The organism is Pelomonas candidula (genome assembly GCF_043555985.1).
Classification (GTDB): Bacteria; Pseudomonadota; Gammaproteobacteria; order Burkholderiales; family Burkholderiaceae_C; genus Pelomonas; species Pelomonas candidula.
This window is the reverse complement of sequence record NZ_JBIGIC010000009.1, coordinates 111,611-222,833: the sequence shown is the minus strand read 5'-3', so window position 1 is coordinate 222,833 and position 111,223 is coordinate 111,611. Positions and strand designations below refer to the sequence as shown.

General features: G+C 69.6%; 106 protein-coding genes, 2 tRNA genes, 2 pseudogenes and 1 riboswitch (2 of these 111 cut by a window edge). Of the genes and pseudogenes, 52 read left to right on the top strand and 58 right to left on the bottom strand.

The genetic code is table 11. The features are described 5' to 3' along the window. The 3 genes from ACG04R_RS18675 to ACG04R_RS18665 form a co-directional block, all read right to left on the bottom strand. Positions 1-1,208, bottom strand: partial view of an acid phosphatase gene (locus ACG04R_RS18675; RefSeq protein WP_394414160.1) — the 5' portion only. Its footprint begins 781 nt before the window's first position; the window shows 1,208 of its 1,989 coding nt (coding positions 1-1,208); its start codon is at positions 1,206-1,208; the stop codon falls past the left edge of the window. Positions 1,209-1,533: 325 nt separating this feature from the next. Then, positions 1,534-2,244: an energy transducer TonB gene (locus ACG04R_RS18670; RefSeq protein WP_394414157.1), complete on the bottom strand. Its 711-nt coding sequence runs from the start codon at positions 2,242-2,244 to the stop codon at positions 1,534-1,536. 286 nt (positions 2,245-2,530) lie between these two features. Next, positions 2,531-3,610 carry a porin gene (locus ACG04R_RS18665; protein WP_394414154.1) on the bottom strand — a complete coding sequence of 360 codons (1,080 nt, stop codon included), beginning with the start codon at positions 3,608-3,610 and terminating at the stop codon, positions 2,531-2,533. A 318-nt stretch (positions 3,611-3,928) separates the two neighbouring features. Between ACG04R_RS18665 and ACG04R_RS18660 the strand changes: the two genes are divergently transcribed. Continuing rightward, the gene (locus ACG04R_RS18660; protein WP_394414284.1) at positions 3,929-4,717 is read left to right on the top strand and encodes an EAL domain-containing protein; all 789 of its coding nucleotides are present in this window, start codon (positions 3,929-3,931) and stop codon (positions 4,715-4,717) included. 9 nt (positions 4,718-4,726) lie between these two features. Here ACG04R_RS18660 and ACG04R_RS18655 read toward each other — a convergent pair whose 3' ends face one another. Both ACG04R_RS18655 and ACG04R_RS18650 read right to left on the bottom strand, forming a co-directional pair. Further along, positions 4,727-5,788, bottom strand: coding sequence for an ABC transporter ATP-binding protein (locus ACG04R_RS18655; protein WP_394414151.1), 1,062 nt, complete (start codon positions 5,786-5,788; stop codon positions 4,727-4,729). Further along, positions 5,785-7,020 carry an ABC transporter substrate-binding protein gene (locus tag ACG04R_RS18650; RefSeq protein WP_394414148.1) on the bottom strand — a complete coding sequence of 412 codons (1,236 nt, stop codon included), beginning with the start codon at positions 7,018-7,020 and terminating at the stop codon, positions 5,785-5,787. Before ACG04R_RS18650 ends, ACG04R_RS18655 begins: the two co-directional genes overlap by 4 nt. A gap of 78 nt (positions 7,021-7,098) precedes the next feature. On the opposite strand from ACG04R_RS18650, the gene ACG04R_RS18645 reads away from it, so the two are divergent. Continuing rightward, positions 7,099-7,758 (top strand): response regulator transcription factor, encoded by a 660-nt coding sequence (locus tag ACG04R_RS18645; protein ID WP_394414144.1) that lies wholly within the window; start codon positions 7,099-7,101, stop codon positions 7,756-7,758. Continuing rightward, a complete protein-coding gene (locus tag ACG04R_RS18640; RefSeq protein ID WP_394414141.1) occupies positions 7,755-9,146 on the top strand; it encodes a sensor histidine kinase in 1,392 nt (463 codons plus the stop codon). Before ACG04R_RS18645 ends, ACG04R_RS18640 begins: the two co-directional genes overlap by 4 nt. Here ACG04R_RS18640 and pdxR read toward each other — a convergent pair. Continuing rightward, a complete protein-coding gene (gene pdxR / locus ACG04R_RS18635) occupies positions 9,143-10,576 on the bottom strand; it encodes a MocR-like pyridoxine biosynthesis transcription factor PdxR (RefSeq protein WP_394414138.1) in 1,434 nt (477 codons plus the stop codon). The two genes, ACG04R_RS18640 and pdxR, sit on opposite strands and share 4 nt — an antisense overlap. A 90-nt stretch (positions 10,577-10,666) precedes the next feature. Between pdxR and ACG04R_RS18630 the strand changes: the two genes are divergently transcribed. Beyond that, positions 10,667-11,116, top strand: coding sequence for a carboxymuconolactone decarboxylase family protein (locus ACG04R_RS18630; protein ID WP_394414135.1), 450 nt, complete (start codon positions 10,667-10,669; stop codon positions 11,114-11,116). A 57-nt stretch (positions 11,117-11,173) separates the two neighbouring features. On the opposite strand, the gene ACG04R_RS18625 is transcribed toward ACG04R_RS18630, so the two are convergent. The 11 genes from ACG04R_RS18625 to ACG04R_RS18575 all read right to left on the bottom strand — a co-directional run bounded on the left by ACG04R_RS18625 (position 11,174) and on the right by ACG04R_RS18575 (position 22,469). Then, positions 11,174-12,397 carry an EAL domain-containing response regulator gene (locus ACG04R_RS18625; protein ID WP_394414132.1) on the bottom strand — a complete coding sequence of 408 codons (1,224 nt, stop codon included), beginning with the start codon at positions 12,395-12,397 and terminating at the stop codon, positions 11,174-11,176. Beyond that, a complete protein-coding gene (locus ACG04R_RS18620; RefSeq protein ID WP_394414129.1) occupies positions 12,397-13,500 on the bottom strand; it encodes a protein-glutamate methylesterase/protein-glutamine glutaminase in 1,104 nt (367 codons plus the stop codon). Before ACG04R_RS18620 ends, ACG04R_RS18625 begins: the two co-directional genes overlap by 1 nt. After that, positions 13,497-13,994 (bottom strand): chemotaxis protein CheD, encoded by a 498-nt coding sequence (locus tag ACG04R_RS18615; protein ID WP_394414126.1) that lies wholly within the window; start codon positions 13,992-13,994, stop codon positions 13,497-13,499. Before ACG04R_RS18615 ends, ACG04R_RS18620 begins: the two co-directional genes overlap by 4 nt. Next, positions 13,991-14,794 (bottom strand): CheR family methyltransferase, encoded by an 804-nt coding sequence (locus ACG04R_RS18610; protein WP_394414123.1) that lies wholly within the window; start codon positions 14,792-14,794, stop codon positions 13,991-13,993. The genes ACG04R_RS18615 and ACG04R_RS18610 overlap by 4 nt, the downstream gene beginning before the upstream one ends. Positions 14,795-15,107: 313 nt before the next feature. Further along, positions 15,108-15,623 (bottom strand): chemotaxis protein CheW, encoded by a 516-nt coding sequence (locus ACG04R_RS18605; RefSeq protein ID WP_394414120.1) that lies wholly within the window; start codon positions 15,621-15,623, stop codon positions 15,108-15,110. 19 nt (positions 15,624-15,642) lie between these two features. Further along, the gene (locus ACG04R_RS18600; protein ID WP_394414117.1) at positions 15,643-17,289 is read right to left on the bottom strand and encodes a methyl-accepting chemotaxis protein; all 1,647 of its coding nucleotides are present in this window, start codon (positions 17,287-17,289) and stop codon (positions 15,643-15,645) included. Between the two features lie 25 nt (positions 17,290-17,314). Continuing rightward, positions 17,315-19,537 (bottom strand): chemotaxis protein CheA, encoded by a 2,223-nt coding sequence (locus tag ACG04R_RS18595; protein WP_394414114.1) that lies wholly within the window; start codon positions 19,535-19,537, stop codon positions 17,315-17,317. Beyond that, the gene (locus ACG04R_RS18590) at positions 19,527-19,844 is read right to left on the bottom strand and encodes an STAS domain-containing protein (RefSeq protein WP_394414111.1); all 318 of its coding nucleotides are present in this window, start codon (positions 19,842-19,844) and stop codon (positions 19,527-19,529) included. The genes ACG04R_RS18595 and ACG04R_RS18590 overlap by 11 nt, the downstream gene beginning before the upstream one ends. 1 nt (position 19,845) lies before the next feature. After that, positions 19,846-20,214 (bottom strand): response regulator, encoded by a 369-nt coding sequence (locus ACG04R_RS18585; RefSeq protein ID WP_394414108.1) that lies wholly within the window; start codon positions 20,212-20,214, stop codon positions 19,846-19,848. Between the two features lie 11 nt (positions 20,215-20,225). Then, positions 20,226-21,410 carry a methyl-accepting chemotaxis protein gene (locus ACG04R_RS18580; RefSeq protein ID WP_394414105.1) on the bottom strand — a complete coding sequence of 395 codons (1,185 nt, stop codon included), beginning with the start codon at positions 21,408-21,410 and terminating at the stop codon, positions 20,226-20,228. 144 nt (positions 21,411-21,554) lie between these two features. Then, positions 21,555-22,469: a LysR family transcriptional regulator gene (locus ACG04R_RS18575; protein ID WP_394414102.1), complete on the bottom strand. Its 915-nt coding sequence runs from the start codon at positions 22,467-22,469 to the stop codon at positions 21,555-21,557. 117 nt (positions 22,470-22,586) lie between these two features. Here ACG04R_RS18575 and ACG04R_RS18570 point away from each other — a divergent pair, with 117 nt between their 5' ends. From ACG04R_RS18570 to ACG04R_RS18550, 5 genes are all read left to right on the top strand, one after another. Further along, complete coding sequence (locus ACG04R_RS18570; protein ID WP_394414099.1) at positions 22,587-23,321, top strand: SDR family oxidoreductase; 735 nt, start codon at positions 22,587-22,589, stop codon at positions 23,319-23,321. 169 nt (positions 23,322-23,490) lie between these two features. Beyond that, on the top strand, positions 23,491-24,168 hold the full coding sequence (locus ACG04R_RS18565) for a hypothetical protein (protein ID WP_394414096.1): 678 nt from the start codon (positions 23,491-23,493) through the stop codon (positions 24,166-24,168). 77 nt (positions 24,169-24,245) lie between these two features. Then, complete coding sequence (locus tag ACG04R_RS18560; RefSeq protein ID WP_394414093.1) at positions 24,246-26,258, top strand: molybdopterin-containing oxidoreductase family protein; 2,013 nt, start codon at positions 24,246-24,248, stop codon at positions 26,256-26,258. Continuing rightward, positions 26,255-27,319 carry an aminopeptidase gene (locus ACG04R_RS18555; RefSeq protein WP_394414090.1) on the top strand — a complete coding sequence of 355 codons (1,065 nt, stop codon included), beginning with the start codon at positions 26,255-26,257 and terminating at the stop codon, positions 27,317-27,319. Before ACG04R_RS18560 ends, ACG04R_RS18555 begins: the two co-directional genes overlap by 4 nt. Further along, complete coding sequence (locus ACG04R_RS18550) at positions 27,285-27,812, top strand: GNAT family N-acetyltransferase (protein WP_394414087.1); 528 nt, start codon at positions 27,285-27,287, stop codon at positions 27,810-27,812. The genes ACG04R_RS18555 and ACG04R_RS18550 overlap by 35 nt, the downstream gene beginning before the upstream one ends. Here the strand turns inward: ACG04R_RS18550 and ACG04R_RS18545 are convergent. Genes ACG04R_RS18545 through ACG04R_RS18535 form a run of 3 tightly spaced genes read right to left on the bottom strand, consistent with a single transcriptional unit; the run spans position 27,809 to position 30,014 of the window. Then, positions 27,809-28,246, bottom strand: coding sequence for a hypothetical protein (locus ACG04R_RS18545; RefSeq protein WP_394414085.1), 438 nt, complete (start codon positions 28,244-28,246; stop codon positions 27,809-27,811). The genes ACG04R_RS18550 and ACG04R_RS18545 overlap by 4 nt on opposite strands. A gap of 29 nt (positions 28,247-28,275) precedes the next feature. Further along, on the bottom strand, positions 28,276-29,238 hold the full coding sequence (locus ACG04R_RS18540) for an aldo/keto reductase (protein ID WP_394414082.1): 963 nt from the start codon (positions 29,236-29,238) through the stop codon (positions 28,276-28,278). Beyond that, complete coding sequence (locus ACG04R_RS18535) at positions 29,235-30,014, bottom strand: tetratricopeptide repeat protein (RefSeq protein ID WP_394414078.1); 780 nt, start codon at positions 30,012-30,014, stop codon at positions 29,235-29,237. The genes ACG04R_RS18540 and ACG04R_RS18535 overlap by 4 nt, the downstream gene beginning before the upstream one ends. A 158-nt stretch (positions 30,015-30,172) precedes the next feature. Between ACG04R_RS18535 and ACG04R_RS18530 the strand changes: the two genes are divergently transcribed. After that, the gene (locus ACG04R_RS18530) at positions 30,173-30,493 is read left to right on the top strand and encodes a polyhydroxyalkanoic acid system family protein (protein WP_394414076.1); all 321 of its coding nucleotides are present in this window, start codon (positions 30,173-30,175) and stop codon (positions 30,491-30,493) included. 32 nt (positions 30,494-30,525) lie between these two features. Here ACG04R_RS18530 and ACG04R_RS18525 read toward each other — a convergent pair whose 3' ends face one another. After that, a complete protein-coding gene (locus tag ACG04R_RS18525) occupies positions 30,526-30,777 on the bottom strand; it encodes an acyl-CoA-binding protein (RefSeq protein WP_394414073.1) in 252 nt (83 codons plus the stop codon). 97 nt (positions 30,778-30,874) lie between these two features. Here ACG04R_RS18525 and ACG04R_RS18520 point away from each other — a divergent pair, with 97 nt between their 5' ends. Continuing rightward, positions 30,875-32,314: a wax ester/triacylglycerol synthase family O-acyltransferase gene (locus ACG04R_RS18520; RefSeq protein WP_394414071.1), complete on the top strand. Its 1,440-nt coding sequence runs from the start codon at positions 30,875-30,877 to the stop codon at positions 32,312-32,314. A 19-nt stretch (positions 32,315-32,333) separates the two neighbouring features. Here the strand turns inward: ACG04R_RS18520 and ACG04R_RS18515 are convergent, their stop codons facing one another. The 4 genes from ACG04R_RS18515 to ACG04R_RS18500 all read right to left on the bottom strand — a co-directional run bounded on the left by ACG04R_RS18515 (position 32,334) and on the right by ACG04R_RS18500 (position 34,786). Then, positions 32,334-32,684: a hypothetical protein gene (locus tag ACG04R_RS18515; RefSeq protein ID WP_394414068.1), complete on the bottom strand. Its 351-nt coding sequence runs from the start codon at positions 32,682-32,684 to the stop codon at positions 32,334-32,336. Between the two features lie 126 nt (positions 32,685-32,810). After that, entirely contained in the window at positions 32,811-33,152 is a 342-nt protein-coding gene (locus tag ACG04R_RS18510) for a hypothetical protein (protein ID WP_394414065.1), read from the bottom strand. 176 nt (positions 33,153-33,328) lie between these two features. Further along, positions 33,329-34,102 (bottom strand): tetratricopeptide repeat protein, encoded by a 774-nt coding sequence (locus ACG04R_RS18505; protein ID WP_394414062.1) that lies wholly within the window; start codon positions 34,100-34,102, stop codon positions 33,329-33,331. A 12-nt stretch (positions 34,103-34,114) separates the two neighbouring features. Next, positions 34,115-34,786, bottom strand: a complete 672-nt coding sequence (locus ACG04R_RS18500) for a TetR/AcrR family transcriptional regulator (RefSeq protein WP_394414059.1) — start codon at positions 34,784-34,786, stop codon at positions 34,115-34,117. Positions 34,787-34,847: 61 nt separating this feature from the next. Here ACG04R_RS18500 and ACG04R_RS18495 point away from each other — a divergent pair, with 61 nt between their 5' ends. From ACG04R_RS18495 to hisD, 5 genes are all read left to right on the top strand, one after another. After that, positions 34,848-35,771, top strand: coding sequence for an ABC transporter ATP-binding protein (locus ACG04R_RS18495; RefSeq protein ID WP_394414056.1), 924 nt, complete (start codon positions 34,848-34,850; stop codon positions 35,769-35,771). Then, positions 35,768-36,523: an ABC transporter permease gene (locus ACG04R_RS18490; protein ID WP_394414053.1), complete on the top strand. Its 756-nt coding sequence runs from the start codon at positions 35,768-35,770 to the stop codon at positions 36,521-36,523. Before ACG04R_RS18495 ends, ACG04R_RS18490 begins: the two co-directional genes overlap by 4 nt. Before the next feature lie 159 nt (positions 36,524-36,682). Then, complete coding sequence (locus ACG04R_RS18485; protein WP_394414050.1) at positions 36,683-36,922, top strand: BolA family protein; 240 nt, start codon at positions 36,683-36,685, stop codon at positions 36,920-36,922. Then, positions 36,919-37,590: an ATP phosphoribosyltransferase gene (gene hisG / locus ACG04R_RS18480; protein ID WP_394414047.1), complete on the top strand. Its 672-nt coding sequence runs from the start codon at positions 36,919-36,921 to the stop codon at positions 37,588-37,590. Before ACG04R_RS18485 ends, hisG begins: the two co-directional genes overlap by 4 nt. Continuing rightward, positions 37,587-38,894 (top strand): histidinol dehydrogenase, encoded by a 1,308-nt coding sequence (hisD, locus tag ACG04R_RS18475; RefSeq protein ID WP_394414044.1) that lies wholly within the window; start codon positions 37,587-37,589, stop codon positions 38,892-38,894. Before hisG ends, hisD begins: the two co-directional genes overlap by 4 nt. A 167-nt stretch (positions 38,895-39,061) precedes the next feature. On the opposite strand, the gene ACG04R_RS18470 is transcribed toward hisD, so the two are convergent. After that, positions 39,062-40,360 (bottom strand): GNAT family N-acetyltransferase, encoded by a 1,299-nt coding sequence (locus ACG04R_RS18470; RefSeq protein ID WP_394414041.1) that lies wholly within the window; start codon positions 40,358-40,360, stop codon positions 39,062-39,064. Between the two features lie 88 nt (positions 40,361-40,448). On the opposite strand from ACG04R_RS18470, the gene ACG04R_RS18465 reads away from it, so the two are divergent. The 17 genes from ACG04R_RS18465 (at position 40,449) to ACG04R_RS18385 (ending at position 58,114) form a co-directional block, all read left to right on the top strand. Next, a complete protein-coding gene (locus ACG04R_RS18465; protein ID WP_394414038.1) occupies positions 40,449-41,303 on the top strand; it encodes a substrate-binding periplasmic protein in 855 nt (284 codons plus the stop codon). Between the two features lie 47 nt (positions 41,304-41,350). After that, entirely contained in the window at positions 41,351-41,569 is a 219-nt protein-coding gene (locus ACG04R_RS18460) for a CopG family transcriptional regulator (protein ID WP_394414036.1), read from the top strand. After that, positions 41,566-41,994 carry a PIN domain-containing protein gene (locus ACG04R_RS18455; RefSeq protein WP_394414033.1) on the top strand — a complete coding sequence of 143 codons (429 nt, stop codon included), beginning with the start codon at positions 41,566-41,568 and terminating at the stop codon, positions 41,992-41,994. Before ACG04R_RS18460 ends, ACG04R_RS18455 begins: the two co-directional genes overlap by 4 nt. Continuing rightward, the gene (gene hisC / locus ACG04R_RS18450; RefSeq protein WP_394414030.1) at positions 41,991-43,073 is read left to right on the top strand and encodes a histidinol-phosphate transaminase; all 1,083 of its coding nucleotides are present in this window, start codon (positions 41,991-41,993) and stop codon (positions 43,071-43,073) included. The genes ACG04R_RS18455 and hisC overlap by 4 nt, the downstream gene beginning before the upstream one ends. Next, positions 43,070-43,666, top strand: coding sequence for an imidazoleglycerol-phosphate dehydratase HisB (gene hisB / locus ACG04R_RS18445; protein ID WP_394414027.1), 597 nt, complete (start codon positions 43,070-43,072; stop codon positions 43,664-43,666). The genes hisC and hisB overlap by 4 nt, the downstream gene beginning before the upstream one ends. Continuing rightward, positions 43,663-44,310, top strand: coding sequence for an imidazole glycerol phosphate synthase subunit HisH (gene hisH / locus ACG04R_RS18440; RefSeq protein ID WP_394414024.1), 648 nt, complete (start codon positions 43,663-43,665; stop codon positions 44,308-44,310). The genes hisB and hisH overlap by 4 nt, the downstream gene beginning before the upstream one ends. A gap of 66 nt (positions 44,311-44,376) precedes the next feature. Continuing rightward, entirely contained in the window at positions 44,377-45,126 is a 750-nt protein-coding gene (gene hisA / locus ACG04R_RS18435) for a 1-(5-phosphoribosyl)-5-[(5-phosphoribosylamino)methylideneamino]imidazole-4-carboxamide isomerase (protein ID WP_394414021.1), read from the top strand. 80 nt (positions 45,127-45,206) lie between these two features. Beyond that, positions 45,207-45,986, top strand: a complete 780-nt coding sequence (hisF, locus tag ACG04R_RS18430) for an imidazole glycerol phosphate synthase subunit HisF (RefSeq protein WP_394414018.1) — start codon at positions 45,207-45,209, stop codon at positions 45,984-45,986. After that, on the top strand, positions 45,983-47,428 hold the full coding sequence (locus ACG04R_RS18425) for a hypothetical protein (protein ID WP_394414015.1): 1,446 nt from the start codon (positions 45,983-45,985) through the stop codon (positions 47,426-47,428). The genes hisF and ACG04R_RS18425 overlap by 4 nt, the downstream gene beginning before the upstream one ends. Positions 47,429-47,446: 18 nt before the next feature. Further along, complete coding sequence (gene rsmD, locus ACG04R_RS18420; protein WP_394414012.1) at positions 47,447-47,998, top strand: 16S rRNA (guanine(966)-N(2))-methyltransferase RsmD; 552 nt, start codon at positions 47,447-47,449, stop codon at positions 47,996-47,998. 78 nt (positions 47,999-48,076) lie between these two features. Further along, positions 48,077-48,577, top strand: a complete 501-nt coding sequence (gene coaD / locus ACG04R_RS18415) for a pantetheine-phosphate adenylyltransferase (protein ID WP_394414009.1) — start codon at positions 48,077-48,079, stop codon at positions 48,575-48,577. A 2-nt stretch (positions 48,578-48,579) separates the two neighbouring features. Continuing rightward, complete coding sequence (locus ACG04R_RS18410; RefSeq protein WP_394414006.1) at positions 48,580-48,837, top strand: YfhL family 4Fe-4S dicluster ferredoxin; 258 nt, start codon at positions 48,580-48,582, stop codon at positions 48,835-48,837. A 248-nt stretch (positions 48,838-49,085) separates the two neighbouring features. Next, positions 49,086-50,207, top strand: a complete 1,122-nt coding sequence (locus ACG04R_RS18405; protein ID WP_394414003.1) for a PEP-CTERM sorting domain-containing protein — start codon at positions 49,086-49,088, stop codon at positions 50,205-50,207. Further along, positions 50,204-51,388: a glycosyltransferase gene (locus ACG04R_RS18400; protein ID WP_394413999.1), complete on the top strand. Its 1,185-nt coding sequence runs from the start codon at positions 50,204-50,206 to the stop codon at positions 51,386-51,388. The genes ACG04R_RS18405 and ACG04R_RS18400 overlap by 4 nt, the downstream gene beginning before the upstream one ends. A gap of 27 nt (positions 51,389-51,415) precedes the next feature. Continuing rightward, on the top strand, positions 51,416-55,495 hold the full coding sequence (locus ACG04R_RS18395; RefSeq protein ID WP_394413996.1) for a beta strand repeat-containing protein: 4,080 nt from the start codon (positions 51,416-51,418) through the stop codon (positions 55,493-55,495). Between the two features lie 139 nt (positions 55,496-55,634). Further along, complete coding sequence (locus ACG04R_RS18390; RefSeq protein WP_394413993.1) at positions 55,635-57,629, top strand: hypothetical protein; 1,995 nt, start codon at positions 55,635-55,637, stop codon at positions 57,627-57,629. Positions 57,630-57,685: 56 nt separating this feature from the next. Continuing rightward, the gene (locus tag ACG04R_RS18385) at positions 57,686-58,114 is read left to right on the top strand and encodes a hypothetical protein (protein ID WP_394413990.1); all 429 of its coding nucleotides are present in this window, start codon (positions 57,686-57,688) and stop codon (positions 58,112-58,114) included. A 66-nt stretch (positions 58,115-58,180) separates the two neighbouring features. Here the strand turns inward: ACG04R_RS18385 and ACG04R_RS18380 are convergent, their stop codons facing one another. The 17 genes from ACG04R_RS18380 to pth form a co-directional block, all read right to left on the bottom strand. Then, positions 58,181-58,705, bottom strand: coding sequence for a hypothetical protein (locus tag ACG04R_RS18380; RefSeq protein ID WP_394413987.1), 525 nt, complete (start codon positions 58,703-58,705; stop codon positions 58,181-58,183). Then, entirely contained in the window at positions 58,705-60,018 is a 1,314-nt protein-coding gene (locus ACG04R_RS18375; RefSeq protein WP_394413984.1) for a lipase family protein, read from the bottom strand. The genes ACG04R_RS18380 and ACG04R_RS18375 overlap by 1 nt, the downstream gene beginning before the upstream one ends. A 56-nt stretch (positions 60,019-60,074) precedes the next feature. Then, positions 60,075-61,019, bottom strand: coding sequence for a hypothetical protein (locus ACG04R_RS18370; protein ID WP_394413981.1), 945 nt, complete (start codon positions 61,017-61,019; stop codon positions 60,075-60,077). A gap of 51 nt (positions 61,020-61,070) precedes the next feature. Further along, positions 61,071-62,153, bottom strand: a complete 1,083-nt coding sequence (locus ACG04R_RS18365; RefSeq protein WP_394413978.1) for a S1/P1 nuclease — start codon at positions 62,151-62,153, stop codon at positions 61,071-61,073. Positions 62,154-62,163: 10 nt separating this feature from the next. Next, a complete protein-coding gene (locus ACG04R_RS18360) occupies positions 62,164-63,624 on the bottom strand; it encodes a cobyric acid synthase (protein ID WP_394413975.1) in 1,461 nt (486 codons plus the stop codon). Beyond that, on the bottom strand, positions 63,621-64,595 hold the full coding sequence (locus ACG04R_RS18355) for an aminotransferase class I/II-fold pyridoxal phosphate-dependent enzyme (protein WP_394413972.1): 975 nt from the start codon (positions 64,593-64,595) through the stop codon (positions 63,621-63,623). Before ACG04R_RS18355 ends, ACG04R_RS18360 begins: the two co-directional genes overlap by 4 nt. Beyond that, positions 64,592-65,509: an adenosylcobinamide-phosphate synthase CbiB gene (gene cbiB / locus ACG04R_RS18350; protein WP_394413969.1), complete on the bottom strand. Its 918-nt coding sequence runs from the start codon at positions 65,507-65,509 to the stop codon at positions 64,592-64,594. Before cbiB ends, ACG04R_RS18355 begins: the two co-directional genes overlap by 4 nt. Before the next feature lie 4 nt (positions 65,510-65,513). Next, a complete protein-coding gene (locus tag ACG04R_RS18345) occupies positions 65,514-65,849 on the bottom strand; it encodes a DUF1636 family protein (RefSeq protein ID WP_394413966.1) in 336 nt (111 codons plus the stop codon). Then, positions 65,846-66,415 (bottom strand): cob(I)yrinic acid a,c-diamide adenosyltransferase, encoded by a 570-nt coding sequence (cobO, locus tag ACG04R_RS18340; protein ID WP_394413963.1) that lies wholly within the window; start codon positions 66,413-66,415, stop codon positions 65,846-65,848. Before cobO ends, ACG04R_RS18345 begins: the two co-directional genes overlap by 4 nt. Before the next feature lie 3 nt (positions 66,416-66,418). After that, complete coding sequence (locus ACG04R_RS18335; RefSeq protein ID WP_394413960.1) at positions 66,419-67,708, bottom strand: cobyrinic acid a,c-diamide synthase CobB; 1,290 nt, start codon at positions 67,706-67,708, stop codon at positions 66,419-66,421. Next, a complete protein-coding gene (locus ACG04R_RS18330; RefSeq protein ID WP_394413957.1) occupies positions 67,705-68,463 on the bottom strand; it encodes an ABC transporter ATP-binding protein in 759 nt (252 codons plus the stop codon). The genes ACG04R_RS18335 and ACG04R_RS18330 overlap by 4 nt, the downstream gene beginning before the upstream one ends. Continuing rightward, positions 68,460-69,440, bottom strand: a complete 981-nt coding sequence (locus ACG04R_RS18325) for a FecCD family ABC transporter permease (protein WP_394413954.1) — start codon at positions 69,438-69,440, stop codon at positions 68,460-68,462. The genes ACG04R_RS18330 and ACG04R_RS18325 overlap by 4 nt, the downstream gene beginning before the upstream one ends. Beyond that, on the bottom strand, positions 69,440-70,303 hold the full coding sequence (locus ACG04R_RS18320) for an ABC transporter substrate-binding protein (RefSeq protein WP_394413951.1): 864 nt from the start codon (positions 70,301-70,303) through the stop codon (positions 69,440-69,442). The genes ACG04R_RS18325 and ACG04R_RS18320 overlap by 1 nt, the downstream gene beginning before the upstream one ends. Further along, complete coding sequence (cobU, locus tag ACG04R_RS18315; RefSeq protein ID WP_394413948.1) at positions 70,287-70,847, bottom strand: bifunctional adenosylcobinamide kinase/adenosylcobinamide-phosphate guanylyltransferase; 561 nt, start codon at positions 70,845-70,847, stop codon at positions 70,287-70,289. The genes ACG04R_RS18320 and cobU overlap by 17 nt, the downstream gene beginning before the upstream one ends. 8 nt (positions 70,848-70,855) lie before the next feature. Further along, positions 70,856-72,751, bottom strand: a complete 1,896-nt coding sequence (locus tag ACG04R_RS18310) for a TonB-dependent receptor domain-containing protein (protein WP_394413945.1) — start codon at positions 72,749-72,751, stop codon at positions 70,856-70,858. Between the two features lie 65 nt (positions 72,752-72,816). Continuing rightward, positions 72,817-73,051, bottom strand: a riboswitch (cobalamin riboswitch). After that, positions 73,047-73,472, bottom strand: a complete 426-nt coding sequence (locus tag ACG04R_RS18305; protein ID WP_394413942.1) for a hypothetical protein — start codon at positions 73,470-73,472, stop codon at positions 73,047-73,049. It overlaps the preceding riboswitch by 5 nt. After that, entirely contained in the window at positions 73,469-74,101 is a 633-nt protein-coding gene (gene pth / locus ACG04R_RS18300) for an aminoacyl-tRNA hydrolase (RefSeq protein ID WP_394413939.1), read from the bottom strand. Before pth ends, ACG04R_RS18305 begins: the two co-directional genes overlap by 4 nt. An 82-nt stretch (positions 74,102-74,183) precedes the next feature. Here pth and ACG04R_RS18295 point away from each other — a divergent pair, with 82 nt between their 5' ends. From ACG04R_RS18295 to ACG04R_RS18265, 7 genes are all read left to right on the top strand, one after another. Next, positions 74,184-75,686, top strand: a complete 1,503-nt coding sequence (locus ACG04R_RS18295) for an MdtA/MuxA family multidrug efflux RND transporter periplasmic adaptor subunit (RefSeq protein WP_394413936.1) — start codon at positions 74,184-74,186, stop codon at positions 75,684-75,686. Positions 75,687-75,690: 4 nt separating this feature from the next. Further along, the gene (locus ACG04R_RS18290) at positions 75,691-78,810 is read left to right on the top strand and encodes a multidrug efflux RND transporter permease subunit (RefSeq protein WP_394413933.1); all 3,120 of its coding nucleotides are present in this window, start codon (positions 75,691-75,693) and stop codon (positions 78,808-78,810) included. Then, entirely contained in the window at positions 78,807-81,917 is a 3,111-nt protein-coding gene (locus tag ACG04R_RS18285) for a multidrug efflux RND transporter permease subunit (protein WP_394413930.1), read from the top strand. The genes ACG04R_RS18290 and ACG04R_RS18285 overlap by 4 nt, the downstream gene beginning before the upstream one ends. Before the next feature lie 4 nt (positions 81,918-81,921). After that, complete coding sequence (locus ACG04R_RS18280; protein WP_394413927.1) at positions 81,922-83,325, top strand: efflux transporter outer membrane subunit; 1,404 nt, start codon at positions 81,922-81,924, stop codon at positions 83,323-83,325. Positions 83,326-83,444: 119 nt separating this feature from the next. Beyond that, positions 83,445-85,133, top strand: coding sequence for a DUF5666 domain-containing protein (locus tag ACG04R_RS18275; protein WP_394413924.1), 1,689 nt, complete (start codon positions 83,445-83,447; stop codon positions 85,131-85,133). Between the two features lie 183 nt (positions 85,134-85,316). Continuing rightward, positions 85,317-86,021: a pentapeptide repeat-containing protein gene (locus ACG04R_RS18270; protein WP_394413921.1), complete on the top strand. Its 705-nt coding sequence runs from the start codon at positions 85,317-85,319 to the stop codon at positions 86,019-86,021. 202 nt (positions 86,022-86,223) lie between these two features. Next, a complete protein-coding gene (locus tag ACG04R_RS18265; protein ID WP_394413918.1) occupies positions 86,224-87,621 on the top strand; it encodes an RtcB family protein in 1,398 nt (465 codons plus the stop codon). Positions 87,622-87,677: 56 nt separating this feature from the next. Here the strand turns inward: ACG04R_RS18265 and ACG04R_RS18260 are convergent, their stop codons facing one another. The 6 genes from ACG04R_RS18260 to ACG04R_RS18235 all read right to left on the bottom strand — a co-directional run bounded on the left by ACG04R_RS18260 (position 87,678) and on the right by ACG04R_RS18235 (position 92,669). Further along, positions 87,678-88,301 carry a 50S ribosomal protein L25/general stress protein Ctc gene (locus ACG04R_RS18260; protein WP_394413916.1) on the bottom strand — a complete coding sequence of 208 codons (624 nt, stop codon included), beginning with the start codon at positions 88,299-88,301 and terminating at the stop codon, positions 87,678-87,680. 82 nt (positions 88,302-88,383) lie between these two features. Beyond that, entirely contained in the window at positions 88,384-89,346 is a 963-nt protein-coding gene (locus tag ACG04R_RS18255; RefSeq protein WP_394413913.1) for a ribose-phosphate pyrophosphokinase, read from the bottom strand. 69 nt (positions 89,347-89,415) lie between these two features. Then, positions 89,416-89,492, bottom strand: a tRNA-Gln gene (locus tag ACG04R_RS18250). Positions 89,493-89,531: 39 nt separating this feature from the next. After that, entirely contained in the window at positions 89,532-90,422 is an 891-nt protein-coding gene (gene ispE, locus ACG04R_RS18245; RefSeq protein WP_394413910.1) for a 4-(cytidine 5'-diphospho)-2-C-methyl-D-erythritol kinase, read from the bottom strand. Next, entirely contained in the window at positions 90,406-90,945 is a 540-nt protein-coding gene (locus ACG04R_RS18240) for an outer membrane lipoprotein LolB (RefSeq protein ID WP_394413906.1), read from the bottom strand. Before ACG04R_RS18240 ends, ispE begins: the two co-directional genes overlap by 17 nt. Beyond that, on the bottom strand, positions 90,942-92,669 hold the full coding sequence (locus ACG04R_RS18235) for a tetratricopeptide repeat protein (protein WP_394413903.1): 1,728 nt from the start codon (positions 92,667-92,669) through the stop codon (positions 90,942-90,944). The genes ACG04R_RS18240 and ACG04R_RS18235 overlap by 4 nt, the downstream gene beginning before the upstream one ends. 44 nt (positions 92,670-92,713) lie before the next feature. Here ACG04R_RS18235 and mutM point away from each other — a divergent pair, with 44 nt between their 5' ends. The 4 genes from mutM to ACG04R_RS18215 all read left to right on the top strand — a co-directional run bounded on the left by mutM (position 92,714) and on the right by ACG04R_RS18215 (position 96,779). Beyond that, on the top strand, positions 92,714-93,613 hold the full coding sequence (gene mutM / locus ACG04R_RS18230) for a bifunctional DNA-formamidopyrimidine glycosylase/DNA-(apurinic or apyrimidinic site) lyase (RefSeq protein ID WP_394413900.1): 900 nt from the start codon (positions 92,714-92,716) through the stop codon (positions 93,611-93,613). Next, positions 93,598-94,614: an A/G-specific adenine glycosylase gene (mutY, locus tag ACG04R_RS18225; RefSeq protein WP_394413897.1), complete on the top strand. Its 1,017-nt coding sequence runs from the start codon at positions 93,598-93,600 to the stop codon at positions 94,612-94,614. The genes mutM and mutY overlap by 16 nt, the downstream gene beginning before the upstream one ends. Further along, entirely contained in the window at positions 94,615-94,917 is a 303-nt protein-coding gene (locus tag ACG04R_RS18220; protein WP_394413894.1) for a hypothetical protein, read from the top strand. A 95-nt stretch (positions 94,918-95,012) separates the two neighbouring features. Beyond that, a complete protein-coding gene (locus tag ACG04R_RS18215; protein WP_394413891.1) occupies positions 95,013-96,779 on the top strand; it encodes a methyl-accepting chemotaxis protein in 1,767 nt (588 codons plus the stop codon). Here the strand turns inward: ACG04R_RS18215 and ACG04R_RS18210 are convergent. From ACG04R_RS18210 to ACG04R_RS18200, 3 genes are read right to left on the bottom strand one after another with little or no spacing between them, the layout of a single operon-like run. Then, complete coding sequence (locus tag ACG04R_RS18210) at positions 96,776-97,903, bottom strand: FAD-dependent oxidoreductase (protein ID WP_394413888.1); 1,128 nt, start codon at positions 97,901-97,903, stop codon at positions 96,776-96,778. The two genes, ACG04R_RS18215 and ACG04R_RS18210, sit on opposite strands and share 4 nt — an antisense overlap. Further along, complete coding sequence (locus ACG04R_RS18205) at positions 97,903-99,630, bottom strand: M56 family metallopeptidase (protein ID WP_394413885.1); 1,728 nt, start codon at positions 99,628-99,630, stop codon at positions 97,903-97,905. The genes ACG04R_RS18210 and ACG04R_RS18205 overlap by 1 nt, the downstream gene beginning before the upstream one ends. Continuing rightward, positions 99,627-100,019 (bottom strand): BlaI/MecI/CopY family transcriptional regulator, encoded by a 393-nt coding sequence (locus ACG04R_RS18200; protein ID WP_394413882.1) that lies wholly within the window; start codon positions 100,017-100,019, stop codon positions 99,627-99,629. Before ACG04R_RS18200 ends, ACG04R_RS18205 begins: the two co-directional genes overlap by 4 nt. 171 nt (positions 100,020-100,190) lie before the next feature. On the opposite strand from ACG04R_RS18200, the gene ACG04R_RS18195 reads away from it, so the two are divergent. After that, positions 100,191-101,204 carry a glycoside hydrolase family 53 protein gene (locus ACG04R_RS18195; RefSeq protein WP_394413879.1) on the top strand — a complete coding sequence of 338 codons (1,014 nt, stop codon included), beginning with the start codon at positions 100,191-100,193 and terminating at the stop codon, positions 101,202-101,204. A gap of 158 nt (positions 101,205-101,362) precedes the next feature. Further along, positions 101,363-102,184 carry a hypothetical protein gene (locus ACG04R_RS18190; protein ID WP_394413877.1) on the top strand — a complete coding sequence of 274 codons (822 nt, stop codon included), beginning with the start codon at positions 101,363-101,365 and terminating at the stop codon, positions 102,182-102,184. 9 nt (positions 102,185-102,193) lie between these two features. Here ACG04R_RS18190 and rapZ read toward each other — a convergent pair whose 3' ends face one another. Genes rapZ through ACG04R_RS18175 form a run of 3 tightly spaced genes read right to left on the bottom strand, consistent with a single transcriptional unit; the run spans position 102,194 to position 105,666 of the window. Beyond that, positions 102,194-103,114, bottom strand: coding sequence for an RNase adapter RapZ (rapZ, locus tag ACG04R_RS18185; protein WP_394413874.1), 921 nt, complete (start codon positions 103,112-103,114; stop codon positions 102,194-102,196). Beyond that, complete coding sequence (recN, locus tag ACG04R_RS18180) at positions 103,111-104,796, bottom strand: DNA repair protein RecN (RefSeq protein ID WP_394413871.1); 1,686 nt, start codon at positions 104,794-104,796, stop codon at positions 103,111-103,113. The genes rapZ and recN overlap by 4 nt, the downstream gene beginning before the upstream one ends. A gap of 3 nt (positions 104,797-104,799) precedes the next feature. Further along, the gene (locus ACG04R_RS18175; RefSeq protein WP_394413868.1) at positions 104,800-105,666 is read right to left on the bottom strand and encodes an NAD kinase; all 867 of its coding nucleotides are present in this window, start codon (positions 105,664-105,666) and stop codon (positions 104,800-104,802) included. Between the two features lie 123 nt (positions 105,667-105,789). Between ACG04R_RS18175 and hrcA the strand changes: the two genes are divergently transcribed. After that, the gene (gene hrcA, locus ACG04R_RS18170) at positions 105,790-106,797 is read left to right on the top strand and encodes a heat-inducible transcriptional repressor HrcA (protein WP_394413865.1); all 1,008 of its coding nucleotides are present in this window, start codon (positions 105,790-105,792) and stop codon (positions 106,795-106,797) included. 33 nt (positions 106,798-106,830) lie between these two features. Further along, a tRNA-Ile gene (locus ACG04R_RS18165) sits at positions 106,831-106,907 on the top strand. 220 nt (positions 106,908-107,127) lie between these two features. Here ACG04R_RS18165 and ACG04R_RS18160 read toward each other — a convergent pair. The 3 genes and pseudogenes from ACG04R_RS18160 to ACG04R_RS18150 form a co-directional block, all read right to left on the bottom strand. Then, positions 107,128-107,415: pseudogene (locus ACG04R_RS18160) on the bottom strand (NYN domain-containing protein); the annotation flags it as partial. A 216-nt stretch (positions 107,416-107,631) separates the two neighbouring features. Then, on the bottom strand, positions 107,632-108,276 hold the full coding sequence (locus tag ACG04R_RS18155) for a hypothetical protein (protein WP_394413862.1): 645 nt from the start codon (positions 108,274-108,276) through the stop codon (positions 107,632-107,634). 146 nt (positions 108,277-108,422) lie between these two features. After that, positions 108,423-108,686: pseudogene (locus tag ACG04R_RS18150) on the bottom strand (transposase); the annotation flags it as partial. A gap of 285 nt (positions 108,687-108,971) precedes the next feature. Between ACG04R_RS18150 and ACG04R_RS18145 the strand changes: the two are divergent. From ACG04R_RS18145 to ACG04R_RS18130, 4 genes are all read left to right on the top strand, one after another. Further along, on the top strand, positions 108,972-109,307 hold the full coding sequence (locus tag ACG04R_RS18145; RefSeq protein WP_394413859.1) for a PepSY domain-containing protein: 336 nt from the start codon (positions 108,972-108,974) through the stop codon (positions 109,305-109,307). A 56-nt stretch (positions 109,308-109,363) separates the two neighbouring features. Then, a complete protein-coding gene (locus tag ACG04R_RS18140; protein ID WP_186864191.1) occupies positions 109,364-109,960 on the top strand; it encodes an undecaprenyl-diphosphatase in 597 nt (198 codons plus the stop codon). A 69-nt stretch (positions 109,961-110,029) separates the two neighbouring features. After that, on the top strand, positions 110,030-110,812 hold the full coding sequence (locus tag ACG04R_RS18135; RefSeq protein WP_394413855.1) for a COG4705 family protein: 783 nt from the start codon (positions 110,030-110,032) through the stop codon (positions 110,810-110,812). A 28-nt stretch (positions 110,813-110,840) separates the two neighbouring features. Continuing rightward, positions 110,841-111,223, top strand: the 5' portion of a protein-coding gene (locus ACG04R_RS18130) for a hypothetical protein (protein ID WP_394413852.1). 70 nt of this gene lie beyond the right edge of the window; the window shows 383 of its 453 coding nt (coding positions 1-383); it begins with the start codon at positions 110,841-110,843; its stop codon lies off the right edge, out of view.

The following is a 111,223-nucleotide window of genomic DNA, read 5'->3' as shown; positions in this document are numbered from 1 at the left end:
GCCTTGTTGGCGGTGCGGTCGGCGAAGCGGTCGTAGTCGGCGCTGGTCGTGTCGCTGGTCTTGACCGTGTGCGCGTAGGTGTTCAGCGCGTTGAAGTCGCTCGCGCCGGCCTTGGTCTTGAGGTAGCTTTGGGCCTGCGCGAAGGCCGCGCTCTTGACGGTGCTCGTGTAGTACGCGGCGCTGCTCAGGCTGTAGGCGACGACGGCCGTGGCGTGCACGCGGCCACCCATCACGTCCAGCGGCGAGTGCATGCCGGCGAGGATGCGGTTCTCGCCCATTTCCATCGCGCGGCTGACCAGCTCCTGGTAGCGCTGCGGCACCAGGTAGGCCATGGCCAGCGTGTCGCGCCAGGCCTCGGCGGTGTGGCCGCTGGGGAAGCCGCCGTCGGTGGCGGGCGTGCCGCTCTTGGCCGACTCCAGCGCCGGCACGACCTTCACGTCGCTGCTCCAGCGCCAGGGGCGGGCGTACTTGTAGAAGCGCTTGGGCGGCTCGGTCGAGCCGTCGGCGATGTTGTTGATGAAGTCCACGGCCAGGCCCAGGTCGGCATTGGTCGCCGAGCCCACGCCGACGTTGTTGCCGCCGTCGTTGACGACCGGGGTCACCGGCTGCGTGGCGTCGACCGAGGCAATGGTGGAGGTCTGCTGCGCGCCGGCGCGCCACAGGCTGGTCAGCGGGCCCATGCCGTCGCTGACGCTGTAGCCCTTGTTGCGGCGGTCGTCCAGGTACGCGGCCAGCGCCTGCGCGGCGGTGCGAGCCTGCGTCGCCGTCTTCACGTAGTCGATGTTGGCGGCGTGCACGGTGGCGTTCTTGACCTTGCCGTCCGTCGCGTCGCCGGGGATGCCGGTCCAGGTGGAGGCCGTGACGGCCGGGCAGCCGTTGGCGGCGGCCAGCGTCACGCCGGCGTCCACCGCCAGCGAGCTGGGCGTCCACACGTCCAGGAAGCCCTGCAGCACGCGCACGCCGGCATTGGTGTCCAGCGTCACGTTGCAGGGGTTGCTGCGGCTGTTCGTCGCACCGGTGTCCACGTAGGCCGTCGTCGACGGCAGGGCGGCGGTGTCAGCGGTGCCAAGGCCTGCGGGCTCGGCGGCCGGTGCGATGTAGGGATCGACGCCATTCCCGTCGCAGCCGGCGAGGGCCAGGGCCGCCGAGACGGCCAGCGTGAGCGCGTGGACGCGGGGCAGGGGATGGGCGAGAGACAGAGAGCGCATGAAGGAACAGTCCGGTTACTGCAAAAAGCCCGGCATTCTTCAAGTCGTCGATGACGCCGGCATGTCAGCGTTGTCGGTCGCCGCCAGGTCGGGGCCGGCTCGCCGAGCTCGAACCCGAAGAAGGGCCCTGTGCGGTCACCTTGCGGCGCAAGACGCGCACGTCGACGACCGAGCGTTCGTTGCGGTCCAGGTTCACCGCGGCCTGGCCGGCGACATCCGCGCCAACGGGACGCTCCCGCTTCGACTCGGCCCAGTCCATGGCGCTCCCGCCCGCTTGCCAGGTCAGCGCTTCGGCCTTGGCTTCGCCAGGCCGCCGACCGGGGGCTTATTCGCGCCGGAAGGCGATCTCGACGTCCACCGTGCGTGGCTGCGGCAGCGGGGCGAAATGCCACTGCAGGATGGCGTCGGTGGCGGGGCGGGCCAGGCGCAGCGGTACGTCGGCGGCGGCTTCGGCCTTGCTCACGCTGCCATCGGCCTCCACCGTGAAGCGCACCGTGACCTTGCGGGAGCCCCCCACGAGCGTGGCCTGCGCCGAGCGTGACAACACGGGCGCGACGAAGTTGCGCAGCTGCAGCGCGACCTCGTCGCGGTCGTCGGCCTCGGGCTCGGTTTCGGGGACAGGTGTTGCCACGGCCGGGGCCGGGTTGGCGGGTGGCGCGCCGAAGGTGGCCGCCGGCTGTTCGGTCGCAGGCGTCGGCGTCGGGTCCATGGCGGGCTGCGGGCTCGCGACGTGCGCCATAGGGGCGGGGTCCGGCGGCGCCGGCTCGGCCGCCGGTGCCACGCTCGCCGCCTCCGCGGAGCGAGCCGTGTTCGCTGGTCGTTGCGGACTGGGCACCGGAGGCTTGCGCGGCCTTTCGGCCGGCTCGGCCGCCGGCCGGGTCTTGACCGTCTGGAACTTGATGAAGCTGAGGACCTTCTCCGCGTCGCGCTGGGCGCGTTCGAGGTCGGTCATCGCCGGCGCCTGCGCGCCGCCTAGCAACGGAAACACCAAGCTCAGGGCGGCCAGCAGACGCGGCAGTCGGGCGGGTTCGGACATGAAGGAAACGATGGGTGCGGGAGGCGCAGGCGACATGCAAGAGCCATTCCAGCAGAACTCCGTGACAGTTGCCGGCGCGGCGATGCTGCGCCGCCTGGCGACTCCCGTCGCATGGGCCTCGGCCCGCCTGGCCTGCAGGGCCGTCGCTGCCTACAAAAAAGCCCACCCCGTCGGGGTGGGCCAAAAAGGGCGCGGGGGAGGGGAGGACCGCGCACCTAGGAGGAGCGTTGCTTGGCGCCGCTGCCGTGCCGTGGCCGATCAGCACCTCGGCACGGCGGCGCGCAGGTCAGAAGCTGTGCCGGATGCCGGCGACGACTTCGGTCAGGTTGCGGTGGTCTGCATCGGTCAGGCCCACGGGAATGGTGCCTGCGGCGCGGCTGACGTAGCCGATGCCGTCGTTCTTGAAGCGGGTCACCGAGCTGTACAGCGCCGTGCGCTTGGACAGGTCGTACTGGTAGCCCACGCCGAAGGCCTGGGTCTTGCCGTCGGCCAGCGCGCCGGCGTTCTTGCTCTCGACGTACTGGCCCTTGAACAGGTGCTGGCCCAGGCGGTAGCTGGCGCCCAGCCAGTAGCCCTTGCCGTCCAGGTTGGCCGCGCTGCGGTCGTCGACCTGCATCGCACCGGCATTGAAGCGGTAGTTGCCCCAGTCGTAGGCCGCGGCGGCCGAGACCGTGCGCAGGTTCTGGCCGAGGGCGTCGGCCTTGTCGTCGACGACGGACACCATCGCATCCACGCCGTAGCCGGTGTAGCGGCCGTAGACGTCGGCGATGCGGTTGCCGTTGGTGTTGCCGGCCACCTCGCCCATGCCCCACAGCGCGCCGGCCGTGAAGCCGCCGTAGTTGGCGGATTCGATCTTCACCGAGTTGTTGACGCGCGCCGGGCCGCCGTTGCCGGTGGCGGAATTGCTGGCGCCGCGCACCGGCTCATAGCCACCGAAGCCGCCGATCACGGCCGTGCTGGCACCCGTGCCGACGTTGGAGAACTGGCTGAATTCGTTGGTCAGCGTGTAGAGGCTGCTGTACTGGCGGCCCAGCGAGACGCTGCCGTAGGGCGTGCCCAGGCCCACGAAGGCCTGGCGGCCCCAGAACGCGTTCTGGCCGTAGCTGCCGTCGTCCACGTTGACGCCGGACTCCAGCGTGAAGAAAGCCTTGAGGCCGCCACCGAGATCCTCGTTGGCGCGCAGGCCGATGCGCGAGCCCGACAGGCCACCCGACTGCACGCGGGTCTGCTTGGCGGCGCCATCGAGCACCTGCACGTTGGCGTCCAGGATGCCGTAGAGCGTCAGCTGCGGGCCCGAGGACTGGGCGAAGGCAACGGAGCTGGCCGCCAGGGCCAGCGCGGAGAGAGCAAAGGTCTTGTACTTCATGGACTCGTCTTTCGTTTGACTGCCGGGCCACCGATGGGTTGCCCCCGGCGTGCGGGTGTCCTCGGACGGCCGCGCACAGGGCGCCACATCAGGGATAGCCCGGAGATCAAAAGAGCGCATCTCTGGAACAGACTGTTCCGAATTTGGTGTCAATGCCCGGCTGTCTCCGGCCGTGGTGCGATTCCTGCGTAGACTGTTTTGCCCGTGCCGTGCCGTGCCGTGCCGTGCCGTGCCGTGCCGTGCCGTGCCGTGCCGTGCCGTGCCGTGCCGTGTCGGGCCGCGATGGCCGGCCGGCCGCTCATGTCCCTGCCGATGACCATGCCGTCCTTCCAGCCCGCCTCCCACTTCGCGCCCTTCGACGGCACGCCCGAGGACTGCGACGCCTGCGCGCGCGGCGACCGCCTGGGCTTCCAGTTCGACTTTGCCTACCAGCCCATCGTGGACGTGGCCCGCCGCGAGGTGTTCGCCCGCGAGGCCCTGGTGCGCGGCCCGGGCGGCGAGCCGGCTGGCCAGGTGCTGGCCCAGGTCAACGAGGACAACCGCTACCGCTTCGACCAGTCCTGCCGGGTCAAGGCCATCAAGCGGGCCGCCGAGCTCGGGCTGACCGAGCGGCTGTCGATCAACTTCCTGCCCAATGCCATCTACCGGCCCGAGATCTGCATCCGCACGACGCTGGAGGCTGCGCGCACGCACGGGGTGGCGCTGGAGCGCATCATCTTCGAGGTCACCGAGGGTGAACGTGTCGAGGATGGCCCCTGGTTCGCGGCCATCCTGCGCGAGTACAAGCGCGTGGGCTTCCTGACTGCCATCGACGACTTCGGGGCCGGCTACGCGGGCCTGAAGCTGCTGGCCGATTTCCAGCCCGACATCGTCAAGCTCGACATGGATCTGATCCGCGGGCTCGACGCCGACCGGGCGCGCCGGCGCATCGTCGATCACCTGGTCCGCCTGGGCGCCGACCTGGGCATCACGGTCATCGCCGAGGGCGTCGAGACGGTGGCCGAGCGGGACGCGCTGCGGGACCTGGGCATCACGCTGATGCAGGGCTATCTGTTCGCGCGGCCCGTCATGGGCGCGGTCGGCGCCATCGACTGGGCCGGCGGCTGAGGGGCAGGCTCAGCCCTCGATCCGCTCGCCGGCCGCGTCGAACCACAGCGTCTTCGTTGCATCGAAGCCGAAGCGGACCTGGGCGCCGTCCTCCACCTCGGGCTGGCCCGGCAGCACGGCCGAGACCGTCGAGCCGGCGCAGTTCATCCAGACCACGTGCTGGTTGCCCAGCGGCTCGACGAGCTGGATCTCGGCGGCGAACGGCTGGCCCGCGCCCAGCTTCACGTTCTCGGGCCGCACGGCCAGCGTCAGCACCTCGCCCTGCTTGCGCGACGCGAGCGCGGCGGGCAGCGGCAGCGTCAACGCGGGTGACACGAACAGCCCGCCTTCGCCGACCTGGCCTTCGATGCGGTTGATGGCGGGTGAACCGACGAAGCCGGCCACGCGCAGGTTCTTCGGCCTGTCGTAGACCTCGGCCGGCGTACCGATCTGCTGGATGACGCCCTGGTGCATGACGACGATGCGCGTGGCCAGCGTCATCGCCTCGACCTGGTCGTGCGTCACGTAGATCATCGTGTTGCCCAGTCGCGCGTGCAGCAGCTTGAGCTCGCGGCGCAGGTCGGTGCGCAGCTTGGCGTCGAGGTTGGACAGTGGCTCGTCCAGCAGCAGCACCTTGGCTTCGCGTACGACGGCGCGGCCGATGGCGACACGCTGGCGCTGGCCGCCGGAGAGCTGAGCCGGCCGGCGCTCCAGCAAGGGGCCCAGCTGCAGCATGTCGGCCGCGGCGGCCACGCGCTTCTCCAGCTCGGCCTTGGGCGTCTTGGCCATCTTGAGCGGGAAGGCGAGGTTCTCCTTCACCGTCATGGTCGGGTACAGCGCATAGCTCTGGAACACCATGCCCACGCCGCGCTGGCTGGGCTCGGCGTGCGTCGCGTCCTGCTCGCCGATGTGGATGCTGCCGCCGCTGACGGGGTTCAGCCCCGCGATGGTGTGCAGCAGCGTGGACTTGCCGCAGCCGGATGGGCCCAGCAGCACGAGGAACTCGCCGCTGTTGACGTCGAGGTCGAGGCCCTTGATGACCTCGTGGGTGCCGAAGCGGATGCTGAGGTCCTGGATGTGAACGCGGGTCAAGGGGGTCTCCGATGGTTGTCTTGCAGGATTTGCGTGAGGGTCTGCTGGACCTTCTGCACGGGAATGTCCCGGTTCCAGTAGTCGCTGACGGCACGTTCGAGCGCCGTCAGCTGCTCGGGTGCCAGCAGCATCTCGGTGTTGCCGACGAGCCGGCCCGGCTCGCGCAGCGCGGCGGCGCCAAGCTGGGCGCAGCTGTCGAGCGTGCGGGTGTCGAGATCGGTGCGCACCGGCACCGAACCCTTGCGTGCGCTGAAGGCCAGTTGTGTGGCCGGTGCCGTTGCCACGCGGGCCAGCAGGCGTTGCGCGGGCAGGGCGGTGCTGTCCTTGTCCTTCGGGAACACGAGTACGTCGCCGTCGACGATGTAGGGCGAGTGCGGGCTCAGGCCGGGCGTGCAGCCGTAGTCGCGGCCCGGCAGCTGGCCGGCCTGGGCGAACTCGCCCTTGGCCCAGTCGCCCATGAACGTGAAGCCCGCGCGGCCGCTGACGAGCAGCGCGGTGGTGTCGTTCCAGCTGCGGCCGGGCGAGGCGGCGTCCACGTAGCGGCGCAGCTTCTTGTAGGTGACGAGCACCTGGCGCAGCGCGTCGCCCTGCAGCGCTGCCGGGTCGCGCTCGCGCAGCACGGCGAGGTACAGCTCGCGCCCGCCCTGGTTGGCCAGCACGGCGGTGAAGAGGTTGAGGTCCTGCCAGGGCTGGCCGCCGTGGGCCAGCGGGATCAGGCCGGCGGCCTGCAGCTTGTCGAGCGCGGCGAACAGCTCGTCCATGCTGCGCGGCTCGGTCTTCACGCCGGCCCTGGCCAGCGCGGCCCGGGAGCTCCACAGCCACGCCGGCATGTGGACGCTCAGCGGCACGGCGTAGAGGTGGCCGTCCACGCGCACGGCGTCCAGCAGCACGGCGGGCAGCGTGTCGGCCCAGTGGCCCTGCGCGGCGACGTCGTCCAGCGCATTGAGCTGGCCCTGGCGGGCGAGCTGGCGGAAGGTCTGCGACGCGTTGAACTGCGCGGCCATCGGCGGGTTGCCGGCCTGGATGCGCGCCAGCACGACGGCGCGCGCCTGCTCCGAGGCGACGACCGCCAGGTCGCGCCACTGGCCGCCCGCAGCGCGGTAGGCGTCGGCCAGCGCGTGCATCGCGGCGGCTTCGCCGGGCGACGTCCACCAGTGCACGACGTCCACCTGCGGCGCGGCCTTCGCGAAGGCCGGCAGCAGGGCCAGGACGAGGGCGCAGGTGCGGAGCATTCCGGCATCATTACCGATAATTAATAAACTTAATATCGTATTAACCATGAGGGCCGGCGCCGCTAAAGTCTGTGCCCCATGAACCTGCTGCTCGCCGAAGACGACACCCTGCTGGCCGACGCGCTGCAGCAGCAATTGCTTAACGCCGGCTTCAAGGTCGAGTGGGCCGAGAACGGCGCGGTGGCCGAGTACCTGCTGCGCAAGCAGGACTTCGATGTCGCCATCCTGGACCTGGGCCTGCCGCTGGTGGACGGCCTCACCGTGCTCAAGCGTGTGCGCGAAGCGGGCCGCACGCTGCCCATCCTCGTGCTGACGGCGCTGGATGCGCTGGAGCACCGCGTGGCCGGCCTGCAGGCCGGCGCCGACGACTACCTGACCAAACCCTTCGACTTCCCCGAACTGGAGGCCCGCCTGCACGCGCTGATGCGCCGCGGCCGGCCGGGCAGCGCCGCCCAGCAGTTGCGGGGCCTGACGCTGGACCGCGCCGCGCGCCGCGCCAGCATTGCGGGAGAGGCCATCGAGCTCAGCCCGCGCGAATGGACGTTGCTGGACCTGCTGCTCACCGAGCGCGACCGCGTCGTCACCAAGCAGCAGATCGTCGAGGCCTGGGGCAGCGACGATGGCGGCTCCATCGAGGTCTACATCCACCGCCTGCGCAAGAAGCTCGAAGGCTCCGGCCTGGCCGTGCGCACCGTGCGTGGGCTGGGCTATCTGCTCGAAGCGACCGCCTCGCCGTGAGCGCACCGTCCGGCCGCTCGCTGCACCGGCAACTGCTGCTGTGGCTGCTGCTGCCGCAGATCGTGCTGTGGCTGGTGGCCGCGTTCGGCGCCTACCGTGTGGCCAGCCGGCACGCTGACGAGCTCGTCGACGCCAGCCTGCTGCAGGCCGCCCGCGCGTTGGCCCGCCAGATCCGGCCCACGGCCAGCGGGCTGTTCGTGGATCTGCCGCGCTCGGCCCAGGACATCCTCGCTGCCGACCCCGAGGACCGCGTCATGTACATGGTCAGCTCGCCGCCGGGCCAGCTGCTGCTGGGCGACGCGCGCATGCCGGCGCCGCCGCGCGCGGGCGAACTGGACGAGCCGGTCTTCTTCGACGCCACCGTGCCCGAGCCGATGCGGGTCGTGTCGCTGGATCTGAAGCTCGCCGCGGCCGGCGCGCCGGAGGCCGCACTGCGCGTGCAGATCGCCCGCTCCAGCGCGCCGCGTGACCTGCTGGCGCGGCGCATGTTGCTGGACACCGCGCTGCCACTGTCGCTGCTGATCGCGCTGATGAGCATGGGCGTGTGGGCCGGCATCCGCAAAGGCCTGAAGCCGCTGGCCGAGCTGCAGCAGCAGATGGAAGGCCGTCGCGCCGACGCGCTGGACCCGGTGCAGCTGCAGGCCGCGCCGCCCGAGGTGCGCGCGCTGGCCGGGGCCGTCAACGAGCTGCTGGGTCAGGTGCAGCACAGCCTGGACACGCAGCGACGCTTCATCAGCGACGCTGCCCACCAGCTGCGCACGCCGCTGGCCGGGCTGAAGAGCCAGACCGAGCTGGCGCTGGACGCCGTGGACGTGAACCGGGACCCCGCGCTGCGCCAGCGCCTGGAGCGTGTGCACGAGAGCGCCGTGCGCGGCGCCCGCCTCGTGTCGCAGTTGCTGGTGCTGGCCCGCGCCGAGCCCGAGGCCGTCGCGGCGCAGGGCTGGGAGGCAGTCGACTGCGCCCGCCTCGTCCGCGAGGTTGCCACCGACTGGGTGCCGCGCGCGCTGGCCGCCGGCTGCGACCTGGGCGTGGACGTCGCCCATGAGGGCTTGCAGGTGCAGGGCGTCGAGCTGTTGCTGCGCGAGGCCGTCGTCAACCTCATCGACAACGCGGTGCGCTACGCCGGCCCGGGCGCGACGATCACCGTGCGGCTGCGCCGCGCGATGGACGACGTGTGGATCGACGTGGAGGACAACGGCCCCGGCCTGGAGCCTGCTCTGCGCGAGCGCGCCTTCGAGCGCTTCGTGCGCGGGGCGCCGCACGGCGAGGGCTGCGGCCTGGGACTGGCCATCGTGCGCGAGATCGCCGAGCGCCACGGCGGCAGCGCCGAGCTGCTGCCGGCTGCGCCGCACGGCTGCATCGCGAGGCTGACGCTGCCGCTCGGCTAGGTCGCTGCTTCCAGCAGCCCGGCGATACGCCCCAGCGCTTCGTCGATGCCGTCCGGCGCGACGCGGCCGAAGCCCATCAGCAGGCCGTCGCGCTCGGCGCCCAGGCCCTGCAGCGGGTACAGCCCGACATCCACACGCCGGGCCAGCGCGGCGAGCTGTGGTGCGTCGATGCCCAGGCCGGGCTTCAGCAGCGCGGCCTGGTGGAAGCCGGCCTCCGCGTGCAGCAGCTTGAACCACGGCCGAAGCGGCCCGCAGAAGCCCGCCATCAGCCGCTCGCGCCGCTTGGCGTACTCGGCCACGCAGCGGCGCAGGTGGCGGCGGTAGGCGCCCTCGGCCATGAAGCGCGCCAGTGCGCTCTGCAGCAGGCTGGGGCCGTGCACGTCGGCCAGGTGCTTGGCGTGCAGCAGCGCCTGGCGCAGGGCCGGCGGCGCGATGACGTAGCCCAGCCGCAGCGACGGTGCCAGCGTCTTGGAGAAGCTGCCGACGAAGGCGACGCGGCCCTCGGTGTCCAGCCCCTGCAGGCTGTCGCGCGGCGCGCCCTCGAAGCGGAACTCGCTGTCGTAGTCGTCCTCGATGACGACGGTGCCGGTGCGCGCTGCCCAGGCCAGCAGCGCGTGCCGCCGCGCCGCGCTCATCGGCACGCCAAGCGGGAACTGGTGCGCCGGCGTCGTGTAGACGAGGCGGGCACCGGCCGGCAGTGCATCGGTGACAAGGCCGTCGTCGTCCACCGGCACGCGCACCGTGCGCGCGCCCTGCGCCTGCAGCTGCGCGATGACGGGTGGGTAGCCGGGCGATTCGATGGCCGCCGTGTCGCCCGGGGCCACGAGCACGCGCACGAGCAGGTCGAAGGCTTGCTGCGCACCCTGCGTGACGATGACATCCGCCGCCGAGCAGCGCACGCCGCGCGCGAACGCCACGTGCTCGGCGATGGCCTCGCGCAGCGCCGTGAGGCCCGCGGGCGGCGCGTGCGCGCTGCCCTGGCCGAGCTGGCGCTGGGCCGCGTGCAGGTGGCGGCGCCAGTCCTCGTGCGGGAACAGCGCCGGCTCCGGCGAGCCACCGACGAAGTCGAAACGCGCCAGCGGGCTGTCGGCGATGCGCAGGAAGGGCAGCGGCAGCGCCTGGAAGGCGGCAATGCGCTCGGCGCTGGCAAAGCGCGGCATCACGGCCGGCGGCGCTTCGGCCTCAGCCACGGGCAGCGCGCGCACGAAGCTGCCGCGCCCGCGGCGCGCCTCGATGAGCTGCTCCAGCACCAGCCGTTCGTAGGCTTCGGCCACGGTCTGGCGCGCCAGCCCCAGCTGTTCGGCCAGCAGCCGCGTCGGCGGCAGCTGCGCACCGGTGGCGAGGCGGCCGCTGCGGATCAGGCCGCGCAGCTGGCGCAGCACCTGCTCGCCGCGCGGCTGGGCGGGGTCGATGACGATGTGGAGATCCATGGACTACCGAAATTGGCCGGGATTGGACTGCTGGGCGCGGTGCGGGGAATTCACCATTCGCTCACCCCAACACCACGTCGAGAGCATCCCATGAGCACGCCCCGCATTGATTTCTACACCGCCTCGCCTGCCGCGCTGAAGGCCATGTTGGCCCTGTCCGCCGCCGTCAACCACTTGGGCCTGGAAGCCAGCCTGCTGGAGCTGGTGAAGATGCGCGCATCGCAGCTCAACGGCTGTGCCTTCTGCCTGGACATGCATGCCCGCGACGCGCGCAAGGCCGGGGAGAGCGAGCGACGCCTTTACGTGCTGCCGGCCTGGCGCGAGACCGAGCTGTTCAGCCGCCGCGAACAGGCCGCGCTGGCCTGGACGGAAGCGCTGACGCTGGTGATCGACGGCCACGCGAGCGACGCCGACTACGACTTCGCGCGCAGCGAGTTCAGCGACGCGGAACTCGTGAACCTGACGCTGGCGATCACGACCATCAACGCCTGGAACCGCTTCGCGATCGGCTTCCGCAAGTCGCTGCCGGTCGAGCCCTGAGTCAGGCGCGACGGTCGAGTCTGTCGCCGCGCCGCGGGTCAGAAGCGAGCGCTGAAGCTAGGCCTTGTTCGCAGCGAGCGCCCGCAGCCGCGCACGCTCGCTGCGGCACCAGCCGATCAGCTCGCCCGCCGGCATGGGCCGTGCAATGAGATAACCCTGGGCCACGTCGCAGCCCAGCTCGGCCAGCAGCTTCCAGTCCTCGACGGTCTCCACGCCTTCGGCCACCGTGCACACGCCCAGGCGCCGGCCCATGTCCAGCGAGCTGTTCAGGATGGCGCGGCGGTTGCTGCGCTCGCTGGCGCCGTTGACGAAGATGCGGTCGATCTTCAGCTCCGTGAACGGGCTGCGCGACAACGTCTGCATCGACGAGTAGCCGACGCCGTAGTCGTCCATCGACAGGCCGAAGCCCTTCAGCCCCAGCCGGGCCAGGTTGGCCATGGCCTGGCTGTTCATGATCATCGTCTCGGTGACCTCCCAGGTCAGCGAGGCCGGCATCGCGCCGTGCTCGGTCACGAGGCGGGTGAGCCGGTCGATGAACCCCTGGTCGGCCAGGTCATCGGCCGAGAGGTTCAGCGACAGCGTCAGCGCCGGCATCGCGCGCGCCCAGTCCTGCAGATGGCCCAGCGCCTGCTCGACCATGGAAAGCGTGAAGCGCGCCATCAGCGGCGTGCCCTCGATGCGCTCGATGAAGACCTGCGGCCCGAGCAGGCCATGCTCCGGATGCTGCCAGCGCGCCAGCGCCTCCACGCCCTTGACCAGGCCGGTGGCGATGCTGACCTTGGGCTGCACGTAGGGCACGAACTCGCCCGCACCCAGCGCGCGGCAGATCTCGGCCTCGCTGGGCTCGAACTGCGGCTTCACGCCCGGGCCGCCGCGGCGCGGCCGGGCGTGCTCCAGCATGCGCGCCAGCGCGGCGGCGGTGACCGGCTTGGGCAGCGTGCCCAGCAGCTGCAGCCGCTCCTCGCCGGCGCCCATGCTCTCCACCGTCTCCAGCAGCCGCGGGTCGCGCGCGCTGGTGACGATGAGGTTCTCCACGTGCCGGCCCTCGGCCAGGCGGCCGATCAGCTCGATGCCGTCCATGCCCGGCATGTCGATGTCGGTGATGACGAGGAAGATGCGCTGCTGCGGCTGCTGCTCCAGCAGCTTCAGCGCTTCCAGGCCGTCGGCGGCCTGCAGCACGACGCCGATCTTCAGGTCCTCCACGAGCGACACGAGATGGCTGCGCTGCACGGCGCTGTCCTCGACGACGAGCGCCACCAGCGGAGCCGTCGTCTCGGGCATCAGGCCTCCCCGCGGCTGGCGCCGGTGCGCGACATCTGCTGCACGATCTCGGCGGCGATGGCGGACAGCGGCACGGCGCGCTCGACGGCGCCGCGCTTCACGGCCTCCTTGGGCATGCCGTAGACGACGCAGCTGCGCTCGTCCTGGCCCAGCGTGCGCGCGCCGGCCTGGCGCATCTCCAGCAGGCCCTGGGCGCCGTCGTCGCCCATGCCGGTCATGATGATGCCGAGTGCGTTGGCACCGGCACAGCGGCTCACCGAGCGGAACAGCACGTCCACCGAGGGGCGGTGGCGGTTGACCAGCGGCCCGTCGGCCACCTCGACGAAATACTGCGCGCCGTTGCGGCGCAGGATCATGTGCTTGCCGCCCGGCGCGATCAGCGCGCGGCCCGGCAGCACGCGGTCGTTCGTCGCGGCCTCCTTGACCTCGATCTCCGACAGCGAATTCAGCCGCGCCGCGAACGCGGCCGTGAACTTCTCCGGCATGTGCTGCACGATGACGATGCCGGGGCACACGCGCGGCAGCGCCGTCAGCACCTCCTCCAGCGCCTGCGTGCCGCCGGTGGACGTGCCGATGGCGACGACCTGCTCGGTGGTCTGCGCCATCGCACGGCCTTCGCCGGGCGGCAGCATGGCATCGGCCGTCAGCTTGACGCGGGCGACCGGCGCGGCACCCGCCGCGGCGCGCGGCGCCAGCCGGCTCACGTTGGCCGCCGCGGCCGCGCGCACGGCGCCGATCAGCTCGGCGGCGTTGGTCTGCAGGAACTTCTTCAGCTCCAGCTTGGGTTTGGTGACGATGGCTACGGCGCCGGCAGCCAGCGCGTCCATCGACGTGCGCGTGCCTTTCTCGGTCAGCGTCGAGCAGATGACGACCGGCGTCGGCCGGTCCGCCATGATCTGGCGCAGGAAGGTGATGCCGTCCATGCGCGGCATCTCGACGTCCAGCACGATGACGTCGGGCCAGGTCGTCTTCATGCGCTCCATCGCCATCAGCGGGTCGGACACGGCGTGCAGCACCTCCATGCCCGGCGTTGCCGAGATCAGGCCGGACAACACCTGCCGCACGACGGCCGAGTCGTCGACCACCATGACCTTGATGCTCATGCCGACCTCCTGTCGCCCTGACCGCCGTGGCGCATCCAGACCTCACCGGTGCGGATGCTGAAGATGATCTGCCGATGCCCGCCACCGAACAAGCTCTCGGACACGATGGGAATGCCGTGCCGCTGTAGCAGCTCGCGCGCGGCCTCGCCATTCTTGCGGCCCACGTCGGGCAGCAGCACCTGCGGGTTGTTGCCGAACATCGCGCCGCCGCCGAAGACCTTGGCCTGGCAGTCGCCCGGTGCCACGCCCAGTGCGCGCAGGTTGTCCAGCATCAGCGCCAACGCCTCGTTGCCATAGCGGCCGTTGAGCGCGCGGTCCGGTGACGGCGAAGGGCCGTCGGCCAGCACGAAGTGCGACATCGCGCCCAGCCGCCGCTGTGGCTGCCACAGCACGATGGACACGCAGGAACCCAGCAGCGTGCTGACACGGTAGTGCTCGTCGCCGGCGAAATGCTCACCGGGCAGCAGCACGATGGTCTTGTCGGCGGGCTTCACGGTTTTCGATAGACGGAGGGCGTCAGCTGGCGGACCTGCGTGCTGACGTCGTTCAGCGTCTCGGAATGTCCGATCAGCAGGTGTCCGCCTGGCTTGAGCTGCCCCACCAGGCGCGAGACGACGCGGCGCTTGGTGTCGGTGCTGAAGTAGATCATCACGTTGCGCAGGAAGATCAGGTCGAAGGCGGTCTGCGGCGGCAGCGTCTGGTCGAGGTTGATCTGCGCGAACTGCACGCGCTGGCGCAGCGGGCGCTGCACCAGCAGCGTGCCGGCCTGCGTGCCGGTGCCGCGCAGGCAGAAGCGCTTCAGGTAGTCGGGTGGGATGTGGGTGGTGCGCTCCACGGGGTAGTGGCCCCAGCGCGCGCGCTGCAGCACGCGGGTGCTGATGTCCGAGGCCACGACCTCCCAGGGGCGGATATCACCCAGGCAGTCGGCCAGCACCATCGCGATGCTGTAGGCCTCTTCGCCGCTGGAGCAGGCGGCGCTCCAGACGCGCAGGCCCTGGCCCGCGTCGCGCGCGGCCAGCGCCAGCTCGCGCAGCAGCTCGAAGTGGCGTGGCTCGCGGAAGAAATAGGTCTCGTTGGTCGTCAGCTGGTCGATGGCGATCTGGCGCTCGTCGGCATGGCCGGGCTGGTGGATCAGCTGCAGGTAGTCGCCGTAGCTGCCCAGCCGGTGGTGGCGCAGCCGCTTCTCCAGCCGGCCGCTGACCAGCACCTTCTTGCTGTCGGACAGGCTGATGCCGGCCGCTTCGTAGATGAAGGCCTGAAAGCGCGTGAACTCCTGGTTGCTCAACTCGATCATGTCGGGAGGCTCCAGTGGTCTTCCGGGCCGAGCGCTGGGCTGCCATGAGCCAGAGGCTCATGGCCTGTCGTAGGCACAAGCAGTCCGCAGGGACTGCTTGTGTCCGACTCCAGTTCGCCGAGCCGGCCCGTCGTGGCGATGTGCTTGCGGCTCAATGCCGCAAGCATCGCCGTCCCCTCGGGGGCTGAGGCCGGACACGTGGCGCCCGGTGGGCGGCACGTGCCTGCCGAAGGGCTGCGGCCCGGGCCGCAGCGCGGTCTGCAAGACCGACCGGATTCGCCCGCGTTCAGCGGCGCGAGGCTGGGCGAGGGGTTCATGCCTCTTGCAGCTGCTCCATGTCGTGCAGAGAGAGCACCTGCTCGATGTCCAGCAGGATGACGAACTTGCTGTTCACCTTGCCCATGCCGGCGATGAACTGCGGCGCGATGCGCATGCCGAAGCCGGGGGCCGGCTCGATGTCGCCGGCCGCGATCTCCTGTACCGCGTTGACCGAGTCGACGACGACGCCGATGACCTGCTGCTCCTCGGCCGTGTGCCTTTCGACGATGACGATGCAGGTGCGCTTGCCGGTCTCGGCGCTGGGGCGCCCGAAGCGGGCTGCGAGGTCCATCACTGGCACGACGGCGCCGCGCAGGTTCATGACGCCGCGTATCGTGGCGGGCATCATCGGCACCGGCGTGATGCGACCGTACTCGATGATTTCCTTGATGGCCAGGATGCCGATGGCGAACACCTCGCCGCCGAGCATGAAGGTCAGGTACTGGCGGGTTTCGGCGGCGCTGCCCGACGCGGACGGGCGTTCGCCGGGCTGGGTGACGAGGGCGTTCATGGGCGCGGCGTCCCAGGCTTCAATACTTGACGAACATCGACTCGTCCGGCTCCGCGTCGCTGAAGCCGCCCTTGGCTTCCGACGGGGGGAGCGCGCGCCCGGACGAGCGCTTGGCCGTGGCCGGGCGGCGCCGCTGCGGCAGGCTGCTGCGCCCGCTGCCGCCATCCACGCGGAAGAAGGCGATCGTCGCCTGCAGTTCCTCGGCCTGGCTGCTCATCTCCTCGGCGGTGGCGGCAAGCTGCTCGGAGCCGGCGGCGTTCTGCTGCGTGGTCTGGCTGAGCTGGCCGACGGCGGAGTTGATCTGCGCGACGCCGCTGGACTGTTCCTCGCTGGCGGCCGTGATCTCCTGCACCAGGTCGGAGGTCTTCTTGATGTTGGGGACGATGGCGTCCAGCAGGTGGCCGGCGCGCTCGGCCAGCTCGACGCTGCTGCTCGCGACCTCGCCGATCTCCTGCGCCGCGACCTGGCTGCGCTCGGCCAGCTTGCGCACTTCGGCGGCCACGACCGCGAAGCCCTTGCCATGCTCGCCGGCACGTGCTGCCTCGATGGCCGCGTTCAGCGCCAGCAGGTTGGTCTGGTAGGCGATGTCGTCGATGATGACGATCTTCTTGGCGATCTGCTTCATCGCCGACACGGTGGACTTGACCGCCTCCCCGCCCTCGGCCGCCTCGGAGGCGGCCTTGCTGGCCATCGCGTCGGTGACCTTGGCGTTGTCGGTGTTCTGCGCGATGGACGCGGTCATCTGCTCGACCGAGGCGCTGGTCTCCTCGACGCCGGCGGCCTGCTCGCTGGTGGCCTGCGACAGTGATTGCGCCGTCGCGCTGACCTGCTCGGCCGCACCCGTGATGCCCTCGGCGCCGCTGCTGACCTCGGACACCACCTGGCTGAGTTTCTCGACCATGGCCTTCATCGAGGCGAGCAGGCTCTTGGTGTCGCCGGGCTTGGTCTGGATGTCGACGGTCAGGTTGCCCGCCGCCACCTCGGTCACCATCGCCGCCGCATAGTCGGGCTCGCCGCCGAGCTGGGCCATCAGGTTGCGGATGATGACGAAGGCCAGGCCGATGCCAATCGCCAGGCCGCCGACGATGAGGCCGATGTTGAGCTTGGTGGTGGATGCCGCCTGCGCAACCGCCTGCTCGTACTCGTCCTTGGCGACTCGCTCCTGCAGGTCCTGCACCTTGCGCAGCACGGTTCGCGCCGCGATGAACTGCTTGTCGTTCGTCGGCAGCAGTTCGCGCGCTTCCTCGCCGCGGCCGGCGCGTATCGCAGTCATCAACTTGGCGCGGCTTTCCAGGTAGGGCGCCCACAGCGACTGGTACTCGTCGAACAGCGTCTTCTCCTCGGCCGTGATGTAGCTGGCGAGGTAGGCCTTGATGTTCTTGTCGTAGGTCTCGTCGGGCTTGACCGTGCGTTGCAGGAAGGCCTCGGCATCCTCGGCCTTCGTGGCGAACACCGCCTTGTTGACGTTGATGCGGGCCTGATAGCCCGAGTCGTTCATGTTGGCCAGCTGCACGACGGACAGCGTGCGGTCCTCGTAGACCGTCTTGAGCTTGGCGTTGCTGAATTCCATCCCTCGCAGACCCGCCAGGCCGATCAGCAGCATCGCCACCGCCATCACGGCGACCAGCAGGCTCAGTCGCATCGCGACGGTGATCTTGTTGAGCATTTGTCTTCCTTTCGAAGGTGGCGACTCAGTTCGCTCTGGAGGTGTTGGTGGTCTGCAGGGTGCGGGAGACGGTGGAAATGTGGTGGCGCTGGCTGGTCTGGTGCAGCAGCGCGGCGATGTCGAGGATCAGCGCGACGGCGCCGTTGCCGAGGATGGTGGAGCCGCTGATGCACTTGACCTGCTGGAACACGCGGCTCAGCGGCTTGATGACGGTCTGGAACTCGCCCAGCAGTGCGTCCACGACGAGGCCGGCGCGCTGGCCGGCATGCTGGATGACGACGACGCTCTCGCGCCGCGGCACGGCACCATCGATGTCGAAGAACTGGCGCAGCCGGACGAAGGGAAGCACTTCGCCGCGCAGGTTGCAGTAGTCGTGGCCAGGCTCGCTGCTGAACTCGATGCACTCCTCGATGAGGTCCAGCGGCACGACGAAGACGGAGTCGCCGACCTTGACGAGGAAGCCGTCGATGATGGCCAGCGTCAGCGGCAGCCGCACGCTGACGGTGGTGCCCTGGCCCTCGGCACTGCGGATGCCCACGGTGCCGCGCAGCGCGGTGATGTTGCGCTTGACGACGTCCATGCCGACGCCGCGGCCCGACAGGTTGGTGATCTGCTCGGCCGTCGAGAACCCAGGCTCGAAGATCAGCTCGAAGACCTCGGCGTCGCTGAGCTTGGCGTCGGCGTCCACCAGGCCTCGCTCGACGGCCTTGGCGAGGATGCGCTCGCGCTTGAGGCCGCCGCCGTCGTCGCTGACCTCGATGACGATGCTGCCCGAGTCGTGGAAGGCGTTGAGCCTGACGAGGCCCTTGGCGGGCTTGCCGCGGGCCACGCGCGCCTCGACCGGCTCGATGCCGTGGTCGATGGCGTTGCGCACCAGGTGCAGCAGCGGGTCGCCGATCTTCTCGACGACGGTCTTGTCCAGTTCGGCGTCCTCGCCGCTGACCTGCAGCGCGATGTCCTTGCCGATCTCGCGCGACACGTCGTGCACCACGCGCTGGAACTTGTTGAACGTGGCGCCGATCTTCACCATGCGCAGTTGCAGCGCGCCGTCGCGTACCTCCTGCACGAGGCCGGCCATGCGCGACGTGGCCTCCTGCAGCTCGGGATGCTGCACCTGGCGGGCCAGCAGGTCGGCGCTGGCGCCGGCGATGATGAGCTCGCCGACGAGATTGATGAGGTGGTCCAGCCGGTCGGCGTCGACGCGGATGGAGCGGCTTTCCTGCGAGCGCGTCTCGGTGCTCTGGCGCTGCTTGCTCAGCGCGGCGTCGACGACGACGGGCGGCACGGCCTGCTGCTCGATGAGGATGCTGCCCAGCTTGCTTTCCACGCCGCCGGCGGCGCTGCCATCGGCCTGCGCGGCAAGCGCTGCCTCCAGCTCGCGCGCCGTGACGCTGCCGCACTTGACGAGGATCTCGCCCAGCCGCGCCGGCTCCTCGGGCAGGCCCTTGATGAGGGCGACGTAGTCCTCGATGCGACTGTTCGGCGGCAGGATGCGCAGCGTGCAGTCGTCCTGCACGAACTCGAACACGCCTTCGATGGTGGCCTTGTCGGCCTGGCTCTGCAGTGCGATCTCGAAGCCGAGGTAGCAGGTCTCGGCGTCCATCTCGTCGGCGTCGGCGGGCAGTGCGTCGGCCAGCGTGACGAGGGCGGCGATGCGGCCGATCTGGCCCAGGTAGCGGATGAAGGACAGCGGGTCCATGCCCATGCGCAGCACGTCGCGGCCGAAGCGCAGCGAGATGTGCCACAGGTCGTCCGTCGTGCCGCCCTCGTCGTGACGCCTGATGCGCTCGACCTCGGCCAGCGGCACGTCCAGCGCCAGCGCGGATGGAGCCGTTCCCGCGGGCGCGGCCGTGCCGGGCTCCAGCCAGCGGCGCAGCTGGGCCAGCAGCAGCTGGGCGTTCTGCGCGCTGGCGGAGTCTTCGTCGGTGTGGCCGGCCTCCAGGCGGTCGGTCAGCACGGTGAGGTGGTCGCAGCAGGACAGCAGCAGCACGACCAGCTCGTCGTTGATGTCCAGCCTGCCGTCTCGCACCTCGTCCAGCAGGCTCTCGACGACATGCGTGAAGCTGACGAAATGGTCCAGCCCGAAGAGCCCGGCCGAGCCCTTGATCGTGTGCGCGGCGCGGAAGATCGCGTTGACGGCCTCGTCGCGGTTGGCGGCGTGCTCGATGCCCAGCAGCGCGGTCTCCATGTCGGCCAGCAGCTCGCGGCATTCGACGATGAAGGTCTGCAGCGCGGCGTCAAGATCCATGGCGTCCTCCCGCCGCGGGCGCGGCCACGATCAGCGGGTCGCCGAAGAAGGCGGCGACGTTGAGCAGCTCGAACACCTCCAGCACCGGTGGGCTGTGGTTGACCAGGTGCAGCTCGCGCTGGCGTGCCGCGGCCTGCTGCTTGGCCAGCATCAGCAGCTGCAGGCCGGCGGTGTCGAATTCGGCGACGGCGGAGAGGTCGATCTCCAGCCCGGCATCGGCCTTGGCCAGCGCCTGCAACAGCACGGGCTTGAGCTCCGCCGCGCGGTAGATGCTCAGCTCGCCGTCGATTGCGAGGGTGGCAGCCATGTCAGGGCAGCACGAGTTTCTGGACGGCGTTCAGCATCACCTCGGGCCGGAACGGCTTCACCACCCAGGCCTTGGCGCCGGCGGCCTGGCCCTCGGCCTTCTTGGAGTCGGCGGACTCCGTCGTCAGCATGATGACCGGCGTGAAGCGGTAGGCCTGCATGGCCTTGAGCGCCTTCACGAAGCTGATGCCGTCCATGTTGGGCATGTTCACGTCGCTGATGACGAGGTGGATCTTCTGGCCCGTCAGCTTGGACAGCGCGTCCTTGCCGTCGCAGCCTTCGATGACCGTGTAGCCCGCGCTCTTCAGCGCGATGCCCACGACCTGTCGCAGCGAGGCGGAGTCGTCCACCACCAGGATCGTCTTGCTCATCGGTCGTCTTCCTAGAAGAAGGTGATCTCGTCCGCCGCGGCCGGAGCGGGGGCGCTGCTGCCGCCGCGGTGAACGCTGCGTTCGTCGGCCATGGCGTAAGTCCTCTCCAGCGCGGCCAGCAGGCCGGTGGCATCGATCGCGCGCAGCCGGTGGCCGCTCTCGTAGTCGCGCACCAGCTCCTGCAGCGCCGGCGGCACGGCGTCGATGCTGTCGCGCACGTGGCTCATGACCTGGCTGATGCGGTCCTGGAACTGCAGGTGCACCAGCGCCTCGCTGATCTCCTGCTGCAGGTAGTCGCGTCCGCTCTTCAGGTGGCTGCCGGACTCGACGAGCGCGTCGGTCGAGCGGCGGAACTGCTGCAGCACGGTGTCGATGATCTCGGCGGACTGTCTGGTCGCCGCGTCGTCCTGCACGCGCGATTCGACGGCGGCCTTGCTGGTGGCCTTGATGGCGTCGCTGATCGTCGTGACCTTGGCCGCGATGTGTCGGCCGGTATCCGCCGACGCCTGGGACAGCTGCCGTACCTCCTGCGCCACGACGGCGAAGCTGCGCCCCTGCTCGCCGGCGCGCGCCGCCTCGATGGCGGCGTTCAGCGCCAGCAGGTTGGTCTGCTGCGCGATGCGGGCCACGTCGGCGGCCATGCCGTGCAGCTCGTCGATGTACTGCTCCAGCGCCTGGATCTTGCCCAGCATCTGGGCCTTGCCGCCCATGGCTTCTTCCAGCGAGCGCACGACCTGACCCAGATCGCGCTCGCCCTGGGCGAACACGGCCACCAGGCCACCGCTGCCGCTGGACATGGAGTCGGCCGCCATGTCGGACAGCCTGGCCGTTTCGTCCAGCTGCTGCACGATGCCGGCGAAGCGCTCCGACAGCGCCGAGACGGCCGCCTCGACCTGGCTGCGCGTGGATTCGATGTGGCCGCTCCAGACCGGCAGCAGCGTCTCGCCGAGCTGGCGTTCTCCGTCCAGGTGGGCTTGCACCTCGGCGCGCAGGCCGGCCTGCCATTGGGAGAGGCTGCGCATCAGCATGAAGCCGGCGACCACGAGGGCCAGCGCGATGACGATGGACAGCAGGCTCAGCCCGCCCAGGCCAAGCGCTGCCAGTGCCGCCACCACGCCAAGCGCCAACGGCCCGAGTCGCTGCCAGCTGGCTGGCGCGGACGTCGTGCTGCGGGTCGGGCTGTCCTGGAATTGCATGCGCCGCCTCCGTGGTCTCCACAGGCTCGGCAAACGCCGTCCTGATCTTGGAATGGCCTCAGCTTACTAGCTGGTGGGGGCGGTCAAGCAAGAAACTTCTGCAGAAAGTCTGTCAGCTCCCCGAAAATTTGTTGGGCCGTCGCCTCAGGCGTAGCGGTCCAAGCCGTCGACGAGGCGCCGGCTCAGCCGCGGCTCGTTCAGCTGCTCCAGCCACCAGGCCAGCGCGCGGCCGTCGCTGGCCCGCCAGCCGACGTAGAGCATGTTGGGCTCGCGCGGCACGGCCATCGCCTTGGCCACCAGCTCGCCGCGCTGCAGCAGCCCGGCCACGCGGGCCTCGGGCAGCCAGCCCACGCCCAGGCCGGCGCGTTGGGCCTCGATCTTGGCGGCCATGCTGGGCACGGCCAGTGTCGGCTGGCCGGCGCCGTGGCCGTAGGCCCGGCCCTCGCCGCGGCGTGATGTGTCCGCCACGACGACGGCGCGGTGGGCCTGCAACTGCTCGGCCGTGAGCGGTGCCTTGGCCTTGGCCAGCGGGTGGCGCGGCGAGACGGCGTAGACCCAACGCATCTGCCCCAGCTCGCGCCATTGCACGCTCGAGCCCGACGGCGGCTCGTTGGTCGCGCCGATGACGAGGTCGGCCCGGCCCTCGGCCAGCGCCTCCCAGGTGCCGCCCAGCACCTCGTGCGTGACGCGCAGGCTCACGCCCGAGGCCAGCGCGTCGAAGTCGCGGATGACAGGCAGCAGCGTCTCGAACTCGATGACCTCGTCGGTGACGATCCAGAGCCGGTCCTCCCAGCCCCGGGCCACCTGCGTGACGCGGCGCGTCAGGCGCTGCATGTCGTCGCGCAGCCGGGCTGCCTCGCGCACCAGCAGTGCGCCGGCGGGGGTGAGCTGCAGCCGGTAGCGGCGGCGGTCGAACAGCAGCGCGTCGAAGCGGTTCTCGATCTGGCGCAGCGTGTACGACACGGTGGACGGCGCCTTGCCCAGGCTGGCCGCGGCGCGCGACAGGCTGCCGGCATCAAAGATGGCTTCCATCAGCTGGATCTCGTCGTCACTGAGCATGTTCGAAAGCCTTGCACGAGTCGGCCAACGCGGCCGGACGTCAAAAGAGGGGGCGCGGCCGAGTATCGAGTCCACGGCAACAACGCCGAACAACCCCGACTCGAAAGGAACCGCATCATGTCTACCCGCTTCGCCAACAAGACCGTCCTCGTCACCGGTGGCACCTCCGGCATCGGCCTGGCCGCCGCCCGCGCCTTCAAGGCCGAAGGCGCCCACGTCATCGTCACCGTCCGCCCGGGCAAGCAGCACGTGGCCGAAGGCTTCGAGCTCGTGGCGCTCGATGCGTCCGACGTGCTCGGCGCCCGTGCGCTGGGCGCCCATCTCGCCGCGGCCGGCCGCACGCTGGATGCCGTCTTCGTCAACGCCGGCATCGCCGAGTTCGCCTCGCTGGCCGACGCCAGCGAAGACCTGTGGGACCGCACCTTCAACACCAACGCCAAGGGTGCCTTCTTCCTGATCCAGGCGCTGCGCCCGGTGCTGGCCACCGGTGCATCCATCGTGCTGAACGGCTCCATCAACGCCCGCATCGGCATGCCCAACTCGGCCGTCTACGCCGCCAGCAAGGCCGCGCTGATCTCGCTGGCCAAGACGCTGTCGGCCGAGCTGCTGCCGCAGGGCGCGCGCGTCAACGTCATCAGCCCCGGCCCGGTGACCACGCCGCTGTACGGCAAGCTGGGCTTCGACGCCGACACGCTGAAGCAGGTTGCTGCGCAGATCCAGAGCCAGGTGCCGCTGGGCCGCTTCGGCACGCCGGAGGAGATCGCCGCCACCGTGCTGCACCTCAGCGCGCCGGAGTCGGCCTTCATCGTCGGCACGGAAATCATTGCCGACGGCGGGATGAGCCAGCTCTGACGGGGCACGTTCCTGCGCATCCTGCTGGCGCAACGTCCAGCTGGCGGTGACGGGGGCGCCTGCATGGCGTTGGCGCGGGCAGGTGACCCACGCCTCGTCATCTCCCGAATTAGGCGACGTCGGTAGGAGTTCACGGCTCCCTTCGCGGGGCGATTTCTAGAATCGTTGGATGAAACCTACCGCGCCGCGCATCATTCGATGGCACCTGGTTGCCGTCACAACGCTCGTCACCGGAGCTTGTTGTGCAGCGCCGGAGTCGCCAGACGCGAAGACCTCTGCCGTTCTGTCTGTGACGCCGATCTTTGGAGAGCTTTTCGCGACTGAGATGCCCCTCGGCTTCAAGCTTCAGGCGGAGGTCACCCAAGGGGCGACCTACCGACGTTCGATCATCCTGGAATCTGATCCTGATAGGGGACCGTGGACTCAACGCTTCCTGGTTCAAGGAACTGCAGGCCAGGGTGCAGTTGCGGGTGTATCGCCGGCGGCTTATGCGATGCAGATTGCCGCGAGTTTCCAAAAGGCCTGCCCGTCCACCTTCATGGGGTCGCGCGTGTTGGAAGGCAGGATCAGAACGGGGCAGCCGGCTTACACGATGGTGATCGCCTGCGGTTCTCACACGCTGACCACGAATTCGCAGCCGACCAGCGAGATCACGCTGGTATCCGTGATCAAGGGGGACAAGAATGTCTACAGCGTCCAGTGGTCCGATCGCGCCGCGCCTATCGACAAGGCGCCCACACCGGATCGTCTGCTGATTCAACAGCGACTCCGCATCATGACGTCGATGCTGGTCTGCGCCCCCGTTGAAGGGGAGACTGCGCCGTATCCGAGTTGCACATCGCGCTGATGGCCTTAAACCAGCTTGAGGCAGGGACACGCACGGATGGCGACAATCGCCGGGTTGTTCCCAGCCTCACGACTGCCATGACCACCCGCACCGTCCTCGGCGCCTGCCCCCACGACTGCCCCGACACCTGCGCGTTGCAGGTCACCGTCGAGAACGAACGCGTCATCAAGGTCCAGGGCCGGGCCGAGCACCCCAACACGCACGGCGCGCTGTGCACCAAGGTCTCGCGCTACCCCGAGCGCACGTATCACGCTGAGCGCCTGCTGCATCCGCTGAAAAGGGTCAGCAAGAAGACCGAGGCGCCGGCCTTCGTGCAGGTCACGTGGGCCGAGGCCATCGCCGACATCGCCGCGAAGCTCAAGGCGGTGAAAGACCCGCAGGCCATCCAGCCCTACAGCTATGCCGGCACGATGGGCCTGATCCAGGGCGAAGCCATGGCCGGGCGCCTCTGGAACGCGCTGGGCGCCGCGCGGCTGGACCGCACCATTTGCGCCTCCGCCGGCGGCGCCGGCCTGGCCGCTACCTACGGCCACAAGCTGGGCATGCACACGCGCCACTTCGCGGGTGCCAAGCTCATCGTCATTTGGGGCAGCAACAGCATCACGTCCAACCTGCACTTCTGGACCTACGCCAACCAGGCCAAGCGCGAAGGCGCCAAGCTGATCTGCATCGACCCGCGCAAGACCGAGACCGCCGACAAATGCCACCAGCACATCGCCGTGCTGCCCGGCACCGACGGCGCGCTGGCGCTGGGCCTGATGCACGAGCTCATCAAGAACGACTGGCTGGACCAGGACTACATCGACCGCCACGTCGACGGCTGGGACGAGCTGCGCGAGAAGGCGCTGGCCTGGGACCCCGAGCGCACGGCAGCGACCTGCGGCATCACCGCCGACGAGGTGCGCGGCCTGGCGCGCGACTACGCGACCATCAAGCCCGCGGCCATCCGCATGAACTACGGCCTGCAGCGCGTGCGCGGCGGTGGCAACGCGGTGCGCCTCATCGCGCTGCTGCCCTGCCTGACCGGCGCCTGGCGCCACGAGAGCGGCGGCATGCTGCTGTCCGCCTCGGGCTGGAACGCGCCGTTCAAGAATCCGAATCTCGAACGCCCCGACCTGCTCGCGGGCCGCGCGCCGCGCATGGTCAACATGAGCACCATCGGCGACGCGCTGCTGGCCGAGGCCTCGCCCGAGTTCGGCCCGCGCATCGAGGCGCTGGTCGTCTACAACAGCAACCCGGTGGCCGTCGCGCCCGAGTCGCCCAAGGTCGTCAAGGGCTTCCAGCGCGAAGACCTGTTCACTGTCGTGCTGGAGCACTTCATGACCGACACGGCCGACCTGGCCGACTACGTGCTGCCTGCCACGACGCAGCTGGAGCACCTGGACGTGCACACGTCCTACGGCCACACCGACGTGCTGATGAACCAGCCTGCTGTGGCGCCGCTGGGCGAGGCCAAGACCAACACGCAGATCTTCCGCGAGCTGGCCGCCGCGATGGGCCTGACGGACCCGGCATTCAGCGAGACCGACGAGCAGCTCGCCGCCCAGGCCTTCACGGCCGACATCGACATGGACCTGCTGCGCACGCAGGGCTGGCAGCCGCTGCCTATCCCCGAGGCGCCGTTCGCCAACGGGGGCTTTCGCACGCCCAACGGCCGCGCGCAGGCCGCGGGTGCCGACTACGTGCCCAACTACGAGAGCGTGGCCAGTGCGCCCGAGCTGGCGGCCCGCTACCCGCTGGCCATGATCTCGCCGCCGGCACGCAACTTCCTGAACAGCAGCTTCGTCAACGTGAAGAGCCTGCGCGACATCGAGGCCGAGCCGGTCATCGAGATGCATGCGGACGACGCGGCGGCGCGCCAGCTTGCCGACGGTGCCCGCGTGGCCGCCTTCAACGACCGCGGCCGTTACGTCGCCACGCTGAAGGTCAGCAAGCGTGCGCGGCCTGGCGTCGTCAACGGGCTGGGCGTGTGGTGGCGCAAGCTGGGCCTGGAAGGCAGCAACGTCAACGAGGTCACGCACCAGCGCCTGACCGACATGGGCAACGCACCGGCCTTCTACGACTGCCTCGTCGAGGTGGAAGCGGCTTGATCCGGCGCCTGCTGCTGGCGGCCTCGCTGCTTGCCTTGATCAGTCTCAGCGGCTGCAGTGCCGTCGGCCACTGGAGCCAGGCGGCCAGCGGCCACCTGGGCATCACGCGCGCCGCCAGGCCGGTGGACGACTGGCTGGCCGACCCGGCGACGCCGGCCGACCTCGCCGCGCGCCTGCGGCTGTCACAGCAGATGCGCGACTTCGCCAGCGCTCGCCTGGCCCTGCCCGAGAACAACAGCTACCGCCGCTACGCCGACCTGCACCGCACGGCCGCGGTGTGGAACGTCATCGCCGCGCCCGAGTTCGGCTTCACGCTGAAGACCTGGTGCTACCCCATCATGGGCTGTGCCGGCTACCAGGGCTGGTTCGACCTCGATCAGGCGAAGCAGCACGCCGAGGCGCTGAAGGCCGAGGGCTGGGAGGTGCAGGTGCAGGCCATTCCCGCCTACTCCACGCTGGGCTGGAGCCGGCTGCTCGGCGGCGACCCGCTGCTGAACACCTTCATCCGCTACCCCGAGGGCGAGCTGGCCGCAATGATCTTTCACGAGCTGGCGCACCAGCGTGTCTACGTCAGCGACGACACCGGCTTCAACGAGGCCTACGCCAGCGCCGTCGAGCTGATCGGCGCGCGCCAGTGGCTTGCGACCAAGCCCGAGGCGCTGGCCGCCTTCGACGCCGGCCGCGAGCGGCGCGCGCGCTTCCTGGCGCTCGCGCGGGAAGGCAAGCGAGCGCTGCAGGCGGTGTACGACGGCCCCGCCGATCAACGCGCTGCCGGCAAGGCGGCCGTGATGGCCGAGCTGCGCGAGCGCGCCAAGCAGGAGGCGCCGGGCTTTGAAGCCTGGTTCCAGCGCGCCAACAACGCGAGCTTCGCCATCCTGGCCGCCTACGACGAGCTGGTGCCGGCCTTCGAGCGGCTGTTCGAGCGCGAGGGGCGCGACTGGGCCCGGTTCCACGCCGCCGTCGAGGTGCTGAAGCCGCTGTCGCGCGAGGGGCGCCGGGCTACATTGAAGGCCCGAGGAGGCCTTCATGACATTGACCCTGCGCCGAGTCCGACCCAGTGATGCCGCGGTGATGGCCGAGCAACTGGCCGACCCCGACGTCTTCCCCGGCCTGCTGCAGCTGCCCTACGCTAACGTTGAGCTCTGGCAGCAACGCCTGAGCACGCCGCCCGTGCCGGGCTCGCCCGAGCTGATGCTCATCGCCGAACGCGACGGCCACGCGGTGGGCAACGCCGGGCTGCACCCCGTCGGCCCGCAGCTGCGGCGCCGCCACGCAATGATGCTGGGCATCTCCGTGTCGCCGTCGGCGCGAGGACAGGGCGTAGGCAACGCCTTGATGGCCGCGCTGCTCGACTACGCGGACAACTGGGCCCAGGTGCTGCGCATCGAGCTGAACGTCTTCCATGACAACCAGCGTGCCATCCGCCTCTATGAGCGCCACGGCTTCGCGCCGGAAGGTCGGCTCAAGGCCTACGCGCTGCGCAACGGGGCGTTTGAAGACGTGATCGCGATGGCGAGGTTGCATCCGAGGCAGCCGGTGGTGCGCGCGGACTAGTTTCGGGCGAAGCGTTCACGGTAGAGCGGGGCCCACATCAGCAAGGCAATGCCAATGCTTCCGGCGGTCCACAACAACGCCAGACCATAGAACAAGTGCATTGGCTTTGACGCCGGTGTCCTGCAGTTTGTCGGCGTTCGCGTACTGCAAAGCAGTTGCACTGACTCGCCGGCAACCGGAAGCTCCGATGCAATCAAAGGTTGAGTCAGCGTCAAGGTATCCGCGTTGGGGCGACTGAATGTCGGGAAGTAGCGCGGTTGCCCACGACTCTTGTGAGGCGTGCCGGCGTCGACGAGAACAGCCTCGACCGAATGCACGTGCCCGAAGACGAAGTCAGCATCGTTCTGCCAGAACGCGGCCACCAGCATCCCCGAGAGCATCAGGAACGGAATGGGAAACAGTACGGAAGCGACGGGGCTGAAACGTCGACGCATGGATATGCTCTCTTGTGAGGTCCGGTGATTCAGGGCAGCGCCTGCCCCCGCGTCGCCACATACAGCCGGTACCACTCTTCCCGGCTCAGCTGAATCCTCGTCGCGTCGCCGCACGCGCGAATCCGTTCCGCATTGCCGCTGCCGATGACGGGCTGGATGCCCGCCGGGTGACGCAGCAGCCAGGCCAGCAGCACGGCGTTGACCGTCGTGCGGTGGGCCTCGGCGATCTCATGCACGGCCTTGGCGGCGGCTGAAGCGGAAGGATCGTTGAACCGCCCCTGCGCCAGCGAGCCCCAGGCCTGCAGCTGCACGCCGTGCTGCTGCGCGTACTCCAGCGTGCCGGCCCAGGCGATGCCGCCGGGGCGCGTCGTGGCCTGCGGGTCGTTGAAGGTGGTGCCTGCGTCGATGGCGTCCAGCTTGGCCAGGCTGATCTCCAACTGGTTGGCGACCAGCGGCTCGCGGAGTGCCGACTGCAGCCAGCGCATCTGCCCCGCGTGCATGTTGGACACGCCCAGGTGGCCCACCTTGCCGGCGGCCTTGAGCCGGCCGAAGGCGTGGGCGATCTCGGCCGGCTGCATCAGCGGGTCGGGGCGGTGCAGCAGCAGGATGTCGATGTGTTCGACAGCCAGGCGTTTCAGGATGCCGTCGACGCTGGCCTCGATGTAGTCGGCGCTCAGGTCGTAGCGGCCGGGCGCCGTGTCGTCGGCGAAGCGGATGCCGCACTTGCTCTGCAGCCGCACCTTGGCGCGCAGGCCGGCATCGCGCTTCAGCAGTTCACCGAAGACGGTCTCGGCCTTGCCGCGGCGGTAGATGTCGGCGTGGTCGAACAGCTTGATGCCGATGGCCAGCGCCGCCTCGACGGCTTCGTGCGCGTGGGCGACGTCGGCCTCGGTGACGGGGCCATCGCCCCAGTCGCCGCCCAGGGCCATGCAGCCGTAGACGAGGGGACCAGCGTCGCGGAGGTGAGAGGTCAGGGGCAGCGGAAAGCTCATGTCGGGCCGATGGAGGTGGGGCCGGCATCATGCGCCAGCCCACGGCGTCGGCGTTGGCGCCAGCCGCACTGCTCGACCACGGCGCCGACGACCGCGGCGGTGACGAGCTTCAGCCCGGCCAGCCGATGTCGCCAGGCGGGCTGCGGCGTGTGCTGCCCGGCACGCCGGCGCGGGCGGCGCACGAGGTCGTTGACCAGCGTGATCTCCCGTTGCCGCTCGTCCAGCAGGCGGGCCAGGTCGGTGCCGGCCTCGAAGCGTCGGGCGAGGTCGCGCACGGCATCCAGCTCGCGCTGGTGGATCAGCAGGCCGGGCGCTTTCAGCGGGCTGCCCAGTGCCCGGGCGCGCATGAAAAGGGCCTTGGCGGCGAGGTGGTCGGGCTGGCAACCCCAGCCGGCGTCCAGGCAGCTGGCGAGGTTGAACGTGGCGTCGGCGTGGCCGGTGGCCGCGGCTTCGGTGTAGAGGGCCACGCCGCGTGCGGGGTCGGCGGCGCCACCCCAGCCGGCGACGAGCGCGCGGCCGAGGTTGAACCTGGCCGTCAGGCTGCCGTCGGCGGCGGCGCGTTCCAGGCGCTGGCGCGCCTGCACCGGGTCGCGCGGCAGGCCCAGGCCTTCGAGCTGGCAGAAGGCGAGCATGGCCAGGCCTTCGACGCTGCCCGTGTCGGCCGCCACGCGGAACCAGTAGACCGCCTGTTCATGGTCCGGCTCGGCGGCGTGAAAGTGCGCCAGGCCCTCGGCGAGCGGGTCGAGGCTGGGCGGGTCGGGGTCGACGTGGGGCATGGTTCCTCCCTGGACGGCGGCTGGCTTTGGACGCCAGGCTTTTCGCCGCGGAAGTATGCGTGCAAACGTGCGGGCAGGTGTGACGGGCGGTCAACAGGATGACAGCGGCGGCGGCGGTCTCGCTTAGAGTGCGGCGCACGACATCGAGGAGAGCCACCGTGGCCGAGATCCGCATTCACCGAGACCACGACCTGGGCCTGAAGAAGGCGCGCGAGATTGCCTGGAAGTGGGCCGAGCAGGTCGAAGAGAAGTTCGACATGGAATGCACCGTGCACGAGGGCGACGACGAGGACACCGTCGAGTTCACGCGCTCCGGCGTGAAGGGCGAGCTGACCGTCACCGCGAACAGCTTCGACCTGGTCGCGCAGCTGGGCTTCCTGCTCGGCGCGTTCAAGTCCACGATCGAGGGCGAGGTCCAGAAGGAGCTGGACGCGCTGCTGGCCGCGAAGAAGTCGCCGGGCAAGAAAAAACCGGCCTGAGGGCCGGCTCTTCGGAAGCGCCAGGGGGGCGCCTACTTCAGCGATTCGATCAGGTCGATGTACTGTTGCTGGGCTTCGTCCTGCGACGTGCCCTTCAGTTCGTTCCACGCATCCCACTTCGCGCGGCCGACCATGTCGGTGAAGCCGGGGCGCTTGCCGTCCACGTCACCGGCGCTGCCCTGCTTGTAGAGGGCGTAGATCTTCAGCAGCGTCATGTTGTCGGGCCGCTCGGGCAGGTTCTTCGAATCGGCGACGGCGGCTTCGAATTGGTCTTTCAGGCTCACGGGGTTCTCCAGGCTGAATCGGGGGCGTCGATCTGGTGACAATCGACCGACGGGCTGCCGAGTTTAGGGCTGGCCAATAACGATCCCGAGGAGACGCATGGGCCCCAGCAGCGAACGCATGTCCAAGGTGGATACCGCCTGGCTGCGCATGGATACCGAGGCCAACCTGATGATGATCGTGGGGGTCTGGTCCATCCGCCCCGGCATCACGCTGGCTGCCTTGCGCGAGCGCGTGGCCGAGCGGCTGCTGCAGTACCCGCGCTTCCGGCAGAAGGTGGTCGAGGACTCGCTGGTCGGCGCGCAGTGGGTGGCCGACAGGGACTTCGACATCGCCCGCCACGTCGTCGCCGAAGTGCCGCTGCCACTGCGTGGCCAGAGCAACGACGAGGTGCTGCGCCAGCGCGTCGCGCAGCTGTGCTCGCAGCCGCTGGACCCGGCCCATCCGCTGTGGCAGATGCAGCTCATCGAGGACATGGGCGATGGCAGCAGCGCGCTGATCTGCCGCATCCACCACTGCATCGCCGACGGCATCGCGTTGATCGCCGTCATGCTGTCCATCACCGACGGCGGCAAGGCACCGCCCCAGCGGAAGGCCCCCGAGGTCGAGTCGCCTCACGAGACGGACTGGCTGCTCGACGCCTTCCTGCGGCCGATGACCAACATGACCGTCAAGGCCATCGGCTTGACCGGCAAGGGCGTGGCCAAGGGCATGGACTTCGCGATGAGCGGCCACACGCCGGTGGACTCGTCGCTGGAAATGGCGCGCCTGGGCTACCAGGCCGTGTCCGACGTGGCAGCGTTCGCGCTGATGCCCGATGACTCGCACACACGGCTCAAGGGCAAGCCTGGCGCGACGAAGACCGTGGCCTGGGACGACAGCCTGGCGCTGGACGAGGTAAAGGCCGTCGGCCGTGCGCTGGGCGCGTCCATCAACGACGTGCTGCTGGCTTGCGCGGCGGGCGCCATCGGCCGCTACCTGGCCGACCGCGGCGAGGACCCGGCCGGCAAGGAGATCCGGGCGATGGTGCCGGTCAACCTGCGCCCTCTGGAGCAGGCATGGCAACTGGGCAACCGCTTCGGCCTCGTGCCGCTGGTGCTGCCCATCGGCATCGCCAACCCGGTCGAGCGGCTGTTCGCCGTGCGGGCGCGCATGAACGAACTGAAGGGCAGCTTCCAGCCGGTGATGGCCTTCGGGTTGCTGTCGGTCGCGGGCCTGCTCATCAAGCCCGTGCAGCACGCGATGCTCAACATCTTCGCGAAGAAGGCGACGGCCGTCATGACCAATGTGCCCGGCCCTGCCGAGGCGCTGAAGTTCTGCGGCTCCACGGTGGAGAAGGTGATGTTCTGGGTGCCGCAGTCCGGCGACATCGGCATGGGCGTCAGCATCCTGACCTACGCCGGCCGCGTGCAGTTCGGCCTCATCACCGACGCCGGCCTGTGCCCCGACCCCGAGGCCATCATCGCGAACTTCGCGCCGGAGTTCGAGAAGCTGCTGCTGCTCTCGCTGATGATGCCTTGGGGACGGGACGCGGCCTGACGCCGCTCGCCTTGCCCGCCTATTTCGGCTTGGTCGCCGAAGCCGCCGAGCCCGGCTTCTTGGCCTTGTCCTTCTTCTTGCCGGCGGCGGTCGGGTAGGCCATCGTCACCGTGGCCGGGTCGGCCTTTTCGAGGTAAGCGGCGTACTGCGATTCGTCGCAGGGCTTGGCGTCGTTGTAGTAGCGGTTGTCGCCTTTGTAGCGTTCGCCGGTGAAGGGCTGGCTGCCGTCCGGGTAGTAGGCGATGTGGCTGGCGTAGCTCTGAGCGCACCCGTCGCGCAGCGTGGCCTGGGCAAAGTCCGCAGGCGTGCTGGCGGCAGAGGCGGGGAGGGCGATCACCAGGGCTGCAAGGGCTGCTGCATGGGATCTCATGGCTGACCTCCTGACTGCTAGGGGCCGTTGGAGATTACGCCGATGCCGGCGCGATTGCATGTCGCGCCGCACCAAAAACAAAGGCGCTCCGAGGAGCGCCTTGATGTTGCCGGCAGACCGCGAGGATCAGAGGCGGAAGGGTTCGGCCTTCTTCTTGGCGGTGGGGCGGCCGGCGGCGGTCGGGTAGGCGGACATCACCTTGGCCGGGTCGGCCTTGGTGTCCAGGTAGGCGGCGTACTGGTCGTTCGTGCAGGGCAGCAGCTTGCCCGGCTTGGCTTCGCCCTTGAGCTTGCCGCCGGAGTAGACGAACTGGTATTCGTTGGCGGCGACCGGCGACGTGATGCTGCTGGTGGCTTCGTAGCTCTTGGCGCATTCGGCGCGCAGCTCCGCCTGCTCGGGCGTGGCGTTGTTAGCGGCCTGGGCGGCGAAGACGGTCACGACGGCGAAAGCAGGAATCAGGAACTTCATGGCGCTTGTCTCGTTGAGGGGGTTGGGTATGGAGCGAAGCTTACGTCGCCACATGTGGACGCGCACCCCCGGAACTACGGGTGCGCGGATCGTGAACTGCGTCACGGGTCGTCTGGCGTCTCGTGACTTATGACCGCTTCCTGCCCGGCTTCGGCCGGCGCGGTTGGGGGTTTTCCTTAGTCCTCGAGTTCTTCCTTGGCCAGCTCGATGTCGAGCTGTTCCATCGCGTCCATGGCCTCGCAGGCGGCAGCATCGGCGTAGAGCTGCTCGGCCTCCTTCATGCGCTTGTCGCCCTCCAGCATGACGAGGCCGTTGGCGCGCTCGATCATCGCGATGGCGCTGGTCGGGTTGAGCTTCAAGGCCTGCTCGAACATCTTCAGCCCGGTGGCCGTGTCGGCGCCCTGTGTGCGGCCGAGCAGCTTGCCGACCTTGTCAATGACCTCGGCGTGGAAGGCGCCCAGCGCGATGTGGGCGTCGGCATGCTTGGGCGCGAGGCTGATCGTCGTCTCCAGCGCTCCCTTGACCTTGGTGCCCAGGCCCTGCGCCAGCGCCTTGGCCACGCTGATACCCTGGCCGTAGCGGCCCAGCGCGTAGGCCTGCCAGTAGTAGGCGTTGGCGTTCTTCGGCTCCTCGCCCTGCTGCGCCTCGGCGCGCTCGGCGATCTCGAGGAACATCTCCAGCTTCACCTTCTCCTTCTTCTCGAGGTAGTTGGCGTAGATGCCCTGGGCCTTGTTGGCGACGGTGATGCCGGCGCCGCCCGCGGCGAGCCCGGCGTCGTAGGCGGCCTGGAACTCACCGGCGTGGAAATGGACCCAGGCCTGGACGACGGCGGCGTCCTTGGGGAAGGGCTCGGCGTCGCCGGCATGCAGGCGCGCCCAGTGCTTCTTCAGCGTGGCGGGCGTGTAGACGAAGGCGGCGTTGTCGTAGGGAAAGGCGGTCCACTTGGCCATCGCTTGTCTCCTTCAGGGATGTGATTGCTGTGACTGGTACTGGCCAGCGAGCTGGTAGAGGTGGTCCTTGGACGCGGGCTCGAGGTAGGGTAGCAGCAGGCTCAGCGCATGGAAGGCTCCGCGCATGAGGGCCGCGCCGGCGCGGTCGGGCTCCAGCGCATGGCGCGGGTCGCGCACGTACTCGTAGCTGAGCCAGTAGCTCACCACCACGACCATCGCGTTGGCCGTCGGCGCGGCCTCGCGCAGTTCCATCTTCAGCGCGCCGCCCAGGTGCAGGCCTGACAGCAGCTGGCGCATGGCCTGCTCCTTGGCGGCCAGCAGGGCCTGGAAATGCGTCTCCAGCTTGCGGTTCTTGAACAGCAGGTCGTTCAGGTCGCGGTACAGGAAGCGGTGCTTCCAGATCAGCTCGAACAGCATGTGGAAGAACAGCCACGCGTCCTCCACGTTGCGCACGTTGTCGGCGGCGGCCAGCAGTTCGCTCAACTCGGCCTCGTAGCGGCCGAACAGCGCGTTGACCAACTCGTCCTTGGCCGGGTAGTGGTAGTAGAGGTTGCCCGGGCTGATCTTCAGTTCCGCGGAGATCAGCGTCGTCGACACATTGGGTTCGCCGAAGGCATTGAAGAGGTCCAGCGTGACCTCCAGGATGCGCTCGGCGGTGCGGCGGGGACGTTTGGGCGTAGGCATCGCGGGGGATTCTGGCAGTGATCCGCGCGTAAAAAGGCCCGACTTTTAGAATCCCGTGCTTATGCCGAGCCCGACCTCATCGCCACCCGCCATCTCGTTCGAGAACGTCAAGAAGACTTACCGGGGAGGGCAGTTGAAGGCGCTGGACGGCGTCACGTTCGACATCCATGCCGGCGAATTCTTCGGCCTGCTGGGCCCCAACGGCGCCGGCAAGACGACGCTGATCAGCGTGCTCGCCGGCCTGGCCCGCGCCACCGAGGGCCGCGTGCGCGTGATGGGCCATGACGTCGTCGACGACTACGCCGCCGCCCGCAAGGCGCTGGGTGTCGTGCCTCAGGAGCTGGTGTTCGACCCGTTCTTCAGCGTGCGCGAGACGCTGCGCATCCAGAGCGGCTACTTCGGCGTGAAGAACAACGACGCCTGGATCGACGAGCTGCTGCACAACCTCGGCCTCACCGACAAGGCCAACGCCAACATGCGCCAGCTGTCGGGCGGCATGAAGCGCCGCGTGCTCGTCGCGCAGGCGCTGGTGCACCGCCCGCCCGTCATCGTGCTGGACGAGCCCACCGCCGGCGTGGATGTGGAGCTGCGGCAGACGCTGTGGCAGTTCATCGCCCGCCTCAACAAGGAAGGCCACACGGTGCTGCTGACGACGCACTACCTGGAAGAGGCGGAGGCACTGTGCCAGCGCATCGGCATGCTGAAGGCCGGCCGCATCGTCGCGCTGGACCGCACGTCGCAGCTGCTGGCGGGCACTGCGTCGACGATGCTGCGCTTCAAGACCGACGCGGCGCTGCCGCCGGACATTGCGGCGCGGGCCCGCGTGACGGGCCGCATCGTGCAGGTGACGGCGCATGACGCCGCCGAAGTCGAGACGACGCTGGCCGCGCTGCGCCAGGTTGGCTGCCCCATCGAAGACCTGGAGATCGGCCGCGCCGACCTGGAAGACGTGTTCCTCGAAATCATGAACGGAGCTGCGGCATGAACGGCGCCTCCACCCTCTTCAAGAAGGAAGTCCTGCGTTTCTGGAAGGTCGCCTTCCAGACCGTGGCCGCGCCGGTGCTGACGGCCGTCATGTACCTGCTGGTCTTCGGCCACACGCTGGAAGATCACGTGAAGGTCTACGACACGGTGGGCTACACGCAGTTCCTGATTCCCGGGCTGGTCATGATGAGCGTGCTGCAGAACGCCTTCGCGAACAGCTCGTCCAGCCTCATCCAGAGCAAGATCACCGGCAACCTCGTCTTCCTGCTGCTGACGCCGCTCTCCCCCTTGGCCTGGTTCGTCGCCTACGTCGGCGCTGCCGTCGTGCGCGGGCTGGCGGTGGGCGCGGGCGTGCTGCTGGTGACGGCCTGGTTCGCGCCGCCGGGGCTGGACAACATCCTGTGGGTGCTGGCCTTCACGGTGCTGGGCGCGGGCCTGATGGGCGCGCTGGGCCTGATCGCCGGGCTGTGGGCCGAGAAGTTCGATCAGATGGCCGCGTTCCAGAACTTCATCATCATGCCGATGACCTTCCTGTCCGGCGTGTTCTATTCGGTGCACTCGCTGCCCGGCTTCTGGCAAGGCGTCAGTCACCTGAACCCGTTCTTCTACATGATCGATGGCTTCCGCCGCGGCTTCTTCGGGGTCAGCGACGTGTCGCCGTGGATCAGCCTGGCGGTCGTGGCGAGCGCGTTCGTCGTGACGGCCGCGGTCGGGCTGTCGCTGCTGAAGAAGGGCTACAAGATCAGAAGCTGAGCCCATCCCCTACCGGCTTCGCCGGCCCCCTCAAGGGGGGCGCCGCTGGCGGCCCGGCAAAGCCGGTTCCGCGGCGGCCGCTTGATGGGATGCGAAGGGGCGCCAAAGGGGCAGCCCCTAAAATCTCGGGTTTCTCCCGAGCAAACTAGGACCGATTCAATGGCCGACCCGACCCCGCAAGAAGTGCGCGATTTCATTGCCGCAGGCCTGCCCTGCGCGCACCTGGAAGTCGAGGGCGACGGCCGCCACTTCTTCGCCACCATCGTGTCGGCGGAGTTCACGGGCCTGACGCGCATCAAGCGTCACCAGCGCGTCTATGCGGCTTTGGGCGAGCGCATGAAGGAGCAGATCCACGCGCTGTCCATGAAGACGCTGTCGCCCGAGGAGTGGACGCAATGAGCGCCGCCAACCAAGGCCTGACGCTGGCCCTGTCCAAGGGCCGCATCTTCGAGGAGACGCTGCCGCTGCTGCGCGCCGCCGGCATCGAGGTGCTGGAAGATCCGGAAACCTCGCGCAAGCTCATCCTGCCCACCAACCGTGACGGCGTGCGCGTCGTGCTGGTGCGTGCCAGCGATGTGCCCACCTATGTGCAGTACGGTGGCGCCGATCTTGGCGTGGCGGGTCGCGACGTGCTGCACGAGCAGGCGCTCGCACAAGGCGGCTCGCATGGCCTGTACCAGCCGCTGGACCTGAAGATCGCCCGCTGCCGCATGAGCGTCGCCACGCGCGCCGACTTCGACTACGCCGCCGCCGTCAAGCAGGGCTCGCGCCTCCGCGTCGCCACCAAGTACACCGAGATGGCCCGCCAGCATTTCGCCGACAAGGGCGTGCACGTGGATCTCATCAAGCTCTACGGCTCGATGGAGCTGGCGCCGCTGACGGGCCTGGCCGACGCCATCGTCGACCTTGTCTCCACCGGCGGCACGCTGCGCGCGAACAAGCTGGTCGAGGTCGAGCAGATCATGGACATCTCGTCCCGCCTGGTCGTCAACCAGGCTGCGCTGAAGTTGAAGCGCGACACCCTGCGCCCCCTCATCGACGCTTTCGCCTCCGCCGTCTCCGCATGACCCTCATCCGCCAACTCTCGACCACCGCTGCCGATTTCGCCACCGAATTCGAGCGCCTGCGCCATTGGTCGGCGGAGACGGATGCGGCCATCGAGGGCCGCGTTGCCGAGATCCTGGCCGATGTGCAGGCCCGTGGCGACGCCGCCGTGCTGGACTACACCAACCGCTTCGACCGCCTCAGCGCCGCCAGTGTCGCCGCGCTGGAGATCACGCAGGCCGAATTGCAGGCGGCGCTGGCGTACATCCCGGCCCCGCAGCGCGAGGCGCTGCAGGCCGCCGCGAAGCGCGTGCGGGCCTACCACGAGCGCCAGCTGGAGGCCTCGGGCCGCAGCTGGAGCTACCGTGACGAAGACGGCACCCTTCTGGGCCAGAAGGTCACGCCGCTGGACCGCGTCGGCATCTACGTGCCGGGCGGCAAGGCGGCCTACCCGAGCAGCGTGCTGATGAACGCCATCCCGGCCCATGTGGCTGGCGTGCCCGAGATCATCATGGTCGTGCCCACGCCGGACGGTGTGCGCAACCCGCTGGTGCTGGCGGCTGCGGCCGTGGCCGGCGTGCACCGGGTGTTCACGGTCGGTGGCGCGCAGGCCGTGGCCGCGCTGGCCTACGGCACGGTGACCATCCCGCGCGTCGACAAGATCACCGGCCCGGGCAACGCCTACGTGGCGTCGGCCAAGAAGCATGTGTTCGGCCAGGTCGGCATCGACATGATTGCCGGCCCCAGCGAAATCCTGGTCATCGCCGACGGCACCACGCCGCCGGACTGGGTGGCGATGGACCTGTTCAGCCAGGCGGAGCATGACGAGCTGGCGCAGAGCATCCTGCTCAGCCCCGACGCCGCCTTTCTCGACGCCGTGCGCGCCAGCCTCGACAAGCTGCTGCCCACGCTGCCGCGCGAGGCGGTCATCCGCGCGTCGCTGCAGGGCCGCGGCGCGCTGATCCACACGCGCTCGATGGAAGAGGCCTGCGAGATCAGCAACGCCATCGCGCCGGAGCATCTGGAGATCAGCGCCGCCGAGCCGCAGCGCTGGGAGCCGCTGCTGCGCCACGCCGGCGCGATCTTCATGGGCGCCTTCACGAGCGAGAGCCTCGGCGACTACTGCGCCGGCCCCAACCACGTGCTGCCCACGGCCAGCACGGCGCGCTTCTCTTCGCCGCTGGGGGTCTACGACTTCCAGAAACGCAGCAGCCTGATCGAGGTCAGCGAGCAGGGCGCCCAGGTGCTGGGTGGCATCGCGTCCGTGCTGGCGCACGGCGAGGGCCTGCAGGCCCATGCGCGTGCAGCCGAGTTGCGCTTGAAGTGAGCGGCGCACCCGTGTCTTCGCGCTTGTACGCGGGCCGAGTGCCGGGCCGCTCCCAAGCCGGCCCGCTCTGACGATAGGCTTGCCGGTCGATCCGGCAAGCATCGTCGTCCCCTTGGGGGACCGACCGGGGCGCCCGCGTCCAGCGTGGTGCACCGGGCGAGGGGCTCTCAGGCCACGGCCTTGAACGGGCTGCGTTCCGGCGGCTCGTCGTGCTCGGCCGTCTTGGTCAGCGCGGTGACGATCCAGTTCAGCGCCGACACGCGATGCCGCACAGCGCAGCTCAGCGGCTCGGGCTTGCAGCCCATCTTGGCCTTGGGCTCCAGCGCCGTGCGGCCCAGGCTCAGCCGGCTCGATCCGAAGGCGATCGCGTCCTGCACGGTCGACTGCAGCAGCGTCAGGTAGATCGGCGCATCGGCATTCGCCGCACGGTCGTAGCCGATGTAGTAGCCCAGCGTCGTATCGCCGTCGTGCACGCTGGTAACGAAGCCCACCCAGCGGCCATCGGCATGCTCGGCCACGCGGCAGCGAAAGCGCGCGCCTAAGGCGGCGGCCATCGCCGGCAGGTAGCGCGGCGACAGCGTCGCCAGCCTCAGGCCCTGGGCCTGGTGCACCTGGCCGTACAGCGCGTGCAGCTCGTCGGCGCGCGCGAGCATTTCCTCGGTCGTGGCATCGCGCAGCGTGAGGCTGGCTGCCGCGCAGTCCTTCAGCAGCTTCTTGGCGGCGCTGCGGTAGCCGGATGTCATGCTGGCGAGGTAGTCGTCCCAGCTTTTCCACTCGGGCCGCAGCGTCAGCACCATGTCGGGCTCGGTCTCCACGCTGCGGTAGCCCAGCAGGCGCAGCGACGGCGGCACGTCTTCGCCGGCCATGCCGAGGTCCTTGATCATGGCCAGGTCGGACTGGCCGCTGAGCTTGTCGGCGCGGCGCACGCGGTAGATGGCTTCGCAGACGGCATGCCACAGCTGGGCCTCGTCGGCGTGGGGCGCCAGTGCCATCGAGCGGGCGCCCCAGACGAGCAGGTTGCCGCACACCAGCAGGTGCTCGCGCAGGCCGGCGACCGGGTCGACGAGCTTCTTGCCGCCCGGCTTGCGCAGCTGCGCGCCGCCGACGCTGACGCGCTGCAGCAGCAGCGCCGCGACCGGCTCGCCGTCCGCGTAGGCCATCGCGTAGCGCGGCTCCAGGTTGGCCGGCGCGTGCGCCTCCAGCACGCGCAGGTAGTCGCGCGACAGGAAGACGGTCTGCGCTGCCAGTGCGTCCCAGTGCGCCGGGTTGACGAAGTCGATGCGGTCCGCCAGCACCAGCTGCAGGCCCGAGGCCGTGCGCCGCGCGACGCGCCTGGCCTTGATGTCGTGCAGCGTCTGCACGGGGTTGACCGGCTGTGGCTTCAGCTTGCCGAGCGCGCGTCCGGTGCGCTTGAGCTTGGCGACGGTGGCTTGCAGAGGCTTCTTGGCCAGGGGCGATATCGGCATCGAAGAACTGGTGGTGATGGGGAGCAAAGGCTACCCCAGCCGCGGGGGCAATTGAGAATGCTGGCGCTGCTTGGGCTACGCTGGCGCGATGCCGCTGCGCCGTCGCGAACTCTTGCTGTCCCCGGCCGCGCTCCCGCTGGCCGCTCACGCGGCGCCGCGCAGCCTGCGCATTCCTCACGTGTCGCCCAAGGCCGAGCTGGACCGGAGCTATGCCGCCGTGCTGCTGGAACAGGCGCTGGCTGCGGCTGGCATGCCGGTCGTGCTGGAGCCGACGCCGGAGCTGATCCCGCAGAACCGCGCATTGCAGGAGCTGGGCCGCCACCGACGTGTCGACGTGGTCTGGACGATGACCTCCGTCGAGCGCGAGCAGCAGGCGCTGCCGGTGCGCGTGCCGATCTTCAAGGGCTTGTTCGGCTGGCGGCTGCTGCTGGCCACGCCCGAGGTCGCCGAGCGCCTGCGTGGCGTGCAGACGCTGAACGAACTGCGCCCGTTCTCCATGGTGTCTGGCCACGAATGGCCGGACACCAGCATCCTGCAGGCCAATGGGTTGAACGTCATCGTCTCGCCCAGCTACGACGCAATGTTCAAGCAGTTGCGCCTGGGGCGCGCCGACGCCTTCCCGCGCTCGGTCGAGGAGATCTGGTGGGAGCTGGAGCGCTACGGGCAGGGCCTGGTCGTCGTGCCCAACCTGTGCCTGCACTATCCGGCGCCCGTGTACTACTTCGTCGCGCCCGACGACACCGTGCTGGCCCGCGCCATCGAGCTGGGCCTGCAGCGGCTGCGCGCCAGCGGCGCCATGGAGAAGCTCTTCCTGCAACACCTGGGCGACGACCTGGCCCGCGCCCGGCTCGGCACGCGCAAGGTCATCGAACTGCGCAACCCGCTGCTGTCGCCGCAGACGCCGCTCGATCAGCCCGAACTCTGGTTCAGACCTCAGGGTTAACGCGACACGAAGTTCGTGTAACACGAACTTCGTGTATTCTTCGGATCATGAAGAACGTCACCGTCTCGATGGACGACGCCGTGGCCGAGTGGGCCCGGCTGGAGGCGGCGCGGTGCAACACCAGCGTCTCGCGCCTGCTGGGTGAACTGCTGGCCGAGAAGATGCAGCACGACGACGCCTACGAGCGCGCGCTGCAGGACTGGCTGCACCGCGAGCGGTCGTGGTCTTCCGATGGGCAGCCCTACCCGGGGCGGAGCACAACATGAGTGATCCGGTCTTCGTCGACACGTCCGTGCTGCTGTTCAGCGAGGACGGCGCCCGTCCGGCCGAACGCGAGCAGGTGCTGGCCTGGCTGCGCACGCTGTGGGCCGGTCGCACCGGCCGCGTGTCGGTGCAGGTGCTGAACGACTTCTACCTGCTGGCCACGCAGCGGGTGACGCCGCCCATGCCCCAGGGCGATGTGCGTGCCGAGGTGCGCCGCTACCAGCACTGGCGGCCCTGGGCGGCCGATCAGGCGACCGTCGAATCCGCCTGGTCGCTGGAAAGCCGCTTCGGCCTGCCGTTCGCCGACGCGCTGGTCGTCGCCAGCGCCAAGGCGCAGGGCTGCACCAAGCTGCTCAGCCTGGCCCTGCCGCATGACGCCCAGTTCGACAGCGTGCAAGTGCTCAACCCTCTCGTCACCGCCCCATGACCACAGCCCTCGACACCGCTCTCGCCCAGATCCGTCCCGACGTGCGCGCGGCGCATGCCTACGTTGTGCAGCCCAGCCACGGCGTGCTGAAGATGGACGCGATGGAGAACCCCTACCGCCTGCCGCCCGAGCTGCAGCAGAAGCTGGGTGAGCGTCTGGGCGCCGTCGCGCTGAACCGCTACCCGACCGAGCGCACCGCCGAGCTGGCCCGCGCGCTGGCGCGGCACGCCGGCGTGGGCGACGAGGTCGGCGTCACGCTGGGCAACGGCTCGGACGAACTGATCGGCCTGCTCAGCATCGCCGTCGCCCGGCCCGGCGCGACCGTGCTGGCCCCGGTGCCGGGCTTCGTCATGTACGAGGCCTTCGCGCGCCAGCAGCGGCTGGACTTCATCGGCGTGCCGCTGCGCGCCGACGACTTCGAGCTGGACGAGCCGGCGATGCTGGCAGCCATCGAGAAGCACCAGCCCGCGCTGATCTACCTGGCCTACCCCAACAACCCCACCGCCACGCTGTGGGATGCCGCCGTCATCGAGCGCATCGCCAAGGCGGCGCCGGGCCTGGTCGTGATGGACGAGGCCTACCAGCCGTTCGCGAGCGCTGACAGCCTCGCGCTGATGGCCCGCCAGAAGAACGTGCTGGTCATGCGGACGATGAGCAAGTTCGGCCTGGCCGGCGTGCGCATCGGCTATCTGCTGGGGGCGGCCGAGCTGGTCGAGCAGATCGAGAAGCTGCGCCCGCCCTACAACATCAGCGTGCTGAACGCCGAGGCGGCCCTCTTCGCGCTGGAGCATGCCGACGTCTACGCCGCCCAGGCCGCCGAACTGCGCCAGCAGCGCGAGCGCCTGTTTGCGGCCTTGCAGGCGCTGCCCGGCATCAGCCCCTGGCCCAGCCAGGGCAATATGATTCTGGCCAGAGTGCAGGACGCGGCCGCCACCTTTGCGGCGCTCAAGGCGCGCGGCGTGCTGATCAAGAACGTCTCCGCCATGCACCCGCTGCTCGCGAACTGCCTGCGCTTCACGGTCGGGACGCCCGACGAAAACACCCGCCTCCTCGCCGAACTCCAAGCGTGTCTGTCATGAGCACCCCTCGCACCGCCGAAGTCACCCGCAACACCAAAGAGACGCGCATCACGGTGCGCATCAACCTCGACGGCACGGGCCAGTCCAAGCTGCAGACCGGCATCGGCTTCTTCGACCACATGCTGGACCAGATCGCCCGCCACGGCCTGATCGACCTGGATATCCACTGCGAGGGCGACCTGCACATCGACGGCCACCACACGGTGGAAGACGTCGGCATCACGCTGGGCATGGCCGTTGCCAAGGCCGTTGGCGACAAGGCCGGCCTGACGCGCTACGGCCATAGCTACGTGCCGCTGGACGAAGCCCTGTCGCGCGTCGTCATCGACCTGTCTGGCCGCCCCGGCCTGCACATGGATGTCAAGTTCACCGCCGGCAGCATCGGCGCCTTCGACACGCAGCTGACCTTCGAGTTCTTCCAGGGCTTCGCCAACGCGGCGCTAGCCACGATCCACATCGACAACCTGAAGGGCCACAACGCCCACCACCAGGCCGAGACGATGTTCAAGGCCTTCGGCCGCGCGCTTCGCATGGCCACGACGTTGGACCCGCGCTCTGCCGGCGTGATCCCGTCGACGAAGGGGTCGCTGTGACCCGTACCGTCGCCGTCGTCGACTACGGCATGGGCAACCTGCGCTCGGTGTCGCAGGCGGTCATCCATGCCGCCGAGGGGCAGGGCTTCGATGTCGCCATCACCTGCGACCCGGAAGTGATCCGCGCTGCCGATCGCGTCGTGCTGCCGGGGCAGGGCGCCATGCGCGACTGCATGGCCGAGCTGGCCGCATCGGGCGCCAAGGAAGCCGTGCTCGAAGCGGCCGCCACCAAGCCGCTGCTGGGCGTGTGCGTCGGCATGCAGATGCTGCTGGACCACAGCGAGGAGCAGGACACGCCGGGCCTGGGCCTCATCCCAGGGCGCGTGCAGCGCTTTCGCCTCGAAGGCCGGCTGCAGGAAGACGGCAGCCGCTTCAAGGTGCCGCAGATGGGCTGGAACCGTGTGCACCAGCCGCGTGCGCATCCTGTTTGGGATGGCATTCCCGACGAGAGCTGGTTCTACTTCGTGCACAGCTTCTACGCGACGACCGCGTTGCCGGAACACAGCGCCGGCGAGACCGACTACGGCCTTCGCTTTACCTGTGCAGTGGCGCGGGATAACATTTTTGCGACCCAATTCCACCCCGAGAAAAGTGCCGCGCTGGGCCTCGCGCTCTATCGCAACTTCCTTCACTGGAACCCCTGACCGCTTCTCCACGGTCCGCACTTTTTCGTCCCCCTTCCTTCCTCTCCAGCCCCTCAGCCCCCGGCCATGCTGCTGATCCCTGCCATCGACCTGAAAGACGGTCGCTGCGTCCGCCTCAAGCAAGGCGACATGAACGACTCCACCACCTTCGGCGAGGACCCCGCCGCGATGGCCCGCCGCTGGGTGGATGCCGGCGCGCGCCGCCTGCACCTGGTGGACCTGAACGGCGCCTTCGCGGGCAAGCCCGTCAACGAGCCCGCCATCAAGGCCATCATCAAGGAGGTGGGCGACGAGATCCCCATCCAGCTCGGCGGCGGCATCCGTGACCTCGACACCATCGAGCGCTACCTGGACGACGGCCTCAGCTACGTCATCATCGGCACGGCCGCGGTGAAGAACCCCGGCTTCCTGAAGGACGCCTGCAGCGCCTTCGGCGGCCACATCATCGTGGGCCTGGACGCCAAGGACGGCAAGGTCGCCACCGACGGCTGGAGCAAGCTGACCGGCCACGAGGTGGTGGACCTGGCCAAGAAGTTCGAGGACTACGGCGTCGAAGGCGTCATCTACACCGACATCGGCCGCGACGGCATGCTGACCGGCATCAACATCGAGGCCACCGTCAAGCTGGCCCAGGCGCTGACCATCCCCGTCATCGCGTCGGGCGGCCTGTCCAACATCGCCGACATCGAGCGCCTGTGCGCGGTGTTTGGCGACGGCGTCGAAGGCGTCATCTGCGGCCGCTCCATCTACACCGGCGATCTCGACTTCGCCGCGGGCCAGGCCCGCGCCGATGAACTGATGGCTGCGCTGGGCTGACATGCAGCCCCCACGCTCACTTCGCTCGCTGCCCCCCGAGGGGGCGCGTCAGCGGCTCTGGACGGCCACGCGCCGCTGACATGCTCGCCAAACGCATCATCCCCTGCCTGGACGTCACGGCCGGCCGTGTCGTCAAGGGCGTCAACTTCGTCGGCCTGCGTGACGCGGGCGACCCGGTGGACATCGCCGCCCGCTACAACGAGCAGGGCGCCGACGAGCTGACCTTCCTCGACATCACGGCCACCAGCGACGGTCGCGACCTCATCCTGCACATCATCGAGGCCGTGGCCTCCCAGGTCTTCATCCCATTGACGGTGGGCGGCGGTGTGCGTGCCGTGGCCGACGTGCGCCGGCTGCTGAACGCGGGGGCCGACAAGGTGTCGTTCAACTCGGCTGCGGTGGCCGACCCCGAGCTGATCCGCGCCGCCAGCGACAAGTACGGTGCGCAGTGCATCGTCGTCGCCATCGACGCCAAGCGCCGCCAGGGCGACGACCTCGCCGCGCGCGGCCCGGGCTGGGATGTCTACACCCACGGTGGCCGCAAGAACGTGGGCCTGGACGCGGTGGCGTGGGCGAAGCAGATGGCCGAGTTCGGCGCCGGCGAGATCCTGCTCACCAGCATGGACCGCGACGGCACCAAGAGCGGCTTCGACCTCGAACTCACCCGCGCCGTCAGCGATGCGGTGCCAGTGCCCGTCATCGCCTCCGGCGGCGTCGGTTCGCTGGACGACCTGGCCGACGGCATCACGCGGGGCGGTGCCGACGCGGTGCTGGCCGCCAGCATCTTCCACTTCGGCCAGCACACGGTGGGCGAGGCCAAGGCCCTGATGGCGGCGCGCGGGATTCCGGTGCGCCGGTGAACCTCTGGCGCTGGCTGTGGATCTGGCTGGCGCTGTGCACTGGCTCTGTTCTCGCCGCGCCGTCGGCTCCGGCCGCCAGCTTTGATGATGCCCTGGCTGCCACCCGGCTGGGTGAACGGCCTGCCGGCGCCTTCTTTCTTGTCGAACTGCTGGCCAGCCAGGGCCAGGCCGGGCGCGCGGAGCAACTGCGGCGCACCTTGTGGCGGCTGCAGTCCGAGCGGCTGCAAGGTGCCGCGGCCGCCGCGCCGCTGACCGTGGGGCAGGCCATCGCGCAAGGCGCTGGCGAACCTGCCGACACGGCCGTGCTCTGGCTGGCGGCCTACAACGCGGCGCTGCAAGTCCGCTGGCCCGACGCTGCTTCGTCGGCGGCTGACCTGCGTGTCACGCTGCTGAACCGCTCGCCTGACCCGCTGCCGCTGGCAGAGCTGCGCCTGCGTTTCGGCAGCGAGAGCGGAGGCGTCACGCTGCCGTGCGCCACGGAGCCGGCGCCGCCCGATGTGCACGCCGCATGGCGGCAGACCGTGGCGGCCGGCGCTCAGGTGGAGGTCCTCTGCCAGCCGCCGGCGGACGCGCGCAGCCAGTCCCTGCTGCCTGTGCTGCTGGCTGCCGCCCGTGGGGGCGGCGAAGCCCCCACGTTGCTGCCCGCTGCCCCGGCGGGCGCCGGCAAGCGCGGCGACCATTGGCTGTGGCAGTTCTGGGGCCGTGTCGAGGAGCCGTTGAATGCATGGCAGCGGCGCTGGGCGCAGGCTCGCCTGCCCGAGAACGCCGGTCGCGCCTGGCAGGCGGCCACCTGGCCGGAGCCGCCCGAGCTGCAGCCCCTGCCACCCACGCTGGCCCAGCGCATCGTGGGTCGCGGCCGCGAGGTGGCCGACCGTGCCGCGCTGCTGTTGTGGATGGCCGGCGGCGCCTGGGCACTGATCCTCTTGATGCGTCTCGCCATGCGCGACGCCTCGCTGCAGGTCCAGTCCCGGCTGTGCCTGGCGCTGGCACTGGGAAGTGCGCTGGCCTTTCTGATGGCCACACGGCGCGGGCAGCTCGGCAGCGGCGATGGCTGGTCACGCTGGGGCGAATGGGGCGTCTGGCTGGGTGTGCTGTCGCTGGCCTTCGGTGCGGCCATGCTGGCCGGCCTGATGCTGCGCCTCTTCCGGTTGCTGGATGAGGAGCGCCGCAGCTGGTGGCAGGCCATCGCGGACGGCTGGCGCCGCGCGCTGCACATCGGCGGCCTCACCACGCGGGGCCAGTTCTGGGGTTTCATGGCTTTCGCGCTGTGGGCCTGGGCACTGGTTTCACCGTGGGGGCGCCCCTGGAACCGGCTCGCGCTGGTGGCGCTGCTGGTGCCGCTGGTCACGCTGTGCATACGCCGCCTGACTTCGCTGACGCCTCGGGAGTTCTGGGCGCTGCTGGCCGTGGTGGCGGTGCTGGTGCTCGAGCACTGGCTCTGATGGCGGGACAATCCCGTCATGGGTGAGATTCGAATCATTGGCGGGCAGTGGAAGCGCTCCAAGCTGCCCGTGCCCGACGCGCCGGGCCTGCGACCCACGTCCGACCGCATCCGCGAGACGTTGTTCAACTGGCTCGGCCAGAACCTGACCGGCTGGCGTGTGCTGGACGCCTTCGCCGGCAGCGGCGCGCTGGGCTTCGAAGCGGCGTCGCGCGAGGCGGCCGAGGTCGTGCTGATCGAGCGCGACGCCAAGCTCGTTGCCGGCCTGCGCGCCAGCATCCAGCGCCTCAAGGCGACGATGATGACCGTCCATGCCGCCGACGCGCTGGTCTGGATGAAGTCGGCGCCGCGCGGCGGCTTCGATCTCGTCATGCTGGACCCGCCGTTCGCCGCCGACCTGTTCGACGCCGCGCTGGCAGCGGCCGTGCCGCTGGTGGGCGAGGGCGGGCTGATCTACGTCGAGGCGCCCCGCGAGATCGCTGCACCGGCGGGATTCTTCGTGCTGCGGCAGGGGCGTGCCGGCGCCGTGCACTACCACCTGCTGCGTCGCGAGGACAATCCGGCTTCATGATCACGCCCCCACGCTCGCTCAGCTCGCTGCCCCCCGCGGGGGCGCCTCATTGCCTTCGGGCGGCCGGGCGGCACTGAGATGACCAGCCGAACCGTCCTGACCGCCGTCTACCCCGGCACCTTCGATCCCATCACGCTGGGCCACGAGGACCTGATGCGCCGTGCCGCCGGCATGTTCGAGCGCCTGGTGCTGGCCGTGGCCGTGGGCCACCACAAGAAGACGCTGTTCTCGCTGGACGAGCGGCTGTCAATGGCGCAGGAGGTGGCGGGGCCGCTGGGCAATGTCGAGGTCATCGCCTTCGACGGCCTGCTGCGCGACTTCGTGCGCGCACACGGTGGCAAGGTCGTCGTGCGCGGCCTGCGCACCGGCGGAGACTTCGAATACGAGTTCCAGATGGCCGGCATGAACCGCAAGCTCATGCCCGAGGTCGAGACCATCTTCCTGACGCCTGGCGAGCACCACCAGTACACGTCCAGCACCTTCGTCCGCGAGATCGCGACGCTGGGCGGCGAGGTGGCGGAGTTCGTGTCGCCCGGCGTGCTGGCGCGGCTCAACGAGCGCTGCAAGAAGGAGGGCTGATCGTGGCGCTGATGATTACTGACGAATGCATCAACTGCGACGTCTGCGAGCCCGCCTGCCCGAACAACGCGATCTCGATGGGCGATGAGTTCTACAAGATCGACCCGGCCAAGTGCACCGAGTGCGTGGGCCACTTCGACGAGCCGCAGTGCGTGATGCTGTGCCCTGTCGCCTGCATCCCCGTCAACCCGGCCCACGTCGAGACGCGCGAGACGCTGCTGCAGAAGTACCAGCGGCTGACGGCGGCCAGCGCAGGCTGAGGCTGGCGCTGAGTGGCTCCCCGACCGGGCGGGCCTGACGGCAAGCTGTCGGAACACGCTCCCAAGTTCGTGGGGGGCCATCACCGCTACAGGTGACAACTTTGCGGTGGCTCAACGCCGCCACGACGGTCGTCGCCCTACAACCCTGACCAGCACGACGCGAGCCTGCGATGACCGGAAAGGTCCGCGGCAGCGGTGCTGGGCGGCCCGCTCGTGAGGGGGCGCCAGGTTTGATCAGGGAGCACGACATGAACCTGCCTTCACCCTTTCGCCTGTCGGCCTGCGCGGCCGGCTGTCTTGTCGCGGCGTTGCATGCCGGCGTGGCCGAAGCCGGCGTGCGCTGCAACGCGCTCGCGGTGTCTTCCTGCCTGGAGGCCCGCACCAGCGGGCTCACTCAGGCCACCATCCAGTGGGACGACGGCACCACCACCAGCGTCGGGCCGCCCCTCAACACCCCCTTCTCGATGGTGCACTACGGCACGGCCGAGTACGGCACGACGACCTGGCTGTACAACAACGCCGGGCTGCAGAGTCAGTTGGTCGGCTGGCCGGATTACGGCGGCCTGGGCCCGGCTTTCCAGGCGGACTACATGGTCGAGACTGGGAAGCAGGTCGGCGCCACGGCGGCGAACTGGGGCAACTACACGCCGGGCCAGGTCAGCAGCGCCTTCCTGCACGGGCAGACCGGGACGCTGGACCCCAGCCTGCACATCAACGGCTATGGCGAGGCCGACTACGGCGTCAACAAGGCCTCGGTCAGCATGACGGGCCAGGTCATCGGCAGCTACACGCTGGACGCCAGCAACGCGCTCAACCCCGGGCACACGGGCACGGTGAAGACGCAGGCCTTCGGCTCGGGCCAGGCCTTCTGGAACGACCAGGTCAGCTTCAACGCCAACGCCGGTGTGCCGGCCGGCGCCGCGCGCTCCGTGACCTTCAGCGCCCAGATCGACGGCAGCGCCGACCCCTTCGGCGAGTACATCTTCGGGCTCGCGCTGGTCGACCACGCCGGCCACTCGCAGAGCGTGCTGTCTGCTGTCGCGACAGCCGGCAGCCTGGCGGGCAGCCTGCAGCGCCAGCTGAGTGGCACGGCCCTGGTCATGCCGGGCGAGACCTATACGCTGTACGGCGACCTCATCGTCTATGCCACGTCGAGCCAGGGTGGCGCCATCGCGGCCAGCGAGGATTTCTCGCACACGGCCCGCATCACGGGCATCGCGCTGCCCCAGGGCCTGAGTGCGAGCTTCGCGTCCGGCTCGGCCACGCTCAGCGGCGTCGTCACGACCGTGCCCGAGCCCACGCCCACGACCCTGCTGGTTGCCGGCCTGGGCGTGATCGGCTGGCTGGTGCGGCGCCGCGCCAATTCATGACCCAAGGCCTGCTTTACGGCTGGGAGCTGGGTGGCGGCGCGAGTCACCTGGAGCTCGCCCGCGGCCTGCTGGCGGCGCTGGGTGGGCGTTTCGAACGTGTCACGCTGGCGCTGCGTCGGCTGGCCTCGGCCCAGGCCCGCTTCGGCCCGGCGGTGCAGCTCTTTCAGTCGCCCGTGCCCGAGCCGGCCGGCCTGCTGCCCAACCCGGCCAGCTATGCCGAGATCCTGTTCGAGGCCGGCTTCCACGACCGCGACGCGCTGCTGTCGCGGCTGCGTGCGTGGGATGCCATCCTCGACGCCGCCCGCCCTGACGTCCTCGTGGCCGACCACGCGCCCACGCTGCTGCTCGCCAGTCGTGGCCGCGCAGGTCTGAAGCGCTGCTGCATCGGCGCGGGCTTCTTCTGCCCGCCGCCCGTGGCACCCTGCCCCGTGTTCCGCAGCTGGGACCGCGTGGCGCCGGCGCGGCCCGCGGCGATCGAGGCGCGCGTGCTGGACTGCATCAACGAGGCCCTGCGCCAGCGTGGCGTGGCGCCGCTGGCGCGCGTGGCCGACCTCTTCGAGCTGGACGAGCAGTTCCTGACGACCACGCCCGAGCTGGACCATTACCCCGGCCGCGGCCCGGCCCGTTACTGGGGCTTCTATGCCGCCGGCGACGGCGGCGGGCGCGCGGCCGACTGGCCGGCGGGCGACGGGCCGCGCGTGTTCGCCTACCTGTCGGCCGATTACCCGCGCCTGGCCGAGCTGCTGGCCGAGCTGGTGCGGCTGCGCTGGCCCAGCCTCGTGCATGTCGCCGGCCTGCCGGAGGCGACGCGCCGCAGCCTGGCCGCGCCAACGCTGCACCTCACGGCCGACTGGCTGGACATGGCCGACGTGACCGCCGCGGCCGACCTCGTCGTCTGCCACGCAGGCGCCGGCACCATGGCCTGGGCGCTGGAGCAGGGGCGCCGCCTCGTCACGCTGCCGCTGCATGCCGAGCAGACCGTCGCCGCGCTGCGGCTGAAGGCGGCCGGCCTGGGCCATGCGCTGTTGTCGGCCGACCCCGCCCAGTTCCGCCGCACGCTGCGCGAGGCCGCGCAGGACGGCGCGCTGCAGGCCTGTGTGGATGCGCTGCGCAGCCGGCTGAGCCCCTCGCGCAACAACCTTGCCGCCATCGCCGCCCGGCTGGGCGAGCTCGCTGCCTGAATTCCGACGATCCTGAGAGCCACCACCATGCCCAAGCTGCCCTCCCTCCATCGGCCCCGCCGCATCGCCCTGGCCGTCCTGGCCGCGCTGGCCCCGCTGAGCCCGCCGGCCCGTGCGCTGGACGTGACCTGGACCGGCGGTGCGCCGATCTTCTTCTGGTACGACGCGACGAACCGCTTCAACCCGAGCGGCGAGGTGGCCGACGCGCTGGACTGTGCAGGCATCAACAACGCCGGCAGGCTGACCTGCGACACGCTGTCGTTCTGGGGCTATGCGGGCAACTGGGGCGGCACGCTGCCGGGCGCCGGCGACGACGTTCACATCACGTCCACGGCCCAGGTCAACGTCGAGTTGTGGGGCAGCCCCATCCGCGGGACCACGGCAGCGCAGCCGGGCGGGGTCTACAACTCCATCAGCCAGGGTGGTGGTGGCTCGCTGTTCCTGGCCAACGGCTACAGCCTGCACACGCTGGGCGCCAGCATCGACCGGCTGCAGCTGGGCGGCAAGATCCTCATCGACGGCCAGGGCTTCATCAACCAGCTCGCCAACGTCGCCGGCGCCGTCTTCCCCAGCTCCGGCGTCATCGGCGGCACGGGTGCGACGCTGGTGCATGCCGGCACCGGCTTCGGCCTGGCCGACTCGCAGCACGTCACCTTCGACGGCGCTGCGAGCGCGGGCGCCAGCTTCACGCTCTACGACGATGCCGTGCTGACCAACCGCGGCAACCTCACCGGCGGGCTGACCATCAACAACTACGGCAGCACCCATGGTGGCAACGGCTACAGCGCGGTGCGCAGCTTCGAGAACCTCGGCGCGCTGAGCCTGTCCACGGCCACCGGCCTGAGCCCGCGCATCGAGATCGACACCCTGCTGCGCAACAAGGCCTCCATCGACATCGGCACCAATGGCTACCTCTACGCGATGGCCGGTGGCGAGCACAACGGCAGCGCGTCGTTCGCGGGCGGCGCGCAGTCGCAGATGCAGTTCGCCGGCTACCACCGCTTCGCCGCTGGCTCGTCCATCAGCAGCAGCGGCACGGTCACCTTCGGCGGTGCCTTCGTGTCGGAGCTGCCCTATGCACCCTATGCCGACGCCTGGGGCTTCTACAACGACGTCGGCGCCAGCTACCGCGCCGGCAAGACGGTGCTGCTCAACAACGCCGTGTTCTCCAGCACGGCCGACCCCGGCGAGCTGGTCGCGACCGGGGGGCGGGCCTACTTCAACGGCCCGGGGCGCGTGCAGGTGACTAAAGCCACGCTCACCAACGGCGCGCTGTACGGCACCGCAGCGGTGGACGTCGCCGGCCCGCTGCTCGTGCAGGGCAACAGCGGCATCGGCACCGCGGGCGGCCTGCGTGCGCTGGGCGGCATCACCTTCGATGGCGGCAACGCGTACATCGGCTTCTACGGCGCCGCGACGAGCGTCGAGAACCACGGGCTGGCAGAGCTCAGGAGCGGCACGTTGCAGTTCGCAACGCAGGCCACCTTCGCCAACCTGGCGGGGGCCACCTTCGACCTGCAGGGCGACTTCAACATCAGCGGTACAGGAACTGCCAGTGGCGCGCTGGTCTCGCTGTTCGACAACGCCGGTGTCTTCAGGAAGTCGGCGGGCACCGGCGTGGCCACCATCACCGCGGCGTTCAACAACCGTGGCAGCGTCGAGGTGCAGTCGGGCACGCTGCGCCTGCTGGGCGGTGGCACGCACAGCGGCAGCTTCGCGCAGGCCGCGAGCCTGGACTTCGGCGGCGTCCATGTCTTCACCGGCAACACGACGCTCGGCGCCGACGTGGGCTTCTACGGCGACACCACGCTGACCGTGGCTGCCGGTGCGACGCTGACCAGCCAGTCGCTGTCGCTGCACCAGCGGGCCCAGTCGGGCACGGTCGCGCTGGTCAACCATGGCAGCTTCGCCAACTTGGGTTCGGGGTGGTCGCACGTCGACACCCTGACCAACACCGGCAGCCTGAGCAATGCCAGCGGCACACTGGCGGCCGACAGCGTCACCAACCGCGGCAGCCTGAGCAACAGCGGCGGCCTGAGTGGCAGTGCTCTGCTCAATGACGGAGGCCTCCTCACCGCCAGCGCCGGCAGTCAGATCGACATGGGCCAGCTCAGCAACATCAACGGCGGCGTCATCAGCAATGCGGGCACGATGTCGACAGTCAACCTGATCAATGGCGTCGGCGCCAGCCTGGTCAACAGCGGCTCCTTCGAAATCAGCTACAGCGCGACCCCGCTGCAACTGCAGAACCTCGGCAACATCAACAACACCGCCAGCGGCACTTTCACGCTGGACAACAGCACGCTGTACGTCGGGCAGTTCCGCAACGACGGCCAGTTCGTCAACCAGGCAGGCACCGTGTGGTTGCGCAGTGGCGACGTGATGACGGGCCAGGGCAGCTTCGTCCAGTACGACGGCCTCACGCGCGTGGATGGCCGCTTGAACCAGGCCGGCGGCATCGACATCGAGGGTGGCAAGCTGGCGGGGCTGGGGCAGTTCAATGGGCCCGTGACGATCGGCGCCAGCGGCCAGATCACGCCCGGCAATTCACCCGGCACCTTGACCATCAACGGCGACGTCAACTTCACCGGCCAGGTCTACTACGACCCGTCTCTGCACCCGCAGATGGTGATCGAGGTGGTTGACCCCGTCGTGCACGACCGCCTCGTGGTCAACGGCGCCGTGAGCTTCAACGCGTCGGCGAACGACAACCTGCACATGGTGACGATCAAGTGGGAGGGCGCGGCACCGCCCGATCTTGATGACGCCGGCCTGACCTGGCTGACGGCCAGCGGCGGCATCACCAATGGCGACTACGTCAGCTACACCGTCGAGGGGCTGGGCGCCGAGTGGCAGGCGCAGGTGGCCAACGACGGCAGCTCGCTGTCGCTGTCCTTCGCCAACTCGCTGGCCTACCAGATCCAGGCCGCTGGCCAGTACGGCTGGTGGAACCAGGGGGCGATCCAGATCGCGGCTGGCGACTACGCCTACAACCTCGCGAACGGCTTCGTCAACTCGGACACCGTGAACAACGCCGGCCGCTTCTACAACCGCGTCGGCGCGGCGCTCTACAACGCCGACGTGGGCACGCTGACCAACGGTGCGCAGGCCTTCATGCAAAACCGCGGACTGCTGAACAGCGATGGCGTCATCGACAACGCCGGCACCTTCGTCAACCACGCCGACGGCACGTTCACCAGCGGCAACGACTATGGCAACGGTGGCAGCGCCCAGGTCGTCAATCGGGCCGGTGCCAGCATGACCAACAACGGCAGCTGGTCCAACGCCAGCAACTCGACGCTGCTCAACCAGGGCGCCTTCATCAACGCCGCCAGCCTGCAGAACAACGGCACCATCAACAACGACGGTGGCAGCTTCCAGGTCACGAGCGCCGGCCAGTTGCAGGGCACGGGCCTGTACCGGCAGGGCAATGGCGGCAGCACGATGGTGGACGGCCTGCTCGCCCAGCGGACGGTCTTCCTGCAGGGCGGCGGCCTGGGTGGCAATGGGATCGTGCGGGCGCAGGGGGGCTACACCCTGGTCGACGGCACGTGGATGAACGGCGTGTCGGTGGCCGGCACGACCATCGAGCCTGGTCATGGTGCCGGCGGGCTGCTGACCATCGATGGCGACCTGACCGCGCTCCCGGCGGACCAGTACGCCACCCTCGTCATCGACATCGCCGGCAAGGGCGCGTCGGGCCGGCTGGCCGTGACGGGGCAGCTGAACTTCTACGGCAATCTCGTCTTCAACCTCGTGAACGGCTACCGGCCTCAGTCGGGCGACAGTTTCACCTGGCTCACCGCCGGTTCGGGCAGCTTCGGCTTTGGCCAGGTCTCGCTGCAGACGGTGGCGGCCGATGGCAGCGCGACGCTGCTCGATGGCCCCGTGTGGTACGGGGTCGGCCAGAACGACCCGCGCGGGTTCCTGAGCTTCGTGCTCGACGGGCAGGTCGAGTACGCCACCTGGAACCTGGCCGGCAGCACCGAAACGCTGACCTTCAGCAACACGCTGCAGCCTGTGCCCGAGCCGCAGGCCTGGATGCTGCTGATAGCCGGCCTGGGTGTGCTGTTGCCGCGCCTGTCGCGCCGCCGTGCCGAGATTTAGCCGGGTTCACGGCAGGCCCGAGACACGGTCTCGGCGTCCGCCGTCTTCATTCACACAACAGAGCGTCATCATGAAAATTGTTCCAGGCCTGGCATCCTCGCGCGCAAGCGAAGCTCGAACCAGATGCCATGGCGGCGGCATGCCCCTCACCACACGGGCAGCGCTGGCGGCACTGTTGGTGCTGGCGGCGAGCCCGGCGCTGTCACAGACGATGTTCTGCACCGTACCCACATTCCCCGGCGACGTGGTGGTCTTCTCGTCGTCCGGTCAGTGGGGCTGCCCGATCAATGGCGGAACGGTCAGGCTGGACAACCATGCCAGTGCCACGCTCTCGCTGGTGACCACCGATTTTGCGGCCGGTCCCAGCAGCAACCCGGTCACTCACCAAGGCCCGTTGTCTGATCGCCGGGGGCACACGCTTGCCGGCGCGTTCTTTGCGCACGGCCCCGACGATCTGGCCCCCAATTCCCCTTTCACGATCGGGCTCAATGGCCGAACCGATGTGCAGAACGGCTATCTGCTCTTCTATGCAGCCCGGGCCGACCTGACCGTGACCAATGCCGGCACATTCAACGTGCAGGGCGGCGGACTGGCGCTGGAGCGCGCCACTTTCGGCCAGACACTGACCTTTCACAACGCCAGCGGCGCCAATTTCAACTTGCTCGACGACAGCGGCGTCGCCGACAACGACCCGACGCAGGCATCGCTGTTCATCAATCACCAGGGCGCCAGTTTCGTGAAGGCGGCGAGCACGGGTGAAAGCGTGGTCAGCGTTGCGTTCAACAACGAAGGGCGGGTCAGCACCGAAGGAAATCTTCGCTTCAGCGGTGGCGGCACGCACACGGACGGGGTCTTCGAGTCCACGGGCGCCGCCGGGATGATCACCTTCAACGGTGAGCATGACATCCATGGGCATGTCATCTTGCGTGGCATGACGGTGCTGGGACAGTACGGCGATCCGTCGACGCGCATGTTCGTCGCCGGCCTAGCCGGGCTCGAGGTGCAGAGCGGTGTGCTCCTCATCAACGCCGGTGGCCTTCAGCACGACGGTGAAGTGCGGGTGGCCGCTGGTGCGGTGCTGGCCAGCGGCGGCGAGTACTTCCGCGGCGGGGCGGGCAGCGTCTTGAACATCGGCGGCACCTTCAACAACTTCGCCCGGTGGAGCGACAGCAGCAACAGCCTCACCCGTGTCGACGGCGCGCTGCAGAACCTGCAGGGAGCGGCGGGACAGATCACGATCAACGGGCGCCTCGAACACCAGGGCTACCTGGGCAACGGCGTCGACAGCCAGCTCGTGCTGAACGGCGTAGCGGTCAGCGCGCCGGGATCGATGCTGGACAACGAAGGCAAGCTGTGGGTGAACGGCCAGTGGCAGCATGACGGCAGTGTCACCAACGGAGCAAGCGGCATCTTCAGCGTCAGCGGCACTTGGCAGGGCAACACCGTCTTTGCCAATGCAGGCCGGCTGGAGCTGCTGGCGGGGGCGAACTGGTCCGGCGGCGGGCAGCTGACCAACACCGGCACGCTCATCGTCGGCACTGGCGCGGCCATGGCCGTGGATCGGCTCGACAGCCAGGCCGGCCTGCTCACGGTGGACGGCAGCCTCGACACCGGCGTCGGCAACACGCTGACGCTCAGCGGCGGCGTGCTCAACGGCAACGGCCTCATCAACGGCGACGTCTTCGTTGGTGGCGGCGCCGGCATCGCCAGCTTCCGGCCTGGCCACAGCCCCGGTCATTTCACGATCAACGGCGCGCTGACGCTGGGCAACAACGGCGAGCTGGAGCTGCAGGTCCAGCGCCTGGCCGATGGCAGCCTGGCCTGGGACCGCGTCAGCGCCGCCAGCATCAGCTTCCTCGACGGCGCGACGGTGCGCTTCGAGATCGGCGGCGGCGTCGTAACGACACAGGCGCAGACGCTGGGCTTCCTGGACTGCGGCAGCGGCTGCAGCTTCGCGCCCGGCGTGCACTGGGTCGTCGACGGCGCGCCGGCCGGCACGACGCTGGCGTTCGGCAGCAGCGGCCTGCAGCTGAACGTGTCGGCCGTGCCCGAGCCCGCGACCGTGCTGCTGTGGCTGGGCGGGCTGCTGGCGCTGGCGGGCTTCAAGCGGCGCACCGCCAGGGCGACGGGGTAGCAGGCATCCGCTCGCGCCTGCCCGCGCCGGCCTACAGTTGCGCCGCAGGAGGCCACGTGGACATCAAGACCGAGAGCATCCAGCCGACAGCTTCAGCGCGGGCCGACCGGCGCTTCACTGCCGACCGCGACAGCGTCAGCGCCGGCGACGACTGCCAGCTCCACGAGGTGGCCTTCGCGGTGCCGCCGCAGGCCTCGGTGCAGGAGCTGGTTCGCATCGCCCTGACGGCCTGCCGGCTGGCCAGCATTGCCGGCGGCCAGGCCACATGGATCGTGCAGGCCGGCGGATACGGAGGGTCGCCGTTGGCGGTTGTCGCCCAGCAGTGGGCGGCGCCCCGTTTTCTCGCGCCAGCTGGCGAAACGGTCGAGCGCTTCTTCAGCGGGTGTGAGCCCCGCGTGTTCTTCCGCTACTGGTGCCAGGCCGACCCGCAGACGGTCTTCGATGCGCTCGCCGCCGGCACTCCGCTGCCGGCGCGCCACGGCTAGCTCGGGAACACCGCCTTCAGGAAGAGCGCCTGCGGCATCCCTGTCGCAATCTCCGGGACGGCAGCGTCAGCCTGCCGAACCTGCCAGTTCACCGGCTGCGGCCATCAGCCGCTCCAGCGCCGGATCGCCGGCGTCATGAGCATCCAGCCATGCCGACATGCCTGCGGTGTCCAGCGCTCCGGTCAGGGGCGGCAGCGCCTCGGGCAGCGCGGTCAGCGCCGGCGCGAGGCTGGTCGTATCGACGCCCTGCAGCGCCTGGGCCCTCACCGGGATTTCGGCGTACGCGACGGCCAGTGCTGAGTCGATCTGCTCGCCGATGTCGATGCCTGCCGTCGACAGCGGGGCGGCCTGCAACAGGAAATCGGGCTCGGCCGCCGGCGCGGTGCCGCCGGCCTGCGCCAGCCACTGCTGCTGTTGCCGGGCCAGTTCGGCCATCGTGGCAGCCTCGGCGGCCGCCAGCTCCTCGGCTGACGGCGCGGGGGCTTCGGCGCCGGCATCCAGCATCGCCTCAAGGCGCTGCAGCGACAGCATCGCCAGCAGTTCGCCGTGCGTGACGACGTAGGCCAGCTGCTCGGCCGTCAGCGGCGGCATCACAACACGCGCGCCTGGGCCAGCGCCCAGCCACCCGCGATGATCAGGGGCAGCGGCAGCAGGCCGCGCGAGCCGATGGTCAGCGCCAGCGCGCCGATCTGGGCGAGCTTGCTCAGCATCATGTCGAGGATGCGGCGGATGATCTGGGCCGTGAAGTCGGCGCCAGCGCTGACAGTGATGCCGGCCCAGGTGGCGGCGTGCTTCAGCAGTGTGTAGACCTGGCTGGCGATCGCCTGCGCGCGGGCCATGCCGGCCAGCAGCATCTCGGCCAGCAGGTCCACCGCCGACAGGCCGAGGATCAGCGAGGTGCTGATGTTCTTCAGCACATGCGAGAACAGCTTGAACAGGATGCCCAGCGTCTTGGCTGAGGCGTACTGCACCCAGCCCGGGTCGTTGTCGGCATGCAGCAGCCACTTGGCCAGCACGGCGTTGTCGTGGTCCGTCTGCTGGGCGTAGCCGCGCACGGCATTCCAGGTGCCGCCCTTGCCCGCGCCCACCGACGTGATGTAGCGGTTCATGTCGTGGTTGGCGGTGCTGAACAGCTCGCCGGTCGGTGACGGCAGCGTGAAGTTGTTGGGATCGGTCGGGCTGGGGTTGACGTGGATGTAGGGGTAGGGGCCCACGAGCGAGATCGGGTCGAGGTCGTGCGCGACGCGGAAGATGTTGTCCTTCTTGATGGCGGCGTGGAACGCCGCGAACGTGCCGAACGCCCCGACGCGCGGGCTGCCGAAGGTGTAGAGCTTGACGTCCTTCTTGCGCGCGGCGAAGTGGGCCGCCACCAGCGTGGCCACCGCGCCGCCCAGGCTGTGGCCGACGCAGTGCACGACGTCGGCGTCCATGATGAGGCGCTCGTCGGTGCCGATGGAGGTCATGCAGCTGTCGAAGGTCTTGCGAAAGCCCTTGTGCACCGGGCCGTAGTCGCCAAAGCTCGTCATCGCGCCGCGCGCGTCGGTCAGCAGGTCGGGCGCGCCCAGCTCGGGGCGCGTGCCGCGCGTGGCCACGACGATGTGGCGGCGTGAGCCCTGCTTGAACTGCAGCAGGTAGCCGAAGCCCGTCTGCGTGCCGGCGCCCGTGGTGCCGGAGAAGATCTTGCCGAGGTCGCCGCTGCTGAGCGCCGTGTGCTGCAGCGACGTGTTGGCGTCGCCCGGCTTGACGACGCCGGCCGTGCCGGGGCCCATCACGCGGTTCTGCACGTTGGCACGGGTCTCCACGCCTGCCGTGGGCTGGCCGCTGATCCAGTCCTTCAGCGTGAAGTACGCATTCGTCGCGATGTACGACGCCTCGGTGGGCGTCAGGCAGTCTTCCAAAGGCATGGGGGTCTCCGGAGCGCACGAAGGCGCGAGTTGTCGTTCGCCGCGTGGGCGGCCGTTCAGATCAGCTTGGACAGGTCCAGTGAAAACACGAACGTGGCGTTCGTGCGCAGGTCCACCGTGTCAAGCCACAGGGTTTTGCCATTCATGGCCCAGCGCCGCACGTTGCCGTCGTCCAGCCCCAGTTTCAGCACCTCGAGGCCCTGGGGGTGGCGGTCGGAGAACAGCACGAGGTGGTCGTAATGGTTGGCGTAGACCTCGGCCTTCAGGCGCTGCTGCTCCGTGTGGAACAGCACCAGCGCGGCATTCGCGGCGACAGGCCAGGTCTCGAAGATGCGGAACGGCAGGCCCTTGCTCGTATCCAGCTCGGCCGGGCCCAGGCTCTTGAAGCGCTGGCCGGCCAGGTCGTAGAGGAACAGCGCCTGGCGAGGCACGGGGGCGCGGTAGCTCACGCCCAGCAGCATCTGGTCGCCCGGCAGGCAGGCCGCATCGTCCAGTGTGAACGAGTGCCAGGTCGATTGCTCCGGCGCCAGCGTGAACGGCAGCTGTTTGGCAAACGTCTGTTCCTTGGCCGCCTGCATCTGCCAGATCTCGAACGCCGGCTTGTCGGTCATCCGGTTCACCAGCGCGAGCGGTGCCCGGCTGCCGTGGGCGGCGACGAGGAAGCCGGGCGAGGATTCCCCATCGACGGCGGTGGGCCGGAACGTTGCGTTCGGCGGCTCTCCGGACACGCCCACCGGCTTGCAGCGGTTGTAGGCGGCGGCCGGCAGCGGCGTGGGCGTGGCGATGAACGTCGCCTCGCGCTTCAGCGGCGCCCCGACCTCGGGGGCCACGGCGGAGGCCAGCGCGGCGGGTTTGCTTTTGAACAGGCCGAACATGCCCTCGCTCCTTTGGGATGACGCGTCCTGCGGGCTGCAGCCGGCAATGGTCAGCAGCAGCGCCGCCAGGCAGGCCCGGTGCCTGGCCGGGGATGCCGGGGCCGTCCGCATGCGATGTTTCGTCATGGACCGACATGCTAGCGGCGCGGTGAGGGGCAGCGCGGCCAGGCGTGTCACCTAGTTAGGGAACACGGCCTTCAGGACGAACGCCAGTCTTGCCCCCGCCAGCGTCAGCTGCTGTCGCTTGATCGCATCCGCCCTGGCGCTGTAGCCGCTGGGCAGGCTGACGGTCCAATGCGAGCCCTGGCGGGCCGAGAACTTCAGGCCTTCATAGGCCGTGCCGGCCTGCTCCAGCGACTGCGTGGCCCAGCGTGCGGGCCAGTCGGCCGGGTCGCCGAGGTTGGTGTGGACCTTGCGCGCCTGCGCCAGCCAGGCGGCGTCGACGCGCTCGGGCTTGAGCTTGTCGGGCACACCGTCCCAGATCGTGTGCAGCTTCACCGGCCCGAAACCGGCGCCAGCCAGCCCTTCGGGCGCGGCTTCGGCGGGGTTGCCGGCCTTGGCCGGCGCGGACGGCGGTGTGGCCGGCGTGGCTGCAACGATCCACAGGCTGTTGCCACCCACTGTGAAGCTGGCCGGGTCCAGGCCGGTCTTGTCGGGGTCGACGCGTCGGCCCTGCGCGTCGAGGTAGGGCGCGCCGACGTGCAGCGGCTGGTGGATGTCGCCCACCAGGTGCACCAGCACCAGCAGCGCCTCCCGCGGGCTCTTGAAGTTGGGCTGGCCGGTCGTCGGCTTGCCCTGCAGCACCAGGATGGCCTGGCGCAGCGAGCCGACCACGTCGTCGCTGCGCGTGCCGACAAAGCCCAGCGCGTAGCGGCTGCGCTGCAGCGCGATGTCGGCGTAATGGGTCTGCCGGTGGCAGCTGTCCTCGTCCATGCCGATCTGGCACTGCCTGTCGTTGCGCCTCACGTAATCGGCCATCTCGGCGATGCGGGCCGGCGTCTCCAGCGGCGCGCAGTCGGCGTACTTGCCCGGCGCGGGGTAGGTGTAGTCCTTGCCCGGCGCGATGCCCTTGGCGCAGTCGGCCCACACGGCCACCTGCGGCAGCGTCAGGTCACCCAGCAGCGCCGCCACGCGGGCCTCGGCCGGCGTGCCCTTGATGAGGCCGGCGGCAAGGGTCGCGACGGTCTGGTGGCCGTCCGGGCCCCAGGCGTGGGCGGCGATGGGTGCGGCGATCAGGGCGGCGGCGAGCAGGCGGCGCATGGGCTCTCCTTCAGGCGATCAGGCCCGCGATCTTGCCCGGTTGGAAATGCAGGTCAATGAAATCCGCGAGGCCATCGAACACCGCGTCCAGCGGCCGGCCGGTCTGGCCGAACAGCGCCTGCAGCACGGCCGGTTGCTCGAACAGGCCGTGGGCGTAGACGCCCAGCACGCGGCCGGCCTGCCAGCCGATGGCCTCACCCGCGGCGTTGCGCAGCGCGACCTGCGGCGGCGGCAGGCCCGGGTGGGGCTGCGTGCGGCCGTGGCGGATCTCGTAGCCCTCGGCCTGCAGGCCGGCCAGTGCAGCCCAGGGTCCTTCCGTCGTGCCGAAGTGCAGCGTCGTGTTCTGCAGCAGCTTGTCGCGCTCGAAGGCCGTGACCAGCGGCAGCAGCCCCAGCCCCGGCGCGTTGCCGTCCACGCCGTGCGTGTCGATCAGCGCCTCGCCCAGCATCTGCAGGCCGCCGCAGATGCCCAGCACGCGGCCGCGGTGGCTGTTGATGGCCACGTCCAGCTTCTGGGCGCGCAGCCAGGCCAGGTCGGCCGCGGTGGACTTGCTGCCGGGTAGGATGATCCAGTCCGCACCTTGCAGGTCGCGCGGCTCGCGTGCCCACGACAGCCGCACGCCGGGCAGCTGGCGCAGCGGCTGGAATTCGTCGAGGTTGGACAGCCGCGGGTAGGCCACGACGGCGATGTGCAGGCTGCCGCCGCCGTGGCCGCCACTGCCAGTGCTCGCGTCGTCGAACACGCCGTCCTCCTCCGGCAGGCCGTGGCCGCGCCACATCGGCAGCGTCGCGATGGTGGGCACGCCGGTCAGGTGCGCCAGCTGCTCGGGGCCGGGGGCCAGCAGGCCGGCATCACCGCGGAAGCGGTTCAGCACGAAGCCCTTGACCTGCGTGCGCACGTCCTCGGGCATCAGCTGGTGTGTGCCGTAGAGATGGGCGAAGGCGCCGCCACGGTCGATGTCGGTGACGATCAGGCAGGCCGCCCGCGCGTCGCGCGCGGTGCCGAGGTTCACGTAGTCGTTGGGTGCGAGGTTGATCTCGGCCGGCGAGCCCGCGCCCTCGATGACGACGACATCGTTCTCGCTCATCAGCTCGTGCAGCGCGGCGCGGGCGCGCGGCTTCAGCAGCGCGCTGCGCTCTCGCCAGGGCATGCTTGAGAGCTGCGCGTCCACTTCGCCCAGCACGACGACCTGGCTCTGCGTGTCGGCCTCGGGCTTGAGCAGCACGGGGTTCATGCGCACCTCGGGCACGCGGCGCGCGGCCAGCGCCTGGAAGTACTGCGCGCTGCCGATCTCGCCCATCAGCCCGTTCAGGCCGGGCACGACGCGCGCGTTGTTGCTCATGTTCTGCGCCTTGAACGGCGCCACCTTCAGGCCCTGCCGCGCGTACCAGCGGCACAGCGCGGTGGCCAGCCAGCTTTTGCCGGCACCGCTGGTGGTGCCCAGCACCATGACAGCCTTTCCTCTGCTCATGAATCCTCTCCCTCGATTTCCAGCAAGGCCTGCTGCAGCGCCTGCTGCGCGGCCGGTGGTTGTGTGGACAGTCGCACCCAGCCGGGCAGACCGAAGCTGGACGCATCGCGCACGCGGATGCCGCGCTCGCGCAGCCTCGGCGCGTAGTCGGGGCGTGGCGGGCGGGCCAGCCAGAAGTTCGTGCAGCTCGGCCGCTGCAGCCAGTCCAGGTCGGCCAGCAGCGCGCGTTGGGCGGTGGTCCAGCGGCGCAGCGTGGTGCGGGCGTCGGCCAGCCAGGCCTGCGTGTCGGTGCTGGGCCAGTGCGTCAGCAGCGCGACGCCTTCGGCCGACAGCACCCAGCTGGGCGCCAGCGACAGCGCGCGGGCCCAGACCTCATCGGCAGCCGGTGCGATGACGTAGCCCGCACGGATGCCGGTCAACCCCAGTGCCTTGTTCGGGCAGACGAGCTGCCACGCGCCGGGCGGAAGCGCGGGTGTGTCGCCCTGCAGACGCAGCGGCTCGTAGGCGCGGTCGACGATGACCAGCGCGTCCAGCTCTGGCCAGGCCGCGACGCTTGCGCCGGTCGGGTTGCAGGGCTCGCAGATCCACACCAGCGCCGGCGCGGCGGGGCGGATGTCGGCCGGCTCGGCGTAGGGCTTCACGGCCAGGCCAAGCGCCTGCGCGGCGAGCGCGTAGTCGCCGAAGCCCGGCTGCGGCACCCACACCTCGCGGCGGCCGGCCAGCATCGCGGCCAGCGTCAGGCGGCGTATGCCTTCGGCGCCGCCGGCCGTCGGCAGCACGAGGTCTTCATCACCGAGCAGGCGGCGCAGCGCGCGGTAGCCAGGGTCGGGATAGCTGCGGCGGTCGGCGGCCTGCACGGCGGCCAGCAGCGCGGGTGGCGGGCCCAGCGGGCTGGCATTGGTCGAGAAATCGAACGCCGCGGCCGGCCCGTCGTCGGGGCCGCCGTGTTCGGGCAGCAGCGGAATGGTCATGACCGGAGCGTCCAGGCGAGCGTGGCGACCAGGGCGGCGCCGATGACGACAGCGTGCCACGCCACGGCGCGCGCCGCGTGCAGGTCGTCGGGTGCCACCGACCGGCCGTCGGCGTGCAGCACGTAGACGCCCGGCTTGCCCAGGCGCAGGCCCAGCCGCAGCGCCATCGCCGCCATCGGCCAGCCGCTGTTGGGCGACGGCGTGCGGCGAGCCTCGCGCACCAGTGCCGGCAGCGACGGCGGCAGCAGCACGAGCGCCGTCAGCCGCGCCGGCAGCCAGCTCAGCATGTCGTCCGCGCGTGCGGCCCACTTGCCGCTCCACTCGCGCTCGTCCCGGTAGCCCCACATCGCGTCCGCCGTGTTCGCGAAGCGGTAGACCGCGGCGCCCGGCAGCCCGGCGATGGCGAACCAGAACAGCGGCGCGATGACCGAGTCGTTCAGGTTCTCGGCCAGCGTCTCGATGGCGGCCTCGCGCACCTCGGTCTCGGTCAGCTTTGTCGTGTCACGGCTGACGATGCGCGACAGCCGTGCACGGCCGGCGTCCAGCGACTCGCGCAGCGCCGCTTCCACCGCCATCGCTTCGTCGGCCAGCATGCGCCAGGCCAGCAGCGGCTTCAGCAGCAGGCCTAGCGCCGCGGCGGTCGCGACGAGGCGCCACGGTGCGGCTGCGGGCTGCAGCTTGAGCAGCACCCAGCCGCTCGCCCACAGCGACACGAAGGCCACCAGCGTCGCACCCACCAGCCAGGCCAGCGCCCCGGCGATGAAGGCCGCGGCCGGCGGCAGCTTCGTCAGCCTGAACCAGCCCAGGTAGCGGCCCATGCCGACGACCGGGTGTGCCCAGGTCGGTGGCTCGCCGAGCCGGTCGATCAGCAAGGCCACGACCATCGCCAGAGGCAGCAGCACGGCCGTCGACATGGCGTCAGCCCAGCGGCGGCAGCCGCGCGATCAGGCCGCTTTTCAGCCGCTCGGGCCGGCGGCTCCACGCGAGCAGACCTTCGCCCGGCTCGGCATGCTGCGTGGCCACGGCCAGCAGCGCGTCGACGCAGGTCGCGTCCGGTGCCAGCTGCCCGAACAGATAGCTGTGCTTGCCCGCGCCTTGCAGCGCCGCCGTGCAGCTCTGCTTGCAGGCGGCCATGCAGGCCTGGCCGCGGACGGGCAGCGTGACGTCGCGCGCCAGCGCTTCGTTCTCGACGGCCTCCAGCAGCGCCTGGCCCTGGCCGTCGGCGCATGTGGTGCACACAACCAAGGTGGTCAATCCTCGATCCCCCGCTGCGCCGGCACGCCGGCCTTGTAGTGGTGCTTGACCATCGTCATCTCGGTCACCGTGTCGGCCAGCTCGATCAGCTCGGCCGGCGCGCCGCGCCCGGTCAGCACGACGTGCACGTGGGCGGGGCGCTCGCGCAGGCAGGCCAGCACGCCGTCCAGCGGCACCCAGCCGTAGCGCAGCGGATACATGATCTCGTCCAGCACGATGAGGAAGTGGTCGCCGCTGCGGATGGTGGCCTCGGCTCGTGCCCAACCCTCGCGAGCCAGCGCGGCGCTGTGCTCGAGGTCCTTGCTCTTCCACGAGAAGCCGTCACCCAGGCCGATGATGGGCACGCCCAGTTGCTCGAAGACGCGGTGCTCGCCGAAGCGGGCACTGGGCACCTTCATGAACTGGTAGATCAGCACCGGCTTGCCGCGGCCATGGGCGCGCAGCGCGAGCCCGAACGCCGCCGTGCTCTTGCCCTTGCCGTCGCCGGTGTGCACGAGCACGAGGCCGCGGCGCTCGCCGGTGGGGATGACGCGTTCGCGGTCGACGGGCGGCTTTTCGATTTCCATGGGTCAGCCCTTGAAGAAAGCCGCGATGGCCTCGGGGTTGGACGGGAAGTAGTGGTGCACATAGCTCGCGCGCAGCGAGCCCTGCTGGTACAGCGCCTCGGCGGTCTTGCCGCCGTTGGGGTTGGTGGCCGTGGCGATGGGCGTCATCGGCGTGTCCAGCGTGGAGTAGTGGTAGCTGTGGCCGCGCAGCGGACCCTCGGGCCAGTTGATGGCCTGCAGGCCCAAGGCGGCGAGGCGCTGCTGCACATGGGCGCGGCCGGGCAGCAGGCCGGCCATGGGGTGGGCGTCGCCGGCCGCGTCGGTCAGCTCGTCCAGCAGCGCCAGCATGCCGCCGCATTCGGCCAGCAGCGGTTTGCCGCGGGCCACGTGGGCGGCCAGCGCGGCGGCCAGCGTCGGGTGAGCGGCCAGTCTGTCGGCGTACAGCTCGGGGTAGCCGCCCGGCAGCCAGACGGCATCGCAGGCCGGCAACGGCTCGTGCTTGAGCGGCGAGAAGAACGCCAGCTCGGCGCCCAGCGCGCGCAGCGTGTCCACGTTGGCGGCGTAGATGAAGCCGAACGCCGCGTCGCGCGCGATGGCGATGCGCCGGCCTGCCAGCAGCGGTGCGGGCGCCGTCTCGATGGCGTCCTCGATGGTCTGCGGCTCGAACACGAAGTTGGGCAGCAGCGCGGCGTCCCAGGTGTCGGCCCAGGCGTCCAGCTGCGCGTCCAGGCCCGGCTGCTCCAGCGCCTGCACCAGGCCCAGATGGCGCTCGGGCAGGATGAGCCGCGGTTCGCGCGGCAGTGCCGCGATCAGCGGCAGCTCGCCGGGCAGGCCTTCGGCCACCATGCGGGCGTGCGCCTGGCCGCCGACGCGGTTGGCGATGACGCCGTAGTGCCGCACGTCGGGCCGGAAGCGCGCGAGGCCGGTGGCCAGCGCCGCGAAGGTCTGCGCCATGGCCGAGGCGTCGATGACGCAGACGACGGGCAGGCCGAAGGCGGCGGCCAGGTCGGCGCCGCTGGGCTTGCCGTCGAACAGGCCCATGACGCCTTCGATGAGGATGAGGTCGGCCTCGCGGGCGGCCTGGGCCAGCAGCGCCTGGCAATGGGCGAAGCCGCCCATGAACAGGTCGAGCTGGTAGACCGGTGCACCGCTGGCCCGCTCCAGGATGCTGGGGTCGAGGAAGTCGGGGCCGGTCTTGAAGACGCGCACGCGCCGGCCGCGTCGAACCTGGCTGCGTGCGATGGCGGCGGTGACGCAGGTCTTGCCCGACCCGGAGGACGGGGCGCTGATGAAGAGGGCTCGGCAGGAGGTCATAAAGGCAGGGCGATCCAGCGCCCATCAAGCTGTGCGATGTGCAGGCGCGGGCCGAACACGCGGCGCAGCGCGTCGTGCGTGGCGGTGTCGGCCGGCGCGCCGGTGTGGACGATGCGGCCGTCGGCCATCAGCACGAGATGGTCGGCCTGCAGCGCGAGGTGAAGTTCGTGCAGCACGCTGACGACGCTGTGGCCGGCGGCCACGCGGGCACGGACGAGCGCCATCCACTCGGCCTGGTGCGGCGGGTCCAGGTGGGCCAGCGGCTCGTCCATCAACGTCAGCGGCGCGTCGACGGCCAGCGCACGGGCCAGCAGCACGCGCTGGCGCTCGCCGCCCGACAGCGAGCCCAGGCGCCGCTCGCGCCAGTCCCAGCTTTGCGTGGACTGCATCGCGGCCTGCGCGGCGGCGTGGTCGGCCGCCGTGGGCGGCGCCAGCCACGGGCGGTGCGGCAGGCGGCCCAGCAGGACGACGTCCAGCGCCAGCAGGTCGTCGGCGCCGGTTTCCTGCTGCCCCATCCAGGCGAGCTGGCGGGCGCGTTCGCGGCTGGGCCAGTCGTGCAGCGGGCGGCCCGCCAGCAGCACGGCGCCATCGCACTTCTGCAGGCCGGCGACGGCGCGCAGCAGCGTGGACTTGCCGGCGCCGTTGGGGCCGACGATGGCGGTCCAGCGGGCAGCCGGCACGTCCAGCGTGACGTCGCTGATGAGGTCGCGGCCGTCGATGCGGACGCGGTCGATCCGGGCGTGCAGCGCGCTCATCGCTTCGGGGCTCCGCGGCGGTGCATGAGGACGAGCAGATAGATGCCACCCAGCAGCGCCGTCACCAAACCGACGGGCAACTCCTGTGGCCGCATCAGCCCGCGCGCCAGCACGTCGGCCGCCAGCAGCAGCGCGCCGCCGGCCGCGGCGGACAGGCCGATCAACCGGCCGTGCAGCGTCGGGCAGACGGTGCGCACGAGGTGCGGTGCGACGAGCCCGACGAAGGCGACGATGCCCGTCTGCGCGACCGCCGCGCCCGTGGCGAGCGCGAACGCGAGGATCAGCAGCAGCCGCACCAGGCCCATGCGCACGCCCAGCGACGCGGCCGTGGCCTCGCCCAGCGTCAGCGCGTCCAGTGCCGGGCTGGCCAGCAGGCCGATCAGCAGCGCGGCGACACCGCAGGCCGTCATGACCGTGACGCTGCTCCAGCCCAGCAGCCCGGTGTTGCCGAGCAGGAAGGCCTGCATCGCACGCAGGATGTCCGGCGCCCACAGCGTGGCCAGGCCGGTCAGCGCGTTCAGCACGACGCCGACGACGACGCCGGCCAGCAGCAGCCGCAGCGTCTGCTCGACGCCGCGGGCGAGGATGAGGGTGAGGCCCACGCCCACTAGCGTGCCGATAAAGGCGATGCCGGTCAGGCCCACGTGGGCCAGCAGCGACGAGGTCTGCGGCGACACGCCTGTCAGCGCCAGCGCGACGGCCACGGCCAGGCCGGCGCCCGATGCGCTGCCCAGCAGGTAGGGGTCGGCCAGCGGGTTGCGGAACAGGCCTTGCGACATCGCGCCGGCCATGCCCAGCAGCGCGCCGGCCCACCAGGCGCCGAGGGACCGCGGCAGGCGGATCTCCCAAAGGATGACGCTCATGCGGTCGTCGGTCAGGTCGGCCCAGCCGGTGCTGCCGGTCATCACGCCGGCAACGACACCGGCTGCGCCGACGGCCAGCAGCAGTGCGAGCAGCAGACCGGGGCGCAGGTTCATCACGACGCCTTCTCGCGCAGGCAGCGCGCCATGATCTGCGCCGCCTCGGCCATGCGCGGGCCGGGGCGGGACAGGATGTCGCCTTCCTCCGGCTTGAAGACGCAGACGCGGCCGCGCCTGATTGCGTCGATGCGGTCCCAGCCGGGCCGTTGCGCGAGGCCCTCGGCACCGCGCGAGCCGATCATGATGAGGGCCGGGTTCGCCTTGACGACGAACTCCGGGTTGATCTTGGGGAAGGGCCCCAGGTTGGCTGGGATGATGTTGCCGGCGCCTAGCCGGGTCAGCGTCTCGCCCATGAAGGACGACTCGCCGGCCGCCCACAGGCCGCTGGCCACCTCGTAGTAGACGCGCACGCCGTGCGCCTGGGCCGGCACGCTGCTGGCCGCGGCCTTCACACCGGCGTCGATGTAGCGCCAGACGCGCTGCGCGTCGTTCACGCCCAGCACGCGGCCGAGGACGTCCAGCACGCGCTGCACGTCCTTGTAGCTGCGGGGCTCCAGCGCGACGACCTTCATGCCCAGGGCGCGCAACCGCTCGCTGACGCGCGACGACACGGCGACGAGCACGACGTCGGGCTTCAGCGACGCGATCAGCTCGACATTGGTGTCGTCCATGCCGCCCACCTTGGGCAGCGCGTTCACTTGAGCCGGGAAGTTGGAGTAGCGGTCCACGCCGACGAGGCGGGCGCAGGCGCCCAGCTCGCAGACGGTCTCGGTCAGCGACGGCAGCAGGCTGACGATGCGCTGCGGCGGCGTGGCGATCTGCGTCACGGTGCCGAGGTCGTCCTTGACCTCGACTGCCACGGCGGGCAGCGCGCAGGCGACGAGCAGCGCGGCGAGCAATCGTTCAAACATCGGAAGCATCCTCGACAGGTCGGGTCCAGGCCTGGCCCGCGACCATCAGTGTCAACCGGCCGCAGTGGCGCGCGACGTCCTGGTTCAGCCGGCCCAGTTCGTCGACATAGTCGCGCACCTCGCGACCCAGCGGCGACACGCCCCAACCCACCTCGTTGGAGACGAAGACGACCGGCGACGCCAGCCGCGGCAGCAGGGCCAGCAGCGTCTGCCGCTCCAGCTCCCAGCCGTTGCGGTCGGCCGCGCCGTGGATCGGCATCAGCCAGTTGACGAGCCACAGCGTCAGGCAGTCGACGACGAGCAGCGTGCGTTCGTCGTCTGCCTGCTGCAGTGCGGCGCTCAAGGCCAGCGGCGCCTCGATGGTCTCGAAGCCCGCCGGCCGCGTGGCGCGGTGGTGGGCGATGCGGGCGCGCATCTCGGCGTCGGCGGCCAGTGCGGTCGCGATGACGGCCACGCGGCCTCCGCCGGCCTGCCAGCGCAGCGCCAGCCTCTCGGCCTGGCGCGACTTGCCGCTGCGCTGGCCGCCGACGATGAGGTCGTGTGGGCTCATCATCGTCGGGCTCAGAGCGTGGGGTTCCAGCGCAGGGTCAGCAGCGCCGTGCGTGGTGCGGACGCGTAGCCGTAGGCCAGTGTCGTGTCGCGGTCGAAGGCGTTGTCGACGTTGAACTGCAGCTTCAGATCGCGGTTGATCTTGTACTGCGCGCTGAAGTTGACCAGCGCATAGCCGCCCAGCCGGCGGGTGTTGGCCGCGTTGTCGAAGCGCGCGCTGGAGGCCTGCACGCCGGCACCCAGCACCCAGTCGCCCAGGTTGGTGTCGGCGTTGATGGTGCCCAGGCGCTGCGCGCGGCGGGCCAGCAGCTTGCCGTAGTTGTTCGTGCGGCCGGCGATCGCGGGCGTCGCATCCTTGGGTGCCTGCAGGTCCAGCGTGGCCGATACGTGCAGCAGCGAAACCTGCGTGCTGGCGGCCAGGCTCAGGCCCTGCAGCAGCGCGTCGGGCACGTTGCCGTAGCAGCCGAAGCCGCTGTTGCAGGTGGTCAGCGCGCCCTCGAAGTTGATGAGATCGCTGATGCGGTTGCGGTAGACCGTGGCGGAGGCCTCGGTGTCGCCGCTGCCGTACTTCAGGCCGACTTCGACGTTGTGGCCGCGCTCGGCCTTGAGTGGCTGCGCGCCCTTGCTGAGGTCGGGGCCGTAGATGGTGCCTTGCTGGTACAGCGTCGGCGCGCGGAAGGAGTTGCCGATGGAGCCGACGAGGCGCAGGCCGGTCGCCACCTCGTAGCCGGCCAGCAGCGTGCCGGTGTCGGCGCCGCCGAACTGGCTGTCATCGTCGTGGCGGGCATGGGCCTGGAAGCTGAACGCGCCCTGCGTGAACAGGTAGCCCGCGCCCATCGCGTTGCGGTGGCGCTTGCCGACGCCGGCGGTCAGCAGGCCGCTGTTCTCCAGCTCGTCCTCGATGCGCTCGCCCAGGAAGTTGATCTGCTGGCCCTTGCCGAGCAGGTAGGAGCCGTTCAGCGCGAGGTTCTTGACGTGCGTGACGGTCAGGTAGGGCGAGGGCGTGGTCTCGTAGCGGTCTCGCGACTCGCCGTAGCTGAGCTGCGTCTGCAGGGCCGGCGCCCACTGGGCCGTCCAGGCCAGGCGGGCGGCGTCGGTGTCCTGCTTGGTGCGGTCGTCCACCAGCGGCTTGGACTTGCTGGCGTCGTACTGTGCGTTGGCGTGGCTCCTCAGCATGACAGCCTCGACGCGCTGGCCTTCAGCCAACTGGACGCCCAGGCGCGCGGTAGCCTGGCTCTTGCGCCAGCCGTCACGGTCGGGCACGTAGCTGAAGGCGTTGTCGGTCGTGGTGGCGTTGAAGCCGTCGCTGCGCTCGCCGGCCAGCGTGACGGCGTAGTCGACCATGCCGGCGCTGCCGAACACGCCGCCGTCCAGCTTCTGCGTGCCCAGGTTGCCGACGCCGATGCCAAGGTCGAAGCTGGTCTTGCCGCCGCCCTTGCGGGTGAAGATCTGCACGACGCCGCCGACCGCGTCGGAGCCGTAGATGGCGCTGGCCGGGCCCTTCAGCACTTCGATGCGCTCGATCTGCGCGATGGGAATGCCTTGCCAGCTTGCGCCGCCGGTGGATTGCGAGTCCATACGCACGCCGTCCACCAGCACGAGGGTGTGGCGGGTCTCGGCGCCGCGCAGGTAGACCGACGTGGTCGACGCGGCGCCGCCGTTGCGGACCATCTCGGCGCAGCCGTTGTTGCGCAGCAGGTCGGCCACGCTGGCGGCGGCCTGGCGCTCGATGTCGGCGCGGGTGATGACGGTCAGGTCGACCAGCACTTCCGACAGCTTCTGCGGCGTGCGCGTGGCGGTGGTGACGACGGTGTCGAGCTTGTTGATTTGGGCGTGAGCGGACGCGGCCAGGGCCAGGACGGACAGGGCCAGCAGCGGCCGGCGGGCCGCGAGGAGAGCTTGGGACATGAAAAGAGACGCAAACGATCGCTCAGCCGTGCTGACCCCCGCAGCAAGGCTGAAAAACGGCTTCCGAAGAAACCCCGTCGTTGGCCGGTATCCGGGCTGGTGGACATCTGCTCAGTGCCTTCCCGGTGCTCGCGCACCAGTGGCTTCTCGGCTGAACAGCGAGGCGCGAGGGCCTCGTCCACTTACCGTTGCGGGGACAGCTCAGGTTAGGTTCGCGGCGTGGCCGCTCGCCCTCCTGATTCCCGTTGAACTGCACCCGGCGTGAGGCCGGGCGCGAGCACCAACGGGCGGGATTCTATCGAGCGGCGCCGCTGGCCCTGGCCGAGGGCGCGTGCGGCTTCTTCGGCTTGGCCACCTTGGGCGGCTTCAGGTGCGTGACCTGCGGGCCGCTGGCCGGCTGGGCCGGTGTGGCCGCGGGCTGCAGGCCGATGTGGGCGGCGCGCTGGTGGCGGGCCTCGGCCTCGCTGGCGCGCCGGGCCGCCGCGAGCGCCGCGGCCTGCTTGGCGTCGGCCATCTGCCGTTCGCGCGCGGCACGGCTGTCGGCGGCACTGGGTTCGTCGTAGTGGACGTTGCTGGCGGCCGCGCCGCCGGGGCAGGGCGAATCGCGCAGGTCGCGGCCGTCGGGGCCGCAGCGGTAGACCTGGGTGCTGCGGACCTGCGTCTGCGCGAGCACCGGCAGCGCGGTGCAGAGGGCGAGGGCGGCCAGCAGCAGGGGTTTCATGAGGCCGGAGTGTCTACCGGCGGCTGCGGTTTGGGGGGCTTGGGGCGCGGCGGTTTGGCGTGAATCTTTGCCAAGGCCTTGTCCATCTCGCCGCGCAGCATCAGCTCGACGGCGGCGTAACTCTTCTCGATGCAGTCCTCCACCGCCTGGCGCTCGGCCAGCGGCGGCTTGCGCAGCACGTAGCCGGCCACCTCGGCCTTGTGGCCCGGGTGGCCGATGCCCAGCCGCAGCCGCCAGAAGTCACCGCTGCCGAGCTGGGCGCGCATGTCGCGCAGGCCGTTGTGGCCGCCGTCGCCGCCGCCCTTCTTGAACTTCATCTCGCCGGGTGCGAGGTCCAGCTCGTCATGCACGGCGAGGATCTCCTCCGGCGAGATCTTGAAGAAGCGCGCCAGCGCCGCGACCGACTTGCCGGACAGGTTCATGTAGGTCATGGGCTCCAGCAGCCAGATCGGGCCGCTGGCGCCGGGCGCATTGCTCACTCGCGCCACCAGGCCGTGATAGGCCTTGTCGGGCTGCAGGCTCACCTTGAGGCCGCGGGCCAGCCCATCTATCCACCAGAAGCCGGCGTTGTGGCGCGTGTCTTCGTATTCGGCGCCCGGGTTGCCCAGGCCCACCATCAGCTTGATCATGCGGGCATCCTAGCTTTTGCGCCCAGCAATGCTCTAGCTACATTCCGGCATGAAACTCGCGCGCCATCAGGAGTGGACCCGAATGCAGAACAACGAATCCAAGCGCGGCAAGTCGGCCGGCGCGGCCCGCACAGGGGTGCTGATCGTCATAGTCATTGCCGTCGTCGCGGCGGCGCTCTGGTGGTGGAGAGGCCGCGACAGCGGTGGTGCGGAAGGCTCGGCCGGCGCGGCGTCGGCAGCGTCCGGCGCAGGCGGTGGGCGCCCGGGTGGTGGCCCCGGCGGTGCCGGCGGCCGCTTCGGCCGCGGCGGGTTGCAGCCCGTGTCGGTGGCGACTGTGCAGCGGCGCGACCTGGCTGTCACCATCGATGCCATCGGCAGCATCGCGTCGGCCAACACGGCCGTCGTGCGCGCCAAGGTCAGTGGCGAACTCAAGAGCATCCACTTCAAGGAAGGCCAGCCGGTCAAGGCCGGCCAGCTGCTGGCCGTCATCGACCCGCGGCCTTTCGAGATCGCACGCGACCAGGCCCTGGCGGCGCTGGCCCGTGACAAGGCGCAGCTGGAAAACGCCCGTGCCGACCTGGCCCGCTACAAGGATCTCGTCGCGCAGGAGGCTGCGCCGCGCCAACAGCTGGACACGCAGCAGGCGCTGGTGCGCCAGCTGGAGGCGACCGCCCTGTCCGACCAGGCTACGCTGGACAACGCGAAGCTGCAGCTGTCCTACACGCGCGTCACGGCGCCTATTTCGGGCCAGGCGGGCCTGAAGCAGGCCGACCTGGGCAACAACGTGACGCCCACCGACGCCAACGGCCTCCTCAGCATCGCGCAGACGCAGCCGGCGGCCGTTGTCTTCGCCGTGCCGGACGCGCGCCTGGCCCGCATCCGCCAGCAACTGGGCGACAAGGAGCCGCTGCCCGTGCAGGCCTGGGACCGCGAGCGCAAGCTCAAGCTGGCCGAAGGCCGCGTTGCCAGCACCGACAACGCCATCGACGCGAGCACCGGCACCATCAAGGTCAAGGCGCTGTTCGACAACAAGGACGGCAGCCTGTTCCCCAACCAGTTCGTCAACGTGAGGCTGCAGCTGGACACGTTGAAGGGCGTGCTGGTCATCCCGACGGCGGCCGTGCAGCGTGGCACGCCGGGCACCTACGTCTACGTCGTGGGCGACGGCACCGTGGCGCTGCGCAAGGTGCAGATCCTGGCGACGGACGGCGAGTCCACGGCCGTGCAAGGCGAGCTCAAGCCGGGCGACCAGGTCGTCATCGACGGCGCCGACCGCCTGCGCGACGGCGGCAAGGCCGAGGTCATCAAGGCACCGGCCGGTGGCGCGCCGGGGGCGGGTGGCTGGCGTGGCCGCAACCAGGGCGCGGCTGGCGCCGCGAGTGGGGCGAGCGCAGCGGGTGCTGGCCACGTCGCAGCCGCAGCCGCAGCCGCCGCCAGCGGTGGCGGCACCGGCGATAGCGGCAGCGAGCGCCCGCGCTGGATGGACCGCGTGCCACCCGAGATGGTCGACAAGATCAAGGCAATGAGCCCCGACGAGCGACGCGCGTGGTTCCAGCAGCAGCGCGCCTCGGCTCCGGCTCAGTAAGCCGATGAACCCGTCCCGTCTCTTCATCGCGCGGCCGGTCGCGACGTCGCTGCTGATGCTGGCCATCGTGCTGGCCGGCGCGTTGGCCTACCGGCTGCTGCCGGTGTCGGCCCTGCCCGAGGTGGACTACCCCACCATCCAGGTCACGACGCTCTACCCCGGCGCCAGCCCCGACGTGATGACGTCCTCCGTCACGGCGCCGCTGGAGCGCCAGTTCGGCCAGATGCCGGGCCTGGCGCAGATGTCGTCCAGCAGCTCGGGCGGCGCGTCGGTCATCACGCTGCGCTTCGACCTGAGCATGGCGCTGGACGTGGCCGAGCAGGAGGTGCAGGCGGCCATCAACGCCGGCAGCAACCTGCTGCCCACGGACCTGCCGATGCCGCCGGTTTACAGCAAGGTCAACCCGGCCGACGCGCCGGTGCTGACTATTGCCGTCAGCTCGTCCACGCTGCCGATCACGCGCGTGCACGATCTCGTCGAGAACCGCCTCGCGCAGAAGATCTCGCAGGTGCCGGGCGTGGGCCTGGTGGCCATCGCGGGTGGCCGGCGGCCGGCCGTGCGCATCCAGGCCGACCCCGGCGCGCTGGCCACGCTGGGCCTGTCCATCGACGACGTGCGCACGGCCATCTCGGCGGCCAACGTCAACCAGTCCAAGGGCAGCTTCGACGGCCCGCTGCGCGCCTCCACGCTGGATGCCAACGACCAGCTGAAGAACGCCAGCGAATACGCCAACCTCGTCATCGCCTACAAGAACGGCAATGCCGTGCGGCTGAAGGACGTGGCGGCGCTGGTGGACGACGCCGAGAACCTGCGGCTGGCCGCGTGGGCCGGGCAGGCCGGCAAACCGTCGGTGTCGGCCGTCATCCTGAACGTGCAGCGCCAGCCCGGCGCCAACGTCATCGAGACGGTGGACCGCGTGCGCGCGGTGTTGCCGCAGCTGCAGGCCAGCCTGCCGGCGTCGCTGGACGTGCAGCTGCTCAGCGACCGCACGACGACCATCCGCGCGTCCGTCACCGACGTGCAGCACGAGCTGCTGTTCGCCGTCGTGCTGGTCATCGGCGTCATCTTCGTGTTCCTGCGCAGCGTGCCGGCCACCGTCATCCCGGCGGTTGCCGTGCCGGTGTCGCTGGTGGGCACCTTCGGCGTCATGTATCTCGCCGGTTTCTCGATCAACAACCTGACCTTGATGGCGCTGGTGATCTCCACCGGCTTCGTCGTCGACGACGCCATCGTCATGATCGAGAACATCGCGCGCCACATGGAGGAGGGCGGCGAGAGCGTCAGCGCCTACGCCGCCGCGCAGTCCGGCTCCAAGCAGATCGGCTTCACGATCATCTCGCTGACGGTGTCGCTGATCGCCGTGCTGATCCCGCTGCTGTTCATGGGCGACGTCGTCGGCCGGCTGTTCCACGAGTTTGCGATCACGCTGGCGGTCTCCATCCTGATCTCGGCCTTCGTGTCGCTGACGCTGACGCCGATGATGTGCGCGCGGCTGCTCAAGCACGAACACGACGAGGACCACGGCCGCGTCTGGCGCCTGGTGGGCAAGGCCTTCGATGACACCATCGCCGCCTACGGCCGCATGCTGGACTGGGTGCTGGACCGCCAGGCCGCGACGCTGATCGTCTTCGTCGCGACACTGGGGCTGACCGGCGTGCTCTACCTGCTGGTGCCCAAGGGCTTCTTCCCGGTGCAGGACACGGGCCAGATCCAGGGCATCACCGAGGCCGCGCAGTCGACCTCGTTCGCGGCCATGGCCGAGCACCAGCAGCGCATCGCCGAGCGCGTGCTGCAGGACCCGGCCGTGGACAGCGTGTCGTCATTCATCGGCGTGGACGGCGGCAACACGACGCTGAACCAGGGCCGGCTGCAAATCTCGCTGAAAGCCAAGGAGGCGCGCGGCGCCAGCGCCACCGAGGTGTCGCGCCGCGTCGCTGCCGCGGCGGCCGAGGAGCCCGGCATCTCGCTGTTCCTGCAGCCGGTGCAGGACCTGACCATCGAGGACCGCGTCGCCAAGACCCAATACCAGTTCACGCTGAGCTCGCCCGACATCGCCGAGCTGAGCCGCTCGACGACCGCCGTGCTGCAGCGGCTGCGCGACGTGAAGCAGATCGCCGACGTCGCCAGCGACCAGCAGGAGCAGGGGCTGCAGGCCTTCGTCGACATCGACCGCGACGCGGCCGGGCGGCTGGGCGTCAGCGTGGCGGCCATCGACAGCGCGCTCTACAGCGCCTTCGGCCAGCGGCTGATCTCGACGATCTTCACGCAGAGCAACCAGTACCGCGTCGTGCTGGAGGTGGCGCAGCGCGACCGCGCGGGCCTGTCGGCGCTGCAGCGGCTGTACGTGCCGGGCACGGGCAACACGCAGGTGCCGCTCAGCTCGGTGGCGAAGTTCAGCGAGCGGGCGGCCCCGCTGGCCGTGAACCACGTGGCGCAGTTCCCGTCGGCGACGATCTCCTTCAACCTCGCGCCGGGCGCGTCGCTGGGCGACGCGGTCAAGGCCATCCGCGCCGAGGTCGACGCACTGCAACTGCCACTGAGCGTGGAGACGCGCTTCGAGGGCGCGGCGCTGGCCTTCCAGGCGTCGCTCACCAGCACGCTGCTGCTCATCCTGGCGGCCATCGTGACGATGTATATCGTGCTGGGCGTGCTCTACGAGAGCACCATCCACCCGCTGACCATCCTGTCCACGCTGCCGTCCGCCGGGCTGGGGGCGCTGCTGGCGCTGCTGGCCTTCCGGCTGGACCTGGACATCATCGCCATCATCGGCATCGTGCTGCTGATCGGCATCGTCAAGAAGAACGCGATCATGATGATCGACTTCGCGCTGGAAGCCGAGCGTGACCTTGGGCTCAGCGCCCGCGAAGCCATCCGCCAGGCCTGTCTGCTGCGCTTCCGCCCCATCCTGATGACGACGATGGCCGCGCTGCTGGGCGCGCTGCCGCTGATGCTGGGCACCGGCGTGGGCAGCGAGCTGCGCCATCCGCTCGGCGTGGTCATGGTGGGCGGCCTCATCGTCAGCCAGCTGCTGACGCTGTTCACGACGCCGGTCATCTACCTGGGCTTCGCGGCGCTGGCTGCACGCCTGAAGCGCGGCCGCCACGCACAAGGGGCACCGGCGTGAACCTGTCGCGTGTCTTCATCGAACGCCCCATCGGCACGGCGCTGATCACCTGCGGCATCGCACTGGCCGGCGCCATCGCCTACCTGCTGCTGCCCATCGCGCCACTGCCGCAGGTGGAGTTCCCGACCATCTCGGTCAGCGCTTCGCTGCCCGGCGCCAGCCCGGACACGATGGCCGCCACGGTCGCCACGCCGCTGGAGCGCACGCTGGGCAGCATCGCCGGCGTCACCGAGATCACGTCGTCGTCTTCGTTGGGCAACACGCGCATCACGCTGCAGTTCGACCTCAGCCGCAGCATCGACGCCGCCGCGCGCGACGTGCAGGCCGGCATCAATGCGTCGCGCTCGCTGCTGCCGTCGGGCATGCCCAGCAACCCGACTTACCGCAAGGTCAACCCGGCCGACGCGCCCATCATGATCGTGTCGCTGACGTCCCCGACGCTGACGCGTGGCCAGATGTACGACGCCGCGTCCACGGTGCTGGCGCAGCGGCTGTCGCAGGTGGACGGCGTGGGCCAGGTCACCGTGGGCGGCGGCGCGCTGCCGGCGGTGCGCATCGAGCTGGACCCGAACAAGCTGTCGTCCCAGGGCATCTCGCTGGAGCAGGTGCGGGCGGCCGTGGTGGCGACCAACGCCAACCGGCCCAAGGGCATGCTGGAGGCGGACGACCGCGCCTGGCAGATCGCCGCCAACGACCAGGCCCGCCTGGCCAGCGACTACGCGCCGCTGGTGCTGAGCTACAAGAGCGGCGCCGCCGTGCACCTGCGCGACGTGGCGACCATCGAGGACAGCGTGCAGGACCTGCGCAACGACGGCCTGGCCGACGGCAAGTCCGCCGTCATGCTGATCCTGAACAAGGCGCCGGGCGCCAACATCATCAAGACGGTCGACACGGTGCGCGCGCTGTTGCCGCAGCTGCGTGCGTCCATCTCGCCGGCCATCGACGTCAACGTCGTCATGGACCGCACGTCGACCATCCGCGGCAGCATCAGCGAGGTCCAGCGCACGCTGGCCATCTCGTTCGGCCTGGTCATCGTCGTCGTGTTCATCTTCCTGCGCCGGCTGCGCGCCGCGCTGCTGCCGGCCGTGGCCGTGCCGGTGTCGCTGGCAGGCACGGCCGGTGTCATGTATCTGCTGGGTTACAGCATCGACAACCTGTCGCTGATGGCGATGACGGTGGCCACGGGCTTCGTCGTCGACGACGCCATCGTCGTGCTGGAGAACATCTCGCGCCATATCGAGCGCGGTGAGACGCCTCTGCAGGCTGCGCTCAAGGGCGCCCGGGAGATCGGCTTCACGGTGGTGTCCATCTCGCTGAGCCTGATCGCCGTCTTCATCCCCATCCTGGCGATGGGCGGCATCGTCGGGCGGCTGTTCCGCGAGTTCGCCGTCGTGTTGTCGGTGGCCATCCTCGTGTCGATGGTCGTGTCGCTGACCACGACGCCGATGATGGCAGCCACGCTGCTGCGCCCGCACGCCGAGGCCAGGGCCTCGGGCCGCTTCGCCCGCTGGCTGGCCGGCCTGCAGCGCGGGCTGATGCGCGGCTACCGTCGTTCGCTGCGCTGGACGCTGCGCCACCAGCCGCTCGCGCTGCTGGCGCTGGCGGGCGTGGTCGCGCTGAACGTGCATCTGTACGTGACCATCCCCAAGGGCTTCTTCCCTCAGCAGGACACGGGGCTGATGATCGGCGGCGTGCAGGCCGACCAGGCCAGCAGCTTCCAGTCCATGCAGATCAAGCTACGCACCTTCCACGACATCGTGCGTGCCGACCCGGCCGTCGCCCACGTGACCGGCTTCACCGGCGGCGGCCAGCGCAACAGCGCCAACATGTTCATCAGCCTCAAGCCACAGAAAGAGCGCAAGGAGAACATCGACGCCGTCATCAACCGGCTGCGCGGCAAGCTCGCCAAGGTGCCCGGTGCCAACCTCTTCCTCGCACCGGTGCAGGACATCCGCATCGGCGGCCGGCAGGCCAACGCCACCTACCAGTACACGCTGCAGGCCGACGAGCTGGAAGACCTGCGCACCTGGGAGCCGCGCATCCGCCGCGCGCTGACTGATGTGCCCGAGATCACCGACGTCAACACCGACCAGCAGGACAAGGGCTCGCAGACGTCGCTGGTTGTCGACCGCGACGCGCTGGCGCGCCTGGGCCTGACGATGAACGGGCTGGACAGCACGCTCAACGACGCCTTCGGCCAGCGCCAGGTGGGCGTCATCTACAACCCGCTGAACCAGTACCGCGTCGTGCTGGAGCTGGCGCCCGAGTGGCTGCAGAGCCCGCAGACGCTGAACCGGCTGATGCTGACCAGCAGTGGCGGCCAGCAGGTGCCGCTGTCGGCGGTGGCGCGCGTGGCGACCACCAGCACGCCGCTGGCCGTCAACCACCAGAGCGGCACGCCGGCCAGCACGATCAGCTTCAACCTGTCGGAGGGCGTGTCGATGTCCGACGCCGTCGTGGCCATCAACGACGCGGTGGCCGGCAGCGGCGCGCCCGTGTCGGTGCGCGGCAGCTTCCAGGGCACGGCCCAGGCCTTCCAGGCCTCGCTGAAGTCGCAGCCGCTGCTCATCCTCGCGGCCATCGTGACGATCTACCTCGTGCTGGGCATGCTCTACGAGAGCCTCATCCACCCGATCACGATCCTGTCGACGTTGCCGTCGGCCGGCGTCGGCGCGCTGCTGGCGTTGATGCTGTTCAAGACCGACTTCACCATCATTGCGCTGATCGGCGTGATCCTGCTGATCGGCATCGTCAAGAAGAACGCCATCATGATGCTGGACTTCGCGCTCTCGGCGCAGGACGCCGTGGCCGAGCGCGGCCGGCACCTGTCGGCGGGTGCTGCCATCTACCGCGCTGCGCTGCTGCGGCTTCGGCCCATCCTGATGACGACGGTGGCCGCGGTGTTCGGCGCCGTGCCGCTGGCGCTGGGCCACGGCGAAGGCGCCGAGCTGCGCGTGCCGCTGGGCATCTCCATCGTCGGCGGCCTGTTGCTGAGCCAGCTGCTGACCCTCTACACCACACCCGTCGTGTTCTGCTGCATGGACCGGTTGAGCCGCAAGCGCCGCGCGCCGGCCCGCACCGCACCCGTCCTGCAGACTGCCGCCTGACACCATGCCCAAGAACGCATTCGCTCCGTTGACGCTGTCCCTGCTGTCGGCCTTCTTGCTCGCCGGCTGCGCCGTGACCGCGCAGAAGCCGCCGGCCGAGCCCGCTCCTCCCGCGGCCTTCAAGGGTTCCACCGACTGGCAGCGCGTCGCGCCGGAGGCGGCCGTGCCCGAGGCCTGGTGGACGCTGTTCAAGGACCCGGTGCTGGACGGCCTGCAGGCCGACCTCGTCGTCGGCAACCAGAACCTCGCCGCATCGCTGGCCCAGGTGCAGTCCGCGCGGGCCGTGCTGCAGGCCAGCGGCTCGGCGATTTTCCCGACGCTGTCGCTCGGCGCCGGCACGACGCGCTCGGCGACGGTCGAGAACAGCGCCGGCCAGCGCACGCTGTCCACCAGCAACTCGCTGACCGCCAACGCCGCCTGGGAGGTCGACCTGTGGGGGCGGCTGTCCGAAGGCATCAAGGCCGCGGGTGCCAGCTTCCAGGCCAGCCAGGCCGACCTCGCCGCGCTGCGCCTGTCGGCCCAGTCCGCGCTGACGCAGAACTACCTGGCGCTGCGCACGGCCGAGGCGCAGCAGGCCCTGCTGGTGCGCACCGAAGCCGCCAACCAGAAGGTGCTGGACCTGACGCAGGCGCGCTTCGCCAGCGGCGTCGTCGCGCAGAGCGACGTGCTGCAGGCGCGCACTCAGCTGCGTAGCGTGCAGTCCCAGCTCGCCGACTCGCGCGCCGCGCGCGCGCAGCTGGAGCACGCCATCGCCGTGCAGCTGGGCAAGCTGCCGGGCCAGTTCCAGCTACCCGCCAGTGCCAGCCTGCCGGAGCTGCCGGCGGTGCCGACGCTCGTGCCGTCCACGCTGCTGGCACAGCGCCCGGACATCGCCGCGGCGCGCGCGCGCCAGGTCGCGGCCTACGCGCAGATCGGTATTGCCGACGCGGCCTTCTTCCCGTCGGTGGACCTGTCCGCCAGCGCCGGCTACAAGGGCGCCTCGTGGTCGCACCTCGTGTCTGCGCCCAACCTGCTGTGGAGCGTGGGCGCGGCCGTGGCGCAGCCGATCTTTGACGGTGGCCAGCGCAAGCTGGCTTCGGCCCAGGCGCGCGCGTCGGCCGACGTGGCGACGGCCAACTATCGCCAGGTGGTGCTGACGGCCTTCCAGGAGGTCGAGGACAACCTCGTCGCGTTCGCCGAGTCCGGCGCGGCCCTTGCCTTGCAGAACGACGCGCTCGATGCCGCGCGGCGGAACCTGGACATCGTGTTGGCTCAATACCGCGCTGGAACTGTCAGCTACCTGAACGTGGGTTCCGCGCAAACCTCGTTGCTGTCGTCCGAATCCAGCCTGCTCAGCGCCCGCAACCGCCAGCTGGCAGCGGCGACGCTGCTGCTGAAGAACCTTGGCGGGCGACTGCCGCCGCAGTAGTTGCTGTCAGCGAAAGTTTCGACTCGACACAAGTCAGATACCAGCCGGCAAAGTTCAAGGCGGAAGCTGCCGTCTCTTGGCGAGGACCTGGGGGTCCTGCCGTCGCGAGGAGACTGCACATGAGACGAAATGCTTTCCTGCTGGCCGCATCGCTGGCCAGTGTTGTCTGGCTGGCATCGTGCGGAGGTGGTGGCGGCTCGGGATCGTCCGACGCCACGACCAGCAACTCCACGGGCTCGCCGGCGACGACGCTGTCTGCCTCGTCCGGCGAGATCACTGCATTCGGCAGCGTCTTCGTCAACGGGCGCGAGTTCTCGACGACGGGTGCCAAGGTCATCGACAACGACACCGGCGTTGCCGTCACCGACGAATCGACCCTCGAGGTCGGCATGAGCGTGGACGTCAAGCCCATGTCCGCGACCGCGTTGGACTCGGCCTCCCCGCAGGCCGACGAGATCCGCCTGCATCCGCTGGCGCGCGGCTATGTCGACGCAACCGACACCACCGCCAGCACGCTGACCGTCATGGGCCAGACCGTGCAGCTGACGTCGGCCACCAACTTCTCCGACCGCCGCGCCTGCGCGACGGCAACGACGCCGACCTGCACGGCCGTCGCCGGCCTGTCCGACCTGACGGCCACGTCCGGCGCGTCCAGCCCCGGCAGCTACGTGACGGTGCACGGCTTCCTGTTCTCCACCGGCACCAGCGCCAACATCGTGGCGACACTGATCTCCGTCGGTGACGTGCCGTCCAGCAGCAGCGCCGCGGCCTTCAAGGTCGAAGGCGCGGTCGCCTCCGTCGGCAGCAGCAGCGTCGTCATCGGTGGCTTGACCGTCAATCTCGGCCAGGCCACCTGCAAGAACGACAGCGGCACCGTGGCCTGCGCGTCGGCCTTCACGGCCGGCCAGGTCGTGTCGGCGTTCTCGGCCACCGCACCGGCGCTGCCGGCCACGACGTTCAGCGCCACCACGGCCGCGCTGCGCAGCAAGCTGCCGGTGCAGACGGTCGGTGCCACGGTCGAGCTGCAGGGCCGCGTGTCCAGCGCCAGCGGCACGGGCTTCGTGCTGCGCGGCGTCAACATCGACGGCGCCGCGCTGGCTGCGGCCAGCCTGCCGGTCGTCGGCGACGACGTGCGCGTGACGGGCACCGTCGCCAGCAACGGCACCAGCGTGACGGCTAGCGCCATCAAGCTGCTGCACGCCGCCGTCAGCCGCACGGTGACGCTGGAGGGCGATTTCACGGCCGTCGCGGCCGGCGCCAGCGCCAACACGTATGTCGTGACCGTGCTGGGCCAGGCCATCAACGTCGACGCCTCCACGCGCCTTGCCGACCGCTCGACCCACTCCGCGCCCCGCTCGGGCAGCTCGGCCTTCAACATCACCACCTTCCAGACCGTGCTGGCCGCCTCGACCAGCAAGCACCTGGTCATCAGCGCCACGGCCGATGGCAGCGGCAATCTGACGGCGGCGGCGCTGAAGATCGCGCCGGCGTCCACGGCCGCGTCGGTGCAGGGCGTCGTCGACGCGTCGCCGGCGCCGGTCAACGGCACCAGCGCCACGGTGCCGACGACGTTCGCCATCCACGGCCTTGGCGTGTCGGCCGACCCGGCGACGTTCGCGAGCCCGCGTGGCTGGCGCCTGCGCGCCCAGGCCACGACCGTGGCGGCCGGCGACCTCGTCGTCGCCCGCGGCACCTGGAGCGGCGGCAAGCTGGTCGTCGCCGTGCCGAGCGGCTCGTCGGGCCCGACGGCCAGCAACTTCGTCGTCGACCTCGGCACGCCGCGCACGGGTGACCCCTGCGACTTCTGAGGCTCGCGTTTCCCTACTGAACCAAGGGCTCCTGCGGGAGCCCTTTTTTTGTCCGGTGCTTTGTCCACAGCAGGGACCTGGTCGTCAACGCCGGCGTCAAAGCCCTCGGGTTTTCGCAAGGGCATTCGGCCTCACGGCGCCGCGGCCCACTAGAGTCGCGCTCCCTCCTTGCCACCGGTTCCGATGTCTCTCGATGCTCCTGCCGACGTGCTCGTCACGTCCGACCAATCCCTGACCCGAGACGCGCTGGAGGGACTGCTGGCCGATGCGGAGGCGCCGCTGCGCTTCGAGCGTTGCGCGTTCGATGGCGAGGACCTGGGCCGGCTGGCGCTGCGAGGTGTGGAGTTCGTCGGCTGCAGCTTCATCGGCACCCAGCTGGACCGCGCGGCGCTGGGCGGCACACGCTGGCAGCGCTGCCGCTGCGCGGGCGCGAGTTTCGACTTCGCCGATCTCACCGATGCCCGCTTCGACCATGGCGACCTGAACAACACCAGCTGGTGCCGTGCCAAGCTGGCCGGCGCCGCGTTCAACGAGGTCAAGCTCACCGGCGCGCGCTTCACCGAGGCCCGCACGCTGGGCATGGGCCTGAGCGCGTCGCTGCTGGTCAGCGCGGACCTGCGTGGCCTGTCCTTTCGCAAGCAGAAGTTGCAGGGGCTGAACTTCTCGGCGGCCGACCTGTCGGGCTGCGACTTCACCGATGCCTTGCTCGACGACTGCGACCTCACGAACGCCAGCCTGAAGCACGCGAGGTTCGCCGGCGCCGACCTGCGCCGCGCGCGGCTGGGCGCGCTGCAGGTAGGCGACCTGCTGCAGCACTTCAAGGGCGCCACGATCTCCGTCGACCAGGCTGCGGGCCTCATCGCCGCGCTGGGCGTGAACGTCGTCTGAGCCCCACGCCCGCCTGAACGCGGGGCCGCCGCGGCTGACCGGCGACGGCGCCCGCCGTCTACACTGCGTCGTTCTTTCTTGACTCTGCTGCTGCAAGAAAGGCTTTCCCGGACCACCGCCGCAGGCGTGTGCTCCGGACGTGTCCTTTCGCCCGCGCGATGTGCGGGCCGTGAAGCCACCCGGCTTCCAGAGATTTGCAGCCATGAGCAACCCTCAGAGACTTCAACGCGCGTTCGCCCGCCACGGCATCGCGCTCGACTATCGCGACGGCATCTACCGCGTCCACAACGAGGCCGCGCAGGCCACGATCCTGCTGCCGGCCACGCTGCCGCTGGAGGAAAAGGCCGTGCACCAGTTGCTGGACTTCGCCGGCGTGCGCTCAGCCGACGGCCATGCCGGCGTGTGCAGGGCCTGCGCCACGCCAGACTTTCACCCCGGCGCCATCGCGCCCGTGGGCTCGGTCGTCGCGACGCCGGCCGACTTCGTCATCCCGAGTTCCATCGGTACCGACATCAATTGCGGCATGCGCCTGCTGACGACCGGGCTCGGCCTCGGCCAGCTTGCGCCGCACAAGGACGCGCTGGTCAAACGGCTGACCCGCAGCCTGCTGGACAACGGCCGTGACGTGCCGGTGTCGACGCGGGCGTTCACGGCGCTGTTCGATGACGGGCCGGACGCCTTCCTGGACCGGCTCGACCCGCTGGGGCTGTGGGCGCAGTGCGACCGCGAGCGTCTGCGGGCCGAGGTGCAGCGCTGCGTGGGCCTGGCGTCGTTCGCCGGCCATTCGCGCCATGTGCCGGCGGCGTACAGGAGCGACGCGCACGCCGTCTTCCGCGATCCGAGCCTGGGCACACCCGGCGCAGGCAACCATTTCGTGGAGCTGCAGGTCGTCGACGCCGTGCTCGACCGGCATGCGGCCTACGACGCGGGGCTGAGGGCGGGTGACGTGGTCGTCATGATCCACAGCGGTTCGCGGGAGCTGGGCTTCTACGTCGGCCAGGCCTGGATGGACCGCGCCAAGCTGGCATGGCCTGCGGGCGTCAGGCATCCGCGCAGCGGGCTCTACGGCCTGCAGGGGCCGCTGGCCGACGACTACCTGCAAGCGATGGGCGCCGCAGCGCGCTACGCGTGGGCGAACCGCGTGGTGCTGGCCGAGCTGGTGCGCAAGGATCTGGAGGCGGTGGCGGGCGCCGGTGGCTCCCGGCTGGTGGTCGACGTGCCGCACAACGTCGTGCTGCGCGAGCATGGGCTCAACATCCACCGCAAGGGCGCGACGCCCGCACATGCGGGCGATCTGGCGCTGATCCCGGGGTCGATGGGCGATGCCTCCTACCTGGCGACGGGGCTGGGCCACGCGGACTGGCTCTGGTCATGCAGCCACGGCGCGGGCCGGGCGGTGCGTCGCCAGCAGGTGCGGGCGCTGAAGGCGGCGCCTGCTGCCGATCAGGCGTGGCATTGCGTCACGCTGCGCGAGGAGCGCCGGGTGGAAGAAGCGCCACATGCCTACAAACCCATCGGGCCGGTCATCGAGGCCCAGGAGCAGGCCGGGCTCATCCAGGCGGCCGTGAGGCTGCGGCCCTGGGTCACGTTCAAGGCCTGAAATGAAAAAGGGCTCCCAGCGGGAGCCCTTCGTCTTGGCGGGAAGCCAGGCAGGAATTACTTCTTGCCCTTCTTGCCCTTCTTGTCGTCGGCGGCCGGAGCGGCGGCCACGACGATTTCCTCAGCCACCGGCGCGACCGGCGTCGCGACGACGGGGTTCGGCTTGCCGTGCGTGACGACCTTGATGCCGGCAGGCAGCTTGACGTCGTTGACGTGCAGCGAGTGGCCAGCGGTCAGGCCGGACAGGTCCACCTCGATGAACTCGGGCAGCTGTTGGGCCAGGCAGGTGATTTCCAGCTCGGTGATGACGTGGTTGACCGTGTTCTTGTCGGTCTTGACGGCCACGGAGTTCTCTTCGCCGACGAAGTGCAGGGGCACCTTCTTCGTGATCTTGGTGGTGGCGTCCACGCGCTGGAAGTCGATGTGATTGACTTGCGGCTTGTAGGGGTGCATCTGGAAGTCACGCAGCAGGACCTGCGTCACGGTGCCGTTCAGCTCCATGTCCAGCAGGGAGCTGTGGAAGGCTTCCTTCTTGAGGGCGTGGTACAGCGCGTTGTGATCGAGTTCGATCAGTGCGGGCTCACCAGCGCCATAAACGATACCGGGCACCTTGCCGGCAACTCGCAGGCGGCGGCTCGCTCCGGTCCCCTGCAGCTTGCGCTCAAAAGCGACGAACTTCATGGTTTATCTCCAAAAGAGAAACGGCACCCGCGACCAGGCACCGCGTTGAAAAAGCCGTCTTGCGACGGCCACGAATATCCGATCAGAAGTTGTTGTTCTGCTCGGAGAAGAGGGACGTGACCGACTCGCCGTCAGAGATGCGGCGGATCGTTTCGGCGAACAGGAAGGCCACCGACAGCTGGCGGATCTTCTTGCAGGCCTTGGCCGCGTCGGTCAGCGGGATGGTGTTGGTGATGACGACCTCGTCCAGCTGCGAACCCGAGATGCGTTCGATGGCCGGGCCGGACAGGATGGGGTGGGTGCAGTAGGCGAACACGCTCTTGGCGCCGCGGGCCTTCAACACCTCGGCCGCCTTCACCAGCGTGCCGGCGGTGTCGATCATGTCGTCCATGATCACGCAGTTGCGGCCGTCGATGTCGCCGATGACGTGCATCACTTCGGAGACGTTGGCCGCCGGGCGGCGCTTGTCGATGATGGCCAGGTCGCAGCCGAGCTGCTTGGCCAGCGCGCGGGCGCGCACGACGCCGCCGACGTCGGGCGACACGACCACGAGGTTGCTGTAGTTGCGGCTCTTCAGGTCCGACAGCAGCACCGGCGACGCGTAGATGTTGTCGACCGGGATGTCGAAGAAGCCCTGGATCTGGTCGGCGTGCAGGTCCATCGTCAGCACGCGCTCGACGCCGACGGTTTCCAGGCAGTTGGCGACGACCTTGGCCGAGATCGGCACGCGGGTGGAGCGCGGGCGGCGGTCCTGGCGGGCGTAGCCGAAGTAGGGGATCACGGCCGTGACACGGCGGGCGCTGGCGCGCTTGAGCGCGTCGGCCATGATCAGCAGTTCCATCAGGTTCTCGTTCGTCGGCGCGCAAGTGGGCTGCACGATGAATACATCGCGGGCGCGCACGTTCTGCTGGATCTCGACGGTGACTTCACCGTCCGAGAAGCGGCCGACGACGGCTTTGCCCAGCTCGAGGCCGAGATGGGTGGCGATTTCTTGCGAGAGGACCGGGTTCGCGTTGCCGGTGAAGAGAACCGTGTTGAGCAGCACTTGGAGCCTCTGGATTCAGTCAGTGGCTCGCTGAAGCGCGCGCCGGTTCAGCGAAGTATCAAAAGAATTTGGCAGGGGAGGAAGGACTCGAACCCTCGCATGTCGGAATCAAAATCCGATGCCTTGACCAACTTGGCGACTCCCCTACACAGGACACAGCAGAGCTGCTGCACCCCAAAACTTTCTCAGTCGGCCCAGCCCGCGAGCGGGTGGTGAGCCAAGCTGCGGCAGATTCGACCGGTCCACTCTTCAGGTTGCGCCTGAAGCAATGTCGCCAGGGACTGGTCGTCCTTGCCTGTTTCTCCTTCCCCGAGCACCGAGAACACCGCTGCACCCGAGCCCGTCATCCGGGCGTTGCCGAATTGCTTCGACATCAGATCCAACGCGTTCCGTACGTCACTGCTGATCGCTTCTGCCGCTGGCTGCAAGTCGTTGCGACCAAAGCCTTGGGCTATTCGTTCTGCAGTTCCGGCCGAGGCAGGAAAGCCCGCGACTATAGCCAGGTTTTCGGACCTTGCCAAGAAGGGGCTCGAAAAAATCTCTTTTGTTGCCAGCCCGCCGGGCCCTTTGATGACGGCAAAGCGCTGCTCGGGCAGCGTGATCGGATGCAGGATTTCGCCGATGCCCTCGACGAAGGCCGGGCCGCCACCGAGGAAGAAGGGCACGTCGGCGCCCAGCTTCAGGCCCAGCGCGAGCAGCCGCTTGAGCGGCAGTCGGCAGCCCCACAGCCGGTTCAGCGCCAGCAGCGTCGTCGCGGCGTCGGACGAGCCGCCACCCATGCCGGCGCCGGCGGGCAGGCGCTTCTCGAGGTGGATGTCCGCACCCAGCGTGCAGCCGGCCTCCTGCTGCAGCAGCCGCGCGGCGCGCAGGCAGAGGTCGTCGGCCGGGAGGTCGCCGCCCAGCATGTCGTGGCGGGCCAGCCGGCCGTCGGTGCGCAGCTCGACGTGCAGCGTGTCCGCCCAGTCGATGAGCACGAAGACCGACTGCAGCAGGTGATAGCCGTCCGACCGCTTGCCGACGATGTGCAGGAAGAGATTGAGCTTGGCCGGTGCGGCCAGGTCATGGATTGCCTTCATCGCTCCCTTCCAGCACGGCGCGCAGTGTGACGACAGGTGCGGCCAGGCGCGTGGCGACGAGGGTCGGCAGCCGGGGCTCGATGCGCCAGCCCAGCTGTTCGAAGCCCTTGGCCGTCTTCTCGTGCGGCGCGGCCGGCCAGGGGCGGGCCTGGAGCCAGTCGAACAGCGCGGCCACGGGCACGGCCTCGCCCAGCATCTCGCGGGTCAGCGCGTCGAGGTCGTCGAAGCGGCGTTCGCCGTCCGGTGTCTGCAGCGAGACGAGACCGGGGCTCCAGCGGGCGCGGGCCACCAGCGTGCCCAGCGGCGAGGTCAGCTCCAGCCGCCCGGCTTCGGGGTTGCCGAACAGCTCGAAGGTCGCCGCGCCGCCGGTGCCGCGGTTGTGCACGTCGCCGGCGATGCTGACGCTGATGCGGCCACCGAGGCGCGATTCACTGGTCTCGGCGGGCGGGGTCTTCGGCAGCTGCGCGCAGCCGGCGAGGGCGAGGGCAAGGGCGAAGGAGAGGGCGGCGGTCGCGAACCTCAAGGCTTCACCTTCAGGCGGCCCAGCGTTTCGCGCAGCGCTTCGTTCTCGGGATCGCGCTGGGTCGCTTCGGCGAGCACCTTGCGGGCTTCGTCCTGCGCGCCGCTGAGCCACAGCACCTCGCCCAGATGGGCGGCGATCTCGGCGTCGGGCCGCGCGGCGTAGGCCTGGCGCAGCAGCTTGGCGGCCTCGGGCAGCTGGCCCAGGCGGAATTCGACCCAGCCCAGGCTGTCGACGATGAAGGGCTCGCCCGGCGCCAGCTTGAGCGCCTGTTCGATGAGCTGCTTGGCCTCGGGCAGGCGCACGTTGCGATCGGCGAAGGAGTAGCCCAGCGCGTTGTAGGCGTGATGGTGGTCGGGCTTGAGCGTGATGACCTTGCGCAGCTGGGTCTCCATCTCGTCGAAGTGGCCGAGCTTCTCGCTCATCATGGCCTGCTCGTAGAGGAGATCGGTGTCCTCGGGGAAGCGCTCGACGGCGGCCTTCAGCGAGGCCGCCGCGCCGGCAAAGTCGCGGTTCTCGCGCTGCAGCTGCGCGTCCGCCAGCAGCGCGGCGCGGGTGTCTTCGTCGCTGGCGTCGGCGGCGGGCGTGAGCAGCTTGCGGCCCTCGGCCAGCTTGCCCTGGCGGGCCAGCAGCGTGGCGCGGCGGAACCGGATGTCGATGCCGTTGCCATCGACCTTCTGCAGCGCGGCCTCGGCGGCCTTGAGGTCGCCGCGCTGTTCGGCCACCTGTGACAGCAGCAGCCAGGCGCTCTGGCGGCCTTCGGCGCGGGAGGCGATCTCGGCGTCGGTGCCGGCGGCCGGCGTGTCCAGGCGCTTGAGGCTTTCGCGCAGCGCGGTCTCGGCGGCCGGCAGGTGCTTGAGCTCCAGCTCGATGGCGCCCAGCGCCAGCCAGGCGGCGGGGTTGTCCGGCGTGGTCTCGGTCAGCAGGCGGAACTCGCGCTGCGCATCAACGGTGCGCTGGGCCTTGATCAGCGCACGGCCGTAGGCCTGGCGCAGCGCGTGCTGATCGGGCTTTTGCTGCAGGCGGGCGGTGATCAGGCTTTCGGCCTGCGGCTCGGTGGGCAGCAGGTCCAGCGCCAGCTGCATCGCGTCGTCGCCGTCGGGCAAGGCCTGGTTGAGTTCGCGGGTCAGCGTCAGCGCGCGGGCGTTGTCGCCGGCCGCGATGCACAGGCGTGCCTCGGTGAACAGCGCGGCGGGCTTGAGCGGGCCGGTCTGGGCCTGCAGCACCGGCGCCAGTGCGGCCAGCACGGCCTTGGGTTCCGGCGAGCGCTGGAACAGGCGCGGCAGCGCGGCGATCAGGCCGGGGCGCTGCTCGGCCGGCGACAGGCGCAGCAGCGCCGTCAGCGGCTGCGGCACCTCGGCGGGCTTGTTCAGCAGCGCCAGCAGCTGCACGACGGTCTGCTGCGCCTCGGCGGAGGTGGTCACCGTGTCGGCCCAGGCGCGCGCGGCCATCAGCGCCTGGTCGCCGGCGCGGGCCTGGATGGCGATGTCGACGACGCGCTTGAACAAGGCCTCGTCGCCGGTGCGGCGCGCGGCGTCCAGCAGCACCTGGAAGGCGACGCCGGGCTGGCCGCCGTTCAGCTCCAGTTCACCGATCAGCAATTGGTAGAACAGGGGCGCGTCCATCGCCGAGTTGGCGATCGGCGCGGAGGGCGCTTCCTGGGCGTGGGCTTGCAGCCCCATCAGCAGGGCGGCGGCGCAGGCGATACGACGGACGGGGAACGGCATTCGACGGGACTCCAGGAGCAGGCGCTGATTATGATTTCCAGCAAATGCCCGAGTTGCCCGAAGTCGAAGTCACGCGTCGCAGCTTTGCCGGCGCCATCCAGGGAGCCCGGGTGACCGGTCTTCGCCTGGGAAAACCCTTGCGCTGGCCCATCGGCGTGGACCCCGAAACGCTGCTCGGCGCCCGCGTCGGCAGCGTGCAAAGAAGGGGTAAATATTTGTGGCTTCCGCTGGAAAAAGGCGACGCTGGGCCGCCCCGAGTCGCCTTGCTCCCCTCGGGGGGCGGGCTGGGCGCAGACCAGCCCTTGGGGCTAACAAGTTCGGGCGGGCTGCTGATGCACCTCGGCATGTCGGGGTCGCTCGCGTTTCTCGACACGACGCCGGCGCCCGGCGCGCATGACCACTTCGACCTGCACACCGACCGCGGCCTGCTGCGGCTGACCGATCCGCGCCGCTTCGGTGCCGTCGTCTGGGCCGCGGCGCTGGATGCCGAGCCGGTCGCGACGTTGCTGTCAGGTCTGGGCCTGGAGCCCTTCGACGAGCGCTTCGATGGCCTGCACCTTCATGCCGCGTTGAGCGGCCGGCGTGTGGCGATCAAGCAGGCGCTGCTGGCGGGCGACATCGTCGTCGGCGCCGGCAACATCTACGCCTGCGAGGCGCTGTTCATGGCCGGCATCGATCCCCGGCTCGCGGCCGGCAAGCTGAGCCGCCCGCGGGCCGACAAGCTGGCTGCTGCCGTGCGCCAGGTGCTGGGCCAGGCGCTGGAGGCCGGCGGCACGACGCTGCGCGACTTCCGCGACGCGCACGGCGTGGCCGGCAGCTTCCAGATGCAGGCCCAGGTCTACGGCCGCGAGGGCGAGCCCTGCCGGCGGTGTGGCACGCTCGTCAAGCGCATCGTGCAGGGTCAACGTTCCACCTTTTTCTGCCCGTCATGTCAGAAGCGCTGATCGAGGATTTCGGCAAGACGGTGGTCGCCTGGCAGCGCCGCCACGGCCGCAACACGCTGCCGTGGCAGAACACGCGCGATCCCTACCGCGTCTGGCTGTCCGAGGTCATGCTGCAGCAGACGCAGGTGACGACGGTGCTGGGCTATTACGAGCGCTTCCTCGCGCGCTGGCCGAAGGTGACGGACTTGGCCGCGGCGACGCTGGACGAGGTGCTGGCGCAGTGGGCCGGCCTGGGCTACTACAGCCGTGCGCGCAACCTGCATGCCTGCGCCAAGGCCGTGGCCGAGCTGCACGGTGGCGAGTTCCCGCGCAGCGCGGCGGGCCTGCAGACGTTGCCGGGCATCGGCCGCTCCACTGCCGCGGCCATCGCAGCCTTCTGCTTCGGCGAACGCGTGGCCATCCTGGACGGCAACGTCAAGCGCGTGCTGTCCCGCGTGCTGGCCTTCGACGGCGACCTTGCCAGCAGCGCCGCCGAAAAGAAGCTCTGGGACCGCGCCACCGAACTCCTGCCGCAGCAGGACGTCGATCGCTACACGCAGGGCCTGATGGACCTGGGCGCGACCGTCTGCGGCGCGCGCTCGCCCGACTGCCTGCTGTGCCCCGTGCAGCCCATGTGCCGCGGGCAGCAGCAGGGCGACCCGACGCGCTACCCCGTCAAGACGAAGAAGCTCAAGCGCGGCCGGCGCGAGAACTGGTGGCTGTGGCTGGAGGCCGGGGGGCAGGTCTTGTTGCAGCAGCGGCCGTCCACCGGCGTGTGGGCCGGCATGTGGACGCTGCCGATGTTCGACGACGAGGCCAGCGCCCGTGCGGCGCTGGGCGGTGGCGAACTGCAGACGCTGCCGCGCATCGAGCACGCGCTGACGCACTTCGACTGGGTGCTGCACACGCTGAGGTCCGAGTCGCCCGAGGGCATGACTCCTGGCGGCACCTGGGTCGCCCGGGAGAAACTCGCGGATTACGCCTTGCCGGCGCCGTTGAAGAAGTTGATCGTGGAGAGTTGAATGAAGGCCGAAATCAAGAGCACCGTCGAATACGCCGTGATCACGCTGCTGGTGGCCGGCATCTGCGTGTGGCAGCTCATCAGCGGCGCCAACGAGCCCGAGCCGCCGGCGGCTCGGATCGCCGTCATGGGCCTGGGCATGCTGGTGGCGAGCGCCATGCACTGCGTCTTCATGATGCAGCTGGTGCGGCGCACGGGGCGGTCGTTCGCGCCGTGGTTTATCGCCATCGTGATCTTTGCCCCCATTGGCTCGGCCGTGCTGCTGGCGCTGCTGCTGAGCGAGTCCGATGCGGCGGAAACCTGACGCAACCTGACACGTGGCGGACATGGTGCCGCGTTTGCGTTGCCTCCCCTGGGTGAAAAGAGCAAAGTCGTCCGAACAACTATCGGGAGACAGCTTTGGATGCCCTGAAGAACCTGCGCGTTGGACGCCGCCTCGGACTGGCCTTTGCCGTCGTGCTCGTGCTGCTGTTGGCGATGGCCGGCGTCGGTGCCATGCAGGCAAAGGCGATCAACTACTACGCCGAGTACTACCCGTCGAACATCCTGCCGTCGCTGCGCGCCATTCACCAGATTGATGGCGCGGTCAGCGATCTGCGGCGGCTGGAGCAGCAGCACATACTGACCGATGACGACAAGGAGAAGAAGGCCTTGTCCGCGCGCATGGTCAAGGCACGCAGCGATCTGCAGCAGCGACTCAAGGACTACGAGCCCCTCGTCAGCGATGAGAGCGACCGCGAGTTCCTGAACAAGGTCAAGGGCGGGCTGAATGCCTATGTCGCCGCGCACGAAAAGGTGCTCAAGGCCTCGGACGAGAGCGCGTCGGACCCGACGCAGGCCACCGAGGCACGCAACCTGACCTTCGGGCCGGCACGCGCCGCCTTCACGCCACTGCGCGAGAGCATCAGTCAGTGGTGGGGCTACAACGAGAAGCTCGCCGCGGCGACGTCGGAGGCCGCCGCCGGAGCCTACACGCGCGTGCTGTGGGTGTTCGGCATCGCGTCCGCCGTGGCGCTGCTGATCGGCATCTTCGCGGCGCTGGTGATCACGCGGTCCATCACGGTGCCGGTGCAGCTCGCATCCGACGCCGTCAAGGCCGTGGCCGGCGGCGACCTCACGCAGCGTCTGCAGAGCGGCGGCCGCGACGAGCTGGGCCAGTTGCTGACGATGCTGGACGACATGACGCAGAACCTGGCGCGCATGGTGTCGGGCGTGCGCAATGGCTGCGACCAGCTCAACGTCGCCGCGGCCGAGATCGCGCAGGGCAATGCCGACCTCTCGGCACGCACCGAGAACCAGGCGTCCAGCCTCGAGGAGACGGCGGCCTCGGTCGAGCAGATGGCCGCGCAGATCAAGGCCAACGCCGACAACGCGCGCCAGGCCGACCAGCTCGCCAACCGTGCCTCCGAGGTGGCGCAGTCGGGCGGCGCCGCGGTAGGCGAGGTCGTCACGACGATGGACGCGATCTCGGCCTCCAGCCGCAAGATCTCCGACATCATCGGCACCATCGACGGCATCGCCTTCCAGACCAACATCCTGGCGCTGAACGCGGCGGTGGAGGCGGCGCGGGCCGGCGAGCAGGGGCGTGGCTTCGCCGTCGTGGCCGGCGAGGTGCGGCTGCTGGCCCAGCGCAGCGCCGAGGCGGCCAAGGAGATCAAGAGCCTCATCGGCGACAGCGTGGCCAAGGTCGAGAGCGGCAGCACGCAGGTGCTGACCGCGCGCGAGACCATCGGCCAGATGGTCAACGAGGTGCGCCGCGTGACCGACCTCGTCGCCGAGATCACCGTCTCCAGCCGCGAGCAGAGCGAGGGCGTGGGCCAGATCAACGTGGCCATCAGCCAGCTGGATCAGGCCACGCAGCAGAACGCTGCACTCGTCGAGCAGACGGCCGCGGCGGCCGAGAGCATGCGAACGCAGACGGCCCGGCTCGTCGAGGCGGTCGCGGCCTTCCGTGTCGATGCCGGCCCCGTGGTCGTCGCGCCGCGCCCGGCGCCCAGGCCCGCCGTGGTGTCCAAGCCTTCTGCGTCACCCAAGCCGGCGCTGAAGGCCGCGGGACACCGGCCCGTGGCGTCGCCCAAGCCGGAGCCGGTCGTCGCCGCCGCGCCGTCGCCCAAGCCGGCCGCACCCGCACCCAGCGGGGCCGAGGGCGACTGGGAGACTTTCTAGCCGAACAGGCTGCCGAGGCGCCTCACGGCGTCCTCGGAGTGTGCGCGGTCGGGCGTCAGGTCGGTGCTGCCGAAGTCATGCTCGCCCATCGCCGCGACGAGCAGGCCGTCTCGGCGCGGCAGCGCGACGACGTTGCGGCCGCGGTAGATCACGGCGTAGTCCACCTCGGGTTGCGGGACGAGGCGTGCCGTCTGGCCGCGCACGGGCGTGAGGCTGGCATCGCCCAGCAGCGTGCGCGCGCCGTCGCCGGTGCAGTTGACGACGAGTGCTTCCGGCAGCCGGGCGAAGTCGCGCGGCGTGCGGAACTCGCGCTGCACCATCTCGCCGCCGTCGCGTGCGAAGTCGTCCAGCAGCAGGCGTTGGTAGGCCGGGATGTTGAAGACCAGCTGCGTGAAGCGGCGTGCCTGGGCCTTGTGGAACGGGTGCTCGCCCGGCTCCAGCGGCTTGCCGCGCGGTCGCAGGTCGGCGATGCGGTCCGCGAGGTCGGGGTAGTCCGGCTCAACGGCGTAGGCGGGCAGCGGTGCGTCGAAGCCGTTGTCGGCCACGAGGTAGCCGTCATGCCATTCCACCGGCCCCGACGGCAGGCCGAGAAAGCTTTGGTGGACCTTGAACGATGCGCGGGCCATCGCCTCCCAGTCGGCCCTCCAGGCCTCGGTCGCGTGCTCGAGGGTGGCGATGCGCGAGTCGGGCGTCCACAGGCCCGTGGCGGCCGATGAATGCACGCGCGGCGGGCGGTCCTTGGCGTAGAGGCGCACCTTGTAGCCGGCCTGCTGTGCCGTCCGCGCGGTGGTGAGGCCGATGGCGCCGGCACCGATGACGGCGATGCGCTCGCCCGGCCGTGCGCGGGCCTGGATCATCACCAGCGCGCGCTGCGCGGAGCCCCAGCTCAGCGACCAGCCGCTGCCGCCGTGGCCGTAGTGGTGGACGACCTGCTTGCCGGCCAGCCGTTCGGCCTCGATGCGCGGCCCTTGCGCGCGGAACGGGCGGATGCCGGTCGCGATGTCGATGATGCGATCGACGCTGACGCGCATCGCGGCCGGCGCGCGCGGCGGCGCGAAGTCGAGCGCGAGCGCCGGCATCGATGCGGCCGCGCTGCCTGCGGCGAGCAGTTGGCGGCGGCGCATCACGAGGCTTGGCGGGCGAGAGATTTGCGGATCAGCGCCGCATCGCGCAGCCGCTGCGCGGAGCCGTCGGCATCCAGCAGCACGACGGTGACGGGGCGCTTGCCGTTCAGGATGCGCATGGCCAGGCAGCGGCCGGCTTCCTCGGTGTAGCCGGTCTTGGAGACGAGGATGTTCCAGCCCTTGGCGCCGACGAGGCGGTTGGTGTTGTGCAGCTCGCGCTGGCGCCCGTCGACCGGCACGCTGGCCTTCTTGACGCTGGTGATGCGTTCGATCTCGCGGTAGCGCGCGGCGGCCGACGTGATGGCGGCCATCTCGGTGGCCGTGGACGTGTTGGCCGGCGACAGGCCCGTGGGATCGGTGATGGCCGTGCGGGTCAGGCCCAGCGATCGGATCTTGGCCTGCATGGCCTTCACGAAGCCGGCCTCGCCGCCAGGGAAGGTGCGGGCCAGCGCGAAGGCAGCGCGGTTCTCGGACTCCATCAGCGCCATCTCCAGCGCCGACTGCCGCGTCATCTGCGTGCCCACGCGCACCCGCGAACGGCTGTGTTTCAGCGTGTCGACGTCGTCGGCCGTGATGCGCAGCTTCTCGTTCGGGTCCAGCTTGGCGTCCAGCACGACCATGGCCGTCAGCAGCTTGGTCAGCGACGCGATGGGCACGACGGCATCGGCGTCGCGGGACATCAGCACCTTGCCGCTCTCGTTGTCGATGACGACCACGTGCTTGGCGTTGACCGGCAGGCGCAGCTGCTGGGCGGGCGGCGTCCCGGCCGAGGCCGCCGAGGGGGCGTCGGGCTCCCTGGGCGTGTCGCGGCCCTTGGCCTGCACGACGAAGCTGGTCGCCGCGATCAGCAGCGCGGGCAGGGCCAGCTTCCAGCCGGTGGCCTGCGGGCGCGGCGCGAGCAGGCGCTCGATGCGCCGGAGCAGGTCGCCGCCGCGTGCGGCAAGCACGACGCCGGGTGCGGGGTGCTGCGGCAGCTCGCTGAGCGCATGCAGGGCCCGTGCGAGGCGGCGGCCGCCATCGGCCTGGCCGAGCAGCTCGGCCGAGATCTCGTCCGCCACCAGTTCACGTTCGGCGCGCATGCGGGCAGACAGCCACCACACGACCGGGTGGAAGAAGAGCAAGGCCTCGACAGCGCTCTGCAGCAGGTTGGCGGCATAGTCCCAGCGCCGCACGTGGGCCAGTTCGTGGGCCAGCAGCGCTTCGAGCAGGTCTACCGGCAGGCGGCTCAGCAGAGCGGCCGGCAGCAGCACGCAGGGCTTGAGCGCACCCAGCGCGATGGGCCCGGCCAGCTCGGGCAGCAGGCGCAGGCTGACGGCGCGGCGCAGCCCCAGCCGGCGGGCGAGGGCGTCCAGCTTCGTCTGCCACTCGGCAGGCGCGGGCGTGCTGCGCCGGCGCGCACGGCCCACCCAGGCCAGGCCCAGTGCGAGCCGGCCCAGCATCAGCGCCGTGCCCAACGCCCAGGCGCTGACGAGGGCCGGCATCTGTTCGGCCAGCGGCGGCAGCTCGCCGGTGAACTGAACTTCGGCCGGCGCGAGGTCCAGGCACTGGGCCAGCGGCAGCCCCAGGCACAGGCCCAGCGCCACGGCGCAGACGGCGTAGCGCCAGCGCGCCGACGCACCGCGCAGCAGGCCCAGCAGCAGCGCGGCCACGGCGCCGACGAGTGCGCCCTGCCAGACGAAGTTCACGAGGGACCAGCCCCAGGCGTTCATTGCGATCTCAAGGCTCATGCCTCGTCTCCATTCTTGGTCAGCAGCTGGCGGATTTCCGCGCGCTCCTTGGCGCTGACGTGGTTCTTCAGGGCGGCCAGGACGAGGGCCTTGCCCGAGCCGGCAAAGGCGCGGGAGATGAAGTCCTTGACGAGGGACTGCTGCAGCTTGTCCTGGGCGTGCACGGGGGCGTAGCGCTGCGGGCGCTGGCTCTCGTCGCGGTCCAGCAGGCCCTTGCCGTGCATGACCTGCAGCTGGCGCAGCACGGTGGCGTAGGTGGCCTCTGGGCGCTCGGGCAGCAGCGCTTCGTGCACGGCCTTGGCGTCGGCGGCGCCCAGGCGCCACAGCACCTGCAGCAGGTCCAGCTCGGCCGTGGTGGGCCGCGCGGTGGCGGCGTTCTTGGGTGTCATGGGTTCAGCATAAGCGTTCTAGAACTTGATGTCTAGAACGTTTGTTCTGAATTCGGAAAACCCTTATCCCAAACTGCGATAGAGACGGCGCAACAAGGAATATTTGCGCGGCGGTCTTGCCGCCTAAGCTGGTTCCGCATCTTTCATAAAACACAACCCGGAGACAAAGAGATGACGATGCTGAACAAGACATGGAGCCTGCGCCGCTGGTGCGCGGGCGTGGTGATGGGCGCCGTTGGGGCGTTCGCGGCGCTGCCGGCGGCGGCGCTGGACAAGGGCGCGGACGTGAGCTGGGTCAGCCAGGAAGAATCGGCCGGCTACAGCTTCTACAACCCGTCGGGCGTGAAGACCGACCCGTTCGTGCTGCTGAAGAACCTGGGCGTCAACACGATCCGGCTGCGCGTCTGGGTCAACCCAAGCGGCGGCTGGTGCAATGGCGCCGACACGCTCTACAAGGCCAAGCGCGCCGTGGCCCAGGGGCAGAAGGTCATGCTGACCTTCCACTACAGCGACTCCTGGGCCGACCCGGGCCAGCAGACCAAGCCGGCCGCCTGGTCCAGCCACACGCTGACGCAGTTGCAGGCCGATGTCTACTCGCATACGCAGGGCATCCTGAGCTACCTGAAGAACAACGGCGTGACCGTGTCCTACGTGCAGGTCGGCAACGAGATCAACAGCGGCATGCTGTGGCCCGAGGGCAAGGCCTCGGGCTCCAGCTTCGCCAGCCTGGTCTCGCTGATCAACAACGGCTACAACGCGACCAAGGCCGTGTTCCCCAGCGCCAAGGTCGTGCTGCACCTGGCCAACGGCTATGACAACACGGTGTTCCGCTGGTTCTTCGACGGCATGAAGGCCAACGGCGCGAAGTACGACGTGATCGGCATGTCGCACTACCCGACGGCCAGCAACTGGAGCACGTTGAACGCGCAACTGTCCACCAACATGGCGGACATGGTGTCCCGCTACGGCAAGCCGGTCATCGTGGCCGAGACGGGCATGGACTGGCAGCAGGCCAGCGCCGCCAAGTCCATGCTGGCCGACGTGATGACGCGCCTGTCCGCGCTGGGCTCCAACGGCCTGGGCGTGCTGTACTGGGAGCCGCAGGCCTACCCCGGCTGGCAGGGCTACACCTGGGGCGCACTGAACGGCTCGGGGTATTTCACGAGTGCGCTGGACCCGTTCTGAGCGCACCTCGAACGCTGCGGCAACCGTGAGAAAGCGACGCTCGCTCACGGTGCGTCCGTGCCAAACTGGTGCGCATGATGGCCAGCCGACGCCACTGTCTCCAACTCGGGCTTGCGGGCCTGGTGCGCGTCGGCGGAGCCCAGGCTGCAGACGCGACCGTGATCCGCTACCCGGCCCCGCAGTCGCCGCTGGACAGGCGCTCGCTGGACCTGATCGACCTGCTCGACGCTGCTCTGCGCCGCACCGAGGCCAGCGACGGCCCGGTGCGCCTGGAGCCCTCGCAGGACAACCTGACCGAACTGCGCCAGTTCGCCGAGCTGAATTCCGACCGCGGGCTGCTGCACGTGACGTGGGCCACGCCGTCGGCACAGCGGCAGACGCGTGCGCAGCCCGTGCTGTTCGACCTGCGGCGCGGGCTGCTGGGGTTTCGCATCTCGCTGGTCGACCAGCGGCGCCTCGCCGAACTGGCGAAGGTCAGCGACCTGGCTTCGCTGCGCCGCTTCAGCGTCGGCCAGGGCCTCGCGTGGCCGGACGTGGACGTCTTCCAGGCCAGCGGCCTGAAGGTGTCCACGGTGTCCGGCTACGACAACCTGTTCCGCATGCTGCTGGCCGGCCGTTTCGACCTGTTCCCGCGCGGTGTGGGTGAGGTGTTCGACGAGTTCGATGCGCGGCACGCCGACATGCCGCAGCTGGCCGTCGAGCCCCGCCTGCTGCTGGCCTATCCCTATCCGTACCACTACTACTTTGCGCCCAGCCAGGCCGCGCTGGCGGCGCGCGTCGAGAAGGGTCTGCTGGAGATGAAGGCGGACGGCAGCTTCGACGCGCATCTGTGGCGCCACCACGGCGCAGCCGTCAAGCGCGCCGCGCTGCAAAAAAGGCGCGTCTTGCGTCTGGCCAATCCCAATGTGAGCGACGGCGCCGAGCGCGACTTCGACGCCAACCTGGCCTACTGGCTCAAGCCCCCGCCGGCTTACCGCTGACGGCGCAGCTCAGCGGGCGTCCAGCTCGCGGTGGCGCTTGAGCACGTGGCCGTGGTGGCCGAACTGCCGGGCCAGCATCTCGACGAGATAGACCGAGCGGTGCTGGCCGCCCGTGCAGCCGATGGCCACGGTCAGGTAGCTGCGCTGGTCGGCCGCGAAGTTGGGCAGCCAGCGCGACAGGAAGCCGGCGATCTGGCCCATCATCAGCCCGACCTCGGGCTGGGCCGCCAGATAAGCCGCGACCGGTGCGTCGCGGCCCGTCAGCGGGCGCAGCTCGCGGTCGTAGTAGGGGTTGGGCAGCACGCGCACGTCGAAGACGAAGTCCGCGTCGCTGGGCACGCCGTGCTTGAACGCGAAGCTCTCGAAGACGAGCGTCAGCTGTGTGCTCGCATCCGGGCCGACGAGGTCGCCCAGCCACGCGCGCAGCTGGGCCGGGCGCAGCTGGCTGGTGTCGATGACGGTGGACTCGGCCTTCAGGCCACCCAGCAGCTCGCGTTCGAGCTTGATGGCGTCCAGCAGCAGGCGGTGTCCGTCGTCGGCCGTGATGCCGTCCAGTTCGCCGAAGCCCGTGTCTCGGCCCAGGTGACGCAGCGGGTGGGGGCGGCGCGTCTCGGAGAAGCGCCGCATCAGCGCCTCGTTGCTGGCATCCAGGAAGATGGAGCGGACCCGCACGCCGCTGGCGCGGAGTTCCTTCAGCAACGGCAGCATCAGCGGCAGCGAGCCGGCCGAGCGCACGTCCACCGCGATGGCGACGCGGCGCTCGCCGCGCTGTGCTTCCAGCTTCAGGAAGTCCAGCAGCAACTCGGCGGGCAGGTTGTCGACGCAGAAATAGCCGGCGTCCTCCAGCGCATGCATGGCCACGGACTTGCCGCCACCGGACATGCCGGTCAGCAGCACGACGTCACCTTGCAGCTCCTGTTCCATGCTCATGACCTGGCCTTCTTCGCCTTTACGGCGGCGGTGGATGCTGCCAGCATCTCCTCGGCGTGGGCCAGGCTGGTGGACGACAGCCGCTCACCGCCCAGCATGCGGGCGATCTCGGCGACGCGGGCCTCCCCGGCCACCGGCGACACGCGGCTGGCGGTGGCGCCATCCTGCAGGCTCTTCGCGACCACCAGATGACGGTCGGCGCAGGCCGCCACCTGCGGCAGGTGGGTCACGGCCAGCACCTGGCGCTCGCGGCCCAGCTGCTTCATCAGCCGGCCCACGGTCTCGGCCACGGCGCCGCCGATGCCCACGTCGATCTCGTCGAAGATCAGCGTGCCCGGTGCGTTGTCCGTCTCGGCCTGGCTGGCCGTCACGGCGATGGCCAGCGCGATGCGCGACAGCTCGCCGCCCGAGGCCACCTTGGCCAGCGGCCGCGGCGTGCTGCCGGCGTGGCCGGCGACGAGGAATTCGGCGGACTCGACGCCCCAGCTCTGCGGGCCGTCCGTGGCGTGCAGCGCGATGTCGAACAGGCCGCCGGCCATGCCCAGCTGCTGCATGGCCGCGGTGACGGCTGTGGCGAGCTGCGGCGCGGCCTTGCGGCGGGCGCGGCTGGCGGTGGCGGCTTCAGCGTCGAAGGCCTGGCGGGCCGCGGCGAGCGTGACTTCCAGCTGCGCCGGGTCGCTGGCGGCGTCCAGCGCGGCCAGCTCGGCGCGCCACTGCGCCAGCAGCGCCGGCAGTTCCTGGGGCTGGCGGCGGTAGCGGCGTGCCAGCGTCATCCAGGCCGACACGCGCTCGTCCAGCTCGGCCAGCCGCTCCGGGTCGAGGTCGGCCTTGTGCAGATAGGCGGCCAGCGTGTGGCTGGCGTCGGCGAGCTGGGCCTGCACGTCGCGCAGCGCCTGCACGGCGGGCAGCAGGCGGGGGTCGTGGTCCAGCACGCGCTCCAGCTGGTCCAGCGCGCCGGCGGCCAGCGACTGCGCGCTGGGCTCGGCCTCGTCCAGCGCATCCAGCGCCGACTTGGCCGCGTCGATGAGTGACTGGCCGTGCGACAGCCGCTGGTGCTCGGCGTTCAGCTCGTCCCACTCGCCCTCGCCGGGCGCCAGGCCGTCCAGCTCCTTGATCTGCCATGCCAGGCGCTCGCGTTCGCGCTGCGCCTCGGCCTGCTGGCCTTGCGCCTTCTGCAGTGCCTCGGCAGCCTGCTTCCAGGCAGCATGGGCGCGGGCCAGCGGCGCGGTGTCGAGGCCGGCGAAGCCGTCCAGCAGTTCGCGCACGGCGGCCGGGCGGGTCAGGCCCTGCCAGGCATGCTGGCCGTGGATGTCCAGCAGGTGGTCGGCCAGCTCGCGCAGCTGCGTCAGCGTGGCGGAGCCGCCGTTGATCCACGTGCGGCTCTTGCCGGCGGCGTCGATGACGCGGCGCAGCAGCAGAGAGTCCTCGGCGTCGAAGCCGGCTTCGTCCAGCCACGCGCGCAGGTGCGGCGGCGTGTCGAACTCGGCCGTGATCTCGGCCTTGGCCGCGCCCTCGCGCACGACGCCGGCATCGCCCCGGCCACCGAGGGCCAGCTGCAGCGCGTCGATGAGGATGGACTTGCCCGCGCCGGTCTCGCCGGTCAGCACGGCAAAGCCGGGCTCGAAGTCGAGTTCGAGCGTCGGGACGATGACGAAATCTTTGAGGGAAAGATGTCGGAGCATGTCTCAGAGATACCAGCGGAGTTTGCGACGCAGCGTCGCGTAATAGCTCCAGCCCTTGGGGTGCAGGAAGCGGACCTGATGCTGGCTGCGCCGCACGGTGATGGTGTCGCCGTGCAGCAGGCTGGCCAGGCTCTGCATGTCGAAGTTCACCGACGCGTCGCGCCCGGCGACGATCTCCATGCGCACCTCGCCGCCGTCGGGCAGCACGATGGGCCGGTTGGACAGCGTGTGCGGGGCGATGGGCGCCAGCAGCCAGCCGGCGATGCTGGGGTGCAGGATGGGCCCGCCGGCCGACAGCGCATAGGCCGTGGAGCCGGTGGGCGAGGCGACGATGAGGCCGTCGGCCCGCATGTTGGCGACGAACTGCTCGCCGACCGACACCTTCAGCTCCACCATGCCCGCCGTGCCGCCGCGGCTGACGACGACGTCGTTCAGCGCCAGGCCCGAGAAGATGGATTCGCCGTCGCGCAGCACCGCGCCTTCCAGCATCGCGCGCGGTTCCACCTCGTAGTCGCCGGCCAGCACGGGCGCCAGCGACTCGCGCCAGCGCTCGATGGGGATGTCCGTGATGAAACCCAGCCGCCCCTGGTTGATGCCCAGCAGCGGCACGCCGTGGCGCGCCATCTCGCGGGCGAAGCCCAGCATCGTGCCGTCGCCACCGACGACGACGGCCAGGTCGCAGGCCGCGCCGAGCTCGTCGTGGGAGAGGGCGTCGTAGCCCGTCAGGCCGGTGTTGAGCGCCGTGTCGGCTTCGAGCGAGACATCGACGCCGTGGCTGCACAAAAACTGGGCAATGTCCTCCAGCACCGGCCGGATGCCAGGCGCTTGATGCTTGCCCACGATGGCGACATGTCTGAAGCGCTCGGCCATGGAGCAAATTACACCACGGGGTTTTGCCTGCAGAGGGAGGAAGCCATCCAGTTTTCAGTCAGTTGGTGCCAGAGCTACTCGCTACGCTCGGGCGGTCTGGCACGCAAGAATTAAGATCGAGAAATGCTCGACGAGCGATCCAAATCCCTGCTGAAGACCCTGGTCGAACGCTATATCGCGGACGGCCAGCCCGTCGGTTCCCGCACGCTGTCCAAGGCTTCCGGCCTGGAGCTCAGCGCGGCGACCATCCGCAACGTGATGGCCGACCTGGAAGAGCTCGGCCTCATCGCCAGCCCGCACACCAGTGCCGGCCGAATCCCTACGCCGCGCGGCTACCGGCTGTTCGTCGACACCATGCTCACGGCCCAGCCCGGCCTCATCGGCGTCGAGACGGCCCAGTTGCAGCCCGACCAGCCGCAGCGTGTCATTGCCAGCGCGGCGCAGATGCTGTCCAACCTGTCGAGCTTCGTCGGCGTCGTCACCTCGCCCAAGAAGCCCAGCGTCTTTCACCACATCGAGTTCCTGCGCCTGGGCGAGCGGCGCGTGCTGGTCATCCTCGTCTCGCCCGATGGCGACGTGCAGAACCGCGTCATCTTCACGGCCCAGGACCTGAGCCAGAGCGAACTGGCCGAAGCCAGCAACCGCCTCAACGCCGGCTACGCGGGCCTCACGCTGGAGGCCGTGCGCGAGCGGCTGCGCCACGAGGTCGACGCGCTGCGCGGCGAGATCGCGCAGCTGATGAGCGCGGCCGTGCAGGTCGGCACCGAGGCGATGGAGCAGCAGGACGAACGCGTCGTCGTCTCCGGCGAGCGCAACCTGCTGACCGTGCAGGACTTCAGCCACGACATGGGCAGCCTGCGCCGGCTGTTCGACCTGTTCGAGCAGAAGACGCAGCTGATGCGCCTGCTGGACAACTCCAGCCGCGCGGAGGGAGTGCGCATCTACATCGGCGGCGAAAGCCAGGTCGTGCCGTACGAGGAGCTGTCCATCGTGTCGGCGCCGTACGAGGTGGACGGCCAGGTCGTCGGCACACTGGGCGTCATCGGCCCCACGCGCATGGCCTATGACCGCATGATCCAGATCGTCGACATCACGTCGCGCATGGTGGGGCAGGCGCTGTCTCAACGCTGAGCCAGCGCTGACTAGAATGCGCGCCTCCCTCGGGGGCCGTTAGCTCAGTTGGTCAGAGCAGAGGACTCATAATCCTTTGGTCGCAGGTTCAAGTCCTGCACGGCCTACCAAAAATCCGCGTCCGTTGCCAGAATTTTGCCAGAAATCGGCCGAATCCAGGCGACCGTTGGCGAACGGCGACGGACACAGCAACGCGTCGATGCGTTGTCAGTTCGTTTGCCGATGGGGGAGGTTACGGCGCCTTGTTTGGTCTCATAGTTCTGTGTGGCCGTGCCTGGTCGGCTACAGAAAAAGGCTTCCCGTTATCGACGAGAAGCCCTGGCATGCCGTTGCCCGCTGGTCGAAAAGGGCCTCCATCGCGTCCAGCGCTAGGGCAATGTCTGAGGTGTTCTTGCCAGCCGCGTACTGATACTGCAGGCATGGGGTGAAGGCGAGGCGCACGAGCGCTTCCTGCCATTTGTTGGCGAGGGTGGCGTGGTTTCCGTAGCCTCGCCGCAGCACCACCCGACCGAACTGGGCTACGACGCGCAGCGCGTATTCCAGAATGTCGGGATTGGTGTTGTCGCAATCCACTAGGAACGCTACCCGGGAATCCGTGCCTGAATCGATTTGTGCCACCGAATTTCTCTCCCTTTTCAGGGTGATGATATTCGGGGGGCGAACGGACAAACTCAGTGGAAGTTCGGTCCGCCGTCACCGCCGCGCAGCGCGCCGGCGGGCGGTTGACTGGAGTTCGAGGTCTTGCTCCTTTCTGGGGAGCTGCGTGGCCTTCCAGTCAACCGCCAAGCTGCGCCGGGTCATCCAGATGGATCACGACCATCAAAGCCTAGCCGGTCAGGCCGATTTGGCCGCCGCAAGGCGCTTGGCTTTGGCCCTCAGTCGACGACGTTCGTCAAGCCAAGCCTTGTCCTTCAGGCGCTCGCAGGTCCAGCACAGGATGGCCTCAGGCTCATCGTCGAGCAACGGAAGGTAGTGATTTTCAAACGTGGCTTGCACGCGGTTTCGAACCTCGTCGACGATGAGTGGATCGCGCATCAGTGCCGCCAGGCGTTTGGGGGCACTCATCGTGCGCAGCAAGATCTTGATCCACTCAGCCTCGCTGAGCCCTGCCATGTGCGCCATTTCTTCAGCAAAGTCAGGGGTGCCTGGGGCATTAGCCACGGCTGGAATGTCTGGCAACAGATATTCAATGCGAGCTCGGGGCTCAAAGGGGTCAGCCATGCCGACGTCAAGATCGCGCACGAAGCGAACTGAGAAGGTCAAGTTGTCGCTCCGGATCGACACCCCGAGCTCTTGCGATCCAAGTGCAAGGTGGGCGAGGTGCGCCGGCGGACATTCACGGACACATCGGGCGAGCTCGAAGACCAGGTGGGTCTTGATGCGTTTGAGCAGTGCATTCCTGCGTTCGTCGATGGTGTCGTTGATCTCCGGCAGTTTGGAGCGTTCATCTGGTGAAAAGACGGTGTGTGATGGAGTCATGAAGAGACGAGTGGTAGGGGCTGCGAAGTGCAGCAGCAGGTAATGGCGTACACCGACTGATAAGGCATCCACCAGGTTTCGGGGGGCCGAAGGCAGTAAAGCGCTCCCCCTACGATTCAATTGCCGTTTTGTGGTCATCAGCGGGCATCCGTCAGCACAGTCTTCGTGCTCTTGCCGTTGCGGTGATTCGAGGACGCACCCTCGGGCTTGGCCTGGCCCGGCCCGTAGCCCAAGTGGTGGCTCATCTCAGCGCCCAGTGCGCGCTCCACCACGGCCTTCTTGAACTGCTGGAAGATGCTCTCCAGCTCGGCCGGCGTCACCGGCCCGGGGATCAACTGCTCAAGCGCAGCGGCTGAGAATTGCGGCTGCGCCGCCTTGTCCGAGGTCTCGGGTTTCTTCTTGCGTGGCATTCATGCTCCAAGTCGACATGCTATGCCTCACACACAAACTTTCTGACACGCCCACCCATAGCAGCCTTTCCACCTCTTAAATCAACCGACCGGAGAGCAGCCACCGGGCTACACGGCGAGCTTCCTAAGTCGTCACTCTTCGAAATTGACAAGGGGCCGAGGATCGGCCATTGCCCGGTTCCCGGTGATGTCAGCGCGCTAGGCGATGCGCGACTCAGTGTCAGCTAAGTCTGCCTGCGTAACTTCTCCACCGTGCAAATCCCTGCACTCTTCTGGAGAAGCATCATGTACCGCTACATCAAACTTTCCCTGCTGGCCATCGCCATTGCTACGACTGGAGCTGTCGCCTACGCCGCCAAGGGCGGTATGGAAAACGACGCCTTGGCGATCACCAAGGCCAAGATTCCGCTCACCCAGGCCGTCACCGTTGCCGAGCAGCACGCCAATGGCAAGGCATCGCGCGCCGAGTACGAAAACTCGAAGCAAGGCTGGGTCTATGACGTGGAAGTCGTCAGCGGGGCCAAGGTCTTCGATGTCCGGGTCGATGCCGACAAGGGCACCGTCATCTCGTCTGCCGAGGACAAGGCGGATCACGATGACGACCACGACAAGCAAGACTGACCGCCTGCCAGTGTGGCCGGATCGCGCATGACGCCGTGATCCGGCCCGGAGACTTCATGGAACATCTCAACCAAACATTCTTCCTATGGCTCAATGCGCCTGAACACCCGAATGCTCTGGTGGTGACGCTGGCCACCTTCTTTGCGGAATGGCTCATCTGGGCCGTCCCGATTCTGATCGGCATCGGCTGGCTGCGCGGCAATGTGAACACCCGCAAAGCGCTGCTGGTCGCTACCGCATCCGGCCTGCTTGGGCTGCTGGCCAACCAAATCATCGGCCTTGCTTGGTCGCATCCCCGGCCTTTCATGATCGGGCTGGGTCATACGCTCATTCCCCATGTTGCCGACTCGTCATTTCCCAGCGATCACCTGACGCTGTGGTGGTCGGTTGCCGTCAGCTTTCTGCTACAGCGAGGACTGCGAAGGGCTGGCGTCGCTTTGGCGCTGTTTGGCCTCCCCATCGCCTGGTCACGCATCTACCTGGGGGTTCACTTTCCCCTGGACATGCTTGGTGCCATTGCGGTCGCGGCGTTCAGTGCCGTGCTGACGTTGCACGAAGCACGCTGGTACATGGGGCCGATCTACCGGCTGGCGACCCGTATTCATTGCTTGTTGTTCGGCAGACTGATCGCGCTGGGATGGGTGCGCGAGTGAGCCTATGGATGGGCTAAGTCTGCCTGGTCAGACTGGCGGCAATCCCTTTTACCTCGGCAGGAGAACACCATGAACAATTTGCCCACGGTCAGAGCAAGCGACTGGCTCAACAAAGTCCCTGAAGTCACGCTGTCGTTCTGGATCATCAAGATCATGTCCACGACGGTGGGCGAGACGGGGGCCGACTTCCTGGCGGTCAACGCGGGCTTTGGCCAAGGCTTGACGCGCACCGTCATGGGTGCATTGCTGGCAGTCGCCCTATTCACGCAACTGCGTACCCGCCGCTACACCCCTTGGATTTACTGGCTAACGGTCGTGTTGGTTAGCGTGGTCGGTACTCAGATCACCGACCTGTTGACCGACGGCCTGGGCGTCAGCCTCTATGTCAGTACCTCGGTATTCGCAGTGGCGCTCGCCGCGATCTTCTTTGTCTGGTATCGAGTCGAACGTACCCTGTCCATCCACGACATTGTGACGCGCAACAGGGAGCTGTTCTATTGGTCAGCCATCCTCTGCACCTTCGCTCTGGGCACCGCTGCGGGTGATCTGGCGACTGAGGCGCTGGGCTTGGGCTTTACCTGGGGCGCTGTAGCCTTTGGCACGTTGATCGGCCTCACCTATGCCGCCTGGCGTATGGGTGGCAACGCCGTGCTGACCTTCTGGATCGGCTACATCCTGACCCGTCCCTTCGGCGCTGCGCTCGGCGACCTGCTGACACAGGCCAAGACTTACGGTGGCCTCGGAATGGGGGCCATGTGGACCAGCGCCCTGTTCCTCTCAGTCATCGTCATGCTGGTGGTCGTTGCGCAGATCGGCATGAGCGCAGGCCGCGCTACCCAAGCCGCCGAGTAACCCTCTTCCCAATTCCCAAGGAGAAATCATGCCCAATCAGCACTCTATCGCCCGCCTTGTCACCGCCGTGTCGGCGGTGGTGCTCGTGGCCCTGGCCACTGGCTGCTCCAAGCCTGCCGACCAAGGCGGCGCGAGCACCGCCCCTGCACCGTCTGCAAACGCCAGCACGACATCGCAGGGCAAGGCCGTCTCCAAGCTGGGCGACTTGACCGCATTTCGCAGCATCGCCACTGACGTGGCTACCATCGTGGAAGAGGGTGATCTGCCCGCCGCCAAGACCCGCATCAAGGATTTGGAGGTGGCCTGGGATTCGGCCGAGGCCGGATTGAAACCGCGTGCTGCCGACGACTGGCATGTGCTCGACAAGGCCATCGATAAGGCGTTGTCGGCGTTGCGTGCCGATACGCCAAG

Coding starts and splice junctions, on each gene's coding strand:
- ACG04R_RS18670 (WP_394414157.1), bottom strand. CDS start 2,244: ATGTCCGAACCCGCCCGACTGCCGCGTCTGCTGGCCGCCCTGAGCTTG.
- ACG04R_RS18665 (WP_394414154.1), bottom strand. CDS start 3,610: ATGAAGTACAAGACCTTTGCTCTCTCCGCGCTGGCCCTGGCGGCCAGC.
- ACG04R_RS18660 (WP_394414284.1), top strand. CDS start 3,929: ATGCCGTCCTTCCAGCCCGCCTCCCACTTCGCGCCCTTCGACGGCACG.
- ACG04R_RS18650 (WP_394414148.1), bottom strand. CDS start 7,020: ATGCTCCGCACCTGCGCCCTCGTCCTGGCCCTGCTGCCGGCCTTCGCG.
- ACG04R_RS18645 (WP_394414144.1), top strand. CDS start 7,099: ATGAACCTGCTGCTCGCCGAAGACGACACCCTGCTGGCCGACGCGCTG.
- pdxR (WP_394414138.1), bottom strand. CDS start 10,576: ATGGATCTCCACATCGTCATCGACCCCGCCCAGCCGCGCGGCGAGCAG.
- ACG04R_RS18630 (WP_394414135.1), top strand. CDS start 10,667: ATGAGCACGCCCCGCATTGATTTCTACACCGCCTCGCCTGCCGCGCTG.
- ACG04R_RS18625 (WP_394414132.1), bottom strand. CDS start 12,397: ATGCCCGAGACGACGGCTCCGCTGGTGGCGCTCGTCGTCGAGGACAGC.
- ACG04R_RS18620 (WP_394414129.1), bottom strand. CDS start 13,500: ATGAGCATCAAGGTCATGGTGGTCGACGACTCGGCCGTCGTGCGGCAG.
- ACG04R_RS18610 (WP_394414123.1), bottom strand. CDS start 14,794: ATGATCGAGTTGAGCAACCAGGAGTTCACGCGCTTTCAGGCCTTCATC.
- ACG04R_RS18605 (WP_394414120.1), bottom strand. CDS start 15,623: ATGAACGCCCTCGTCACCCAGCCCGGCGAACGCCCGTCCGCGTCGGGC.
- ACG04R_RS18600 (WP_394414117.1), bottom strand. CDS start 17,289: ATGCTCAACAAGATCACCGTCGCGATGCGACTGAGCCTGCTGGTCGCC.
- ACG04R_RS18595 (WP_394414114.1), bottom strand. CDS start 19,537: ATGGATCTTGACGCCGCGCTGCAGACCTTCATCGTCGAATGCCGCGAG.
- ACG04R_RS18590 (WP_394414111.1), bottom strand. CDS start 19,844: ATGGCTGCCACCCTCGCAATCGACGGCGAGCTGAGCATCTACCGCGCG.
- ACG04R_RS18585 (WP_394414108.1), bottom strand. CDS start 20,214: ATGAGCAAGACGATCCTGGTGGTGGACGACTCCGCCTCGCTGCGACAG.
- ACG04R_RS18580 (WP_394414105.1), bottom strand. CDS start 21,410: ATGCAATTCCAGGACAGCCCGACCCGCAGCACGACGTCCGCGCCAGCC.
- ACG04R_RS18575 (WP_394414102.1), bottom strand. CDS start 22,469: ATGCTCAGTGACGACGAGATCCAGCTGATGGAAGCCATCTTTGATGCC.
- ACG04R_RS18570 (WP_394414099.1), top strand. CDS start 22,587: ATGTCTACCCGCTTCGCCAACAAGACCGTCCTCGTCACCGGTGGCACC.
- ACG04R_RS18565 (WP_394414096.1), top strand. CDS start 23,491: ATGAAACCTACCGCGCCGCGCATCATTCGATGGCACCTGGTTGCCGTC.
- ACG04R_RS18560 (WP_394414093.1), top strand. CDS start 24,246: ATGACCACCCGCACCGTCCTCGGCGCCTGCCCCCACGACTGCCCCGAC.
- ACG04R_RS18550 (WP_394414087.1), top strand. CDS start 27,285: ATGACATTGACCCTGCGCCGAGTCCGACCCAGTGATGCCGCGGTGATG.
- ACG04R_RS18545 (WP_394414085.1), bottom strand. CDS start 28,246: ATGCGTCGACGTTTCAGCCCCGTCGCTTCCGTACTGTTTCCCATTCCG.
- ACG04R_RS18540 (WP_394414082.1), bottom strand. CDS start 29,238: ATGAGCTTTCCGCTGCCCCTGACCTCTCACCTCCGCGACGCTGGTCCC.
- ACG04R_RS18535 (WP_394414078.1), bottom strand. CDS start 30,014: ATGCCCCACGTCGACCCCGACCCGCCCAGCCTCGACCCGCTCGCCGAG.
- ACG04R_RS18520 (WP_394414071.1), top strand. CDS start 30,875: ATGGGCCCCAGCAGCGAACGCATGTCCAAGGTGGATACCGCCTGGCTG.
- ACG04R_RS18515 (WP_394414068.1), bottom strand. CDS start 32,684: ATGAGATCCCATGCAGCAGCCCTTGCAGCCCTGGTGATCGCCCTCCCC.
- ACG04R_RS18510 (WP_394414065.1), bottom strand. CDS start 33,152: ATGAAGTTCCTGATTCCTGCTTTCGCCGTCGTGACCGTCTTCGCCGCC.
- ACG04R_RS18505 (WP_394414062.1), bottom strand. CDS start 34,102: ATGGCCAAGTGGACCGCCTTTCCCTACGACAACGCCGCCTTCGTCTAC.
- ACG04R_RS18500 (WP_394414059.1), bottom strand. CDS start 34,786: ATGCCTACGCCCAAACGTCCCCGCCGCACCGCCGAGCGCATCCTGGAG.
- ACG04R_RS18495 (WP_394414056.1), top strand. CDS start 34,848: ATGCCGAGCCCGACCTCATCGCCACCCGCCATCTCGTTCGAGAACGTC.
- ACG04R_RS18490 (WP_394414053.1), top strand. CDS start 35,768: ATGAACGGCGCCTCCACCCTCTTCAAGAAGGAAGTCCTGCGTTTCTGG.
- ACG04R_RS18485 (WP_394414050.1), top strand. CDS start 36,683: ATGGCCGACCCGACCCCGCAAGAAGTGCGCGATTTCATTGCCGCAGGC.
- hisG (WP_394414047.1), top strand. CDS start 36,919: ATGAGCGCCGCCAACCAAGGCCTGACGCTGGCCCTGTCCAAGGGCCGC.
- hisD (WP_394414044.1), top strand. CDS start 37,587: ATGACCCTCATCCGCCAACTCTCGACCACCGCTGCCGATTTCGCCACC.
- ACG04R_RS18470 (WP_394414041.1), bottom strand. CDS start 40,360: ATGCCGATATCGCCCCTGGCCAAGAAGCCTCTGCAAGCCACCGTCGCC.
- ACG04R_RS18465 (WP_394414038.1), top strand. CDS start 40,449: ATGCCGCTGCGCCGTCGCGAACTCTTGCTGTCCCCGGCCGCGCTCCCG.
- ACG04R_RS18460 (WP_394414036.1), top strand. CDS start 41,351: ATGAAGAACGTCACCGTCTCGATGGACGACGCCGTGGCCGAGTGGGCC.
- ACG04R_RS18455 (WP_394414033.1), top strand. CDS start 41,566: ATGAGTGATCCGGTCTTCGTCGACACGTCCGTGCTGCTGTTCAGCGAG.
- hisC (WP_394414030.1), top strand. CDS start 41,991: ATGACCACAGCCCTCGACACCGCTCTCGCCCAGATCCGTCCCGACGTG.
- hisB (WP_394414027.1), top strand. CDS start 43,070: ATGAGCACCCCTCGCACCGCCGAAGTCACCCGCAACACCAAAGAGACG.
- hisA (WP_394414021.1), top strand. CDS start 44,377: ATGCTGCTGATCCCTGCCATCGACCTGAAAGACGGTCGCTGCGTCCGC.
- hisF (WP_394414018.1), top strand. CDS start 45,207: ATGCTCGCCAAACGCATCATCCCCTGCCTGGACGTCACGGCCGGCCGT.
- rsmD (WP_394414012.1), top strand. CDS start 47,447: ATGGGTGAGATTCGAATCATTGGCGGGCAGTGGAAGCGCTCCAAGCTG.
- coaD (WP_394414009.1), top strand. CDS start 48,077: ATGACCAGCCGAACCGTCCTGACCGCCGTCTACCCCGGCACCTTCGAT.
- ACG04R_RS18405 (WP_394414003.1), top strand. CDS start 49,086: ATGAACCTGCCTTCACCCTTTCGCCTGTCGGCCTGCGCGGCCGGCTGT.
- ACG04R_RS18400 (WP_394413999.1), top strand. CDS start 50,204: ATGACCCAAGGCCTGCTTTACGGCTGGGAGCTGGGTGGCGGCGCGAGT.
- ACG04R_RS18395 (WP_394413996.1), top strand. CDS start 51,416: ATGCCCAAGCTGCCCTCCCTCCATCGGCCCCGCCGCATCGCCCTGGCC.
- ACG04R_RS18390 (WP_394413993.1), top strand. CDS start 55,635: ATGCCCCTCACCACACGGGCAGCGCTGGCGGCACTGTTGGTGCTGGCG.
- ACG04R_RS18380 (WP_394413987.1), bottom strand. CDS start 58,705: ATGCCGCCGCTGACGGCCGAGCAGCTGGCCTACGTCGTCACGCACGGC.
- ACG04R_RS18375 (WP_394413984.1), bottom strand. CDS start 60,018: ATGCCTTTGGAAGACTGCCTGACGCCCACCGAGGCGTCGTACATCGCG.
- ACG04R_RS18370 (WP_394413981.1), bottom strand. CDS start 61,019: ATGACGAAACATCGCATGCGGACGGCCCCGGCATCCCCGGCCAGGCAC.
- ACG04R_RS18365 (WP_394413978.1), bottom strand. CDS start 62,153: ATGCGCCGCCTGCTCGCCGCCGCCCTGATCGCCGCACCCATCGCCGCC.
- ACG04R_RS18360 (WP_394413975.1), bottom strand. CDS start 63,624: ATGAGCAGAGGAAAGGCTGTCATGGTGCTGGGCACCACCAGCGGTGCC.
- ACG04R_RS18355 (WP_394413972.1), bottom strand. CDS start 64,595: ATGACCATTCCGCTGCTGCCCGAACACGGCGGCCCCGACGACGGGCCG.
- cbiB (WP_394413969.1), bottom strand. CDS start 65,509: ATGTCGACGGCCGTGCTGCTGCCTCTGGCGATGGTCGTGGCCTTGCTG.
- cobO (WP_394413963.1), bottom strand. CDS start 66,415: ATGGAAATCGAAAAGCCGCCCGTCGACCGCGAACGCGTCATCCCCACC.
- ACG04R_RS18335 (WP_394413960.1), bottom strand. CDS start 67,708: ATGACCTCCTGCCGAGCCCTCTTCATCAGCGCCCCGTCCTCCGGGTCG.
- ACG04R_RS18330 (WP_394413957.1), bottom strand. CDS start 68,463: ATGAGCGCGCTGCACGCCCGGATCGACCGCGTCCGCATCGACGGCCGC.
- ACG04R_RS18325 (WP_394413954.1), bottom strand. CDS start 69,440: ATGAACCTGCGCCCCGGTCTGCTGCTCGCACTGCTGCTGGCCGTCGGC.
- ACG04R_RS18320 (WP_394413951.1), bottom strand. CDS start 70,303: ATGCTTCCGATGTTTGAACGATTGCTCGCCGCGCTGCTCGTCGCCTGC.
- cobU (WP_394413948.1), bottom strand. CDS start 70,847: ATGATGAGCCCACACGACCTCATCGTCGGCGGCCAGCGCAGCGGCAAG.
- ACG04R_RS18310 (WP_394413945.1), bottom strand. CDS start 72,751: ATGTCCCAAGCTCTCCTCGCGGCCCGCCGGCCGCTGCTGGCCCTGTCC.
- ACG04R_RS18305 (WP_394413942.1), bottom strand. CDS start 73,472: ATGAAACCCCTGCTGCTGGCCGCCCTCGCCCTCTGCACCGCGCTGCCG.
- pth (WP_394413939.1), bottom strand. CDS start 74,101: ATGATCAAGCTGATGGTGGGCCTGGGCAACCCGGGCGCCGAATACGAA.
- ACG04R_RS18295 (WP_394413936.1), top strand. CDS start 74,184: ATGCAGAACAACGAATCCAAGCGCGGCAAGTCGGCCGGCGCGGCCCGC.
- ACG04R_RS18290 (WP_394413933.1), top strand. CDS start 75,691: ATGAACCCGTCCCGTCTCTTCATCGCGCGGCCGGTCGCGACGTCGCTG.
- ACG04R_RS18280 (WP_394413927.1), top strand. CDS start 81,922: ATGCCCAAGAACGCATTCGCTCCGTTGACGCTGTCCCTGCTGTCGGCC.
- ACG04R_RS18275 (WP_394413924.1), top strand. CDS start 83,445: ATGAGACGAAATGCTTTCCTGCTGGCCGCATCGCTGGCCAGTGTTGTC.
- ACG04R_RS18270 (WP_394413921.1), top strand. CDS start 85,317: ATGTCTCTCGATGCTCCTGCCGACGTGCTCGTCACGTCCGACCAATCC.
- ACG04R_RS18265 (WP_394413918.1), top strand. CDS start 86,224: ATGAGCAACCCTCAGAGACTTCAACGCGCGTTCGCCCGCCACGGCATC.
- ACG04R_RS18260 (WP_394413916.1), bottom strand. CDS start 88,301: ATGAAGTTCGTCGCTTTTGAGCGCAAGCTGCAGGGGACCGGAGCGAGC.
- ispE (WP_394413910.1), bottom strand. CDS start 90,422: ATGAAGGCAATCCATGACCTGGCCGCACCGGCCAAGCTCAATCTCTTC.
- ACG04R_RS18235 (WP_394413903.1), bottom strand. CDS start 92,669: ATGCCGTTCCCCGTCCGTCGTATCGCCTGCGCCGCCGCCCTGCTGATG.
- mutM (WP_394413900.1), top strand. CDS start 92,714: ATGCCCGAGTTGCCCGAAGTCGAAGTCACGCGTCGCAGCTTTGCCGGC.
- mutY (WP_394413897.1), top strand. CDS start 93,598: ATGTCAGAAGCGCTGATCGAGGATTTCGGCAAGACGGTGGTCGCCTGG.
- ACG04R_RS18220 (WP_394413894.1), top strand. CDS start 94,615: ATGAAGGCCGAAATCAAGAGCACCGTCGAATACGCCGTGATCACGCTG.
- ACG04R_RS18210 (WP_394413888.1), bottom strand. CDS start 97,903: ATGCGCCGCCGCCAACTGCTCGCCGCAGGCAGCGCGGCCGCATCGATG.
- ACG04R_RS18205 (WP_394413885.1), bottom strand. CDS start 99,630: ATGAGCCTTGAGATCGCAATGAACGCCTGGGGCTGGTCCCTCGTGAAC.
- ACG04R_RS18200 (WP_394413882.1), bottom strand. CDS start 100,019: ATGACACCCAAGAACGCCGCCACCGCGCGGCCCACCACGGCCGAGCTG.
- ACG04R_RS18195 (WP_394413879.1), top strand. CDS start 100,191: ATGACGATGCTGAACAAGACATGGAGCCTGCGCCGCTGGTGCGCGGGC.
- rapZ (WP_394413874.1), bottom strand. CDS start 103,114: ATGAGCATGGAACAGGAGCTGCAAGGTGACGTCGTGCTGCTGACCGGC.
- recN (WP_394413871.1), bottom strand. CDS start 104,796: ATGCTCCGACATCTTTCCCTCAAAGATTTCGTCATCGTCCCGACGCTC.
- ACG04R_RS18175 (WP_394413868.1), bottom strand. CDS start 105,666: ATGGCCGAGCGCTTCAGACATGTCGCCATCGTGGGCAAGCATCAAGCG.
- hrcA (WP_394413865.1), top strand. CDS start 105,790: ATGCTCGACGAGCGATCCAAATCCCTGCTGAAGACCCTGGTCGAACGC.
- ACG04R_RS18155 (WP_394413862.1), bottom strand. CDS start 108,276: ATGACTCCATCACACACCGTCTTTTCACCAGATGAACGCTCCAAACTG.
- ACG04R_RS18145 (WP_394413859.1), top strand. CDS start 108,972: ATGTACCGCTACATCAAACTTTCCCTGCTGGCCATCGCCATTGCTACG.
- ACG04R_RS18140 (WP_186864191.1), top strand. CDS start 109,364: ATGGAACATCTCAACCAAACATTCTTCCTATGGCTCAATGCGCCTGAA.
- ACG04R_RS18135 (WP_394413855.1), top strand. CDS start 110,030: ATGAACAATTTGCCCACGGTCAGAGCAAGCGACTGGCTCAACAAAGTC.